127 protein-coding genes and 5 pseudogenes (1 of these 132 cut by a window edge) are annotated in these 110,587 nt (G+C 57.7%); 78 read left to right on the forward strand and 54 right to left on the reverse strand.

What is annotated here, in order from left to right; all coding sequences use genetic code 11:
- Positions 1–422 precede the first annotated feature (422 nt).
- Positions 423–641 (reverse strand): hypothetical protein, encoded by a 219-nt coding sequence (locus IV01_RS00765; protein WP_032631885.1) that lies wholly within the window; start codon positions 639–641, stop codon positions 423–425.
- A gap of 292 nt (positions 642–933) precedes the next feature.
- Between IV01_RS00765 and IV01_RS00760 the strand changes: the two genes are divergently transcribed.
- The 4 genes from IV01_RS00760 (at position 934) to IV01_RS00745 (ending at position 11,749) form a co-directional block, all read left to right on the forward strand.
- A complete protein-coding gene (locus IV01_RS00760; protein WP_032631887.1) occupies positions 934–1,497 on the forward strand; it encodes an NADPH-dependent FMN reductase in 564 nt (187 codons plus the stop codon).
- Positions 1,498–1,615: 118 nt separating this feature from the next.
- On the forward strand, positions 1,616–5,740 hold the full coding sequence (locus tag IV01_RS00755) for a dermonecrotic toxin domain-containing protein (protein ID WP_032631888.1): 4,125 nt from the start codon (positions 1,616–1,618) through the stop codon (positions 5,738–5,740).
- Positions 5,741–5,771: 31 nt separating this feature from the next.
- Positions 5,772–6,461 (forward strand): hypothetical protein, encoded by a 690-nt coding sequence (locus IV01_RS00750; RefSeq protein WP_154232298.1) that lies wholly within the window; start codon positions 5,772–5,774, stop codon positions 6,459–6,461.
- Between the two features lie 110 nt (positions 6,462–6,571).
- On the forward strand, positions 6,572–11,749 hold the full coding sequence (locus IV01_RS00745; protein ID WP_032631890.1) for a dermonecrotic toxin domain-containing protein: 5,178 nt from the start codon (positions 6,572–6,574) through the stop codon (positions 11,747–11,749).
- A gap of 139 nt (positions 11,750–11,888) precedes the next feature.
- Here IV01_RS00745 and IV01_RS00740 read toward each other — a convergent pair whose 3' ends face one another.
- The 5 genes from IV01_RS00740 to IV01_RS00720 form a co-directional block, all read right to left on the reverse strand.
- Positions 11,889–13,040: an acyl-CoA dehydrogenase family protein gene (locus IV01_RS00740; RefSeq protein ID WP_032631891.1), complete on the reverse strand. Its 1,152-nt coding sequence runs from the start codon at positions 13,038–13,040 to the stop codon at positions 11,889–11,891.
- 3 nt (positions 13,041–13,043) lie between these two features.
- Positions 13,044–14,144 (reverse strand): enoyl-CoA hydratase/isomerase family protein, encoded by a 1,101-nt coding sequence (locus tag IV01_RS00735; protein ID WP_032631892.1) that lies wholly within the window; start codon positions 14,142–14,144, stop codon positions 13,044–13,046.
- Between the two features lie 311 nt (positions 14,145–14,455).
- Complete coding sequence (locus IV01_RS00730; RefSeq protein WP_032631893.1) at positions 14,456–15,640, reverse strand: HlyD family secretion protein; 1,185 nt, start codon at positions 15,638–15,640, stop codon at positions 14,456–14,458.
- On the reverse strand, positions 15,637–17,340 hold the full coding sequence (locus tag IV01_RS00725) for an MFS transporter (RefSeq protein ID WP_032631894.1): 1,704 nt from the start codon (positions 17,338–17,340) through the stop codon (positions 15,637–15,639). The genes IV01_RS00730 and IV01_RS00725 overlap by 4 nt, the downstream gene beginning before the upstream one ends.
- A 167-nt stretch (positions 17,341–17,507) precedes the next feature.
- Complete coding sequence (locus IV01_RS00720; RefSeq protein WP_032631895.1) at positions 17,508–18,683, reverse strand: XdhC family protein; 1,176 nt, start codon at positions 18,681–18,683, stop codon at positions 17,508–17,510.
- Between the two features lie 305 nt (positions 18,684–18,988).
- Here IV01_RS00720 and IV01_RS00715 point away from each other — a divergent pair, with 305 nt between their 5' ends.
- Positions 18,989–19,357: a DUF427 domain-containing protein gene (locus IV01_RS00715; protein ID WP_032631897.1), complete on the forward strand. Its 369-nt coding sequence runs from the start codon at positions 18,989–18,991 to the stop codon at positions 19,355–19,357.
- 140 nt (positions 19,358–19,497) lie between these two features.
- Entirely contained in the window at positions 19,498–21,648 is a 2,151-nt protein-coding gene (egtB, locus tag IV01_RS00710; RefSeq protein WP_032631898.1) for an ergothioneine biosynthesis protein EgtB, read from the forward strand.
- On the opposite strand, the gene IV01_RS00705 is transcribed toward egtB, so the two are convergent.
- Positions 21,639–22,844 carry an MFS transporter gene (locus IV01_RS00705; protein WP_032631899.1) on the reverse strand — a complete coding sequence of 402 codons (1,206 nt, stop codon included), beginning with the start codon at positions 22,842–22,844 and terminating at the stop codon, positions 21,639–21,641. The two genes, egtB and IV01_RS00705, sit on opposite strands and share 10 nt — an antisense overlap.
- Before the next feature lie 307 nt (positions 22,845–23,151).
- On the opposite strand from IV01_RS00705, the gene IV01_RS00700 reads away from it, so the two are divergent.
- The gene (locus IV01_RS00700; protein ID WP_032631901.1) at positions 23,152–24,057 is read left to right on the forward strand and encodes a LysR family transcriptional regulator; all 906 of its coding nucleotides are present in this window, start codon (positions 23,152–23,154) and stop codon (positions 24,055–24,057) included.
- Here IV01_RS00700 and IV01_RS00695 read toward each other — a convergent pair.
- The 4 genes from IV01_RS00695 to acnB all read right to left on the reverse strand — a co-directional run bounded on the left by IV01_RS00695 (position 24,044) and on the right by acnB (position 30,778).
- On the reverse strand, positions 24,044–25,660 hold the full coding sequence (locus IV01_RS00695; RefSeq protein WP_032631902.1) for an inorganic phosphate transporter: 1,617 nt from the start codon (positions 25,658–25,660) through the stop codon (positions 24,044–24,046). The genes IV01_RS00700 and IV01_RS00695 overlap by 14 nt on opposite strands.
- Positions 25,661–25,889: 229 nt before the next feature.
- Positions 25,890–26,912 (reverse strand): transporter, encoded by a 1,023-nt coding sequence (locus tag IV01_RS00690; RefSeq protein WP_032631903.1) that lies wholly within the window; start codon positions 26,910–26,912, stop codon positions 25,890–25,892.
- A gap of 118 nt (positions 26,913–27,030) precedes the next feature.
- The gene (locus IV01_RS00685; RefSeq protein WP_032631904.1) at positions 27,031–27,858 is read right to left on the reverse strand and encodes an aldo/keto reductase; all 828 of its coding nucleotides are present in this window, start codon (positions 27,856–27,858) and stop codon (positions 27,031–27,033) included.
- Positions 27,859–28,168: 310 nt separating this feature from the next.
- The gene (acnB, locus tag IV01_RS00680; protein ID WP_032631905.1) at positions 28,169–30,778 is read right to left on the reverse strand and encodes a bifunctional aconitate hydratase 2/2-methylisocitrate dehydratase; all 2,610 of its coding nucleotides are present in this window, start codon (positions 30,776–30,778) and stop codon (positions 28,169–28,171) included.
- 394 nt (positions 30,779–31,172) lie between these two features.
- Here acnB and IV01_RS00675 point away from each other — a divergent pair, with 394 nt between their 5' ends.
- The 3 genes from IV01_RS00675 (at position 31,173) to pdxB (ending at position 33,307) form a co-directional block, all read left to right on the forward strand.
- Complete coding sequence (locus tag IV01_RS00675; protein ID WP_032631907.1) at positions 31,173–31,643, forward strand: DUF1289 domain-containing protein; 471 nt, start codon at positions 31,173–31,175, stop codon at positions 31,641–31,643.
- A gap of 54 nt (positions 31,644–31,697) precedes the next feature.
- Positions 31,698–31,952, forward strand: a complete 255-nt coding sequence (tusA, locus tag IV01_RS00670) for a sulfurtransferase TusA (RefSeq protein WP_032631908.1) — start codon at positions 31,698–31,700, stop codon at positions 31,950–31,952.
- Positions 31,953–32,158: 206 nt separating this feature from the next.
- On the forward strand, positions 32,159–33,307 hold the full coding sequence (gene pdxB, locus IV01_RS00665) for a 4-phosphoerythronate dehydrogenase PdxB (RefSeq protein WP_032631909.1): 1,149 nt from the start codon (positions 32,159–32,161) through the stop codon (positions 33,305–33,307).
- 80 nt (positions 33,308–33,387) lie between these two features.
- Here pdxB and IV01_RS26910 read toward each other — a convergent pair whose 3' ends face one another.
- Positions 33,388–33,564: a PA1571 family protein gene (locus tag IV01_RS26910; protein WP_032631910.1), complete on the reverse strand. Its 177-nt coding sequence runs from the start codon at positions 33,562–33,564 to the stop codon at positions 33,388–33,390.
- A 280-nt stretch (positions 33,565–33,844) separates the two neighbouring features.
- On the opposite strand from IV01_RS26910, the gene IV01_RS00660 reads away from it, so the two are divergent.
- Positions 33,845–35,623, forward strand: a complete 1,779-nt coding sequence (locus IV01_RS00660) for an ABC transporter transmembrane domain-containing protein (RefSeq protein ID WP_032631911.1) — start codon at positions 33,845–33,847, stop codon at positions 35,621–35,623.
- Between the two features lie 141 nt (positions 35,624–35,764).
- On the opposite strand, the gene IV01_RS00655 is transcribed toward IV01_RS00660, so the two are convergent.
- The gene (locus IV01_RS00655) at positions 35,765–36,046 is read right to left on the reverse strand and encodes a pyrimidine/purine nucleoside phosphorylase (RefSeq protein WP_032631913.1); all 282 of its coding nucleotides are present in this window, start codon (positions 36,044–36,046) and stop codon (positions 35,765–35,767) included.
- An 89-nt stretch (positions 36,047–36,135) separates the two neighbouring features.
- On the reverse strand, positions 36,136–36,678 hold the full coding sequence (locus tag IV01_RS00650) for an exonuclease domain-containing protein (protein WP_032631914.1): 543 nt from the start codon (positions 36,676–36,678) through the stop codon (positions 36,136–36,138).
- Between the two features lie 306 nt (positions 36,679–36,984).
- On the opposite strand from IV01_RS00650, the gene IV01_RS00645 reads away from it, so the two are divergent.
- Entirely contained in the window at positions 36,985–37,779 is a 795-nt protein-coding gene (locus IV01_RS00645; protein ID WP_050508087.1) for a substrate-binding periplasmic protein, read from the forward strand.
- A 54-nt stretch (positions 37,780–37,833) separates the two neighbouring features.
- Here the strand turns inward: IV01_RS00645 and IV01_RS0125690 are convergent, their stop codons facing one another.
- Positions 37,834–38,001: a DUF2897 family protein gene (locus tag IV01_RS0125690; RefSeq protein WP_032631916.1), complete on the reverse strand. Its 168-nt coding sequence runs from the start codon at positions 37,999–38,001 to the stop codon at positions 37,834–37,836.
- A gap of 85 nt (positions 38,002–38,086) precedes the next feature.
- The gene (eat, locus tag IV01_RS00640; RefSeq protein WP_032631917.1) at positions 38,087–39,451 is read right to left on the reverse strand and encodes an ethanolamine permease; all 1,365 of its coding nucleotides are present in this window, start codon (positions 39,449–39,451) and stop codon (positions 38,087–38,089) included.
- A gap of 280 nt (positions 39,452–39,731) precedes the next feature.
- Between eat and pyrF the strand changes: the two genes are divergently transcribed.
- Positions 39,732–40,433, forward strand: a complete 702-nt coding sequence (gene pyrF / locus IV01_RS00635; protein WP_032631918.1) for an orotidine-5'-phosphate decarboxylase — start codon at positions 39,732–39,734, stop codon at positions 40,431–40,433.
- 123 nt (positions 40,434–40,556) lie between these two features.
- On the opposite strand, the gene IV01_RS00630 is transcribed toward pyrF, so the two are convergent.
- Complete coding sequence (locus tag IV01_RS00630) at positions 40,557–41,561, reverse strand: NADP-dependent oxidoreductase (protein WP_032632066.1); 1,005 nt, start codon at positions 41,559–41,561, stop codon at positions 40,557–40,559.
- Between the two features lie 271 nt (positions 41,562–41,832).
- On the opposite strand from IV01_RS00630, the gene IV01_RS0125695 reads away from it, so the two are divergent.
- The 4 genes and pseudogenes from IV01_RS0125695 to IV01_RS27640 all read left to right on the forward strand — a co-directional run.
- The gene (locus IV01_RS0125695; protein ID WP_050508088.1) at positions 41,833–43,305 is read left to right on the forward strand and encodes a mechanosensitive ion channel family protein; all 1,473 of its coding nucleotides are present in this window, start codon (positions 41,833–41,835) and stop codon (positions 43,303–43,305) included.
- Positions 43,306–43,388: 83 nt separating this feature from the next.
- Positions 43,389–44,318 carry a S66 peptidase family protein gene (locus IV01_RS00625; protein ID WP_032631920.1) on the forward strand — a complete coding sequence of 310 codons (930 nt, stop codon included), beginning with the start codon at positions 43,389–43,391 and terminating at the stop codon, positions 44,316–44,318.
- Positions 44,319–44,537: 219 nt separating this feature from the next.
- Positions 44,538–45,608 (forward strand): annotated as a pseudogene (locus tag IV01_RS27635) (HAMP domain-containing protein); the annotation flags it as partial.
- Positions 45,609–45,875: 267 nt separating this feature from the next.
- A pseudogene (locus tag IV01_RS27640) lies at positions 45,876–46,469 on the forward strand (methyl-accepting chemotaxis protein); the annotation flags it as partial.
- Positions 46,470–46,622: 153 nt separating this feature from the next.
- On the opposite strand, the gene IV01_RS00615 reads toward IV01_RS27640, so the two are convergent.
- Both IV01_RS00615 and IV01_RS00610 read right to left on the reverse strand, forming a co-directional pair.
- Positions 46,623–47,822 carry a benzoate/H(+) symporter BenE family transporter gene (locus IV01_RS00615; protein WP_032631922.1) on the reverse strand — a complete coding sequence of 400 codons (1,200 nt, stop codon included), beginning with the start codon at positions 47,820–47,822 and terminating at the stop codon, positions 46,623–46,625.
- A gap of 301 nt (positions 47,823–48,123) precedes the next feature.
- Entirely contained in the window at positions 48,124–48,582 is a 459-nt protein-coding gene (locus IV01_RS00610) for a MarR family winged helix-turn-helix transcriptional regulator (RefSeq protein ID WP_032631923.1), read from the reverse strand.
- Positions 48,583–48,664: 82 nt separating this feature from the next.
- Between IV01_RS00610 and IV01_RS00605 the strand changes: the two genes are divergently transcribed.
- From IV01_RS00605 to IV01_RS00595, 3 genes are read left to right on the forward strand one after another with little or no spacing between them, the layout of a single operon-like run.
- The gene (locus IV01_RS00605) at positions 48,665–49,831 is read left to right on the forward strand and encodes a PLP-dependent aminotransferase family protein (RefSeq protein WP_032631924.1); all 1,167 of its coding nucleotides are present in this window, start codon (positions 48,665–48,667) and stop codon (positions 49,829–49,831) included.
- A 33-nt stretch (positions 49,832–49,864) separates the two neighbouring features.
- Positions 49,865–50,467: a glutathione S-transferase family protein gene (locus tag IV01_RS00600; protein WP_032631926.1), complete on the forward strand. Its 603-nt coding sequence runs from the start codon at positions 49,865–49,867 to the stop codon at positions 50,465–50,467.
- 58 nt (positions 50,468–50,525) lie between these two features.
- Positions 50,526–50,900, forward strand: a complete 375-nt coding sequence (locus IV01_RS00595) for a lysozyme inhibitor LprI family protein (RefSeq protein WP_418903575.1) — start codon at positions 50,526–50,528, stop codon at positions 50,898–50,900.
- A gap of 21 nt (positions 50,901–50,921) precedes the next feature.
- Here the strand turns inward: IV01_RS00595 and IV01_RS00590 are convergent, their stop codons facing one another.
- The 9 genes from IV01_RS00590 to IV01_RS0125705 form a co-directional block, all read right to left on the reverse strand.
- Complete coding sequence (locus tag IV01_RS00590; RefSeq protein WP_032631928.1) at positions 50,922–51,293, reverse strand: glutathione S-transferase N-terminal domain-containing protein; 372 nt, start codon at positions 51,291–51,293, stop codon at positions 50,922–50,924.
- A gap of 81 nt (positions 51,294–51,374) precedes the next feature.
- Complete coding sequence (folE, locus tag IV01_RS00585; protein WP_032632068.1) at positions 51,375–51,920, reverse strand: GTP cyclohydrolase I FolE; 546 nt, start codon at positions 51,918–51,920, stop codon at positions 51,375–51,377.
- 22 nt (positions 51,921–51,942) lie between these two features.
- Positions 51,943–53,154: a tyrosine-type recombinase/integrase gene (locus tag IV01_RS00580; RefSeq protein ID WP_032631929.1), complete on the reverse strand. Its 1,212-nt coding sequence runs from the start codon at positions 53,152–53,154 to the stop codon at positions 51,943–51,945.
- A 235-nt stretch (positions 53,155–53,389) separates the two neighbouring features.
- Positions 53,390–53,617 carry a hypothetical protein gene (locus IV01_RS00575; protein WP_032631930.1) on the reverse strand — a complete coding sequence of 76 codons (228 nt, stop codon included), beginning with the start codon at positions 53,615–53,617 and terminating at the stop codon, positions 53,390–53,392.
- A gap of 55 nt (positions 53,618–53,672) precedes the next feature.
- On the reverse strand, positions 53,673–53,840 hold the full coding sequence (locus tag IV01_RS26800) for a hypothetical protein (RefSeq protein WP_154232299.1): 168 nt from the start codon (positions 53,838–53,840) through the stop codon (positions 53,673–53,675).
- The gene (locus IV01_RS0125700; protein WP_154232300.1) at positions 53,837–54,103 is read right to left on the reverse strand and encodes a hypothetical protein; all 267 of its coding nucleotides are present in this window, start codon (positions 54,101–54,103) and stop codon (positions 53,837–53,839) included. Before IV01_RS0125700 ends, IV01_RS26800 begins: the two co-directional genes overlap by 4 nt.
- 220 nt (positions 54,104–54,323) lie before the next feature.
- A complete protein-coding gene (locus IV01_RS00570) occupies positions 54,324–54,971 on the reverse strand; it encodes a hypothetical protein (RefSeq protein WP_032631932.1) in 648 nt (215 codons plus the stop codon).
- A gap of 142 nt (positions 54,972–55,113) precedes the next feature.
- Positions 55,114–55,473: a hypothetical protein gene (locus IV01_RS00565; protein WP_032631933.1), complete on the reverse strand. Its 360-nt coding sequence runs from the start codon at positions 55,471–55,473 to the stop codon at positions 55,114–55,116.
- A 133-nt stretch (positions 55,474–55,606) separates the two neighbouring features.
- On the reverse strand, positions 55,607–55,933 hold the full coding sequence (locus tag IV01_RS0125705) for a hypothetical protein (protein ID WP_032631934.1): 327 nt from the start codon (positions 55,931–55,933) through the stop codon (positions 55,607–55,609).
- Between the two features lie 103 nt (positions 55,934–56,036).
- Between IV01_RS0125705 and IV01_RS00560 the strand changes: the two genes are divergently transcribed.
- Positions 56,037–56,228 (forward strand): hypothetical protein, encoded by a 192-nt coding sequence (locus tag IV01_RS00560; RefSeq protein WP_032631935.1) that lies wholly within the window; start codon positions 56,037–56,039, stop codon positions 56,226–56,228.
- Positions 56,229–56,580: 352 nt separating this feature from the next.
- Here IV01_RS00560 and IV01_RS00555 read toward each other — a convergent pair whose 3' ends face one another.
- The 16 genes from IV01_RS00555 to IV01_RS00485 all read right to left on the reverse strand — a co-directional run bounded on the left by IV01_RS00555 (position 56,581) and on the right by IV01_RS00485 (position 64,882).
- Complete coding sequence (locus tag IV01_RS00555; RefSeq protein WP_032631936.1) at positions 56,581–56,922, reverse strand: hypothetical protein; 342 nt, start codon at positions 56,920–56,922, stop codon at positions 56,581–56,583.
- On the reverse strand, positions 56,922–57,161 hold the full coding sequence (locus IV01_RS00550; RefSeq protein ID WP_032631937.1) for a hypothetical protein: 240 nt from the start codon (positions 57,159–57,161) through the stop codon (positions 56,922–56,924). Before IV01_RS00550 ends, IV01_RS00555 begins: the two co-directional genes overlap by 1 nt.
- 120 nt (positions 57,162–57,281) lie before the next feature.
- Positions 57,282–57,965 (reverse strand): hypothetical protein, encoded by a 684-nt coding sequence (locus IV01_RS00545; protein WP_032631939.1) that lies wholly within the window; start codon positions 57,963–57,965, stop codon positions 57,282–57,284.
- Positions 57,966–58,154, reverse strand: a complete 189-nt coding sequence (locus IV01_RS00540) for a hypothetical protein (RefSeq protein ID WP_032631940.1) — start codon at positions 58,152–58,154, stop codon at positions 57,966–57,968.
- A gap of 2 nt (positions 58,155–58,156) precedes the next feature.
- Positions 58,157–58,630: a single-stranded DNA-binding protein gene (locus IV01_RS00535; RefSeq protein ID WP_032631942.1), complete on the reverse strand. Its 474-nt coding sequence runs from the start codon at positions 58,628–58,630 to the stop codon at positions 58,157–58,159.
- 12 nt (positions 58,631–58,642) lie between these two features.
- Complete coding sequence (locus IV01_RS00530; protein WP_032631943.1) at positions 58,643–59,260, reverse strand: lambda exonuclease family protein; 618 nt, start codon at positions 59,258–59,260, stop codon at positions 58,643–58,645.
- The gene (locus IV01_RS00525; RefSeq protein ID WP_032631944.1) at positions 59,257–60,018 is read right to left on the reverse strand and encodes an ERF family protein; all 762 of its coding nucleotides are present in this window, start codon (positions 60,016–60,018) and stop codon (positions 59,257–59,259) included. The genes IV01_RS00530 and IV01_RS00525 overlap by 4 nt, the downstream gene beginning before the upstream one ends.
- Positions 60,019–60,028: 10 nt before the next feature.
- Entirely contained in the window at positions 60,029–61,186 is a 1,158-nt protein-coding gene (locus IV01_RS00520) for a hypothetical protein (RefSeq protein WP_032631945.1), read from the reverse strand.
- Between the two features lie 164 nt (positions 61,187–61,350).
- Entirely contained in the window at positions 61,351–61,530 is a 180-nt protein-coding gene (locus IV01_RS00515; protein ID WP_032631947.1) for a hypothetical protein, read from the reverse strand.
- Positions 61,527–61,736, reverse strand: a complete 210-nt coding sequence (locus IV01_RS00510; RefSeq protein WP_050508093.1) for a hypothetical protein — start codon at positions 61,734–61,736, stop codon at positions 61,527–61,529. The genes IV01_RS00515 and IV01_RS00510 overlap by 4 nt, the downstream gene beginning before the upstream one ends.
- A gap of 2 nt (positions 61,737–61,738) precedes the next feature.
- Positions 61,739–62,149 carry a hypothetical protein gene (locus tag IV01_RS00505; RefSeq protein ID WP_032631949.1) on the reverse strand — a complete coding sequence of 137 codons (411 nt, stop codon included), beginning with the start codon at positions 62,147–62,149 and terminating at the stop codon, positions 61,739–61,741.
- Positions 62,150–62,220: 71 nt separating this feature from the next.
- Positions 62,221–62,712: an HNH endonuclease gene (locus tag IV01_RS27645; RefSeq protein WP_032631950.1), complete on the reverse strand. Its 492-nt coding sequence runs from the start codon at positions 62,710–62,712 to the stop codon at positions 62,221–62,223.
- An 811-nt stretch (positions 62,713–63,523) separates the two neighbouring features.
- Positions 63,524–63,880 (reverse strand): hypothetical protein, encoded by a 357-nt coding sequence (locus IV01_RS00500; RefSeq protein WP_032631951.1) that lies wholly within the window; start codon positions 63,878–63,880, stop codon positions 63,524–63,526.
- Between the two features lie 30 nt (positions 63,881–63,910).
- A complete protein-coding gene (locus IV01_RS00495) occupies positions 63,911–64,261 on the reverse strand; it encodes a hypothetical protein (protein WP_032631952.1) in 351 nt (116 codons plus the stop codon).
- Between the two features lie 62 nt (positions 64,262–64,323).
- Positions 64,324–64,509 carry a hypothetical protein gene (locus IV01_RS00490; RefSeq protein WP_032631953.1) on the reverse strand — a complete coding sequence of 62 codons (186 nt, stop codon included), beginning with the start codon at positions 64,507–64,509 and terminating at the stop codon, positions 64,324–64,326.
- A 55-nt stretch (positions 64,510–64,564) separates the two neighbouring features.
- Entirely contained in the window at positions 64,565–64,882 is a 318-nt protein-coding gene (locus IV01_RS00485) for a hypothetical protein (protein ID WP_032631954.1), read from the reverse strand.
- A gap of 413 nt (positions 64,883–65,295) precedes the next feature.
- On the opposite strand from IV01_RS00485, the gene IV01_RS00480 reads away from it, so the two are divergent.
- On the forward strand, positions 65,296–65,604 hold the full coding sequence (locus IV01_RS00480; protein ID WP_032631955.1) for a DUF1654 domain-containing protein: 309 nt from the start codon (positions 65,296–65,298) through the stop codon (positions 65,602–65,604).
- 31 nt (positions 65,605–65,635) lie between these two features.
- Here the strand turns inward: IV01_RS00480 and IV01_RS0125715 are convergent, their stop codons facing one another.
- The 3 genes from IV01_RS0125715 to IV01_RS00470 form a co-directional block, all read right to left on the reverse strand.
- Positions 65,636–66,298, reverse strand: a complete 663-nt coding sequence (locus IV01_RS0125715; protein WP_050508095.1) for a DUF3800 domain-containing protein — start codon at positions 66,296–66,298, stop codon at positions 65,636–65,638.
- Positions 66,299–66,476: 178 nt separating this feature from the next.
- The gene (locus IV01_RS00475) at positions 66,477–66,698 is read right to left on the reverse strand and encodes a hypothetical protein (RefSeq protein WP_032631956.1); all 222 of its coding nucleotides are present in this window, start codon (positions 66,696–66,698) and stop codon (positions 66,477–66,479) included.
- A gap of 4 nt (positions 66,699–66,702) precedes the next feature.
- A complete protein-coding gene (locus IV01_RS00470; protein WP_032631958.1) occupies positions 66,703–67,560 on the reverse strand; it encodes an XRE family transcriptional regulator in 858 nt (285 codons plus the stop codon).
- Positions 67,561–67,647: 87 nt separating this feature from the next.
- On the opposite strand from IV01_RS00470, the gene IV01_RS00465 reads away from it, so the two are divergent.
- The 53 genes and pseudogenes from IV01_RS00465 (at position 67,648) to IV01_RS0125770 (ending at position 101,722) form a co-directional block, all read left to right on the forward strand.
- Positions 67,648–67,824: a Cro/CI family transcriptional regulator gene (locus IV01_RS00465; protein ID WP_032631959.1), complete on the forward strand. Its 177-nt coding sequence runs from the start codon at positions 67,648–67,650 to the stop codon at positions 67,822–67,824.
- A 63-nt stretch (positions 67,825–67,887) separates the two neighbouring features.
- Positions 67,888–68,079: a hypothetical protein gene (locus tag IV01_RS00460; RefSeq protein WP_032631960.1), complete on the forward strand. Its 192-nt coding sequence runs from the start codon at positions 67,888–67,890 to the stop codon at positions 68,077–68,079.
- A 20-nt stretch (positions 68,080–68,099) separates the two neighbouring features.
- Entirely contained in the window at positions 68,100–68,342 is a 243-nt protein-coding gene (locus tag IV01_RS26575) for a hypothetical protein (protein ID WP_047282138.1), read from the forward strand.
- Between the two features lie 153 nt (positions 68,343–68,495).
- Positions 68,496–69,062, forward strand: a complete 567-nt coding sequence (locus IV01_RS0125720; RefSeq protein WP_195758833.1) for an HNH endonuclease signature motif containing protein — start codon at positions 68,496–68,498, stop codon at positions 69,060–69,062.
- Positions 69,062–69,892 carry a DnaT-like ssDNA-binding domain-containing protein gene (locus IV01_RS00455; RefSeq protein ID WP_032631961.1) on the forward strand — a complete coding sequence of 277 codons (831 nt, stop codon included), beginning with the start codon at positions 69,062–69,064 and terminating at the stop codon, positions 69,890–69,892. Before IV01_RS0125720 ends, IV01_RS00455 begins: the two co-directional genes overlap by 1 nt.
- A complete protein-coding gene (locus IV01_RS00450; RefSeq protein ID WP_032631962.1) occupies positions 69,889–70,608 on the forward strand; it encodes a replication protein P in 720 nt (239 codons plus the stop codon). Before IV01_RS00455 ends, IV01_RS00450 begins: the two co-directional genes overlap by 4 nt.
- Entirely contained in the window at positions 70,605–71,033 is a 429-nt protein-coding gene (locus tag IV01_RS00445) for a hypothetical protein (RefSeq protein WP_032631963.1), read from the forward strand. The genes IV01_RS00450 and IV01_RS00445 overlap by 4 nt, the downstream gene beginning before the upstream one ends.
- Before the next feature lie 163 nt (positions 71,034–71,196).
- A complete protein-coding gene (locus IV01_RS00440; protein WP_050508098.1) occupies positions 71,197–71,568 on the forward strand; it encodes a hypothetical protein in 372 nt (123 codons plus the stop codon).
- Positions 71,565–71,984 (forward strand): phage protein NinX family protein, encoded by a 420-nt coding sequence (locus IV01_RS00435; protein WP_032631964.1) that lies wholly within the window; start codon positions 71,565–71,567, stop codon positions 71,982–71,984. The genes IV01_RS00440 and IV01_RS00435 overlap by 4 nt, the downstream gene beginning before the upstream one ends.
- On the forward strand, positions 71,977–72,789 hold the full coding sequence (locus tag IV01_RS00430; RefSeq protein WP_032631965.1) for a hypothetical protein: 813 nt from the start codon (positions 71,977–71,979) through the stop codon (positions 72,787–72,789). Before IV01_RS00435 ends, IV01_RS00430 begins: the two co-directional genes overlap by 8 nt.
- Positions 72,779–73,237 carry a hypothetical protein gene (locus tag IV01_RS00425; RefSeq protein WP_032631966.1) on the forward strand — a complete coding sequence of 153 codons (459 nt, stop codon included), beginning with the start codon at positions 72,779–72,781 and terminating at the stop codon, positions 73,235–73,237. Before IV01_RS00430 ends, IV01_RS00425 begins: the two co-directional genes overlap by 11 nt.
- 94 nt (positions 73,238–73,331) lie before the next feature.
- Positions 73,332–73,508 (forward strand): hypothetical protein, encoded by a 177-nt coding sequence (locus IV01_RS26805; protein ID WP_154232302.1) that lies wholly within the window; start codon positions 73,332–73,334, stop codon positions 73,506–73,508.
- Positions 73,505–73,705, forward strand: a complete 201-nt coding sequence (locus IV01_RS00420; protein WP_032631967.1) for a hypothetical protein — start codon at positions 73,505–73,507, stop codon at positions 73,703–73,705. Before IV01_RS26805 ends, IV01_RS00420 begins: the two co-directional genes overlap by 4 nt.
- Positions 73,690–74,037 (forward strand): annotated as a pseudogene (locus tag IV01_RS27260) (HNH endonuclease signature motif containing protein); the annotation flags it as partial. The gene IV01_RS00420 and the pseudogene IV01_RS27260, both read left to right, overlap by 16 nt.
- 231 nt (positions 74,038–74,268) lie before the next feature.
- A pseudogene (locus tag IV01_RS0125730) lies at positions 74,269–74,889 on the forward strand (recombination protein NinG); the annotation flags it as partial.
- Entirely contained in the window at positions 74,886–75,149 is a 264-nt protein-coding gene (locus tag IV01_RS00415) for a hypothetical protein (protein WP_032631968.1), read from the forward strand. The pseudogene IV01_RS0125730 and the gene IV01_RS00415, both read left to right, overlap by 4 nt.
- Complete coding sequence (locus IV01_RS00410; protein ID WP_032631969.1) at positions 75,146–75,694, forward strand: hypothetical protein; 549 nt, start codon at positions 75,146–75,148, stop codon at positions 75,692–75,694. The genes IV01_RS00415 and IV01_RS00410 overlap by 4 nt, the downstream gene beginning before the upstream one ends.
- A 268-nt stretch (positions 75,695–75,962) precedes the next feature.
- Positions 75,963–76,286 carry a phage holin, lambda family gene (locus IV01_RS00405; protein WP_032631970.1) on the forward strand — a complete coding sequence of 108 codons (324 nt, stop codon included), beginning with the start codon at positions 75,963–75,965 and terminating at the stop codon, positions 76,284–76,286.
- Positions 76,283–76,660: a hypothetical protein gene (locus IV01_RS00400; RefSeq protein ID WP_032631971.1), complete on the forward strand. Its 378-nt coding sequence runs from the start codon at positions 76,283–76,285 to the stop codon at positions 76,658–76,660. Before IV01_RS00405 ends, IV01_RS00400 begins: the two co-directional genes overlap by 4 nt.
- On the forward strand, positions 76,632–76,811 hold the full coding sequence (locus IV01_RS0125735) for a hypothetical protein (RefSeq protein ID WP_032631972.1): 180 nt from the start codon (positions 76,632–76,634) through the stop codon (positions 76,809–76,811). Before IV01_RS00400 ends, IV01_RS0125735 begins: the two co-directional genes overlap by 29 nt.
- A gap of 50 nt (positions 76,812–76,861) precedes the next feature.
- Positions 76,862–77,308, forward strand: coding sequence for a hypothetical protein (locus tag IV01_RS26010; protein WP_050508101.1), 447 nt, complete (start codon positions 76,862–76,864; stop codon positions 77,306–77,308).
- 3 nt (positions 77,309–77,311) lie between these two features.
- Entirely contained in the window at positions 77,312–77,557 is a 246-nt protein-coding gene (locus tag IV01_RS00395) for a hypothetical protein (protein ID WP_032631974.1), read from the forward strand.
- Positions 77,551–77,685, forward strand: coding sequence for a hypothetical protein (locus tag IV01_RS27265; RefSeq protein ID WP_267872311.1), 135 nt, complete (start codon positions 77,551–77,553; stop codon positions 77,683–77,685). Before IV01_RS00395 ends, IV01_RS27265 begins: the two co-directional genes overlap by 7 nt.
- Before the next feature lie 70 nt (positions 77,686–77,755).
- Positions 77,756–78,235 (forward strand): HGGxSTG domain-containing protein, encoded by a 480-nt coding sequence (locus IV01_RS00390; RefSeq protein ID WP_229636180.1) that lies wholly within the window; start codon positions 77,756–77,758, stop codon positions 78,233–78,235.
- The gene (locus IV01_RS00385; RefSeq protein ID WP_032631976.1) at positions 78,198–79,478 is read left to right on the forward strand and encodes a terminase large subunit domain-containing protein; all 1,281 of its coding nucleotides are present in this window, start codon (positions 78,198–78,200) and stop codon (positions 79,476–79,478) included. Before IV01_RS00390 ends, IV01_RS00385 begins: the two co-directional genes overlap by 38 nt.
- Positions 79,475–81,277, forward strand: coding sequence for an anti-CBASS protein Acb1 family protein (locus tag IV01_RS00380; protein ID WP_050508103.1), 1,803 nt, complete (start codon positions 79,475–79,477; stop codon positions 81,275–81,277). The genes IV01_RS00385 and IV01_RS00380 overlap by 4 nt, the downstream gene beginning before the upstream one ends.
- A gap of 1 nt (position 81,278) precedes the next feature.
- The gene (locus tag IV01_RS00375) at positions 81,279–81,506 is read left to right on the forward strand and encodes a DUF7681 family protein (protein ID WP_032631978.1); all 228 of its coding nucleotides are present in this window, start codon (positions 81,279–81,281) and stop codon (positions 81,504–81,506) included.
- A gap of 30 nt (positions 81,507–81,536) precedes the next feature.
- The gene (locus tag IV01_RS00370; RefSeq protein ID WP_032631979.1) at positions 81,537–82,649 is read left to right on the forward strand and encodes a DUF2213 domain-containing protein; all 1,113 of its coding nucleotides are present in this window, start codon (positions 81,537–81,539) and stop codon (positions 82,647–82,649) included.
- A gap of 13 nt (positions 82,650–82,662) precedes the next feature.
- Positions 82,663–83,142, forward strand: coding sequence for a structural cement protein Gp24 (locus IV01_RS00365; RefSeq protein ID WP_032631980.1), 480 nt, complete (start codon positions 82,663–82,665; stop codon positions 83,140–83,142).
- Between the two features lies 1 nt (position 83,143).
- On the forward strand, positions 83,144–84,106 hold the full coding sequence (locus IV01_RS00360; protein ID WP_032631981.1) for a DUF2184 domain-containing protein: 963 nt from the start codon (positions 83,144–83,146) through the stop codon (positions 84,104–84,106).
- 12 nt (positions 84,107–84,118) lie between these two features.
- Positions 84,119–84,298, forward strand: a complete 180-nt coding sequence (locus IV01_RS0125745; RefSeq protein WP_032631982.1) for a hypothetical protein — start codon at positions 84,119–84,121, stop codon at positions 84,296–84,298.
- Positions 84,299–84,341: 43 nt separating this feature from the next.
- Positions 84,342–84,866: a DnaT-like ssDNA-binding protein gene (locus IV01_RS00355; protein WP_032631983.1), complete on the forward strand. Its 525-nt coding sequence runs from the start codon at positions 84,342–84,344 to the stop codon at positions 84,864–84,866.
- Entirely contained in the window at positions 84,863–85,894 is a 1,032-nt protein-coding gene (locus IV01_RS00350; protein ID WP_032631984.1) for a hypothetical protein, read from the forward strand. The genes IV01_RS00355 and IV01_RS00350 overlap by 4 nt, the downstream gene beginning before the upstream one ends.
- Before the next feature lie 3 nt (positions 85,895–85,897).
- Complete coding sequence (locus IV01_RS00345) at positions 85,898–86,287, forward strand: hypothetical protein (protein ID WP_032631985.1); 390 nt, start codon at positions 85,898–85,900, stop codon at positions 86,285–86,287.
- 55 nt (positions 86,288–86,342) lie between these two features.
- Complete coding sequence (locus IV01_RS0125750) at positions 86,343–87,170, forward strand: hypothetical protein (protein ID WP_050508105.1); 828 nt, start codon at positions 86,343–86,345, stop codon at positions 87,168–87,170.
- A complete protein-coding gene (locus IV01_RS00340; protein ID WP_050508107.1) occupies positions 87,170–87,607 on the forward strand; it encodes an HK97 gp10 family phage protein in 438 nt (145 codons plus the stop codon). The genes IV01_RS0125750 and IV01_RS00340 overlap by 1 nt, the downstream gene beginning before the upstream one ends.
- Positions 87,604–88,017: a phage tail terminator-like protein gene (locus IV01_RS00335; protein WP_032631986.1), complete on the forward strand. Its 414-nt coding sequence runs from the start codon at positions 87,604–87,606 to the stop codon at positions 88,015–88,017. Before IV01_RS00340 ends, IV01_RS00335 begins: the two co-directional genes overlap by 4 nt.
- Positions 88,018–88,026: 9 nt before the next feature.
- A complete protein-coding gene (locus tag IV01_RS00330) occupies positions 88,027–88,482 on the forward strand; it encodes a phage tail tube protein (protein ID WP_032631987.1) in 456 nt (151 codons plus the stop codon).
- Between the two features lie 33 nt (positions 88,483–88,515).
- Positions 88,516–89,172, forward strand: coding sequence for a phage tail protein (locus IV01_RS00325; protein ID WP_032631989.1), 657 nt, complete (start codon positions 88,516–88,518; stop codon positions 89,170–89,172).
- Between the two features lie 60 nt (positions 89,173–89,232).
- Complete coding sequence (locus tag IV01_RS00320) at positions 89,233–89,625, forward strand: phage tail assembly chaperone (RefSeq protein ID WP_032631990.1); 393 nt, start codon at positions 89,233–89,235, stop codon at positions 89,623–89,625.
- 53 nt (positions 89,626–89,678) lie between these two features.
- Positions 89,679–89,927: a DUF1799 domain-containing protein gene (locus tag IV01_RS00315; RefSeq protein ID WP_032631992.1), complete on the forward strand. Its 249-nt coding sequence runs from the start codon at positions 89,679–89,681 to the stop codon at positions 89,925–89,927.
- Between the two features lie 71 nt (positions 89,928–89,998).
- On the forward strand, positions 89,999–90,631 hold the full coding sequence (locus IV01_RS00310) for a hypothetical protein (protein WP_032631993.1): 633 nt from the start codon (positions 89,999–90,001) through the stop codon (positions 90,629–90,631).
- Positions 90,632–90,940: a hypothetical protein gene (locus IV01_RS00305; protein WP_032631994.1), complete on the forward strand. Its 309-nt coding sequence runs from the start codon at positions 90,632–90,634 to the stop codon at positions 90,938–90,940. It abuts the gene before it with no gap.
- Positions 90,941–91,030: 90 nt separating this feature from the next.
- Positions 91,031–96,838, forward strand: a complete 5,808-nt coding sequence (locus tag IV01_RS26015) for a phage tail tape measure protein (protein WP_050508111.1) — start codon at positions 91,031–91,033, stop codon at positions 96,836–96,838.
- Positions 96,835–97,755 (forward strand): hypothetical protein, encoded by a 921-nt coding sequence (locus tag IV01_RS00300; RefSeq protein ID WP_032631995.1) that lies wholly within the window; start codon positions 96,835–96,837, stop codon positions 97,753–97,755. Before IV01_RS26015 ends, IV01_RS00300 begins: the two co-directional genes overlap by 4 nt.
- Positions 97,755–98,705: a hypothetical protein gene (locus tag IV01_RS00295; RefSeq protein ID WP_032631996.1), complete on the forward strand. Its 951-nt coding sequence runs from the start codon at positions 97,755–97,757 to the stop codon at positions 98,703–98,705. Before IV01_RS00300 ends, IV01_RS00295 begins: the two co-directional genes overlap by 1 nt.
- Positions 98,705–99,172, forward strand: coding sequence for a DUF4376 domain-containing protein (locus IV01_RS0125760; protein WP_050508112.1), 468 nt, complete (start codon positions 98,705–98,707; stop codon positions 99,170–99,172). Before IV01_RS00295 ends, IV01_RS0125760 begins: the two co-directional genes overlap by 1 nt.
- On the forward strand, positions 99,169–99,597 hold the full coding sequence (locus tag IV01_RS00290; protein WP_032631997.1) for a hypothetical protein: 429 nt from the start codon (positions 99,169–99,171) through the stop codon (positions 99,595–99,597). Before IV01_RS0125760 ends, IV01_RS00290 begins: the two co-directional genes overlap by 4 nt.
- A 71-nt stretch (positions 99,598–99,668) precedes the next feature.
- Positions 99,669–100,118, forward strand: coding sequence for a structural protein P5 (locus IV01_RS00285; protein ID WP_032631998.1), 450 nt, complete (start codon positions 99,669–99,671; stop codon positions 100,116–100,118).
- The gene (locus IV01_RS00280) at positions 100,115–100,531 is read left to right on the forward strand and encodes a DUF6527 family protein (protein ID WP_032631999.1); all 417 of its coding nucleotides are present in this window, start codon (positions 100,115–100,117) and stop codon (positions 100,529–100,531) included. The genes IV01_RS00285 and IV01_RS00280 overlap by 4 nt, the downstream gene beginning before the upstream one ends.
- Positions 100,516–100,986: a DUF1353 domain-containing protein gene (locus tag IV01_RS0125765; RefSeq protein ID WP_032632000.1), complete on the forward strand. Its 471-nt coding sequence runs from the start codon at positions 100,516–100,518 to the stop codon at positions 100,984–100,986. The genes IV01_RS00280 and IV01_RS0125765 overlap by 16 nt, the downstream gene beginning before the upstream one ends.
- 153 nt (positions 100,987–101,139) lie before the next feature.
- Positions 101,140–101,436, forward strand: a complete 297-nt coding sequence (locus tag IV01_RS00275; protein WP_032632001.1) for a hypothetical protein — start codon at positions 101,140–101,142, stop codon at positions 101,434–101,436.
- Between the two features lie 58 nt (positions 101,437–101,494).
- Positions 101,495–101,722 (forward strand): hypothetical protein, encoded by a 228-nt coding sequence (locus IV01_RS0125770; RefSeq protein ID WP_229636181.1) that lies wholly within the window; start codon positions 101,495–101,497, stop codon positions 101,720–101,722.
- 405 nt (positions 101,723–102,127) lie between these two features.
- On the opposite strand, the gene IV01_RS00270 is transcribed toward IV01_RS0125770, so the two are convergent.
- The 5 genes and pseudogenes from IV01_RS00270 to IV01_RS00255 all read right to left on the reverse strand — a co-directional run bounded on the left by IV01_RS00270 (position 102,128) and on the right by IV01_RS00255 (position 105,069).
- Positions 102,128–102,430, reverse strand: coding sequence for an XRE family transcriptional regulator (locus tag IV01_RS00270; protein WP_032632002.1), 303 nt, complete (start codon positions 102,428–102,430; stop codon positions 102,128–102,130).
- A gap of 9 nt (positions 102,431–102,439) precedes the next feature.
- A pseudogene (locus IV01_RS0125775) lies at positions 102,440–102,780 on the reverse strand (type II toxin-antitoxin system RelE/ParE family toxin).
- A gap of 420 nt (positions 102,781–103,200) precedes the next feature.
- Positions 103,201–103,758, reverse strand: coding sequence for a Smr/MutS family protein (locus tag IV01_RS00265; protein WP_032632003.1), 558 nt, complete (start codon positions 103,756–103,758; stop codon positions 103,201–103,203).
- A gap of 171 nt (positions 103,759–103,929) precedes the next feature.
- Complete coding sequence (locus tag IV01_RS00260; protein WP_032632004.1) at positions 103,930–104,250, reverse strand: hypothetical protein; 321 nt, start codon at positions 104,248–104,250, stop codon at positions 103,930–103,932.
- 228 nt (positions 104,251–104,478) lie between these two features.
- Positions 104,479–105,069: a cysteine hydrolase family protein gene (locus IV01_RS00255; protein ID WP_032632006.1), complete on the reverse strand. Its 591-nt coding sequence runs from the start codon at positions 105,067–105,069 to the stop codon at positions 104,479–104,481.
- Between the two features lie 259 nt (positions 105,070–105,328).
- Between IV01_RS00255 and prmB the strand changes: the two genes are divergently transcribed.
- Positions 105,329–106,237 (forward strand): 50S ribosomal protein L3 N(5)-glutamine methyltransferase, encoded by a 909-nt coding sequence (prmB, locus tag IV01_RS00250; protein ID WP_032632007.1) that lies wholly within the window; start codon positions 105,329–105,331, stop codon positions 106,235–106,237.
- Between the two features lie 232 nt (positions 106,238–106,469).
- On the opposite strand, the gene IV01_RS00245 is transcribed toward prmB, so the two are convergent.
- Positions 106,470–107,264, reverse strand: a complete 795-nt coding sequence (locus tag IV01_RS00245) for an N-acetyltransferase (protein WP_032632009.1) — start codon at positions 107,262–107,264, stop codon at positions 106,470–106,472.
- A gap of 117 nt (positions 107,265–107,381) precedes the next feature.
- Positions 107,382–108,341, reverse strand: a complete 960-nt coding sequence (locus IV01_RS00240; protein ID WP_050508116.1) for an alpha/beta hydrolase — start codon at positions 108,339–108,341, stop codon at positions 107,382–107,384.
- 158 nt (positions 108,342–108,499) lie between these two features.
- On the opposite strand from IV01_RS00240, the gene aroC reads away from it, so the two are divergent.
- Together aroC and IV01_RS00230 are read left to right on the forward strand one after the other, a co-directional pair.
- On the forward strand, positions 108,500–109,591 hold the full coding sequence (gene aroC / locus IV01_RS00235) for a chorismate synthase (protein ID WP_032632011.1): 1,092 nt from the start codon (positions 108,500–108,502) through the stop codon (positions 109,589–109,591).
- A 6-nt stretch (positions 109,592–109,597) separates the two neighbouring features.
- Positions 109,598–110,587 carry the 5' portion of an MFS transporter gene (locus IV01_RS00230; protein ID WP_050508118.1) on the forward strand. 204 nt of this gene lie beyond the right edge of the window, so 990 of the gene's 1,194 nt are visible here — the first part of the coding sequence; its start codon is at positions 109,598–109,600; its stop codon lies beyond the right edge, outside the window.

Consider the following 110,587-nt stretch of genomic DNA (forward strand, 5'->3'; position numbering starts at 1 on the left):
TTTCGCGGGCAAGCCCGGCTCCAACAGAGAGAATGCGATCTGAACTGTGGGAGCGGTGCTTGCCCGCGATTCAGGCGCCGCAGACTTTCAGGCATACCGCGTTGGCCTTATCGCGGGCAAGCCCGGCTCCAACAGAGAGAACGCGATCTGAACTGTGGGAGCGATGTGTCCGGTCTATACACGCTTAAATGTGAGGCGCTGTAAAAGCGCAACCCTAAGTGGCCATGACCGCAGCAATGGATATGTACACGAAATCATCTCAGGTAAAAGGCCACTGCAGTTCTCATGGCCAATCACCAGACCCTATCGCGAGCAAGCTCGGCTCCTACAGGGATCTCGGTCTTGCAGGAGCAGCGCATTATCGTTCTTCGCGAGCAAGCTCAGCTCCCACAGGGCTCACCGAAGCTCGCAGAGCACTGCTATCAGGACGTACGCGTCATGGTGACGCCGGACTGGACCAGCTGAAAATCGTCCCCGCCCAAATGAGTGACCCGGTCGCCGATTGCCAGGCGATAGGTTGAAACAGGCTCAGCGCCGCCAGTTTCGGTCTCGGTAAGCTGTGATTCCCGGAATTCATGCACTGAATACACACGACCTTCGGCGTCTCTTGCATGAAACTGTCCAACCAAAACTGAAGCCATTTGCTTTGTAACCTCTGGATGTAACCGTTTGTTTACGCTCGCATGCTAACACTGAGCGTTGAACGTCTGTGCTGGTATCCGGCACCGCGTGGGCAAATCTTCGTGGCCCGTGTGCACTCAAGCGGTGTAGACCGTTTTTTTCAGGGCGAGTTTGCCGATGTAAAAAAAATAACCCCGCTCATGCAGTGTTGCTTTTGTGCTTTTATTCCCTGTCATGGGCTGCGCAATCTGCACCTTGGCGCCAACTTAATCTATAACTATTGGCTCTTGTCATTTGCTGAAGGAAGTCTCCATGAGTCAGGTGTATCAAATCGCGGTAGTTGTAGGCAGTTTGCGTGTGGATTCCATCAACCGGAAAATCGCCCTGGCCCTGGCGGCGCTGGCTCCCGCGAATCTGCAACTCAAGATTGTCGAAATCGGTGATCTGCCGCTCTACAACGAAGACATCGATACCGCCACCTCAACCCCACCAGCTTACGCAGCGTTCCGCCAGCAGATCGGCGAAGCGGACGGGGTGCTGTTCGTCACCCCTGAATACAACCGCTCGGTTCCAGGCGCGCTGAAAAACGCCATCGACGTGGGTTCGAGGCCGTACGGCAAAAGCTCGTGGAGTGGTAAGCCGGGCGCGGTAATCAGTGCTTCGCCGGGCGCCATTGGTGGTTTCGGTGCCAATCATCACTTGCGCCAGTCACTGGTGTTCCTCAACGTTCCGTGCCTGCAACAGCCGGAAGCGTACCTGGGCAATGCCGGGACCTTCTTCGATGCCGCCGGTGCCTTGTCGGAGCAGACCAAACCGTTCCTGCAAACCTTCATCAATGCCTATGCAGCCTGGGTGGAGCAGAACAAAAAAGCCTGATTCAAGGGGATTACCCGAACCCTGCTTTATGTACCGTCTGCCCTGGGTGGCCGGTCGATAAGCTCTCGTTTTCTTCTCGCTGTCGTAATGCGGCGGCGAGAGTCTACCGGGAGTGTTTATGTCATCCGATCTTGTTCCTACCCCGTATTTTTACGCCGAGTCTCTCAAGTCGCGATTTACCGCCAGCCTCGCCCGCGCGTGGCGTACAGGGCTTATCAGCGACGAAGAATACAGGCAGCTGAAAATTCTCCTCGACTCACCTGAGTCCGAAGCGTTTCGCGGCTCCGGGCTGCGTGTCGATCGTCTGGTCAGCGGAGATGATTTGCTGATCTGTGATGAGTTGGCCGGTGCGCTGCTGATCAGTTCTGCCGAATCCGGCACCAGCGTGGTTTATCTCGATACTTTGCTCTACGGCCTTGAGCGATTCGACGATCGCATCGCGTTGCTCAACGCACTTGAAAGCTACACGCCAGCCGATCACAAACCAGCCTTTGAGTGTGAGTTGATTGAAGGTGATCTGTTCGGGCCACGGATGGGCGCGATCATCGATCAACAGGTGGCGCGCCTGCGTGATCTGGCCGCTCATCTGCAGGATATGCCTTCGCTGCAGTGGGCGCTGACGCAGGCCGTCCGGGAGCACACCGATACACTATTGCCCGATGTCGCTAGCGACCTTTCGCTGCCACAGGTGCAATGGTTTGCGGCTGATAAGGGTTCCTCAACTCTGAGTGCGTGCAATCAGACGCTGGTCCAGGCTGCCACCGATGTGCTGATCAGCCAGCCTGCGCCGTTTTCTCGTCGTTTATACCTGCGCAGTAATGGCCAGGTCATCGATGCTACTCATGACAAGCGCTACGACAAATTGCTATCGGACGCTGTAAGCGGCTTGACCCCGGTCTATGAGCGGTTGCTGAGCGGTTACTGGCAGCAGCCGAACTTCTGGGGGCAGACTCGGCGAATGCTGGCGGCGCATGGGTTGGCAGGCGGGTTTCGTCAGGCGTTATTGAAGGGGCTGCACGGTGGCAGTCTGTTGGCCGAGGAGTTCGCTCATTTGAGTAGCGTGCTCGATCCGGTGGCCAGTCGTCGGGAACCCTCGGTCACGGGCAAACGTCTGGCGCTGGTGATCAAGGATCGACCGCCCTTGAAGCTGGTGGGGCTGATACTGCTTGCCGGTACCCCATTGCCTGATCTGGTTATCTATTGCGCATTGCACGGCGTCCGGCGTTTCGCGACTTTGAAAGCATTGGCCGACCACTATGCAACAGCGGCGGGACGTGATGAGTTGCAGTTTCACGTATCGCTCAATGATCAAGCGCTGCTGAACACCGATGGCGATCTGAAAGTCGAGACGTATGAAATCGAGCAACCGCTGTTCGCCGACGCCGTCGAGGCCATCATTGGGCTGCAAAAGCGCAACCTTGGTTTTGTTCTGGCAGGGACGTTTTCCGATGCTGACTCTGCCGCCGCTCACATTGATGATGCACTGGACGTCCGTCACCTGATCGACTGCCGACTTGCATCGTTCGACACCAGTGGGCGCTGGTTGCGCGCGCCTGTGGCTTTTGCCCGGCATTGGCCGCCAGCGTCGCCGCCTGCCAAAGTGCTGACTCCATCGAATCCCCCACCGCCCGCGCTGCCCTGGATAGCACGGATCGAAGAACTGGAGAAAACCCTTCAATGGCTTGATGGCACCCATGTCGATCTGGGTGAGTGCGCGGGGCAGATGCTCGACGAGTATCTGGCGATGTTTGCCGAGCCGTCGCTGAACGCGAAAAGCATAGGAGTGCGTTGGCCTGATGCCGCCTCCCTCAATGATGAAAGCAACGAGGTTGGATCCGACGTCCAGGCCTCAAACCAGTCCTCAATACCGCAGACACTGGTCGATCTGATGTTGGACAAGCTCAGCGGTTATCGTGCGCAACCGATCCCGCAATCGGCTGCCATTGTCAGAGTATTGCCCGGACCGGCGCAGCCTGAAGCGCTGCCCATACTTGCGACCGACTTTATCAATCTGATGCTGGAGCGCGTTTCTTCCCGGGTCGTCGGCGTTTTTCTGAGTCGGCTTTGGCAGCGTTATTCCGGGCCCTTGCGTTCGGCCCATCAGCAGATTATTCCGGTCAATGTTGCCAAGCGTTTTCTGGAAGACGTGTTGCGCCAGCAATGTGAGCTCAGTCAACGGATGCACAAAGCCGAGCGGCCCGTCTTGAAGATGCTTGAGCAGGCGCTCAATTACCCTGTGCGCAGCATGCGTTTGCCGCAGGGCGATGAGCAGGTTGAGGTCTACAGCGTTTATCTGGAGCGCGATAGCGAACAAGCCCCGGCGTTATTGAGCAATTGTTTTATCCTGCATCGCCCCCTGCATAGCCATGAGCATGTGTTGTACTGGTCGGCTTTATCGGGTATCGAGGTCCTCAAATCCTTTGGCGCACTCAAGGACCGCCTCAATCGACGCCTGGCTGCCGGTTCGAGTCGTGAATATTGGCTGGGACTGCTCAGCGAACCGGAGCGTAGCCAGATCCGGACTTATCTTGAGCTGCCAGACCACGCGCCCCTGGGGTTACAGTTCAACCGGATCGACAGCGATTTCGTCGACGCGTTGCTGCATATCGAATACCAACGTCAGTACAGCAACGTTCAGCAGGCGCTGAGCCGGGCAGTGCGTAGCTCGATGTCTGCCCAGATGCTGAAGCGCCTTACCCGCGTGGCTGTGGATGACGAGCGGATGAGCCGCGCCTTGAGCACAGTCTCGGTCGCTGCTCACAGTCAAACTCTGCAAAGCATGCTCCCGCCTTGGCTGAGCGATGCCTCGCTGGACGACTTGAGCACTTATGTCCGGCTATTGGAGCGTCATTACCAGAGTGATGATCCGAACACGGTCTTTCTGCCGGGCCTTCCTTCGCTGCAAGGCTTCGCTCGTGCCCAGTTAATCAACCGCCTTAACGCTGACTATCCCAATCAGCTACCGGACCCGGACCGGATAATGGTGACCTTCACTCAGTATGTGCCCGCTCTGGTACCGACCGGCGAAACACCCTCTTCGGTTGCCGCAGCGACCGTGGTCAGCAGCGAAACCCTGACAGAGTTTGCTCTGAATCATTTCAGCAATGTGGCTGGAGCCGTTCTGGTCATAAAGTTGCTCGATGATTTGCCGATTCCGCAGTTCATCCCCCCAGGCTATCTCAAGTCGTTGGTTCGCACCCTGGATGTGGGGCAGCAATATCGCAATCTACTCATGACCAAGATGGTTGCCGACAGCCCGGATTACCAGCTGGGCCGGAGTCGCTTCATGGCGAAAATACCGGCGCGCATGTTGCTGCTGGCCTTTGAAATGAAACTGCAGAAACAACTCAGTGCTGATGCCTGGGGTTATCTGCAGCACCTTCTGGACATGCCGGATGGCCTAGCCCGACAACCGACACTCGGTCAGCAGGCGACGTTGCGGCCCATGCTGTTGCTGGCTGCCAGCGGTTTGCGGCCGGACCCTGTACCGGGTGTTTACCTGATCGGCCCCAGGGATGAGAGCAAAGGGCCGATCATTGTGCATGCCGTGTTCAATGAAGCCTTCACGTTCAAGGAGTACGCCAGCAAGGCGCAATTGCTGCTTGACCTGCAAACCCCTGGCGACCTGCAAACGCTGGTTCTGGGGCGCATAGATCCAGTGCTGCGCAAACGTTACGACCATGGCGGGTTTCGTGAGCCGCATATTCCATGGAGCACCGAAGGTTATATGGACGGCCCGACTGAGACACCCGGGCCGGTCCGTCTGGTCGGCGAGCCCGTATCCGGCAATGTCTTGCAGTTTCTTTTCGATCAGACCCTGAAGGTGCTTGAAGACATATGCCGCAAGCAAACGGTAACCACCGCGGAAGATGACTGGAAATCCTTGGTCCGACTGATGAGGCTGGGCGCTGAGCAAGTGCTCTCATTTGTCCCCGGCAAGATCGGCCTGCTGCTGGCCGCGTGGCAGAGCCATACCTTGTTCGAGGCCTCGGCGGTTTCGGCCTATGCCCGTCACTGGGGCAAGGCGCTTTCGGAGTTTACTGCGGCGCTGGGCGTGTTAGTGGTCAGCCGCCGGAACGTTGAATCAGAGCTGGCGATCCACGTGAGTCCGCCGCAGGAGCCGCCGGTGGTCGAACTGGGACAACAGGACTATTCATGGAGCAGCTTCTCATGGCGTATTCAACCTGACTCCCCCCAAGCGTGGTGGCCTCGTACAAGGGCGGGCGAATCACCTGCTTCGTGAGTTTTTTGGTTTGACCAGGATTAATCCGGTCTTGCAATCCATGGTCAGAAAAAAGGCCACAAAGCTATATTTGGCCATCACAGATCCTTCGCTGGCATCCCTCTCTTCCCAACGTTACGTAGTGGGCACCAACAGGCCCGGGAACGAATCCACAGCCGCTTTTATTTCAACATCGGATCCGCAAAAGCGAATCTATCTGACTGAGCTCTTCTTTGAAGTGCCTGAATTCACGCTTAACCGCAATGCGCTCTATTCAGGCTTCAACGTCGCGGCTCATTACCGGGCCGGCACGCTGATTCACGAACTGGCGCATCAGACGGGTAATACCCACGACATTGCCGACCTGGACTCTTCGGCGCCGTTTGCAGATTTTCTGGATGACAGCAGGGCCGAAACCGAGGTAATTCGGGATCAGCTGAGAAGTCTGCGGGCTACGGCACTGTCCCATAACACACCAGCTGACAGGTTGTTTCGCATAGATGACGGGGAGGGGTGGCGGGATATTGTCGAGCGCGATGGCGCGATGAAAGAGGTCATTTTGCGTATTACCGGGACAACCAATCTGGCTGACGCGCGCCATGTATTCCTCAACGATGAGCAAAAACGTGCCGAAGTGATCTTGAGCAACGCCGACTCTGTGGCGGCACTGTTGATGGACCTGGGACGCTCGCAGGTTTTGCCCGAACCGGGTGATGATGAAACCATTACCAGTTCACGCTGATCAGTTGCGTTATGTAGCGCAGCCCGTCTCTTGATGCTCGATAAGCTCCTTGGCTTCGTATGCCCATTACCCCTGTGGTGATGGGCTTTCATCGCAAAAGGAACTTGTCCATGTCAGGTACCCAACTACCCTGGTTTTTTTCCGAATCCCTCAGCGCCCGATTCCGTCAGGACATCGAGGACGCCCGTGCAGCCGAGCACATCAGCGCTCAGCAGGCCCTATGGTTGGCGTCGCTGCTCAGCGAGCCACAGAAGGACGTCGCTGCGCCTCGAGTTGATCGATTGTTACGCGAGGATGGCGGGCTGATGAACGTTGAGCTGGCGGGAGCCTTGTTGATCAGTGATGCAGCAGCCACTTCCGGCGAGATTTTTTTCAGCTCCGTAGTCAACGGTTTGCAACGGTTCGACAGCCGCGAGCTGCTATTGGCGGCGTTGACTGCCCGTTTTTCGCTGCCCCTCAGTGATCTGAAAAGCGTGGAGTACGAGCGGATCGAGGGAGATTTCTTCCGACAGCGCATGCTGGCAATTGTTGATCAACAGGTGCACCAGCTTCAGCACATGAACGAGCGCTTGTTGCGCTTGCCGTCTCTGCCAACGGCGCTGGGCAAGGCACTGCAACTGAACATCGCGGCCCGGTTGCCCGGTAACGAAACCAACGTATTTAGTCATCTCGGGCAAATCAGGCAGCAAGACCTGACCCTGGGCACGCTGAGCCTGGTGGAGATGGCCTTGCAAACTTTCGCAGGCGCAGCTCTGCCCTCCGGCCTGCGGCAGCAATGGCTCGACGCAGAAGGTCGGGAGTTGAACCCCGAACAGGCGGGGCCATGGCAGCAAGCGCTGGCGGACGTTAGCGGCGGTGTGGTCGCGGTCTACGAAACGCTGCTGGCGGATTACTGGTTCACGGTGGCCGGAGAGGGCGTGACCCACCGAGAGTTTGCCGGACAGGTTTTAACTGAGCGCTTTGTTCAGCATCTGCTGGCTGGCCGACACGATGCCACGCTCACCGCGCTCGAATACGCTGCATTGAAAACCCTGTGCCTTGCAGGGGAGGGCTGGAAGCAACAGGTGAAGGTTTTTCGGCTTTCAGTGGCCATAGGCAGTCAGGAGCCGGTCAAGCTGGTCGGTATCTTTCTGATCGAAGTCATTTCCGGAGCGCAGCCAGCGCTGTTCCTGTACAGCTCGAAGCGTGGACTGGGACGCTTTGCCGATATCGACACACTGACCGAGCACTTTGCCGGGATCCATGGGCGTGCGGAGATATTCGACTACACCTCGGTCAACGATCATCCGTTGCTGCGCGCCCATGGCCCTCAGCATCAGAGCCTGCACCTGCGTCTGGACCCGGTAGCAGCAGCCCCGCTGAGAAATACCCTCGACTCGGTCATCGGCCTGCAGAAGCGTGATCTGTCCAGCGTCCTCAAGCGCTCATTCAAGTCGCCCGCACAGGCGGCGCTGGCGGTCAGCGATGCGTTGAATATTCTCGACCTGCTTGACCCTCGCCTTGCGCCTCGGGTTGGCTCTGGCCTCTGGAGTGAGGCCATGACGACGTCGGAGAGCAACTGGGCAGCGTTCAATGCGCCTGCAAAGATTGCAGGACTGAGGCTTGATATTGGCAAGGGCTTCGACAAAAAGACGATGAAGCCCTGGAGCGATTATCTGAGTGATGCACGGAGTCGTCTTGATGTCATTTCCGAGGCTCGGCCAGGCCTTGCTGATTGTGCTCGCACGCTGCTGAACCGATATCTTTGCGTATTGCACAACGCAGATATCGATGCGCGGCGAATGTGGATTCGCGATGACGACGGCGGCGTCGTCAGTCTGACCGTGCTGTTGCTTGAGCGAGTCAGCGGGCGTAGCGGAGCAGCGTTGCCCCAGGATTTCCAGGTCTATATCGACCCTGTTGACTCTGCCTACGAGCAGCATCTGCCATGGTTGACGCCGGACGTGCTGAATCATGTCTTGGACCGTTCACAGCAAGCCTTCGCCCAGGAATATCGACGACTGAATCGCAACGTTCGCAGTGGGCAACAGCAGATCAAGGCTCCTGCGGTGATCCCGGCTCATGGGGCTCGCAGGATCAGGGAAGGGTTACTGCGGCTGGAGCTAAGCATCCAGCGCATCAATGGCAAGATCAGCGACCAAAGCTTGCAGATGCTTGAGCAGGTACTGGACCGACCTGTCTTCTCTTTGCGTCAGGCATTTGGCTTCCAGGCTACGGAGGTGTCTGTTCCGCTGCTGGTTTACGACAGCCGCCAGCCACCGGTGGTGTTGAGCAACACCTTTGTGTTGCAGCAACCGTTGTATGGCGACGGCAAACCGCTGCTGTGGACAGCCGTAGCGGGACTGCGCGAGTTCGACAGCTTCACTGAACTGGAGCTTGATCTCAATGCGCGTCTGGCCTTCCCGGGATCGCGTCAGCGATGGCTTAGCCTCATGAACCCGGTTGATCGGGAAAAAATCAGCCGCTATCTGAAGCAAGGTGCCGCACAGCACCTGACCATCAGTCTGGCCCGTGTCGAGGGGCATTTCCTCGAACATCTGGAGAGCGGCGAGCGGCAAAGGCAATTGCTGACTGTCGATGCTGCTTATGAGATGGCGCTGGACTGGCAGGTAGATGCCGGACTGTTTGTGAGCATGCTGATGTCCAGCGCGCTTGACGATAAGGCAGGCACGGCGATTGACGCTATTGGCGTGCAACTGGAGTTGATGGTGCTTTCCGAACACATTCCGCAATGGCTGAGCAAAGCGACTAGTCACGATCTGTGGAAATTCAGAAAACTGCTAGTGCGCTTTGACCAGTTGTACAGTTCGCGAAAATTGATACCGGTGGTTTCCAGTCTGGACGAGTACGCCCTGGATCATCTAAGGCAACGTCTGCTTCAGGACTTTCCAAGTGTGCAACTGGATCCTGACCAGATATCCATCACTCTTACTCGCTATACCGCTGCCCCCACTGGAACCGGGGATATTCCGTCGTCGATTCCCGCTGCGACCGTTGTGATCAGCGAATCGCTGACCCAATTCGCGATCAATCGGTTCTCATGTTTTCAGGATGCGACCTTGCGCGTCTCGTGCGACGACGGCACGCCCTTGCCTGACTCTCTGGATGCCGCCTATATCCGGGAGATGGTCCGTACGCTGGATGTCGGTGCCGGCTACGAGCAATATCTGGGGGAAACGTTCAGCGAAAACGCCCCTGACTACGCCAATCGCTTGAGTCAATTCACAGAGCAGGCGCCCTATGGACTGCTTCTAATGGCTTTCCGACTCAAGCTGCAAGGCAAACTGAGCAGCACCGCTTATGATTTCGTCGAGAATGTGATCAGCATGCCTGACGGTCTGGCCCGTCTGCCGGTCGATGGGCGAGCAATTACCTTCAGCCCGCTGAAACTGGTTGCCGGCAACGATTCCGCTGCCGGTTTTGTGCGAGCGGTTTATCTGATCACTCCGGCCGACCAGACACAGGGGCCATGGATTCTGCATGCGCCTGCCGACGATGAGTTTTTTCTCAAGGAGTATGCCGGGCAGACCGAATTCCTGAACGCGCTGCAGACCTCCACTGCACTCCAGGCAATGCTCAATGACCGGCTCGATCCGGCTCTGCAGCTTGTCTACAAATGGGCAAGCACCCTGCAGCCGCTAATGGCCTGGGGTACTGGCGGCCTGGCGGATTTGTCTGAATACCATCCGGAGCACGCCAAGCTGGTGATCGAGCCATTGCAGGAAAATGTCTTGCATTGCCTGCTTCGTGCCTCTGAGCAGGTGATACTCATCAACGCGCGCAAGCGAAGCGTGAGTAATGCCCAGGACGACAGTGCGCAGAATAGATTCCTGTTGGGACTTGGGGGCGAGCAGGTGCTTATGTTTATGCCCGGTCGAATCGGCGGGATCATTGGTTTGCTCCAGGCGCGGGATTTGTTGAATGCCTCGCTGGAATCGGCGACGGACAAGCACTGGGGCCAGGCAACCGCCGAATTTACGACAGCGCTCGCCGTGCTGATTGCTTCCCGTCAGCAACTGGAAGAGGGCGGTATGCAGCGGGCGGATGATTCGGCTGTTGCCGATGACATGGCTGCGCCGCGCTGGCATGACCCGCAGTTGCAAGTTGATCCGGACGGCCGCTTGCAGCCATTCGAAGCCCATGATGTCTCGCTCAGCAGCCTGCAGCATGACCGCGCCCTGAATGTCTTTCAGGACAACATCAGGCTCAAACAGTACGCGGCGGTGCTAGGTAAGGTGTATGAGGTAAAAACCACCCGCAGCGGCTGGTGCGTGGTTAAGGGGGTAGAAGAAGGGCCGCACATAAAGCGCGATGCTGGTAACCGTTGGGTCATTGATTCAGACGTGGGTGAAAGGCATGACGGTTCCATGGTCACCCGGCTGAGGACCCACACCGCTACGCGTAGCATCGAAGACGTTTTTGTCACCAGTGCCAGCGGCATCGCGGAAATCGAGCGTATGTTCCCGCAGAAGGCCTTGCAGATTCGCGAAGCCCATGCGCTGGCCAGACTGTACTTGGAAAACGCCTTGAATAACCTGACCCTGGCTAACCCGCAAAGCGAACTCGACCCTCGCACCGCACGCATCATCAAGGATTTCTTTGGGGTGCGGTCGCTGGGTAACGTTTCGGTCATCCCCATCAAACAAATTCTGGCGGACATCTACGTGCACCTGATTGACCCCAGGCTCTCCCCGAACTCATCCCAGCGGTTTGTGGTCGGCACCAATACGGTCGGCAATGAGCAGACCAATGCGTTCATTTTCGAGGGCGACCCACAGATGAGGATATTCCTCAGTGAACGGTTTTTCTCCCGGCCGCCAAATGTGCGACTCAAGCCATTGGTCTTCAGTCGGGGTAGCTTCAACCTGGGAACGCACTACCGGGCAACGACCCTGATTCATGAAATATCACATGTTGCCAGCGGCACCCACGATATTGCCTATGTGGCGGCCAACGTGCCGTTTCTCGATCTGATCGAAGACACCGGTGCCTATCGCGCGCGCATGAAGCTGATGTACGAAAAGTCCCAGCAAAACCTGTCGCACCTGGCGCTGCGGGACGAGTTATTCAGGACTGAAGATGACGATGGATGGCGGGACTTCCAGGCCGTCGATGGCAACGTCAAAAACGAGATTCTTAAAATTACTGGCACCCGCAACCTTGAAGCGGCACGGGACAGGTTCATACATGACGCCGGGACGCGGGCCAGGGTCATTTTGAACAACGCCGACTCCGTTGCGTTGTTGGTAACGTTGCTTGGACGCGAGCGGTTTTTGCCGAGGGAGTGACGCAGGGAATTTACGATCCCTGTAGGAGCGACCGGGGTGGCGCACCACCGAGCAGCGCGAGGCCGCGATAACGGTCTTTCTGATACACCGCCATCGCGGCCTCGCGTGGCTCGTGCGCTCCAGGTCCTGCGTTGTTGCATCAAACCAGATAATGCTTCAGCTCCCGGGCGATCAGCAGGCGCTGGATTTCGCTGGAGCCTTCGTAGATCTGGGTGATGCGCGCATCGCGGTAGTAGCGCTCCACCGGGTAGTCTTCCAGGTAGCCATAACCGCCATGAATCTGGATGGCCTTGGAACACACCGACTCGGCCATTTCCGAAGCGAACAGTTTGGCCTGGGAGGCTTCCGACAGACACGGCTGGCCCGCACTGCGCAGCCGCGCCGCGTGCAGGATCAGCAGACGTGCTGCATTGATGCGGGTGTGCATGTCGGCCAGCAGGTTGGAGATGCTTTGATGTTCGATGATCGGCTTTTCGAACTGCACGCGCTCACGGGCGTAGACCAAGGCGGCTTCAAACGCGGCGCGGGCGATGCCTAGCGCCTGGGCGGCGATCCCGATGCGGCCGCCTTCGAGATTGGAGAGGGCAATGGCCAGGCCTTTGCCGCGTTCGCCCAGCAGATTGGCGGCGGGAATGCGGCAATTGTTCAGGGTGACCGCGCAGGTATCCGAAGCGCGGATCCCCATCTTGTGCTCGGAGCGATCCACCACATAACCGGGGTTTTCAGTGGGCACCAGAAAGGCCGACAAACCTTTTTTGCCTAACTCAGGGTCGGTTACCGCGAACACAATCGCCAACTGTGCCCGCTTGCCATTGCTGACGAATTGCTTGGCGCCGTTGATGATCCACTCGCCGTCACGCAGCTCTGCGCGGGTGCGCAGATTGTGCGCTTCAGAGCCCGCATGGGGTTCGGTCAGGCAGAAACAGCCTATCGCCCGGCCGCTGGCCAGTTCCGCCAACCAGGTCTGTTTCTGCTCCTGACTGCCGTAATTCAGGATCGGCCCACAACCTACCGAGCTGTGCACGCTCATCAGCGTTCCGGTGGCAGCATCGGCTGCGGAGATTTCCTCCACCGCCAGGGCGTAAGCCACGTAATCGATATAGGTGCCGCCCCATTCTTCGGGCACCACCATGCCTAACAAACCCAGATCACCCATCTTGCTGACCAGCGCGTCGTCAATCCAGCCGGCTTTTTCCCAGGCCTGGGCGTGGGGTGCGATCTCGTGGCGGGCGAAGTCCCGGGCCATGTCGCGGATCATTACTTGTTCTTCGCTAAGTTCGATATCGTGCATGGGTCACTCTCCGTGGCCGCTGAAAAAACTCCGCACGTGCTCGGCGCTCAAGGCCTCGACACTGGGCGGATTCCATTGCGGCTTCTTGTCTTTGTCGATGATCAGGGCGCGCACGCCTTCAATAAGGTCACCACGTTCAAACCATTGGCGATCCAGATGCAACTCAAGGGCGAAGCAGTCTTCCAGTATCAGATGACGACCGCAGCGCAGTGTTTCCAGGGTCACCGCCATGGCCAGCGGCGAGCGGCTTTCCATAAGCGCGGCAGTCGCCAAGGCCCAGCTGTGGCTGTCGATGACCGTGACCTCTTTTAATTGCTCAATGATGCTGGGGATATCCGGCAAGGCAAAGAAGTGGTCGATGGCCGGGCGCAGTTTTTCCAGGGGTGGGTCTGGCAAATGCTGGCTGGCGATTTTCGCCAGTGCGCCTTGCAAGTCTTTGAGCGGATGCTTGCGCCATTGCAGGCGGTCCAGACGTTGATCCAGCTCGGCGAGGGATTCGCTTTTCAGGTACCAATCAGCGAGGCCGCAGTACAGCGCATCGGCCGCGCCGATGTGGACCCCGGTGACACCCAGATAGACCCCGAGCTCACCCGGGATGCGTGAAAGAAAGTAACTGCCGCCGACGTCAGGAAAATAACCGATGGCCACTTCCGGCATGGCCAGACGGCTGCGCTCGGTGACCACCCGCAAGTCAGCGCCCTGAGCCAGCCCCATGCCGCCGCCCAGAACGAAACCGTCCATCAGCGCGACCACCGGCTTGCGATAACGATGGATCGTCAGGTCCAGGGCATATTCTTCGACGAAGAACTCCTGGTGCAGGGTCTGGCCATTTTTGTGGCTGTCGTACAGCGATCGAATGTCTCCACCGGCACAGAAGGCCTTGTCCCCGGCCCCGCGCAAGATCACCGCATACACCGTTTCATCCTGCGCCCAGGCATCCAGCTGCGCCTGAAGACTGCGCACCATCCCCAGGTCAATGGCGTTGTGGCCTGCCGGGCGGTTGAGGGTCAGGTGGCCGATGTGATTGCGCACCTGGGCCAGTACACTGCTGTCGGCCTGTTGCGGAAGGGCTTGCTGTTGGACAGATGAAGCCGATGCGGTCATTAAAAACTCCCTGTTCGTTATTATTTTCGAGGACTGCGAGATATGACGGTGTGGATGCTAGCAGCGCAAATTTGTCTCTGCCAACCGGTAAAGCCGCCCCGTCTTTGACGCCGCGCTGTCGCGCAGCAAACACGGTCCCTGTAGGAGCGAGCTTGCTCGCGATCGGCTGCAAAGCAGTCGTGAAAAAAACTGGACTCACCATCGCAGGAATGTCGTTCCGACTTTATCGCGAGCAAGCTCACTCCTACAGAAAAAGCATTTCAATTCAGACAGCTATTTTTTGATGGGCGCGCGTGCCTTCTCTGGCCTGTTTACTCGGGATCCGCTGGCACCTCACCGTCCTGGCTGGTATCGATGCTGACGACCACCGACATGCCCGGCCGCAGGTGTTCGAGCAGTGGCTCATTGGCTTCGACGATGATGCGTACCGGGATCCGCTGGGCAATTTTCACGAAGTTACCGGTGGCGTTGTCAGCGGGCAGCAGGCTGAACTCTGAGCCGGTCGCCGGTGAGATACGTTGCACCCGGCCGTGCAGTTTCTGATGACCCAGGGCATCCACGGTGAACGTCACCGGTTGACCCAGGCGCACGTGGGCCATCTGAGTTTCTTTCAAATTGGCCATGACCCACAGGCGTTTGGGTACCAGTGCCATCAACTGCGCTCCTGAATTGACGTAGGCCCCCAGGCGCACGCCGATCTGCCCCAACTGGCCGTCACGTGGGGCGAGGATGCGGGTGTTGGTCAAGTCGATCCGTGCCAGCTCGATAGCCGCTTCTGCGTTGGCCACCGACGCTTCCAGCGAGCCTCGATTGACGATCACGGTTTGCAGGTCTTCCCGGGCGATATCCAGCGCGGCCCGGGCTTCGGCCACAGCGGCGATGGCCTGGGCGTCGGCGGCACGCGTTACGTCCAGCTCGCTTTTGGACACCGAGCCGTCCGTGACCAACGCCTGATTGCGCCGCAGATCAGCAGCGGACTTGCGGCTCTGGGCGATGCTGTTGTCCAGCGCCGCCTTGCGTTGCGCGATGGTGGCTTCGGCGCTGCGGCGTTGTTGCAGGTTGTTGGCCAGGGCTGCTTTCTGGATGCCCAGTTGCGCCAGTGACTGATTCAGGTGCTGGCGGTAAATCCGGTCGTCCAGACGAACCAGCAGGTCACCCGCTTTGACGAATTGGAAATCATGCACCGGCACCTCAAACACATAACCGCTCAGCTGCGGGCTGATGATTGTGGTCTGGCCGCGAACCAGAGCATTTTCGGTACTTTCGATAGGGCTGCTGAACGGGAACAGTTGCCAGGCGTAGAGCACTATCAGAATCCCGATCAGGGCCACAGTGGCAAAGATCGCCGAAGAAATGACGCGTGCCCGGGTCGAGCGCGGCCGGCTGCTGGCAGGCATGGATGCCGGCGCGGGCGGCGCCCCGGCGGAAGCCGGTTGATTGGGCGCGGAAGAGGGGGCGCTGTTGGGCGAAACGGAAGGCTTGGTCGGTTCGGTCATGAAGATTGAGCGCCGCTTGAAGTTGCAGAAGGAGTTGAAGAAGAGGTTACGGAAGTCGAATTAGTCGGTGCCGGGGTAAAACCTGCAATCGGTCTGGTGGTCATTTTCAGCCAGGTGACGCGAAGCGAGATCCAGAGCATGGTCAGCACTGCCACCAGTGCGATCAGCATGAACACGTCGTTGTAGGCCAGGATGTTGGCTTCCCGGGTGGCCATACTGGCGATGCTGCGGACGCCCAGATTGGTTCGCGCCGATGGATCGGCAATGGCTGAAGCGTAGCTGGCGCTGCTGCTTTGCAACCGGGCCTGGACTTGCGGGTTGATCAGGGTCAAATGCTCGACCAGCACGCTGGAGTGGAATTTTTCCCGCACTATCTGGAAGGTGCCGAACACTGCCGAGCCGATCAGCCCGCCCAGGTTCTGAGTGATCCCGAACAGCACCGAGAAACTCACCATGTTGCGCGGGTTGGCGATCACGCTGCTGATGCCCAGAACCAGGGTCGGGCCAAGAAAGAAGGTGCCGCCGAAGGCCAGCAGGAACTGGCTCAGGTACATGTTCGATTGGCGTGTCAGGTTGGTGGAGCTGCTGTCCATCCAGGCGCCAGCCGCGATCATCGCCAGGGAAATCAGCAAGGGTTTGATCAAGTGCTGCGGGTGGATGGTCCAGGCGCTGACCGCCAGCCCGGCAATACTGCCCAGCAGCATCACCATGTACAGCGAGTGCAGTTGCTCCGAGCCCATGTTCAGGGTTTGCAGGAAGCCCACCGCACCAACGGATTGTTCAGACAGGACCACGCGAAACAGAATCACCGCCAGCCCCAGGCGCAGGATCGTGCCACTGCCCAGCCAGCGGGTGATCAGCAACGGATTGCTGCGATTGTGTTCGATCGCAAGTCCTGCGCAGATCAGCGCAATGGATGCCGCTGAGGCCAGGCCGATCCACGGCTCTTCAAACCACCATTCGATGCGGCCCAGGGACAGCACGGCGCAGAGCAGGGCAAAACCGATTGAAAGCAGGCCGAAGGTCAGGAAATCCAGTTTCTCGAAGGCTTTGAAGCGATCCCCCGGTGGCAGTTTGAGCAGCAGCACGCAGCCCAGGGACAACAAAGCCATGCCCAGTTCAAACAGGTAAAGGCCGCGCCATTCGGCAATCTGCAACAAGTCCTCTGACACCAGCCGCGCCATGGGGATCGCCAGTTGCGCAGTGCCCAGCCCGAGCACCAGCGCTTTCAATCGCCATTTCTGCGGGAAGGCCTGAATCATGTAGTACAGGCCCAGGGTCGACAGGGCCGCACCGACCATGCCGTGGGCCGCGCGAACGGCGATGGCTGAATTCAGGTCGTTGACGAACAGGTGGGCAAAGGTCACCAGTGCATACAACACCAGGAACAATTCGGTGAAGGTGCGCAGACCGAACTGCTGGCGAAATTTCACCAGCACCAGGTTCATTGATACGTTGGTCATCACGTAGGCCGCAGGCAACCAGGCGATTTCCGCGGTGGTGGCTGACAGCGAACCTTGCAGATACGGCAGGTTGGCGATCACCAGAGCGTTGCCCAACCCGCCGGTCAGCGCCACGATCACTCCGACCAGAGCAAACGCCCAGCGTTTGCCGGTGGAATGCAGAGGCGTCGAAGGCGACCCCGGCATGGTCGGCTTTTCGTGGGGCGCCCATTCGCGGGTGGGGTATTTACTGCTCATGAATGGGACCTGGAGGGCGAAGCAATTTTATTGGCTGACGATAGTCTGTGGGAGCGGTGCTTGCCCGCGATAAGGCTGCACGCGATTTAAAGTCAACCGAGTTCGGCCTAATCGCGGGCAAGCACCGCTCCCACAGAACCTCTTACGGTCTGGATGTCGCCAAACACTTAAGACCCCATCATCTGCATCGCCGGTTCACCCGGCATGATCACATCCGCAGCATGAATGCTCGCTTCACGATGCTTGAGCATGCCGCCCTGACGCTGGTTGAGCACGGCGTTGATCTCGGCGAGGATCGACAGGGCCACGCATTGTGGCGTGTCGCCGCCCAGATCCAGGCCTACCGGGTAGTGCAGTGCGGCGAAGGCGGGTGCATGGCGCGGGTTGTCGGGAATTTCATCCAGCAGGCGCTCGGTCCGGCTGCGTGGCCCTAACTGGCCGATATAACGCGGCTTGAGCGCGAGCACTTGGCTCAGCCAATGGCGATCCTGAGTGAAGCTGTGGGTCATGACCACCACAGCAGCATCCTCCACAAGCGCCTGCAGTCCGGCAAACGGCTGCAGGGGCATTGCGGCGACATGGTCAGCGTCGACAAAACGGTCCGGGCGGGCAAAATGTGTGCGCGCGTCGATGACCGTGGTGTGCCAGCCCTGCAGGCGGGCCATGCTTACCAGCGGCACGGCGTCATGGCCAGCGCCGAAGATCACCAGCCGTCTCGGGGCAGGGATATATTCCAGCAGCACTTGAACCCATCCGCTGCTGCCTTGATAGCTGCGAATCGCCGATTTGCCAGACTCCAGCACGATGTGGAGATCGGCTGATATCAGTGCACTCAAGTCCCGATCCTGCAATTGCACGTCACACTGACCGTCTGGTCTGATCGCTGCACGTTCGCCGACGGCAGTGTGCCGTTCATCGTCGGAAAATATCACTGTTGCCAGGGCAGCGGGACGTGAGCTGGTCTGCACCTGTTGCAGCACACTGACCGCCAGCGATGGCGTTCGCTCACTCGTGCGCTCGAACAGGATGTGCACCGTGCCGTTGCAGCCCAGGCCGAAGCTGAGTTCGGCGTCTTCCAGTTCGTCGTCATCTTCCCCAGTGCTGTAAGTGCGAATCACAGGTTTGCCAGCGGCGGTCAGCCACCAGGCTTTCTTGCTGACATCGCTTTCCAGGCAGCCGCCGCTTACTGTGCCTGTCGCGCTGCCGAGTTGGGGAATCACCATGCGGGCGCCGGGGCGTCGATAAGCCGAGCCTTCGACCTTGACCACGGTCGCGATCACTGCGTCCTGCCCATCGACCTGAGCCTGGGACAAGGCATCGAGCAGCCGGGATAAATCATTCATTACAAGACCTCGGAAATCTTTGTGCACAGCATAAAGGGTTCGGATGCGGGACTGGTGAAAACGTTCCCTTCCAGCACCGTCATTGCCTGCTGGCCAGGGCTGGCTAGACTCATTGCCGTACAACGTTGCACCCGCTGTACAGGCACCGCGCTGTCCTGCAGCAAACACGGAATCCTGTAGGAGCGCGCTTGAACGCGATAGCGGTGGATCAGTCAAAAAAAATATCGTCTGGTTTGGCGCTATCGCGGGCAAGCGCGCTCCTACGACTCCAGCTACAGGCGTTTCGATCTGAGAGACCTTCGACCATGAAAACCCCTGATCACGATCACCCCATCACCATTACGCCCTGCAAGGGTCGCGTCAGCGTGCTGTGCAAAGGCGTACTGGTAGCGCGAAGCGATGCTGCATTGTTGCTGGAAGAGGCTAAATACCCGCCGGTTATCTATATACCCCGTTCGGATATTCGGATTGAACATTACGTGCGCAGTGAACATCAAAGCCACTGCCCGTACAAAGGCGATGCCAATTACTTCAGCCTCGATATCAACGGACAGCGCATCCAGAACACGGTCTGGACCTATGAAAACCCTTACCGGGCGGTTGCGCAGATCAAAGGACACGTTGCGTTCTACGCCGACAAGGTGACCTTCGAGACCGAGATGTCCCAAGGTTGAAGATTGATATCCCGTCCGGGCAAGGCTTTGTAGTGCCGGCAGTGGGTTCTTCCGGCGCATGGACCTAGAAAGCAATAGAAATGCTCGATGCCGCACTTTCCTGACCAAACAGGCCGCGGCCATGCCGGAGATAAACACTGATGACCAGCCACTCACCTGAGCTGCGCCAAACCCCAGCAGCCAATGAACTGCTCAAGCGCTATCAGAGCGTACGCGGACGAACCCAAAGCCTGGCCGCGCCGCTGAGCGCCGAGGACATGGTCGTCCAATCCATGCCCGATGCCAGCCCGGCCAAATGGCACATGGCACACACCACCTGGTTCTTCGAGACTTTCCTGCTCAGTGAAAACCTCAGTGGTTACACGCATTTCGACCCGACCTTCGGCTATCTCTTCAACTCCTATTACGAAGCCGTCGGGCCGCGTCATCCCAGGCCGCAGCGTGGCTTGATGACCCGGCCCGGCGTGGATCAGGTTCTGGCTTACCGCGATTATGTGGACCAGCACATGGAGCGCCTGCTGCAAAGTGTGTTGCCAGATGAGCTAAGCAGTCTGATCGAACTGGGGCTGGCTCATGAAGAGCAGCATCAGGAATTGCTGTTGATGGACATCCTGCATCTGTTCAGCACTTCTTCGCTCAAACCGGCTTATGACGCCCAGTGGCCCAAGGATCTTTCCGGGCGGCGCGGTCAGTACAAACCGCTCAAGGGCGGCCTGACTGAAATCGGTCACCGGGGCGCGGATTTCGCTTTCGACAATGAAGGCCCGCGACATACCACGTACCTGCAATCTTTCGAGATCAGCGACCGGCTGGTGACCAACGGCGAGTGGCTGAAATTCATCAATGCCGGCGGCTATAGCCAGGCGGGCCTGTGGTTGTCAGAAGGCTGGACCGTGGTGCAGGAAAATAGCTGGAATGCGCCGATGTACTGGCAGCACGACGAGGTCCACGGCTGGCGGCAGATGACCTTGCGCGGCCTGGAAGCCATCGATCCCAACGCGCCGGTTACCCACATCAGCTATTACGAAGCTGCAGCCTACGCCCATTGGGCCGACGCGCGTCTGCCCACTGAGGCCGAGTGGGAAGCGGCAGTGGTCGCAGGTTTGCTGGAACAGGTGGACGACGTGGCCTGGCAGTGGACGCAAAGTTCTTACAGCGCCTATCCAGGGTTTCGCCCGGCCGCCAGTGCGGTGGGGGAGTACAACGGCAAGTTCATGATCAACCAGATGGTGTTGCGTGGCGGTGCCAGCGTGACTTCGCCGAGCCATTCCCGAGCAACGTATCGCAACTTCTTCCACCCGGAAAAGCGCTGGGTGGTATCCGGCCTGCGTCTGGCCCGTGACAGCCGCCAGCCGGAGATGGTCAACCCCTACGAAAGCGAGTTCGCCCGTGATGTGATTGCCGGGTTGTCGTCGCCGGTGAAGAACCTGTCACCCAAGTATTTTTACGACGCGGCGGGTTCCGAGCTGTTTGAAGGGATTTGTCAGACCCCTGAATACTACCCAACCCGGGCCGAGACCCGTTTGCTGACCGAGGTGGTTGAGCAAATGGCAGCAGCGATTCCAGAGGGCGCAGCGCTGGTGGAATTTGGCAGCGGGGCTAGCGAAAAAACCTGCCTGTTACTGGACGCCGCGCCGCAGATTGCGGTTTACGTGCCCATCGATATCAGCGCCAACGCCCTTAACAAGGCCGCTCATCAGCTCAACATCAAGTACCCACACCTAACCGTCGCCCCGCAAATCGACGATTTCACCCGCGCCTTGAAACTGCCGCGGGCTGCCGACGGTTTGACCCGAGTTGGATTCTTCCCTGGCTCCACCATCGGTAACTTCACCCCGGAACAAGCGGTGAAGTTTCTGCGTTCAGCTCGCACGCTACTGGGTGATAACGCCCACTTTATTGTTGGCGTCGATCTGGTCAAGGACCCGCAAATCCTGGTGGCCGCCTACGACGATGCCCAAGGCGTCACCGGGCGTTTCAACAAGAACCTGCTGACCCGGATCAACCGCGAACTGGACGGTACGTTTGAAGTGGACGGCTTTGAGCATCTGGCGCTGTGGAACGATGAGCAGCAGCGTATGGAAATGCACCTTGTCAGTCGCCGGGAGCAAACCGCGTCGGTGGCCGGGCAAACCTTCCATTTCAGCCAGGGCGAGCGTCTGCACACGGAGAACTCCCACAAGTTCACCCCTGAGTCGTTTGCCGCCCTGGCGGCGACGGCGGGTTGGAGTGTCAGCCAGCAATGGGTCAGCGACGCGCCGGAAGTAGCGTTGTTCGCGCTTCAGGCTTGACCCTGTCGGGTGGTCGGAAAGCCAGCGCGATGGGCGCTGGCGCTGATCATTAATGCGATGATCAGCAGGATGGCCACCAGCCAGCTGAAGGACTGCACACCGTAGCCTTGTAGCAGCAGGCCGCCAACCAGGCCTCCCCCGGCAATGCCCAGATTCCATACGGTGACGATCATGGACTGGCTGACATCGGCCGCCTTTCCACCGGTCATCGCTGATGCGGTCTGGAACAAGGTCGCCGCGCCCCCAAAGGCAATGCCCCAAAGCACCACATACAAATAAATCAGCTGGCCGTTCTCGCCGTTCAGCGCCCAGGCGATAGCTGTCAGCAGGAACAGCCCGATACTGATCAGTACCAACTCCCGCAACCAGCGGTCGATCAAGATCCCCACCAGCCAGATCCCTAGCAGCGCCGCGATACCAAAGGCGAGCAACACGCGATCCACCTGCGCAGCCAGGCCGGCAGGCTCCAGTAACGGTGCGATGTAGGTATAGAGAATGTTATGCGCCAGAACGAATATCAGCGTGGTCAGCAGCACTGGCCGGATACCGGGCATGACGAACACCTGGCGAATCGACTGGCGTTGCTGTTGGTTCTGACCTGGGAAGTCCGCCAGGCTGAGTCGCGCCCAGATCACCAGGATCAGGCTGAAGACGCTCATGATGGCGAAAGTCCAGCGCCAGCCAATGGCCGAACCCAGTAGCGTCCCGGCAGGAATGCCGATGGACAACGCCAGCGGTGTACCGACCATGGCCACGGCTATCGCACGACCCCGCAAATGCTCCGGCACCAGCCGGCTGGCGTACCCGGCCAACAACGACCAGAGCAACCCTGCAAAGACCCCTGCACAAAACCGCGAAGCCAGGGTCAGCCAATAGTCTGTCGACCAGGCCGTAATACTGTTGACCACCGCAAAACCCCCAATGGCGATCAATAACAGCGGTCGTCGACGCCAGTGGCGGGTTGCGGCGGTCAGGGGGATAGCGGCCAGCAGTGACCCTACGGCATAAGCCGTTACCAGTTGGCCAACCAGAGTGGCGGATACCTGCAAGTCAGAACTCATCAGCGGCAGCAGCCCGGCAGGCAGCGCCTCGGTGAGTATGGTCAGAAAGCCAGCCATGGCCAGGGCCAGAAGGGCAGCCAGCGGCAAACGTTCAGTTGCGGTTTGTTCAGTGAGTTCAAGCGAGTTATCAGTCATCTGCGATCAGCCCAAATCGGAAGCGTGCAGATTAATTGGCTGTGGTTAGCGGAAAAACAGGCTAAGGTTCCGGACATAGCGGACACATGTGTCCGTAATCAGGCGGTATATCCCACAGGGATCAGGTTTTTTCAGATATACCGCGTCATCGTTCTTCGCGGGCAAGTCGGAATGCCGCCCACTCGCTCCAACGGGTTCGGTGATTTTCCGTTGGCGCGAGTGGGCGGCATTCCGACTTGCCCGCGAATCAGGCGCTGCGGTGTATAAGTGAAACCCCTCCGATCGCTACTACAAATCAGGTGTTGAAATGGACAGCCTCAGCGGTATCGGCATCTTCGTGCAGGTCGCCGAAACACGTAGCTTCACGGCGGCGGCGCGGGTGCTTGAGGTGTCATCCTCGGCGGTTGGCAAGAGCATCGCTCGCCTTGAGGGGCGACTGGGAGTGCGCCTGTTTCATCGCAGCACCCGCAGCATCACGCTCACTGCGGAGGGCGCGCTGTTTCTGGAGCGCTGTCGGCGGATATTGGGTGAAGTCGAAGCGGCGGAGCTGGAGCTGTCACACCTGAGCGGCGAGCCCAAGGGCAAGTTACACATCAGCGTGCCTTTGCAGGATGGCTTGATGATGCCGGTGTTGACCGAGTTCATGCGCCGCTACCCCGATATCGAACTGGACATCGACCTGTCGGATCGCATGGTGGACATCATCGAGGAAGGCTTCGATGCCGTGATTCGCACCGGCACCCTGCAAGATTCACGACTGGCGTCGCGCCATCTGGGAGATTTTCGTCTGATGCTGGTGGCCTCTCCCGATTACTTGCAAACCTACGGCGTGCCCGCGACGCCCAGCGACCTGAAGGGGCATATCGGCTTGCTGCACAAGTTTCCCGCCACCGGCAAAATCGAACCCTGGCCACTGCGTACCGTTGACGGCTTGCCCGTCCCGAGCCTGAAGAAAGCCGCCACCTGCACCACCACCCAATCCCTGTACTACATGGCCAGACAGGGGGTGGGGATCGCGTACCTCGCAGATTTCGTCGTCAATGACGCGCTGCAAAGGGGCGAGCTGGAGGTCGTGCTGGAAGACTATACCCTCAGTCACGGTACGCTTTGGATGCTCTGGCCCACCAGTCAGCATGCATCGCCGAAATTGCGCGCCCTGATCGACTTTCTCAAGGCGCATTTATTGCCGGCGAGCGATATCAGAAAATCTTGATAAACAGCCAGTACAGCGACCCCGACAGCAGGATCGCCGCCGGTAGAGTCAGCACCCAGGCCATGGCCAGGTTACGCAAGGTCCGCAGTTGCAGGCCGGAGCCATTGGCGACCATGGAGCCCGCTACTCCTGAAGACAGCACGTGGGTGGTGGACACCGGCAAGCCGTACATGTCGGCCGCGCCAATGGTCATCATCGCTACCACCTCTGCGGACGCCCCTTGGGCGTAAGTCATGTGGGTTTTACCGATCTTCTCACCCACCGTCACCACGATGCGCCGCCAACCCACCAGTGTGCCCAGGCCCAAAGCGATGGCCACGGCGATTTTTACCCAGGTGGGGATGAAGCGGGTGGCGCTGTCGATCTGGTCCTTGAACAGCTTTAGCTTGTCCTGCGTGTCCGCATCGAAATTACCGACCTTGTTTTTCTCCATCAGGCGGATGGTTTCCGAGGTCAGGTACATGTCGTTACGCACGTTGGCGACCGCTTCGGCGGGGACTTTCGATAATGAGCCGTAGCCTTTGACCTGAATGCCGATCTTGCCAGCCATCACCGCCAGAGCCGGGATTAGCTCAGGCGTGGCCTGTTTGCTCACCAGATAGGCCGACAAGGTTTGTCGCGGATCAGCCGGGGCGGGCAGTGGCGCGCTGCGGGTCAGCGCCTGCTGAGTCACTTCGGCCACGGCGGCAAACTGTACGGATTGATCGGCGGGCATGGTGCGGTTCAGGGCGTAAGCCATGGGCAGAGTGCCGACCAGTATCAGCATGATCAGACCCATGCCTTTCTGCCCGTCGTTGGAACCGTGGGCGAATGACACGCCGGTGCAGGTAACAATCAGCATGCCGCGAATCCACCAAGGCGGAGGCGAATTACCTTTCGGCGCTTTGTACAAAGCGCGGTTCTTGATGAAAAAGCGCATGGCCAGCAACAGCAACGCCGCACAGCTGAACCCTACCAATGGCGACAACAGCAGCGAGTAGCCGATTTTTGTGGCCTGGGACCAGTCCACGCCGCTGGTGCCCTCGCGCCCGTGCATCAAGGCGTTGGCGATGCCGACGCCGATGATCGAGCCGATCAGGGTATGGGAAGACGAAGCCGGCAGGCCCAGCCACCATGTACCGAGGTTCCAGATGATCGCAGCGATCAGCAGGGCAAAGATCATGGCAAAGCCAGCACCGGAACCGACTTGCAGAATCAGCTCTACGGGCAACAGGGCGATGATGCCGAATGCCACCGCACCGCTGGAAAACAACACCCCCAGGAAGTTGAAAACGCCCGACCATACCACTGCAAAACCCGGCGGCAAGGAGTGGGTGTAGATCACCGTGGCGACCGCATTGGCGGTGTCATGGAAGCCGTTGACGAACTCGAAACCCAGCGCAATCAAGAGCGCGACGCCCAAGAGCAGAAACGGCGTCCAGGTCGTGACCACCGTGCCCATGTTGTCCACATCCTGTTTCAGGCTGTAGGCGGTAAACAACAGACCCATGGCCAGAATGGCGAAGAAAACCACCATGGTGAGGGTGCTGGGTTTGCGAGTGAGATGGGGTCTTGAATCGCTGGCCTGGGCAATGGAATCAGGGGCCAAGGTACTGGTAGCCATGATGCGCAATCCTGTTGGCAAAGGTATTGCGCCTATGTTCATTACAAAATGTTACCGGGTTGCGACATAGATCAATGAATATGGTTTTTCAGATGGTTGGCAGCTGTTGGGGTTTGAATGCGTTTTATGTGGGAGCGGTGCTTGCCCGCGATAAGTTCGGACACGATTCACTTCAGATCGCGTGTACCTTATCGCGGGCAAGCACCGCTCTCACAGGTGTGTGCAGTCCTTACCCTTGATCGCGGTTCTTGCGAAACGCCCAGCGTCCGGCGATGAAGGTGAAGGTCGCGACCAACGCCACCAGCACCCAGAACCCATGTGGATCGCTGGCCAGCGGTATGCCGCCGACGTTCATGCCAAAGAAACCGGCGACGATATTTATCGGCAGGGCCAGCACCGTGACCACGGTCAGGGTGAACAGGGTGCGGCTACTTTGCTCGTTGAGGTTGGCGGCGATTTCTTCCTGCAATAATTTTATGCGCTCGCCCAGCGCTACCAGATCGCTGATCACCAGGGCCGACTCTTCGGTTGACTGGCGCAATTCCTGAACGTCTTCCTCAAGTAACCACTGAGGCGGGCGATGCAGCAGGCGCATCAGGGAGCCAGGCTCCAGCGCCAATAGACGTTGCAGACGTACCAGAACCCGGCGCATGGCACCCAGCTCCGAGCGGTTATTACTCAGGCGTTGTGACAGCAACTGGTCCTCGATCTTGTCGACACTCAGGCTGGTCTTGCGCAGAAACTGGGTCAGCACTTCGCCCTGATCGCGCAGCAGATGCGCCAGCAGTTCCAGTGGCGAGCGAAATTGCTCGCCGCGTTTGACTGAGGAGCGCAGCTTGTCCACCGAGCGCAAGGGGTGCAATCGGGCGGTAATCAGCAGGTTGCGGTGAGTGCAGACCCATAAGGTGGAGATGTCGGTGGACAACATGTTGAAGTCGAACACCACATCGTTGACCACCGCGAGCAGCGCGGCATCCACATGTTCAATTCGGGTGGAACGGGAGCCTTCGTGCAGCGCCTCGAAGAACTCCTCGGGTAAGCGGAGATGGGTCTTCATCCAGCGCTCACATGCGGCGTGGGCCAGATTCAGATGCAACCAGATGAATTCATCGCTGGTTTCAGTGGCTTCCAGTCGCTCCAATGCAGCCGCAGAGCCGATCTCCCGACCCGCTTCCCCGGGCATGAAACTGAAACCGTAGAGCAGGCCGAAGAGGTCTGAATCCTGATGGTTTTGCACGATGCTTTGATTCATGACTGCTCGCTGGCCGTGATGCGCCTGGTCCGTGGCAAAAGGACGAAGTGCGCATCATGACAAGCGATTATTTCAGTTTTGTTGCGATTTGTTTCTGTTTGTTAAATGCAGGGTGGCGTCAAACCATGGCCAGGGGCAACTTGCGTGTCGGTATCGGCCATGCACGGTCGATGAGCGCCAGATCGTCAGCAGTGAGCATCAGTTCGGCAGCCGCCGCATTGAGCTTCACATGATCCGGATTCACCGCCTTGGGGATGGCAATCATATTGTTGCGGCGCAACACCCACGCCAGGCTGACCTGCGCCGGAGTCGCATTATGGCGGGCGGCGACTTCATGGAGGGCAGGGTGGTGCAGCAGATTACCGGCTTGGCCCTGGCCGATAGGGCAGTAGGCCATGATTGGCAGGCCGTTGGCTTCGGCCCAAGGGAGCAGGTCGAATTCAATGGCGCGGTCTTCCGGGTTGTAGAGCACCTGGTTGGTGGCGCAGTTCGGGTTGTTCAATTCGAGCAGGTCGGCAACGTCGAAGTTAGACACGCCCCACCGGCCAATCTTGCCTTCTTCGCGCAGGCGTTCGAAGGCTTCGACGGTTTCTTCCAGCGGGTAGGAACCGGGCCAGTGCAGCATATAAAGGTCGATGTAGTCGGTTTTCAGGCGGCTGAGACTACGTTCGCAGGCGGCAGGGATGCCTGTGCGGCTGGCGTTGTGGGGGTAGACCTTGCTGACCACGAATACCGAATCACGCTGCCCGACGAGGGCCTCGCCGACAATTTTCTCGGCTTCGCCGTCGGCATACATTTCGGCGGTGTCGATCAGGTTCATGCCCAGTTCGATGCCTTGACACAGAGCGCGGATCTCGGCTGAGCGCTGGTCTTGGCGTTCGCCCATATGCCAGGTGCCCTGACCGATGACCGGAACTGTTTTGCCCGCTAATTCGAGAGTGCGCATGGGGGAGCCTGCAATTGGATAAATGATGAGGAGTGAGGCAGTGGATTGGGGGAAGGGTTCAGTGTGTATAGCAAACAATGTGGTTTTGGGAGGGGGGCTGACGGTCTGGTTTAGGTGTTCATATCCATTATGTGCGTGCTCTGAAATTAGGGCGTTTGTAAAAGGTGACCCGCTGTAAGAGCGGAAGCGTAAGTAGCCGTTAGCGTAGCAACGGATATGTACGCAGGAATCACTTCTATGTGAGCAGTTCTAAAATCCCAATAAAAAACCCCGTCACAAGGACGGGGTTTTTTAAACGCTGTGTGTCGCTTTACGCTTGAACAACCGGGATCTTGGCGTTCGCCGCGACTTCACGGAACTCCGCGATCTGATCGAAGCTCAGGTAGCGGTAAACGTCCGCTGCCATGGTGTCGATCTGCTTCGCGTATTCCATGTACTCCTCGACGGTCGGCAGGCGACCCAGGATCGAGGCAACGGATGCCAGCTCGGCCGAGGCCAGGTAGACATTCGCGCCATCGCCCAGACGGTTCGGGAAGTTACGGGTCGACGTGGAAACCACTGTCGAGTTCGGCTCTACACGTGCCTGGTTACCCATGCACAGCGAGCAGCCCGGCATTTCCATGCGCGCGCCAGCTTTGCCGTAGATGCCGTAGTAGCCTTCTTCCGTCAGCTGGTGAGCATCCATCTTGGTCGGCGGCGACAGCCACAGACGAGTTGGCAATTGACCTTTGACCTTATCCAGCAGCTTGCCCGCAGCGCGGAAGTGGCCGATGTTGGTCATGCACGAACCGATGAACACTTCGTCGATCTTCTCGCCAGCAACGCTGGACAGCAGACGGGCGTCATCCGGATCGTTCGGCGCGCAGAGCACAGGCTCTTTGACGTCGGCCAGGTCGATTTCGATGATTTCAGCGTATTCGGCGTCAGCATCGGCAACCATCAGCTCAGGATTGGCAACCCAGGCTTCCATCGCTTGAGCGCGACGTTCCAGAGTCCGCACATCGCCGTAGCCTTCGCCGATCATCCAGCGCAGCAGGGTGATGTTGGAGTTCAGGTACTCGGTGATCGACTCTTTCGACAGCTTGATGGTGCAGCCAGCAGCAGAGCGTTCGGCCGAAGCGTCGGACAGTTCGAATGCCTGCTCGATGCTCAGGTCATCAAGGCCTTCGATTTCCAGGATGCGACCGGAGAACGCATTTTTCTTGCCTTTCTTCTCTACCGTCAACAAGCCCGACTGGATAGCGAAGTAAGGAATGGCGTGAACCAGGTCGCGCAGGGTGATGCCAGGTTGCATCTTGCCTTTGAAGCGGACCAGGATCGATTCCGGCATGTCCAGCGGCATAACGCCGGTGGCAGCAGCAAACGCAACCAGACCGGAACCGGCCGGGAAGGAGATGCCCATCGGGAAACGGGTGTGGGAGTCGCCACCGGTGCCGACGGTATCCGGCAGCAGCATACGGTTCAGCCAGCTGTGGATAATGCCGTCGCCCGGACGCAGGGAAACGCCGCCACGGGTCATGATGAAGTCAGGCAGCGTGTGGTGCGTGGTGACGTCGATCGGTTTTGGATAAGCAGCGGTGTGGCAGAAAGACTGCATGACCAGATCGGCGGAGAAGCCCAGGCAAGCCAGGTCTTTCAGCTCGTCACGGGTCATCGGGCCAGTGGTATCTTGCGAACCCACGGTGGTCATTTTCGGTTCGCAGTAGGTGCCTGGACGCACACCTTTGCCTTCTGGCAGACCGCACGCCTTGCCGACCATCTTCTGCGCCAGGGTATAACCCTTGGTGCTCTCGGCCGGAGGCTCCGGCAGCTTGAACAGATCGGTTGGACCCAGACCCAGTTCGGCGCGAGCCTTGTCAGTCAGGCCACGGCCGATGATCAGCGGGATACGACCGCCAGCACGAACTTCGTCCAACAGAACCGGCGTCTTCATTTCGAAGGTGGTCAGGACTTCGTCGGTGCCGTGCTTGCAGACTTTGCCAGCATGCGGGTACAGGTCGATCACGTCGCCCATGTGCATGTTGCTGACGTCGAATTCGATTGGCAGTGCGCCAGCATCTTCCATGGTGTTGTAGAAGATCGGAGCGATTTTGCTGCCGAAGCAGAAACCGCCAGCGCGCTTGTTCGGAACATAAGGAACGTCGTCGCCGAAGAACCACAGAACCGAGTTGGTCGCGGATTTACGCGAAGAACCGGTGCCGACCACGTCGCCTACGTAGGCAATCGGGAAGCCCTGGCCGCGCATTTCTTCGATCTGCTTCATCGGACCGATGGAGCCTTGTACATCCGGAACGATACCGTCACGGGCCATTTTCAGCATGGCCAGGGCGTGCAGCGGGATGTCAGGACGGGACCATGCATCCGGGGCAGGGGACAGGTCGTCAGTGTTGGTTTCGCCGGTGACTTTGAACACGCGCAGGCTGATTTTGTCAGCCAGGGTCGGACGCTTCTTGAACCACTCGCCGTCAGCCCAGGACTGCAGCACTGCTTGAGCGTTGGCGTTGCCGTTCTTGGCTTTTTCAGCGACGTCATGGAACGCGTCGAACATCAGCAGGGTGTGCTTCAGTTGTTCAGCAGCAACCGCCGACAATTCCGCATCGTCGAGCAGGTCGACCATGGTCACGATGTTGTAGCCGCCTTGCATGGTGCCGAGCAGTTCAACAGCGCGCTTTTTATCGATCAGTGGCGAGGTGACTTCGCCCTTGGCCAGGGCAGACAGGAAACCGGCTTTGACGTAGGCAGCTTCGTCAACGCCAGGTGGAATGCGATTGGTGATCAGATCGACAAGGAAAGCTTCTTCGCCAGCCGGTGGATTCTTCAGCAGCTCGATCAAGCCTGCAGTTTGTTCGGCGTTAAGCGGCTGGGGCACGATACCCTGGGCGGCACGCTCTTCGATGTGTTTACGGTAGGCTTCAAGCACAGTATTACCCTCATCAGTGGTCCCAAATGGGTGTCCGGGACGCTCATCCAGCAATTGCCTGAAAACCTGCTCGACGAAACTTTTTTGAGTTCCTTGGTCAGGGTTTCGGCAATTCCTTACAGAAGCTGTTTTCAAAGTTTTACGCCTGCAGGACGGCTGATGAGTGTTGACGAGGGCTTGAAACCTGCGTCAACACCGGACTGCGGGGTTACTTTGACTGTGCTCGTGACGCTTTGAAAACAGCTTCCAACGGACATTGGCGCCTTAAAAGGCTCGCTGATTCTACGGCAAATCTTCCCTAAAGGTAAGTTAGCCCTAAACCTTCGGGGGTGAACACCGTTAGACAAAGGGCTAATATGCTCGCTCGTTCTCGCCTGTCGTTGCCTTGCCTGCCATGCCAAATCAAATCATCAAAACGCCCTGCGTCGGCCTTTGCTCCACCGTTTACGGGGATCTGGTGTGCCGTGGCTGCAAGCGTTTCCACCATGAAGTGATCAATTGGAACGGCTATGACGAGGCCGAGAAAAGAGCGGTGTGGCTGCGGCTTGAACAACTGCTGGTCCAGGTCATGACCGCCAAGCTGGAAGTGTTCGATGCCGGCAAGCTGCGTCAGCAACTGGAATTGCGCAAGATCCGCTTCGTTCCCAATCAGTCGGAATATTGCTGGGCTTATCAGTTGATTGCCCGGGGGGCGCGGGTTATCAGCAACATAGAAGCCTATGGTCTGGCGCTGCTGCCGGAGTTTCGCGACTGGCCGTTGCCTGATCTGCGTGACGCCATTGATCGGGAGTTCTTCCTGCTGTCGGAGGCGCATTACGAGCGCTATATAGCGCCGGGCTTTCTCAAGGATGCCATCGGCAGCTAGATTGGATACAAGCTCTGAATCAAGCGATAATGCCCGCCAGTTTCTGGAGCGCTTATGTCTGAACCCATCGAAAACCATCCCGTTGACGCCATCCTCGACGCCAGCGGTCTCAATTGTCCTGAGCCGGTGATGATGCTGCACCAGAAGGTCCGTGACCTTCAGCCGGGCGGCATGCTCAAGGTCATCGCCACCGACCCGTCTACCCGCCGCGATATCCCCAAGTTTTGCGTGTTCCTGGGCCATGACCTGGTGGATCAGCAGGCTGCAGATGGCACCTTCCTGTACTGGATTCGCAAGAAGCTGGATTGACCGAGGCGGGATTCGCGGCTGGCGCAAATCCTGTGGGAGCGGTGCTTGCCCGCGATAAGGTTCAGGTGAACTAACTTAGGAACCGCAGCGCCGTATCGCGAGCAAGCTCGCTCCCACAGGGACCGCGTTTCAGTCCAGAACGCCTATGCAGCTTTCTATCCCGCCCGATCAATGCCTACACTGCCGCCGACTTCAGGGAGTACACCATGCGAATTGTTGCTGACGAAAATATTCCGCTGCTCGATGCTTTTTTTGCCGATTTCGGAGAAATCACGCGTTTGCCTGGCCGTTCCATTGATCGGGCTTCTGTCGCGGACGCGGATATTCTGCTGGTGCGCTCGGTAACGCCGGTGACCCGTGCGTTGCTTGAGGGCAGCACAGTACGTTTTGTCGGCACTTGCACCATTGGGACCGATCATCTGGATCTGGATTATTTCCAGGAGGCCGGCATCCAGTGGTCCAGTGCGCCGGGCTGCAATGCCCGTGGGGTCGTGGATTACGTGCTCGGCAGTCTGCTGACTCTAGCGGAAATCGAAGGCGCGGATCTGACGCAGCGCACTTACGGCGTCGTGGGTGCAGGCCAGGTCGGTGGTCGGCTGATCAAGGTATTGCAGGGGCTTGGCTGGAATGTACTGGTTTGCGACCCGCCACGGCAGGCGGCTGAAGGAGGTGATTACGTCAGCCTCGATGAAATCCTTCAAAGGTGCGATGTGATCAGTCTGCACACCCCGCTGACCAGGACTGGCGATCAGCCGACCTGGCATCTGTTCGATAAGGAGCGCCTGCAACAGCTGAAACAGGGTAGTTGGTTGATCAATGCCAGCCGTGGCTCGTTGGTGGACAACATCGCCTTATACGAAACCCTGCTGGACCGCGATGACCTGCAAGCCGTGCTGGATGTCTGGGAAGGCGAGCCAATCGTGAAAGAGGCGCTGGCCGATCTCTGCGTAATCGCAACCCCGCACATTGCCGGCTACAGCCTGGATGGCCGGCAGCGGGGCACTTCGCAGATCTATCAGGCGCTTTGTGCCCATCTGGGGATGACCCCGCGGATCAGCCTCGCCGATCTGTTGCCAAAGCCCTGGCTGGCGCAAGTCACGCTTGATGCCGGTACTGACCTTGCCTGGGCGCTGAGCACGCTGTGCCGTGGGGTTTATGATCCGCGTCGCGACGATGCGGATTTTCGCCGCAGCCTGGTCGGTGAGTTGAGCCAGCCGCTGGCCTTCGACCTGCTGCGCAAAAACTACCCGCCACGCCGTGAAATCGAAGGCTTGAGCGTGTGTATCGAAGGACAGTCCGAGGCGCTGGAGCAACTGGTATCAGCGTTGGGGGCAAGCCTCGCTACTGCGAACTGAGTCCAGGGTGGTAAACGTCAGGCAGAAAAAACCCGACCTGGCGTCGGGTTATAAAACCGGGCAGCCGCCCAGTTCTGTTCTTAATCTTGTTTGTTTGGCGCTACCCAGTTTTTGTCGCATTCCTGACATGCCGCCTGAACCATTTCTTCAGTAATCACGATTTCGCGCCCGTCTTTGTCGAGGATCGCGCCACCGACTGGCAGTTGCGGGTTGGCTCGTACTACCGGGACTTGATTGCTGTTGTCTTGCAAGCTCATGGGTTGTCTCCTTCATCAGGTGTTCACTGTATCCACGCTTGATGAATCCGCCGTGACATCACTCAGCACATCAAACGCCGTTTACTCCACCAGAATTGGCAGAAAATCGCCAGCCTTTGCGGATGACATTCGTCACCTGCCGGGTTCGCCAACGATCATATTCATGCTGACTGGCGCTTATCGCCAGAGTTCATTAGCCGCCGCTGTACGGTAACTAGCCAAAGCCTGTCTTTATGGGTGTAGGCTTTGCCGCTTCAGCCTTTGCAGCAGGTTCACTTTCATGGCTTCATTGCTTTCCAGTCGCCAGCGTCAGGCCATCCGTCTTGCCGCCCGCTTTGTTGCGCCTTACCGCTGGCAGGCCATGGGCGCGTTGCTTGCGCTGATCGTCACGGCCGGTATCACCCTGTCCATGGGGCAAGGCATCAAGTTGATGGTCGATGAGGGTTTCGTGACTCGCTCGCCTCAGCTGCTCAATCAGTCCATCGGCCTGTTCATGATGCTGGTACTTGGCCTGGCCGTGGGCACCTTCATGCGCTTCTATCTGGTTTCGTGGATTGGCGAGCGGGTGGTGGCGGATCTGCGCAAGAAGGTGTTCGATCATCTGGTCGATCTGCATCCAGGCTTCTATGAAAATAACCGCAGCTCTGAAATTCAGTCCCGGTTGACCGCGGATACCACGCTGCTGCAATCGGTGATCGGCTCATCGCTGTCGATGTTCCTGCGCAACGCACTGATGGTCATCGGCGGCATCGCGTTGCTGTTCATCACCAATCCCAAACTCACCAGTATCGTGGTCGTGGCGCTGCCACTGGTGCTGGCGCCGATTCTGATTTTTGGCCGTCGGGTGCGCAGCCTGTCACGGGAGAGTCAGGACCGGGTGGCGGATGTCGGTAGTTACGTTTCCGAGGCGTTGGGCCAGATCAAGACGGTTCAGGCCTACAACCACCAGCAGCAGGACAAGCAGCGTTTCGCCCGTACCGCTGAAGACGCTTTCCAGACGGCTCGCAAGCGCATCCTGCAGCGTTCGTGGTTGATTACCCTGGTGATCGTCCTGGTCCTGGGGGCGGTGGCCGTGATGTTGTGGGTCGGCGGGATGGACGTGATCGAAGGGACGATCTCCAGCGGTGAGCTGGCAGCGTTTGTGTTTTACGCGCTGATTGTCGGCAGTGCTTTTGGCACTTTGAGCGAGGTGATTGGCGAGCTGCAACGGGCCGCCGGTGCTGCGGAGCGTATCTCCGAACTGCTGCAGGCAAAAAGTCATATCACGCCGCCTGACAGCAATTTACTGCGTCTGCCGGAGCGGGTAGACGGTCGGCTTGAGCTGGATGCGGTGAGCTTTGCCTATCCGTCCAGGCCCGAACGCAATGCCGTGGATAACCTGACTTTGAGCATCAATCCAGGAGAAACCCTGGCGCTGGTAGGCCCTTCAGGGGCAGGGAAATCAACATTGTTTGATTTGTTGCTGCGCTTTTACGATCCGCAGCAAGGCCGGATTTTGCTTGAGGGACTGCCTATTGCGCAGTTGGACCCGGCAGACCTGCGCCGCTGCTTCGCCCTGGTGTCCCAGACCCCGGCGCTGTTTTTCGGCAGCGTTGAAGAAAACATCCGATATGGCAACCCCGGCGCCACGTCGGAGCAGGTCGAAGCCGCCGCACGCATCGCTCACGCCCATGAGTTCATTCTGCAAATGGCTGACGGCTACCAGACTCATCTGGGCGACGGCGGTCTGGGGTTATCCGGTGGGCAGCGACAACGGCTGGCCATCGCCCGGGCATTGCTCGTGGATGCTCCGATTCTGCTACTGGACGAAGCCACCAGCGCGCTGGATGCGCAAAGCGAACACCTTATTCAGGAAGCGTTGCCGAGCCTGATGAAAGGGCGCACCACCCTGGTGATCGCGCATCGGCTGGCGACCGTACAGAACGCGGACCGTATTGCAGTGATTGATCAGGGGTGTCTGGTGGCGATTGGCACGCACCGGCAATTGATCGCCAGCAACCCGCTTTATGCACGACTTGCGGCGTTGCAGTTCACTGCTCGGGGGGAAACGGTGGTTTGAAGCCGGGCTGAACTGTAGGAGCGCGCTTGCCCGCGATGGCTTTCTTAAAGGCGACTAATTCGCTGACTTTAGAATTGAATCGCGGGCAAGCGCGCTCCTACAGGTTTTCTGTCTTTCGCATGAAAGCGCCGTGTCAGTGACTCAGCGGTACTCACACAGATAAGCAGTATCCACAGCTACTTTCAGCTGGAATTTGCTGTTGGCCGGTACATTGAACTGGTCGCCGGTGGCGAAGGTTTCCCAGTCGCTGCTGTCTGGCAGTTTCACGCTCAGGCTACCGGAGATGACATGCATGATTTCCCGCTGTGCGGTGCCAAACTCGTATTCCCCGGCGGCCATGACACCGATGGTGGCCTGACCTTCAGCCTGACTGAACGCGATGGATTTAACGGTGCCGTCGAAGTATTCGTTGACTTTGAACATGGCGATTCCTCGAAAGTGGGCTGAAAAGGGGGCGGCCAGTATGCCCAAGCTTTAAAACCCCGTCATCAGCTTTAGGCCGGGCATTTCACTCAATTGGGCAGAATCAGCGGCAGCAATCGCGCAGTGTTGCGAGCATCGACCAGGGCGCGATGTTGCTGTCCGCTGAACTGCATTCCCGCTAGCTGCAAAGCACCATTCAGCCCGGGCGCGCGCTGCAATTGGCGCGCCTGAGCGAAGCGTTGCTTGAGGTTGACGTGGGGCAGGGTGGTGAGAATGCTGGTCAGCTGATGCTGACGCCATTCCAGCTCCAGCTGCTGGCGATCGTAGTCGCCCCAGCTTGCCCAACCGACGATCCGCGCCCGATGATGCCCAAGCCAGCGCTCGAACATAGGCCAGACTTCGGTCAGCGGCGCTGCGCTGTCGATACTGCTCTGGCTGATGTGGGTCAGTTCCCGACAGAAATGGGTCAATAGCGGCCGACGCACTGGCCGCACGAAACGCTCGAAGTGATCCAGCTCACGTCCGTCCTGATTGACGAGGGTGGCGCCGATTTCGATGACCTCCATTTCCGCCACGGGCCAGCCACCTTCCTCGGTCGTGGCCTCCAGATCAATCACCAACCAGTGCGGCATGTGAAGCTCCTATCCCAGAGTCGTTAATCCATTTCGAGCTAGCGTAGCCATATTCAGTCATTGACGTCCAACGGCTGGGGCTGGCATTACCGATAACCGGCCCTGACTGACGTTTTCGTCCTGGCTGGCTAATACATCGACACTCGATCCGTCTATCGGTGCCCTGATGATGGCATTCAGTGAAAAATGAGCCATCTTTCTACCTTTGGTTAATTGTCTATTTGGTCAATAAAGCCTACGGTATCTGATTTTCAGGGGTGCGCAGTCTTGAAGTCTTTGTCTGTGCAAATGGGGTGGCGAGCCTTGATGGCAGTCGTCGCCGCGACGTTGACCATGCAGGCCAGTGCTGTGCAAGTTGTACGCATCGGTGCCGCACATTTTCCGCCTTATACCATCCGCCCCGAACGCGGTGCCGATACCGGACTATTACCCGAATTGATTGCGGCCCTTAATGAGGTGCAGAAGGATTTCCAGTTTGTTCTAGTGCCTACCTCGATCCCTCGGCGCTTCCGGGATTTCGAGCAGGGGCGCATCGACATGGCGATCTTCGAAAACCCTGACTGGGATTGGCAGCACATTCCCCACGAAACCGTCGACATGAAGCTTGAAGACGCCGAGATTTTCGTCGCCCGCAAGACCTCGGGGCGTGGGCAAAGCTATTTTGATGAGCTCAAAGGCAAGCGTCTTGCGCTGTTCAGCGGTTATCACTACGCATTCGCTCAATTCAATGCGGACCCGAAATACCTGAGCGAGAAGTTCAACGCTACGCTGACTTACTCCCATGACAGCAACTTGCTGATGATTCTGCGTGATCGAGCGGATATCGCGTTGGTCACTCGCTCATACCTGAGCGATTTCATGGCGCGCAATCAAGAGCAGGCCCGTCAGTTATTGGTGTCGGAGCGGGTCGATCAGACCTATCGGCATTTCGCGCTCCTACGCCCGCAATCCCCGATCAGCGGTGTCCAGTTCGACACGTTGCTGCAGCAGCTGCGGGAGAATGGGCAAATGCTTAGGATCTTCCAGCCGTTCAGGATTGCTGTGCTGCCGATGGAAAGCACTCGCGCGGTCGCTGGAGACAGGGCTCAGGAGTCACGCTGAACAACCACGTTAAAACAACAAGGCGGCGCATCTGATGCACCGCCTTGAGCGTTTTCAGCGGTCTTTAGCTTCTTTGGCATCCATTTCAGCATTGCGCTCGTGGACACGTTTGAGCTGTTCTTCGGTCAGCGGAACCTTCTGTGCTGATTGACGCAGCATCATCAAGCCTCCGACGATCGAGCCAATCGCAACCAGCAAAATCAACCAGGCATACCAGGGCATAAGGTTCTCCTTTTATGTCACCGTTTGAGCAGCGCGGCTGCTCAATGGTTCAAGTGTAGTCCTATGCACCTTTACCGGTTGCGATTTACAAGCCGGTCAGCATGGCATCAGCCGGGGCTTCGGCTCGGGATTGCGCGGTCAGGCTGAAGTAAATGAAGCCTACGGCCATGAAGCCCAGGAAGATAAGGCCGATCAGCATGTTGAACCAGGCCATGGCAATCAGGCATACCACAGCCAGCGCCAGAGCGATGCCGGGTACGATCGGGTAACCTGGCGCACGGAAGGTGCGTTCCAGCAGCGGCTCGGTTTTGCGCAGTTTGAACAGGCTGAGCATGCTCATGATGTACATCACGATGGCGCCAAACACTGCCATGGTAATCATCGCTGCGGTGAGGGTCATGCCGCTCAGGTTGATCAGGCCGTCGCTGTAGATTGCAGCGATGCCGATCACGCCGCCCGCGATGATGGCGCGGTGGGGCGTCTGGAAGCGTGACAGTTTAGCCAGCCCGGACGGCAGGTAGCCGGCGCGAGCCAAGGCGAAGAACTGTCGCGAGTAACCCAGAATGATCCCGTGGAAGCTTGCCACCAGGCCGAAAAGGCCGATCCAGACCAGCATGTGCAACCAGCCAGAACTTTCCCCGACCACGGTTTTCATAGCTTGCGGCAGTGGATCGTTGATGTTCGACAGTGTGCGCCAGTCGCCGACGCCGCCCGCGAAGAACATCACGCCAATGGCCAGGATCACCAGGGTAAGGATGCCGCTGATGTAGGCCTTAGGGATGGTGCGCTTGGGATCCTTGGCTTCTTCCGCGGCCATGGCAGCGCCTTCGATGGCCAGGAAGAACCAGATGGCGAACGGGATGGCCGCGAACATGCCGGCGATCGCTCCTGGCCCGAAGGTGCTCGAACCCGCCCAGCCATTGAGGGCAAAGTTGCTAAAGCTGAAGGCTGGCGCGACAACACCCATGAACACCAGCAACTCGGCCACAGCCAGCACGCAGACTACCAGCTCGAAGGTTGCGGCCAGCTTCACGCCAAGAATGTTCAGAGTCATGAATACGATGTAGGCACCGACCGCCGCGTGTTTGGGGTCCAGAGCGGGAAACTGCACGTTCAGGTACGCACCGATGGCCAAGGCAATGGCCGGAGGCGCAAAAACAAATTCAATCAGCGTGGCGAGGCCTGCAATCAACCCGCCTTTCTCACCAAACGCCCGGCGGCTGTAGGCAAACGGCCCGCCTGCATGGGGAATTGCGGTGGTCAGCTCGGTGAAACTGAAAATGAAACAGGTGTACATCGCCGCGACCATCAGCGAGGTCACGAGGAACCCCAGGGTTCCGGCGACACCCCAGCCATAGCTCCAGCCAAAATATTCGCCCGAGATCACCAGACCGACCGCGATCCCCCACAGATGCAGCGTGCCCAGTGTGGGCTTGAGTTGCGTAGTCATTTTTTTCTCCCTGAGTCGATCAAAGCATCGAAACATCCTGTTGCAGTCACCATGCCAGTCAGCGAACCACTGTCGTATTGGTCCAGAAAACGTCGTTTGTAGAACCGTTCTCGTTTGCAGGACTTACGATGGTGCAGCTTTGGTGCGTGAAAGTGTTGGCAGCGTCTGATTTAGGGCGCGTTCATGGCGCTGTATCGGTTCAGCTCGGCGGATCGATTACCGTCCGCCGACAGGTTCGGCTACAATGCGCGCCGATTTCGACCTACCAGAGAACCCGCTCATGTCCGTCTGCCAGACTCCTGTCATCGTCGCCCTGGATTTCCCGACCCGTGACGCCGCTTTGAAGCTGGCCGATCAGCTGGATCCGAAACTTTGCCGGGTAAAAGTCGGCAAGGAGCTGTTCACCAGCTGTGCGTCGGATATCGTGGAAACCCTGCGGAACAAGGGTTTTGAAGTGTTCCTCGACCTGAAATTCCATGACATTCCCAACACCACAGCGATGGCTGTCAAGGCTGCCGCCGAGATGGGTGTGTGGATGGTCAATGTGCATTGCTCCGGTGGACTGCGCATGATGGCGGCCTGCCGAGAAGTGCTTGACCAGCGTACCGGCCCGCAGCCGTTGCTGATTGGCGTGACGGTACTGACCAGCATGGAGCGTGAGGATTTGGCCGGGATCGGTCTGGATGTCGATCCGCAGGTACAGGTATTGCGGCTGGCAGCCCTGGCTGAAAAGGCCGGCATGGACGGGTTGGTCTGTTCCGCCCTGGAAGCCCAGGCACTCAAGGCTGCGCATCCTGCGCTGCAACTGGTCACCCCGGGTATTCGCCCTAGCGGCAGCGCGCAGGATGACCAACGCCGTATTCTGACGCCGCGTCAGGCGCTGGATGCCGGTTCCGACTATCTGGTGATCGGTCGTCCGATCAGCCAGGCTGCCGACCCGGCCAAGGCGCTGGCGGCTGTGGTGGCTGAGTTGGGGCTGTAAGTACTCCACAAATCCCTGTAGGAGCGCACGAGCAGCGCGAGGCCGCAATGGCTGTGTGTAGACACGCCGCCATCGCTCGCCTCGTAACCTCGGTGAGCTCCAGCAGGTCCTGCGTTTCTGCCTCTAGACCTTCAACACCAACTTTCCGAAATTCTCGCCCTTGAACAGCTTCTGCAGAGTTTCCGGGAAGGTCTCCAGTCCGTCGACAATGTCTTCGCGGCTCTTGAGTTTGCCTTCGTTCATCCAGCCCGCCATTTCCTTGCCTGCGGCAGCAAACTGGCTGGCGTAGTCCATGACCACGAAGCCTTCCATGCGCGCGCGATTGACCAATAGTGACAGGTAGTTGCTCGGGCCTTTAACAGCGGTGGTGTTGTTGTACTGACTGATGGCACCGCAAATCACCACCCGAGCCTTGGGAGCCAGCCTGCTGAGCACGGCGTCGAGAATGTCACCGCCGACGTTATCGAAATACACGTTCACACCATTCGGACATTCGCGCTTCAATCCGGCGGCGACATCCTCGTTTTTGTAATCGATAACCCCATCAAAACCCAATTCATCTATCAGCGACTGGCATTTTTCCTTGCCGCCCGCGATACCCACCACCCGGCAACCTTTGATTTTGGCGATTTGCCCGGCAACGCTGCCGACGGCACCCGCAGCGCCTGAAATCACCACTGTATCGCCACTTTTGGGGGTGCCCACTTCAAGCAGGGCGAAGTAGGCCGTCATCCCGGTCATGCCCAGCGCGGAAAGATAGCGCGGCAGCGGTGCGAGTTTCGGGTCGACTTTGTAAAAGCCTTTGGGCTCGCCGAGAAAATAGTCTTGAACGCCCAACGCACCCTGCACGAAATCACCCACGGTGAATTGGTCGTTTTCCGAAGCTATAACTTCACCGACCCCAAGCGCACGCATGACCTCGCCGAGACCCACAGGTGCAATGTAGGACTTGCCTTCGTTCATCCAGCCGCGCATCGCGGGGTCCAGGGACAGATAGTGATTCTTGACCAGGATCTGCCCGGCAGTCAGCTCGCCGACCGGGACTTCCTGATAGGTGAAGTCTTCACGGCTGGCCGCGCCGGTGGGACGTCTGCTGAGCAGAAATTGACGGTTGGTCTGGGTGGTCATGGCAGGTCCTCGAATGAAGGCGAAAGATTCATTGAAGTCGCTAACGTGCTGGCCCACAAGTGAAGGTTGATCAGCGAATGCGCGGTGATCCAGTTCGATGATGGGCAATCGGTGGCTTTGAAAACGCATAACCCGTAGCTCACGAGCGACGCGAGGCAGCGATGGCGTTTTAGCAGGCACGCCGCTATCGCTGCCTCGCGTTGCTCGTGAGCTCCTACAGGGCTAGGCTCTCCCGCATCGGTCACTCTTGCCGATGGATTGGAGCTTGTCGATGGACGCCCCGTGGATTGCATTTCCTTTCATCAGTGCCTCGCTGATTCTGCTGGTGGACATGACCCTGTGGCATTGGGTGAAGCCTGGTTGGCTGCGCTGGAAGATCGTCGGCCGTCTGGTCCTGTTTCTAATGTTCAGCAAGGTGCTGCTGGACGCTGGCCTGAGCCCTCTGGGGATGGTTTCCACTGAACTGCCTCTGTCACGTCATGTGCTGGCGACGGTGCTGAGTATTGCCTGGTGGCTGTTTGGTGCGCGAACGCTGACGGTATTGACCAGTGTGGTGCTGGCGCCACGTATTGGCGGCAAGGGTCATTTATTACAGGACGTGCTGAGCGCCATCATCTTTCTGGTTGCAGTGGTTGCTGCTGCCGCCTATGTGCTCGATTTGCCGGTCAAAGGGCTGCTGGCGACTTCCGGCGCAGTGGCGATCATCCTTGGCCTGGCTTTGCAGAGCACCTTGAGCGACGTGTTTTCCGGCATCGTGCTCAATGCCACCAAGCCGTTTCGGGTCGACGACTGGATCAGGGTCGATGACATCGAAGGCAAAGTCATCGAGATCGACTGGCGCTCGACGCATCTGCTAACGGCCGAGGGCAGCATGGCGGTGATCCCCAACGCGATGGCTGCCAAGACCCGCATCGTCAATTTCAGCCGGCCAGATCATTTCCACTCGTTCACTTTGAAGCTTGAGCTGACGGTTCGGCTGCGTCCCAAGCTGGTGCTGGATTCCATCGACAAGGCGCTGCAGGGTTGCCGGGAACTGTTGCCCCAGCCGGCTGCCAGTGCGGTAGTGGTGAAGGCCGGGCTGCGCAGTGTCGAGTACGAGGTCACCGGCTACGTCAAATCCCGTGACCGCCGTTCTGCGGTGCGCAACCAGTTGCACGATTTGATCTATCGCCAGCTGGCCGCCAGCGAACCCCGCCAGGATCAGGCGCGGCCAGCGACGCGGATGTCGGCAGTGCTCAATACCGTGGGTGCATTGCGCATGTTGAGTCATGCCGATCTGGCTGAGCTGGAACGCCATATGCACCTGGTTATCTTCGCCCCTCGGGAAGTCATTCTCGCGGGAGGAGTAGTGCCGGACTCGCTGTACATCATCGAGTCGGGTGTTGTTTCCGTCTCTCTTGAGCGGGCCGATGGCTGGTTAGAGGTGGGGCGGATGGGGCCGGGAGAGTTGCTGGGGGAAACCGGGTTTGTCGATCAGTCGCCGACCTTGGGACGATCCTGTGCGCTCACCGATTGCATGGTCTATCGCATCGCAATCTCAGAGCTGGAACCTTGGGTCAAGGATCACCCCGAGCTGCGCGGAGCGTTGGCCGGCCTGGCGAAATTTCGCGCCGCAGCGCGGTCAGCGATGCTTGAGAGCAAGCCTGTGGCACCCGACTCGCCGGGCTTCCTGCGCTGGTTACGAAGCAGTGTTACGCGCCTGCAAGCCGCGCGTGGTAAGCGCTCCAACGATAAGCTCAGCTAAATAGCGACCGTTAATGATGCAGGTAGATCATTAGTGGCTTGTGCACTACATTGAGCTACTTACTTGAAGCTTGAGTCGGCCTGATGTTCTCCAATTGTCTGCAAACCCTTTATCCAAACGTGCTGCGTGCAGGTGACGCAGTGGCGCTGGTTTCCCCCGCGGGCCCGGTGGCTGCCGCTAAAGTCGAAAGTGCCGCGCAGGTCCTGCAAAGCTGGGGCCTAAAGCCCCGGATCTACCCTCATGCGCTGGACACCCATTCTTTCTACGCCGGCACAGATGAGCATCGGCTGGCGGACTTTAACGCAGCACTGGCTGACCCTGATATCCGGGCGATTTTCTGTAATCGCGGCGGCTACGGCGCACAACGTATCGTCCAGGGGCTGGATTTCGATGCCGTGCGACGTGATCCGAAGCTGGTGATCGGCTTCTCCGACATCACTGCCATCCATGAAGCGCTGTGGGTTCATGCGCGACTGGCGACCATTCATGGCCCTGTGGCTGCGCAATTTGAACGCGGTGGCGTCTTCGCCAGCAGTGTCTGGCACGCGACCATGAGCACCGCACCGGTACGGGTCACAGCCGATGCGACCGAGCCGACGTTCAATGTCCGCACCAGCGGCGCGGCCGAGGGCATTCTCCTGGGTGGCAATCTTTGCATGCTCAGTACCAGTGTCGGAACGCCCTTCATGCCGGATCTGACTGGCGCGATTCTGTTGATCGAGGAAGTGAACGAGGCGGCTTACCGGGTTGATCGTATGCTGACCCAACTACTTAACAGCGGCGTACTCAATGGCGTCGTGGGCATAGCACTCGGGCAATTCACCGAGCCCAAGACGTCTGGCGCCATCACGCCTTCCAGCGTGCTGATGGAGCGCCTTTGCGGGCTGGGTATTCCACTGGTGGGCGGCTTTGCCATTGGCCATGGTGACGTCAATCATGCGGTGCCATTGGGCACTCAGGCCTCCCTTGACGCAGATTCGGGCACTTTGCTGGTCGCTGCCGCGACGCGCTGACCGCCGAGAAACTTCAAGCCTGCCCGAAACATCCTGAAAACGACGCCCGCATAGCTAATTGCCATTATTTGGGCGTCAACATCTTGTATATCCCCGGCCTCGTTGCGAATCTGCATGATTCTTGAATGGCCATTTGAAAAGGCCTTCGGGGCATCGCTATTCCAATGGGGAATGATCGCTATGATTTCGGCCGTGCAAGCACGTTTCGCCAATCTCGGGATGGCGAAAAAACTCGGTGTGGGTTTCTTCCTGGTTTTGCTGTTGACCGCTGTGGTGGCAGCTATTGGAGTTTGGTCGCTGAAGAACATCAGTGGCCACTTCGATGACCTCAAACAGATGTCCTCCCTCAACAGTGAGCTGCTCAAGGTTCGGTTGCTGGAGCAGGATTATGCGTTGCGCAGTGACCCTAAGGTCGCCGAACAACTCCACGCCGGTATCGATCAGCTCAATGCGCAGGCCGAGCAGCTCAAGAGTCAGTCGCCCGCCACTCAGGTAATGATGAGTCAGGTCCAGCAAGCGCTGGCAGACTATCGAAAGTCCTTTGATCAGTTCGTGGACATCAGCCAGAGCAAGGATCTGGCCCTGGAAATGGCCAGTTGGTCAGTATCCAGTGTTGCCAATAACCTCGACGTTCTGCAGTCAGGTCTGACGGATGACGGCACCTATGGCCTCAAGGACTCCAAAGGCGAGCAGGGTGCGGAGTTCATTGAGCAGGCTAACCAGGTCAGCCAGGTTTCCAAACTGATGATGCAGGCAATGGATGAGGCCCGGGTGCGTCTGGACAAGAGCCGCAAAACCGGCTCGGGTGACGAGGTCAAAACCGGCAAGATCGAACAGGCCGATGAAGCACGGGCGCTGGCAGAAGAGCTCAAGGGGCTGATCAAGGATGACGGTTATCTCACGGTCATCGGTGAGGTCAGTACCCACATCGTCAATTTCACCGACAAACTCAATGAGTACACCGGGCTGCTTGCCGATGAGGCGAAGGTATCCTTGCAGCTGGCCGCCAACGCCCGGCAAGTGGTGGAACTGGTGAACCAGGCCTATGCCGCAGAAGACCACTCGATGCAGACGCAATTGCAGACCAATGCGATGCAGATCATCGGTTCATCCATCGTTGCGCTACTGGTGGGGTTGATTGCCTCCATGCTGATCACCCGCTTGATCGTCAAGCCGTTGCGCAGTGTCATTGGTATCGCACAACGTATCGCCGCAGGAGATTTGAGCGGGCATATCGAGGTTTCTCGCCGCGATGAAATCGGCCAACTGATGCTCGCCATGCAGCAGATGGGCGCGGGGTTGAGTAGCATTGTCAGTGGTTTGCAGGCAGGCATCGAACAGTTGGCCGCTTCTGCGCATTCTCTTTCAGCTGTGACTGAACAGACCAATCGCGAAGTCAGCAGCCAGCAAGAGGAAACCGAACAGGTCTCCACGGCCATGAATCAGATGACCGCCACTGTCCATGACGTCGCCCGTAACGCAGAAGAAGCGGCACTGGCCGCGCAAAGCGCCGATGACAAGGTTGATAGCGGTCAGGCCGTGGTGCGCCAGAGCCTGCAGCGGATCGAGCAACTGGCCAGTTCGTCTGCATCGGCCAGTCACAGCATCGAGAGTCTGAGCGCCGAGATTCAAAACATCGGTGTGGTGTTGGGTGTGATCAAAAGCGTGGCAGAGCAGACCAACCTGCTTGCGCTCAACGCCGCCATTGAAGCCGCTCGGGCTGGCGAGCAAGGCCGCGGCTTTGCTGTCGTGGCTGATGAAGTGCGGGCCTTGGCCAAGCGCACTCAGCAATCCACCGAGGAGATTGAGCGTCTGGTCAGCAGTTTACGCAACAGTGCGTCGGCTTCGGTCACACAAATACAGAGCAGCGGCGAGCTGGTGAAGCTGGCGGTCAGCGATGTGCTGCAAACCGAAAGCGCCTTGGGCAGCATCGCTTCGGCGGTATCGATGATCCAGCAGATGAATCAACAGATCGCTGCCGCAGCAGAGGAGCAGACCTCGGTGGCTGAAGAGATCAACCGCAGCGTCACGAACATCCGTGCCAGCGCCGATCAATCCGCCTTAGCCATGCGCGGCAACGCGGCCTCAAGTATTGAGCTTGCGTCACTGGGGACGGAGTTGAAGGGGATGGTGGGGCATTTCAGGCTGTAGCCCTTTGAGACGCTCGGTCCCGGCGCAAAACTCTGTAGGAGCGAGCTTGCTCGCGATAGGTTTTTTACAGTCGATAAACGATCGTCTGGTCTGACGCCATCGCGAGCAAGGTGGAGCGCCACCCCGGTCACTCCTACAGAAGATGGTTTTCCATCAGGTAGCGCGGGTTTTACCCCCATTGAGGATCATCAACGTCAGCACCCCCGCAACAATCCCCCAGAACGCCGAGCCAATCGAAAACAGCGTCAATCCGGAGGCGGTCACCATGAACGTGATGAGGGCGGCTTCGCGTTCCTTGGGTTCATTCATGGCAACGGTCAGGCCGTTGATGATCGAGCCGAACAGCGCCAGAGCTGCAATCGACAGCACCAGCTCTTTGGGAAACGAGGCAAACAAGGCGGCCAGCGTGGCGCCGAAGATACCGGCAATGGCGTAGAAGATTCCACACCAGATCGCCGCGGTATAGCGCTTGTCACGATCCTCGTGGGCGTGTTCGCCGGTGCAGATTGCCGCGCTGATTGCCGCCAGATTGATGCCGTGTGAGCCGAACGGGGCGGTCAATAGCGAGGCGATACCTGTCACCGAAATCAGTGGCGAAGCGGGCACCTGATAGCCGTCGGCACGCAATACCGCAACGCCTGGCATGTTTTGCGAGGTCATGGCCACCACAAACAGCGGGATGCCGATACTGACAGTGGCAGCAAAAGAAAACTCAGGCGAGGTCCAGACCGGCAGGGCGACTTCCAGTGCAAAGCCGCTGAAGTCGAGCAATCCCAGAAAGCCCGCCAGCACTGTACCGACCAGCAGCGAAGCCAGCACCGCGTAACGCGGCGAGACGCGTTTGACCAGTAAATAGGTGAAGAACATGCCCAGTACCAGCCCGGTGCGATGCTGCGCGGCGACGAATATCTCGCTGCCTATCTTGAACAGAATACCTGCCAGCAAAGCAGCGGCCAGCGAAGCAGGAATGCGCTTGACCAGGCGCTCGAAACTGCCAGTCACGCCGCAAATGATCACCAGCACCGCACTGGTGATGAACGCGCCAATGGCCTCTGGATACGCCACGCCGCCCAGGCTGGTGATCAGTAATGCCGCGCCGGGTGTTGACCAGGCGACAGTGATCGGGGTGCGGTAGCGCATGGAAAGGCCGATGCTGCACACCGCCATGCCCATGAACAGAGCCCAGATCCACGACGAAATCTGCGCCGTCGTCAGCCCCGCTGCCTGGCCAGCCTGAAACATCAGCACTAGCGAGCTCGTGCAGCCGGTCATCATGGCAATGAACCCTGCGACCACTGCGGCAGGGGAAGAATCGGCCAGCGGGCGTAAACGGGCAGGGGAGGAGGTAGTCATCGAACGTTCCTTGAGTTCAATCAGCGACAGAGCTTCAGCCTAAACGTAGTGGTTACAAGGTATTGCGATACAGCGGTGGACGCATGTGTCAGTACAGTTCAAAAAGCGCAATGGATCAGTATGCAGCGCCCGGCAGGAGCCAACTTGTTGGCGAGACATTGGTACTGCGGGTTACATCGCATGCCTGTGGGAGCGAATTCATTCGCGAAGACGGTAGTGCAGCCAAGGGAGATGTATCGACTGAACGGGCCCCTTCGCGAATGAATTCGCTCCCACAAGAAAAATATTCCGATCCGGCTGTCTAGCCAGCTGGCTTCACCCCTTTCTGCAAGGTTTCGCCCAGCGCCAGGTTGACTTGCAGCCAGCCGTCCACCGCCTCGCGTCCGGCTTCCGCGAAGACACGTTGCAGCAGCTTGACCTGCTCACGTCGCAACGCCTGTTCGAACTTCAGGCCTTCTTCGGTCAGCGCCAGCAGGCGCTTGCGCTTATCGTTTTCAGGCGCCGCGCTCTTTACCAGATCCATGGCCATCAATTGGCGCAGCGGAGCATTGAGTGCCTGCTTGCTGACGCCCAGCACACCGAGCAGCTCTTTCACGCTCAAACCGGGATAGCGCGCGATGAAAAAGACAATGCGTTGATGCACCCGGCTGAAGCCTCGGCGATCAAGCATTTCGTCGGCCTTGGCGGTGAATGCCTGATAGCCGAAGAAGAAGGCTTCCATGGCAATTTGCTGTGAAGCTGCATTTTTAAGGTCAAGCATATTGACGTATCTATGTCCGGCATCGTAATTTCGGTCAACCAGTTTGACTCATTTCCAATTATTTCGGCTAGCGGTGATCAATATGGCTTTCTCCGAGCGCGTTTCCCGTCTGAAAAGTTCTTTGATTCGTGAAATCCTGGCGGCTGCGCAGCGTCCTGAGGTCATGTCCTTCGCCGGCGGGCTGCCCGCCGAAGCAATGCTGCCCAAGGTGGAGTGGGCCGATATGCCGGTTGCGCTGGGCCAGTACGGAATGAGCGAAGGCGAACCCGAGTTGCGCGAAGCACTGGCTGCCGAAGCGCGAGCCATTGGTCTGCAGTGCGATGCCAGCCAGGTACTGATCGTCAGTGGGTCGCAGCAGACCCTGGACCTGGCGGCCAAGTTGTACATCGACAAAGGTACCCAGGTGATTCTGGAAGCGCCGACCTATCTGGCCGCGCTGCAGATTTTCCAGCTGTTCGGGGCTGATTGCCTGACTGTCCCTCTGCAAGCCGACGGCCCGAACTTGTCAGTCCTGCGCCAGCAGCTCGAGCAGCACAAACCAGCGTTCGCCTACCTGATACCGACCTTTCAGAACCCGTCTGCCGTACGTTACAGCGAGGCCAGCCGCGATGCGGTGGCGGCGATGCTCGATGAGTTCGACGTGACCCTGATTGAAGATGAACCCTATCGCGACCTCACATTCGATGGCGGCAGTGCCACGCCGATCGCCAGTCGCTTGAAGCAGGCCAGTTGGATCTACACGGGGACGGTCTCGAAAACCCTGTTGCCGGGCTTGCGGGTCGGCTATCTGATTGCCAGCCCGGATCTGTTTCCGCTTCTGCTGCGTTTGAAACAGTCGGCAGATTTGCACACCAACCGTCTCGGGCAGTGGCAGGCGTTGCAGTGGATCGGCACCGAGCACTACCGCGAGCATTTGCAGGAGCTACGACGCTTCTACCGCGTACGCCGCGATGCCTTCGACGTTGCGCTGCAAAAGCATTTTAGTGATCTGGCCGAGTGGAACAGTCCTCAGGGTGGTCTGTTCTTCTGGCTTACGCTGAAGCAGCCAATGGATACCCGCACGCTGCTGAAGGCAGCACTGGAGCAGAATGTGGCGTTCATGCCCGGCGAGCCGTTCTTTGCTGATCCGAATGCCAATCCCGGTTACTTGCGGCTGAACTTCAGCCATATTGACCCTGCGCGTCTGGACGAAGGCCTTAAGCGCCTCGCGGGCGTGGTAAGGCGGGCTCGATTGGAACAAGCGGCGTAAGCAGGCGAGAACAGTATTAAAAGGAGCAAGACCATGTATAAGGTTTACGGCGATTACAACTCGGGCAACTGCTACAAGGTCAAGCTCATGCTCAGCCTGTTGGGTGTGGAGTATGACTGGGTTCCAGTGGATATTCTGAAGGGCGAAACTCAGACCGCCGCCTTTCTGGAGAAGAACCCTAATGGCAAGATTCCGGTTCTGGAGCTTGAGGATGGCACCTGCCTTTGGGAGTCCAACGCGATTCTCAATTTTCTCGCCGACGGCACCCACTACCTGCCGACCGAGCCGCGTCTGCGCACTCAGGTTCTACAATGGCAGTTCTTTGAGCAGTACAGCCACGAGCCGAGCATTGCTGTGGCCCGCTTCATCGAGTTCTATCTTGGGTTGCCTGAAGAGCGACTCAAGGAATACCGCTCGTTGCAGAAAGCCGGGTATCGCGCCTTATCAGTGATGGAGCAACAGCTCAAGCGCACACCATTCCTGGTGGGCGAGTCTTTCTCCATCGCCGACATCGCCCTGTATGCCTATACCCATGTCGCCCATCAAGGCGGTTTCGACTTGACACCTTATCCCGGTATCCAGCACTGGCTGACGCGGGTGAAGGAGCAATCTGGATATGTGGAGATGCTGGACTGAAACCTGCCGGCAGGCGGCTTAACGAAAATTTTGAAAGGAATACCAAGTGCGGTTATCTATGATTGCAGTGCTGACACTGATGGCACTGGGAATAGGTTGTTCGGCCCAGGCCGAAGAGTGCGATGCCAATCAAGCAGCAATGAATGCGTGTGCTGGCAAGCAGTTGTCGGCGCTGGATGCTGATCTGAATAAACAATACAAGGCGCAGATGGCGTATCTGAAGAGCCCGGCGCAAAAGCAGGCGCTTAAAAATGCCCAGCTCAAGTGGATCGCTTTTCGGGATGCCGACTGTCTGTATCAGGTGGGCAAGGCTGAGAATTCCGGCTCGATCTGGCCGCTGCAGCAATCTCAATGCCTGGCTGAGCACACCAAAGTGCGGGTCGAACAGTTGAAGGGCTATGTGGCGTGTCGGCAGGAAGGCTGCCCGAACTGATGTCGGGCAACCGTTGACGCGTCAAACGGCGGAGAAGCGCTGATTCAGATAATCGATGATGACTTTGGACTCATACATCCAGACAGTCTTGCCTGCCTCCTCGATGCGCAGGCAAGGCACTTTGATCTTGCCGCCTTCGTTGAGCAGAGTGTTGCGATCCAGTTCGTTGTTCTTGGCATCACGCAGTGCTACCGGGACGTTCAGACGACGCAAGGTGCGGCGGGTCTTGACGCAGAACGGGCAGGCGTTGAACTGATAAAGACTCAGGCCCTGCGCAGATTGATCAACGGCCGCCTGGGCTTGCGGCGTGCGCTGCTTCTTTGCGGGGCGGGTCAGAAAATCAATGAGGATGACCAGTTGGCCAAGACCAACCCTTAATGCCTTGATGAACACTGTTTGAACCTCATGTTGAAGGGCGATCACGGTGTGATCGCGAGGCCCGGCGATTGCTATAGCAGCCGGGCAGGGCGCTGATTACTTGATCAGGCTGAGGAATTCCATGCGGGTCGCGGCGTTTTCGCGGAACTCACCCAGCATTACCGAGGTGATCATCGACGAGTTCTGCTTCTCGACACCGCGCATCATCATGCACATGTGCTTGGCCTCGATCACCACGGCCACACCCAACGCGCCGGTTACCTGCATGATGGCTTCAGCAATCTGGCGGCTCAGGTTTTCCTGAATCTGCAGGCGACGGGCATACATATCAACGATGCGCGCAACCTTGGAAAGGCCCAGCACTTTTCCGTGGGGGATGTAGGCTACATGAGCCTTGCCAATGAACGGCAGCAAATGGTGTTCGCACAACGAATACAGTTCGATGTCCTTGACCATGACCATTTCGCTGGCGTCGGAGCTGAACAGAGCACCGTTGGTCACTTCTTCCAGGGTTTGCTCGTAACCGCGACACAGATACTGCATCGCTTTGGCAGCGCGCTTGGGGGTGTCGAGCAGGCCTTCGCGGGATACGTCTTCCCCCAGTTGGCCAAGGATCGCGGTGTAATTCTGTTCCAGTGTCACAGGGGCTTGTTCCATAAGGGTTTCAGAGTGGTACGTCTTCGGGCTGTACCATTTTTGTACCAATCATGCTCAATTCGAGTTTTCCGAGCTCGCCCCAGTCTGTGCTGGAATTGAGCCATTTCGCGTACGTCGAAAGCAGCATTTGCACGCTGTGGCCCAGCTGATTGGCAATAAACGCAGGGTTCATACCTGCCATGAGGCACATAGTAGCGTAGGTGTGACGGCAGTTGTATTGTCGCCGCACTCTAACTTTCAAATCCTTCAGCGCTTGTTGGAAGTGTTTGTCGGTCACGCTGGCCTGTTGGATGAACTCGGAATTGCGTGTCGGGGGAAAAACGTAGGGGGATGTCCGACACAAGCGTTTAGGCTGTGACTCGCGCAGGGTCCGAACTTCCTTGGCCTGCTTGATGGCGTGCACGGCTCGACTGTTCAGCATAACCAGCCTCGAATCCTTCGTTTTGGTGCGCTCCTCAATCAAGCTGTCTGCGACGATACGACACACGTTAGCCACTCGCTTATCCTCGTCGATCTCATCCCAGCGCAGCGCAGCAATCTCGCCCGGGCGCATGCCGGTGTAGAACGAGAACTCAAAGTAGGCCGCGTAGATCCGCTTGGCGCCCGCCGATGTTGCATAGAGGTGGCTGATGATCGCGTCGGCCTCTTCGGTCGTGAATGGATCGACTGACTTCTTCACCCTGGCGGGCAGTTCGATAGACGCCGCCGGGTTGCGCTCAATGAGCCCATCCCTGAGCGCCGTCTCCAAAAGAGTACCGAGCCGCTGGATGGCTGCTCGCTTGGTAGTCGGCGACTTCCACTCGGTAGCTGCGATGATCTTTCGAAGCATCAGCGTGGTTATTTTCCGTAGGGGCAGCTTCGACAGCGAAGGCATCCAGTAAAGGTTCATGGAAATTCGATAGTTCTTGCGGGTGCCCTCGACCACCTCCCGACCATTCAGCCAAATCTGAGCGTACTCGCCGAACAGGTCGGATTTGTCAGTATCTTCGGGTTCGTAGCTCGACCGAGGGAACAGCTCGGCATAGCGCGCATCATCTAGCACGCCATGCTTTGCCAGGCTGATTACGTGAGCACGGAGATCGGCTGCTGATTTGATCCCTTTGGCCGTTTGCGGATAGGGGAGCGTTTCACAGCGCCGGGTTTTCCACGTGAAGCGGATTCGAATTGATTCACCAGCAAATTCAACTCCGGTGGGCAATCCCACTGGCTTTCTAGCCATGCCTCATATCTCCCCACGCTATAGAAGACGCGACCATCGACGGTGTTCCAGATTCCTTTTGGAATAACACCGCGCGCTCTTTTCCCTTCCAATGCTCGCTTGGTGGTGCCGATAATGGCAGCCATGCGAGCTTCAGATACCTTGTCCATTTCATGGTCGACGGCATTGTGCAGCTCACTTCCCATGGTTACACCTCATTTCTACTGCTCCGGGCCGCGCTGGGCGGCGGAAGGGGTTATGCGGACAGTTCAGATATTGCGTGCTCGACCGAAGCCGCTCGCGGCTCTTCTGCTCCGTAGAAGGATTCGCTTATAGCCCGCTGCTGAAGCCGGAACACTTCTTCCGTCGACTCCTCGTTTTCCGAAATAACTGGCAGGCCGAGCTGGCGTATTCGCTCAATCGAAACGCCTTCTGGAACGTCAAACAAAGTAGTGATGGTCGTGGTAACGGAAATTTGCGGCATGGGTGATACCTCTCCCGCCGATCACCGGCAGGCTGTATATAGAAGAAGGGAAGGGTTACTTGCTCTGCCGCAAAGCCTCAGCAGCACACAACCGGCCGTACTCGATCATCTGCTCAAGCGTGTAGCCCGGCACTTCGCGATCAGCGCCGATGAAGCCGGTGTGGCGCGGCGGGTATGGCAGGTCGATCTGAGGGGGGATAAGTTGTAGTTTGGTCTCGCTCATGGCTTCACCTTCACGCCAGCGGCCTCTATAGCTGAAACAACAGCACCCCCAAGAATCCATAACCGGTCAGGCAGCGCTGTTACCTTGTTTGCAGAAGACAGATCAATCACCACCGCCGCACGCGATGCCTGCCATGCCATCCATGCATCCATGGCGGACGGATAGACGTAGGATTCGCCTTCGAGGCTTCGGCGCTTTTCGATGTTCCAGCCCATCTGCTCGGCCCAAGCCTCAAACTCCTCACGCATCTTTTCATTGCTCACAGGCAATACCTCGCCACGCCGCATTCACGGCTGACTTAAATTAATGGATTCGGCCAGAACGGCCAGAAATTACTTTTTTCGAGAAGGGGTTACTGGATTCGATCAACACTCGGCGCAGGCATTTACATCCCATTGCAGCGCCATACTCCCCATTGATCGACTGTGCATTCAGTCCAGCGGGGAGGTTTGCCGTATTGGGCGGGGAAGTGGATTTGGTGGGTCATGGGTTAAGCCTGGAGATTTCGTCAAGTAGAGCGTTGTACTCATAATCCATATCGCTCAGATATGGGCTATCCGCGCTTGGCTCTTTGCGCGGAGGCAGCACCACCTTCGCCGTGGCGGGCTGGGCTTGGAGATAGACATTCAGGAGCGAGCCAACAGGTAGCTGTTCAATATCAAAACGCGCAACGGTAGCGGCAGGCAGAACCTTCCCACTCGGTATCTCTACCTGAATTGTTGCGCACGCCACAGGCTCGCCCTGCTGCGCCTTCAGCTCTGCGATGCAGTCATTCAGCTGACGAATGACGACGAGCTGCCTCTGATCCCAGTCGGCGCGCTCATCCAGCTCTGCGTCCAGCCGCTCAATATCAGCCAGCAGCGGGGCGACTTGGGCGCGATCAATCAGCTCGATGACCCTGTGACCTTCGCCCTCCAGCTTTCTCAGCGAGGCGTGATCGCGGGTCAGTGACCAGCACTGGATATTCCCGTTCTTCGCAAATGATGCGCAGGCCAGAACTTCAGGCTCCCCGCCAACCGCTAGCGTCTGCTCGGCAGGGTCACAGATCCCACAATGCTCGCTACGCGGCCGACCAACGCAGGCATGACAGACACGCCGCACCATCGCGCCGTGGGTTTTGGGTTGGTTCATGGTTTCACCTTTATTTCGCATTCGTCGCACCGATACACGACATGAGGTACAAGCGGCCCGAACAGCCAGAAGCGCTTTATCATGACGTTGTTCGGCCAGAGAGCGCCGAACTCGCCACATCTAGGACACACGCCAAATCTCTTCATGCCCCCGCCCCCTGTTCGCCTGTGGCTGGCGCGGACTGGGCGAGCACAACCTCCTTCAGCTTCTGCACGCGCGCGGTCATGGAAGTGGACATAAGCCCGCCGTCCAGCGCATCGACTACATCGCCAGCGCGGTGGACGAATGCGGCATTCCGCGCCTCGCTGACCTTGAGCCGAAGCTTGGTATCAACAAGCTCCAGCGTAGAATTCGGAAGCGTGTTGCGCAGCAAGTCCCGCTCATGCGAAACATCAGCCAGTTGCTGCCTCAGCTCATCAAAAACAGCTCCGGACACAAAATTACCGCTCGCCGTCGTTGAAAACCGCAGCTCTGTCGCGGTGTATCGCCTCACTTCATTCATTTCGATTCCCTTGCGTAAATGGCCTGGCGCTTCTTCGAGCAGGCGGTGTGATTGCCGGTAGCCCGCAGATAACCGCATTGGTCGCAGGCTGGGGAGGTTGTTAGGCGTGGTGTGGTGGGGCGGCGGAGGGCGGTCATTCAATAAACTCGTCGCCATCGCAGGTGCTCGGATAGCCGGCCTTTGCCAGTGCAACTACCTTTTCCGCCTGCTCGATCAGCTCGGGATACTGATCATTCCAGTTCTGCTTGTAGGCCTTGCCCAGCATGTCTTCGAGGCACTTGAGCATCTGGGGCGCAGTCCGCATCAGATAAGCGTTGGCCCAGCTCTCTTCGCCGATGACATGCTTGATGCCGTTGTGATCCATGGCTGCGATGGTGGCAATCTCTAACGGTTCGCCGTCTCGCTCGACGCAGATGCAGTAGTCCTGGCGATCAATGAGCCATTCTTCTTTCGTGTGCATGGGAAAGCTCCGAACAAGCGCAGCCCTCCCGATACCGGATGAGGTGGCGCAGATGAGTTAAGTTGGGTGAGCTACGCTTCATCGCTCACATTGAGGGATAGTCATGAGCGAAGATCGCGTAGAGGCGCTTGAAATGGCGCTGAAATACTTGGTGATAGTGATGATCGAACATGGCGTCGATCTGGCAGCAGTGAATGCCGTGGTGGCTGACAGGCTGTTGAAGTCGCCAGAGCGAAAGTATCTGGCGGCTCAGGCGGTTCTGGCAATTGAGGCCGCTGGCGCAGACGACACATAGCAGATCAGACCAAACTCTGCGGCCACCTCGAATATCTGGTTGAACGCCAGCCCATCATCCTCAAGCGAATCTCCATGCTCGGCGTCAAACTGCCACACCAACTGCCTGAGCGAATCGCAGCCAAGACAAAGCTTTGCGGCGTAGAAATCGCCATCCCACTTACCGGCGAACCCTACATACCGCTCCCTTGGTGCAATTGGACGGCAGCAGCTATCGCAGTGCTGATGCTTTCTTGCGGTCTTTACACACTGAACCTCGAATGAATCGGTCATAGATCGCTCCATGCATGCGCCGCCCTCCGTGACCGGTGGTGGCAAATTGGGTTTAATTGGGGTATTACGTACAGGAGGCGTTACGCGGCGGGCCTTTCGATCTCGTCGTCTTCGTCCTGATCGGGGTTGTTCATGATGCTTCTGACGCCGTGGTCGTAAATATCACGCGCCACATCTGGACTAACTAATATTGTGTGGCGCGGATAGGTCAGGAAGGCCGCAAGCTCATCGTCGTTCATCAGGTCCATCTTCATGACTGCGATCTGCAGCATCTCGCTGGTCGCAATCTTCGCCGCACGGTCACTGATGCGCTTGATTGCCTGCTCAATGCCTGGGCGAACCCGGTGACGCAATTCCTTCTCTGCGAACTTGGCTCGCTTAGCGGCCAACTTCTCATTCCGCTCTGTGGGCGTCATCGCCATCACCGCTTCCTCCGCTTCTTGGTAATGCCCCGCCCGTGTGCCGTCCAGCCCGCGCCGCGCACCAGGTCACCGACATCTGCAATCAGCGCTTCAACCCGCTCGTTGACCAGTGGCACCAGGTCGAACATCAGCGCGCTCGGCACCGTCAGGCTGTGTATCGTCTTCTCTCCGTTGGGCAGCATCAGCCAAACCGAAACATCCCAGCGCACCGGCTTCGATGGCCTGGTTCCCTTCGGCATCGTGTGACCCCCGGTCGGGCCAATGGTATGGATAACTGACATGGTCATTGGTTAGCCCACTCGCAGGTAGTTTGAGTTGTTCGGCCCGCCTGTTGCGCCGGACCTTTACTGACAGCCGCCTCATCTCGGGATCGTCGGATAGTCGATGCCGTACGTTTCGATGATTCGCCACAGCTTCTTCTGATTGATACCCATACGCTTGAAACAGGTCGTGCGGGGAATGCCCAGGTCTCGGAAGGCCTCGATGCGCGGGATCAGCTTGCGATCCTCTTCCTCGTCAACCATTCCAGGCAGCGCGATGGAGTGGTCCTTGGCGATCCTTCGCAGCCTGTCAGCCGTCAATCCGAACTCCCGGATAACGGCCTGCTGCGTGGCGCCATCGGAAAATAGCCGGGTGATACCGGGCACCATCAATGCTTCGGCGGCCCGCTTCGCCTCCATCGGGGATTCCTTCTTCTTGCTGACGAAGACAATCCCGTATGCCGCCGCGATGTGGCCCAGGCGTTTGGCGCTGATCCCCATATCAGCCGATGCCCGCTTCAAGCCGAGGTCTACATAGGCCCTCAGCTTTCCCGCTGTGCTCCGCTCAAGCTCCAGGGCTTCCCGAGCCTTGCGTTCGTGTTCGGCGGAACTGGCCTTGTACCCGTAGGCGATTGTTTCGTTGTTGAAGGGCAGGGACACGCCACGGGTGATGCTCAGTTCGTGGATGACGCCGCCGCGCCGCAGGAATGCATCCGTTGCATCGGCCAGGCGCGCAGAGGCTGCGCTGTTGTGCCGAACCATACTCAGATCCAGGCTGATCATCTAAGCCACCCTGAACAGTTGTGACTTGAGCCCTTCCACTTGGCGCTCAAGGTTGCGGATGGTCTTTTCGCCGCGCTCACGGTCTTGGCCGATCCATTTAGGTGAAGCTGCGTAGAGTCTATCCAGGCTTTCACGCAGATGGTGAAGGTGTGTCTGGCGGTTCTGTTGGACGATGAGGGTGGTGGTCATGGTCAGGCTCCGGCGAGGTAGGGAAGGGCGCGGAAAGGGATATCTTCGTCATAGCTGTCAGGCCCGTTCGTACCTTGCTGACTCTGTTGCGGTCTTGGCTGCTGCGGCCGGGATTGAGGCGAGGCCTGTCGCTGAGGCGCCGGCTGATCTTGTGCCGGCGGACTGCCAGCGAACTTGATCACAATTACCCGGCCTGTGAGCTTCATACCTTGGGTGCCATCGCTTTTTGGGAAGGTTTCGACATGGGCATCGTCGATAGTGAAATGCAGCTGTTGACCCTTGAGTAGGTAAGGCCCTAAAGCCTCTGCCTGTTTACCCCAGAGAGTTGCGTCGACCCACTGTGTTGGCTTCTTGCCATCCGGACCTTTACGGCCGTATTCGCAGGCCAGCGCAAGGTTGCACACGGCGTCACCGCCAGGAGTGAAGCGCACTTCAGCGTCACGGCCGAGGCGACCGACATCAGATAGAGTTGGCATTTGGATTCCTTATTAAGCGGCAATGCCGAGCACTTTGTTCATGCGCTCGTCGAGGATTTCGTAGAAGGTTTTGACACGCTCGCTGATCTTGCGAATCAGCACTTCGTCGCGGTACATGCGCTTGACGAACAGGGGCATGCCCGGCCAGTAGCTGATGAAGTCGATCCACTCGCGCTCTGACGCCCATAGACCTCCTTGGCATTGTGGAACGTGCTCTTTCGGGACCTCGTCTGCCAGGATCACGCCAACCTGAAACTTCGGCAGCTTGGTTTTGATTTCGGTCAGGCCGTTGGCACCCACCAGCGCGTCGGGCGAGTAGCCAATTCCGTGATTCAGGATGATGCCGACTTCCTGGGTGCTGACCTCTTCGCGGCGCTCGTACAGGTCGCGGGCCACAGCCTCCAGCTCATGGCCGCGAATGGTGGCCTTGGTCTGGAATGGAATCTCGGCAGCTTCCTCGGTGATGCGCTCGCCAATCAGCTGATCCATGTAGGTATAAGCAGCAACGCCAAACCCTGCCGGCCCCTTGCCGCTGACCAGTAGCACGTCCAGCTCGGACGCTGTAGCGATGCCAAGGCGCAGAGCCAGCCATTCCGGCGTGCCCTGCTTGATGTCAGTGATAATCCTCATTCGGCCACCGCCGTCGCGGCCTCTGCCGCCTTGATTGCCTTGTTGAGTTGACTGACCAGTACGTCGTGACGGGCTTTAGGAACGCACTCAACCGAGCCGTATTCGCCAATGAACCAGTCTTTGGTCTTCTCGGTGCAGCGCGTCAGTAGGGCGTTGATACCCAGCGCCTGTACGGCCGTAATGTTTGCCGTCGGAACCGCAGCGTGCCCGTCGTCGTCCTCACCGCGAGTAGTGAGGTTGAGCAGGGCAGACATCACGTAGCGCTTGCCGTAACTGGTGGACGAGCCGACAGCCTGTACCGCGTTCTTGCTGCCACTGGTGTCGAGCGGTAGCAGCATCGAGGTGCTTTCCCGGTGCCCGGCGCGGTGCATCAGGATGCCTGTGACATTCAGGCCAGCAGCGACGTTTTCGACCTTGAACGTAATCGCGAACCCGTGCTGCTGCATGATCGGCTTGATCACGTCGTTGATGTCTTCGAAGGTGGCGTAGTCGCTGCGCTTCTGGCCGTTAACCACAATGGCGCCGCGCTCGGCGATGCTCGGGATGTCGCTCTGCATGGCGGCCATTGCAGCGTTGAACTCTGACTCAGCGTCACGGGCCTGCATCCGTTCGTGCATCGCCATCAATCGCTCAAGCTTGTCGATATCGCATGTTGGGTCAGCAGCAGCTCGGCTGATCACGGCCATGATGCTGCTGTCGCTAGAGATTGGAACAACTGCTTGACGCCGCTGCTCCGGGAGAATGATTTCGCCTGCCATGGTAGCTTCCTCAGTAATGGATGGTGACGGCTGGAATCTGTCGACTTGCAATCAGGATCACTGCCTTCTTGGCGCAATCCTCTGGCATACCGCCGTCGATGAAGGCCTGTAGCGCAGCCCGGTTGATCCGCCCCTTGTGGGCCTTGTCAGCTTCGCGCGCCTCCGCCTGACGACGATCTTCGGCGGCCGCCTTCTCTTGGCGGGCAATCTCGGCCAGTCGTGCCTGCTCAACTGCCTGCGCCTGTCGCTGCTCAGCAGCGGCGCGCTCTTGGTCGGCGCGCTGCAGGCCTGCTATCCGATCCTGCTCAGCCTGAAGCTTCTGGCGCTCAGCCTGCTCGGCCTGCAATTGGATCTGCAGTTTCTGGCGTTCAGTCTCTGCCTCGGCATCCCGAATCTTTTGCTCTGCGGCTCGCTGCTGGGCTGCAGCATGATCTTTCAGGTCTTGCTCTCTCGCTGCCGCTGCATTGCGTTCGGCTTGAGCCTTCTGCTCTGCATCAATCCGCGCATTCTCAACAGCTTCGCGGGCAATGGCTGCGTCACGCTCTTGCTGCTCGCGGACGGCTTGCTCGGCGTTGAACTTGGAAATGGCGGCCAGTTCAGCTTCGTGCTTGGTGCGGTCGGCCAGTAGAACCCGGAGGGTGGCCAGCGACTTGTCTTTGACTTGAGCCGCCTCGGGCAGAAACTCTTCCCAGCTGTCGTCCAGTGCGACCGGCTCCAGATCGGCGATAACCTGGGCGACGAATGCAGCCGTCGGCGTCTCGGCGAACACGGCCAGATCCTTGAGGCGCTGGATGGCATCAGCGTGCTTGTCGCGCCGTGCCACCTCGGCAGCTTCCCAGTCAGTCAGCGGCTTGCGAATCTCGTCACGCAAGGCATCTGCATCGCGCACAAACTCACGCAGCTCAACCTCGATGATCTTTGGAAGCTCCTTGATCTTGCGCAGGTAGTCACGACCCGGCTTTTCAACTGCTGCCTTGCGCTTGCTGACTGTGAAGGCAAGGCTCGCGATACGCTCACGGCCTTTCGCGGTCGTAAGATCAGGCACCTCTCCGGAAGCCTCGTCCTTGATCATCTGAAGAAATAGCTTCAGGCCGTTCTGGACGTAAACCACCGGGGCAGTTTCGTCGCTGATATGGTCAATGGTGATGACTTGCTGTGCAGCGGACATGAGGATTCCTTGCCGCGCTATACGCAGCCTTGAAAGTTGAATGAGGGGTTACAGAGGCGCGATGCGATCAGCCAGGCACAAGGCGAGCATCAAGACGCTGAAAGCGAACAGAACAGGGAAGCTGCCTCGCCAAAATATGAAGCGGCGTCGGCGCTGATTGGCTGTCATCCCCAACCTGCAATCGGACGGCGCTTGAGCCAGTCCGCTTTGATCGGGTAGGGCAGATCGGCAACACGCATGCCGCGGGGAGGAGAGAAGGTTCCGCGCACAATGGCTGGCGGGGTTCTCGCCTCCAGCTCTTCGACCTGCTCATCAATCAGGGATTTCACTGGGGATGTGCTCATGAATCCATTCCTCTCAACTGTTCAACCCTGTCTGCACAAGTTCTCTCAACACGATCCCGATAGCGGTCAGCCTCGGGCTTGTCGAGCAGATGCACGAACTGGGCGATTTCGATCATGCCCATGACAAAGCTCATGTCCGGGGCGGGGGAGGAAGATCGCGCTATTTTGGCGACCTCCATTTCGATGAAGGCAACGGCTGGATCCATGCTCACAGAGCATCCTCGGCCACAGCAACCGCACCAGCCTTCGCAAATGGTTCCAGCAGCGCGACGGCGATCTGGCGTATGGCCTCATCAGGATCAGCGCAGTTCAGGGCCTCACCGGCAGCACTGGCGGCGTCAGCAGTAGCCTTCCGGCGAGCCAGCAGGATCAGCCGACCAAGAACCGAAGGGCTCACCCCGGTATCGCCAAGCTGCTCCATGGCGAAATCATCGACCGCCACGGCGAACCGCTCGTAGGTCACGCCGCGCTCAACGTCAGCGCCCATCAACAACTGCTCAACGCCGTTTGCTACCCATTCCCGCTCAGCCGTGTCGTCAATTACGACCGGGAGGCGATTGTCATATTCGAACTGTGCAGAAGTTAAGGTTTTCCAGTCGTAGACTTGATTCGCAATCATGAGTTTTTCCTCGCGACATGCATGGCGCCGAAGCTTTAATAAAGATGATTAAATTCAGTCAAAAGATATATTCATCGGTCGCAAGCGTACTCACCATGCAGCTCTGCTCTCATTTTGCTTGCGAACGCAACCGCGTCTGGAAGTGTGGAAATCCATTTAGATATTCGCCTGTCTCCCGCCTTTATACTTACTAAATATCCAGATCGATTCCTGCTGATATTCTTGAACCCCGTAGTGTTTTTGCTCGGGATCTTTGAATTCATCATGTTTTGGCTTTTGGATGCTAGCCGCAAATTCGATATTCTGTTATCTGTCTTGTTGCCGTTTATATGGTCAATAATTCCAATAGGAAACGACCCGTGAACATACAACCAGACAAGTCGATGAAGCATGTATGTGCGCCTATCAACCATGAAGTAGAGATGTCCGTTACCGGTAATGCTACCGACAACCTTGTTGTTCCTTCGCCTCCGCATTAATCCAGAATCAGGATCATAAAAAAGAACCTCGCGGAGGCGATCCTGGGTGATCGCTTCGCGCGTATTCATTGGCTTATCGGCCATGCTCACCTCCGGGATGGTTGGCAAACACAATCGGCTGGAAACATCACTCGGCTGTATTCCGCAAAGGAGCCGGCTGTTTCCATGCGATTAAATTCGGGGCAATAAAAACCCGGCGTTAACCGGGTCCGCAGATACAGGGCTCACTCACATTTAGGTGGCTGCCGGGGGAGTCGTTAATCGAGAAATCTACCAACCTCGCCTCCCGTGCTTTTTTGTGGGAAGCCCTGACCAAGACTTAACTGTGCGCTTGGCGTCTTAGGTGATGCGGTTGCCGCCGGGATTCTGCCCCGTCGGTATGTATGCGTATCTCCTGTCGCTCGCTCACTGGGCAGGCAGTGGCCACCTATGGAATGGGGTGCAGATGCCCGGTGCTGATCTCCGGGTTGAGAGCCATGCCGCGGTCAGCGCCTTTCGGCTACCGCAATGCCAGTTATTACGAGCCGGTACCACGAGGGCATAAAATACTACTTAGCCGGTCAGCGATCGCTATCGGAACTGTTAGTTTTCAAACCTGCCCGTCAGCCCGGGCCTTCATCTGCGTTGATGCAGGGGGCCGCTTTCGCGGTGTGTACTCATCCGCATCGGAGGTGGTCTTCAGTGCTGTGGCCAGGTCCGCCTTTCGGTCCAAGGCGCTGCACGGGCTAATTAACCTGTGCTCTTCCTTTGTTCCCGAACCCCGCCGCATATGTCAGCCAATTGGCCCGCGGGGCATTACCTTACAGCTCGACGCCCTTAGACCCTTCCGGGACTGAAGGCCACCTCCGATGCAGCCTGCCTAAACAGGTGATCGGTACTCTTGCCCATAGGGCGGTTATGCGGTGGCTTTGCGGATGGTCGCTTCGAAGCGTGTAGCCAGCTCGGCGTTGACCTCGGCCTTCGCAGTGCTTTCTTCGGTGCCCTTGGCTCGGTGAGATTGCTCGTAGCGGCGCAGGGTTGAGGCGGCCGTGATCAGATCGGCCAGAAGATCTGGGGAGCCGGCAATCAATCGGGCATTTGCAATGCAGGTTTCGTGAGACTCATGTTCCTCGCTTTGCCAGCTGACCGTCGCAACACTGCCAAAGCCGCGCTGGCTATCAGAGAAAATGTAGGCGCAATCACAGGCGCATGATTCTTCTCGGGCGAAGTGCGGAACGCTCCAAGGCCCCGGCGTAAATTTCGGCTCACTCATTGTCTTGCTCCGTTGCGTTAATGGGGTGGGTTAGGCGGCAGATTCGGCTTCTGCAATCTCGGCCTGAACTGCTGCTAGATCGTCCTTGCACGCAATCAGAGCCTCTGATTCTTTCTTGCTCAGTATGGCGAGCGCCTTTTCAGCCAGCGATTCGAAGTCCCGGCGAATCACCTCAGCCATCGCAGCGTTGAACGCTTCCGGCGAGTCGTGATAGTTCGTTGCCCCGGCGTACGACTGACCGCAGTACTGCGCGGAAACCTTTACGCTATTGAGCGTGTAGGGCTTGTTGTTCTGCGAGTCGACCTTCTCTTTGTTTTCCAGCCACTCCCTTGCGCGCTTCGCTTCCAGCTTGGCGGCTTGGTACTTTTTGTAGCTTTCCATCTTCTATCTCCCATCCCAGTCATTTACCTCAGAGCCCGGTATAGGGGTGAGGGGGTGTGGTGTTAGGCGGCGAATAATTCTCGCTGCTCAGGTTCAGGCATCAGAAACGCCACCAGCTTCGTATCAGGCCAGTCGGTGACGTCGGTCCAGTCGGCGTAGAAGTGCTTCCGCTCGGCCGGGTGCAGCCATTGACCTTGCTGCCTGTCCGGGTGGACGCAGAAGGTGAAACCTTGATCTCTCAGGTCCATCTCACTTCCTCCACTTGAATTCAACAAAGCGTCCGATGCGGGCGCTTGGGTAGGGTTAAACCGGAGAGTTGCTGTCCGAATCGCAGCTATTCAGCCACTCCAGAACGGCGTCCTCACCGATAGCGTTGAGCATGTCGGTAGGGTCCGTCTGATCGCTTTTAAGCCAGTCGCTCAGGTCCTCTTCGGTCATCGCCTTCAAGACGTCATCAGCCCCGATAAAGTCGATTACGTCGCGCACATCCAGGTCGTGCAGCCGATCATCCAGCGCCATGTCTTCAACAATGAGCTTTGGGTCGCCCTCGACCGTTACCGTCATTCCGCGATAGTCCGTTTCCACGGACACCTTGTCGGCCTTGAATGAAGTCGTTTCCATCTTCGTAACTCCCGTTAATTTCCAATGCCGCCTCATCGAAGCGGCATCAGTAAATCTGTGGTCTTACTCAAACCAGGCACCGGTCGCTCATCCGGTATCACGCTTCCCACTTCACTCGGGGCCTGCGTGTCGCTTGAATGACAGCTTCATGGCCGTCACACCTGTTCGCAGCTCGCCCTGTTGGGTCTGCTGGCCTTCTATGCCTGAAGGCTCGGCGGTCTAGTGGTTTTAAAGAGCGGATGGAGCGTTCCGGTTGCCCGAGGACCTTTGAGGCCCTATCCGCCTTGCGCTTGTGTTTGATATGCAAGTCGGCTTGCATCTATAAAAGCATGCTGGTGTTTTGAATGCAAGCAAGCTTGTGTATTTATTTTGTACTGTATGGATATACAGCATTCACAGGGAGGAGTTCAAACATGGCGACGAAGCAGGCAAAACCAGCAGTTCGGAATGAAATGAGCGGTATCGAGAGGTTGAATCTGAGGGTTTCGTCAATGATCAATCACCCGATCGCGCAGGAAAGGCGGTCGGTGACGATTCATCGCCTGGATACGGACGGCGACCGAGAGTGGGACGAGGTGATGGGCTTGTTAGCGGAAACAGATGAGCTGGACGTGACCTTCGACGACGACGGAGCAGTGACGGTGAAGTGGGAGGCTGTAGCGCCAGAAGATATGCCGGTCGAGGCTGCCGAAGAGCTTACGGAAGAGCCCGCACCTTTCTGACGGGCAATAAAAAGCCCGGCGCTTGGCCGGGCTAGTTGTTAAATATAAGTCGCGGCTGAAAGTGTGCAGCGAGAAGGCGGTAAGGCTCTGATACCTTGTCCTGGTAGTGGCTTTGCGCGATCCCAGAGAGCATGTCAGCGAACTGCACGCTGAGATTTTTCGAGCTGTCACACGGGTAGGATTTCAGAACGGTTGCGACATTCTTCGTAAACCACAGCTCTGTCTGAAGATAATCCCCGAGACTATTACCGCTCTGCACCTTGATGCTGCGGTCATCCGGAAAGAAAAGAACTTCGTCGCTCTTTGCCATTTCATCAAGCAGAAGCATCCGGGTCATATAGTTATAGAGCTTGTTCGGATCATTTCTAATGTGCTGCTGCACATTCTCTTTCTTCGCGGTGATCGATACATACCTGATTCCGCCGGCAGATGCCGTCGCGACCCGTTTTGCCATCTCGGCAAACCCCGCTCGCTCTTCGGGAAGCATTCGAGCCCACTTCTTTTCCTTAGAGGTAGGCCACTTGAACTTATTGTAGAGTCTGCGCATGCCGCGCATCGGGTCGTGCACCGAATCTTCGGAGACAATCAAGGCAGCAATGGTGATGTATCGGCTTGACCCTCCGTCGCGGTAGGGAGCGTCAAATTTCCAGCCTAAGTCACCGCTCTCATCCAGATAAATAAAACTTCTCGTCATTGAGATGCGGTGCTCGAAAATGGAGGTGCAAACCCTGGGACTGGCGCCCTTACAGAGCGCTTACGATACAAATCATGCTTCGCAGGCACCCAGGCTTTACATGCACCGATGCAATCCTATATTACATTACGTATTCAGTCAATTTAACTGTCGTATCCTGAGATCACGGCCGAATCAGTTAAACAGCTCGCACGATCCGCCCATCCCGAACCTCGTCCGCATAAGCCCTGAGCGCGTCAATGTGCTTATGGAGCACCACGATCTTCCCGGCCGCAGCCAACAGCGCAGCATCGCCGCAGGCCTGAGACTCACGAAACAGGTCGTGAGCCGCATCATCCAGGGCAGAGGCGGCGTCCAAAAGTCCGCGCCGGAGTTGCTGATTTGGTTTCTTCAGGGCCATGGCTTTACACCAAGTTGGCATTCCAGACGAGGAGCACACGCGCCTGGATGTAGGTAAGGTCGCGACGAATGAGCCGGTCCTTATGCTTTGAGTTGTCTGAGATCATCTCGTAGTGATCCTCATCAGCAACCTGCAACCGTTTTATATATAGCAAGTCATCCCAGACGAATAAGTAAATTCCGTCACCGACAAATTCGCGGACGTGGATGTTCACTATCAGCGGATCGCGATGTTTTATCGTCGGCTCCATAGAAGAGCCCCAGCCCGTTACCATCTTCAGGTGGTAGTGCTCTTCAAACTCTACACCTAGCTCGCGCAGGTGCTTGGGGCTCACGCGGATATCCTTGAGCATCTCCGGAAAGTCATGGGCATTCTGACCGCCGCCCATCGCGCCGCGAATATCGTAGTGAGCAATCCACACCTCATCACCCACCAGGCCAGGTCGAGAGAAGTCGCCAGTAATCACGTTGCTGCCCTGATTGGCTTGTAACTCTGCGGCAGTTTCCTGAACCGCATCCGCAATCTTCTGGCGAGCATCCTCAGAAAGGCTCTTTCCATGCTTGGCCAGCATCTGTTGAACAATGTCCACTGACGACTTATTCGGCCCTTGCTGTGCTTTCGCTGCCTTTCGCGTAGGAGGCTCCCCCTTGCCTGACAACAGCCAATCCACCGTCGTGTCATAGCCCTCGGCAATCGCTACAAGGTTTTCATTCCGAATATTGCTCGTATCTCCGGCGAACCACTGCCGCACAGCTTCATAGCTGATGCCGCAGGTGTTCGAGATGTCGCGTTTATACCCGCGCGGCCCTACCTCAGGCTTCCGCGCGTACACCAGTTTCGTGATTCGGTCAGTAATTTTCATGTGAGCAATCTACAAGGAAGCTTGTCAAGCATGCTTGCCTTGCAAACACAAGCATGCTTGAATATGAGCTAAGCAAAGGAGGTCGGCATGACCAAAACACAAGCAATCAAGCATTTCGGCTCTGTATCAGCGCTCGCTAAGGCCATCAACGTTACCTACGAGGCAGTACGCCAGTGGGCTGATGTGCCTGAGCTGCGCCAGTACCAGATCGAACGAATCACCCAGGGTGCGCTTAAAGCAGAGCCTGCAAATCAAGCTGCTTGAGTCGTGCCGCCTGTAAATCAAATTCAACCGTTTAGAACGATTCCAATCACGAAGGAGCGACACATGTACGACGAACCACGCCATCTGAAGGACCGAGAAATTAAATCTCGGTACGACGATGAAACCTACGAGGCACTCAAGGCAGTCGCCCGACTTCACAAGCTGCAACTCGCCGTATTCGTTCGCATGTGCGTGGAAGAGAAGCTGGAAAGCATCGTTGAACAGGATGTTACCGGGAAACAGCAGTTGGCCTGAAGGCCCTGAAAGGAGGCTCTGTGCCTGAAACCACGATCTGCCATGGGATCGATGGGCGCCTCTACGAAAAGCTTGAACGACTGGCAAAAGCCGCAGGCATGTCGCCTGACGAGTACGCCGCAAAGCTTGGAGCAGAACGCTTTTTCGAAAAGACCAGGCCAAAAGGGGCCGGAAAACTCCGACACCTGCCTACACCACGGCGCGACCCGCCGCAGGACTTAAAAGGGCCTGAAAAAGGAGGGACTGATGAAGGCTTCGATTAGCAAAACCCAAACAGCAGGCGAAAAAAAACCACCCGGCCAGGTGGTTCTTCGCATTGCATTCGTTACAACTCTGTGAGGCTGATTATGCATACCTCTACTTGCGATGTACAGGCCCTGAAGAATCCCGCGCCACGAAATACGAATAGCAAATTCGTGGCGCGGGAAAATATTGAGCTGCTTCTATCTGCCGATCACGCACGCGAACTATTCAGCGTGCAGGACGGACGGCTTATAAATCTGGTTCGCCGAGGCACCCGGGCAATGCCTGGAATGTTCGCTGGTTCGCCAAATATTGACGGCTACATCCGCGTGCGGATCAACAACATTTCCTACCGCGCTCACCGGGTCATCTGGCTTATCACCTACGGCGAATGGCCGGAAGGGCAGATCGACCATATAAATGGCGTGAAGGACGACAACCGCATTGAGAACCTGCGCGCAGTCAGCGTGACAGGGAATCAGCAAAACCAACACGTGCGCGTCGATAACACTTCAGGAGTTACCGGGGTGATTTTCGACCGTGGTTACTGGACTGCGAAAATCCGGGCCAACGGCAAGCGAATTCACCTTGGCTGCTTCAAGTCCCTGGAAGAGGCTGCCGCTGCGCGCAAGGCCGCCGAACGCCTTTATGGCTTCCACCCAAACCACGGGAGAACCGACTCGGCCCGCCGCAATGGTCTGCCGTCTCTCAATTCGCCTCGAATCTTGAGGACTGCCTAATGGCCAGAGCCAGAAATATCAAGCCCGGCCTGTTCAGCAATGAAGTAATTGCTGAGCTTCCACCCTTCGACCGGCTTCTTTACATCGGACTTTGGTGCCTGGCTGATCGTGAGGGTCGGCTTGAGGATCGTCCTAAGCGTATCAAGATGGAGCTTTTTCCTTGCGATACGTACGACGTGACTACCGGCCTGAATTCCCTCAGCACCCATGGATTCATTCAGCGCTATCAGGTTGCCGATCTGGCGATAATCGAAATACCGACATTCCGCAAACATCAGCGTCCTCACGGCACTGAGCGGGACAGCGTGCTGCCAGATAAGCATGGCTTCCTCTCAATCAATGAGCGCAAGCCAAGTGGCGTAGTTACTGGGGCAAAACGACTGGTTAACGTTAAAGACACTCCAAATAACGTTAATCCACCGTTATCTAACGTAGATCATCCGTTAGATAACGCCCTGATACCTGATTCACTGATACCTGAAGAACACAACACACTGCGCGAGGAAGCTGATACTTCCCTCGACCCAAAGTCCCCATGCGAAATGACCCTGGCATGGACGCCTGACGAGAAGCTGCTGAAGGCTTATGCGTTTCGCATGGCAATCCCTGTTGACAGATTCACGGACGAAGCCACAGCGGCGTTCGTTTGCCACTACTCGGCATCTGGCCGCATCGAGACTCAGGCCGCCTGGGTGAGCCTGCTGGTGAAGTGGGTGAAGCGCGACGAGGCATCGGCCAGCAATGTCCGCCAGTTCCCGCTGAGGAAGCAGGCCAACGGCCCCGACTTCTACGACCAGTCATGGCGTTCAGATACGAGTGACGACCTATGAGGCCCGCCAACTCACTGACCACTAGGGCGGCATCCTCGATTCGCGCCGGAAACTTGCCGCCTGTTACCGAGCCGCTGGGCACCGTAGACGACGACACGGCCGAAGTCGTTGAGCGCCTGTTCCGCCAGCTTCAGGCCATCTTTCCGGCCCACAAACAGGCTTGGCCTGATGACAAGGCCTTGGCCGCAGCAATGCGCAGCTGGACGAAGGGTTTCGTGGCAGCGGGCATCTGCACTCTTGAACAAATCCGATTCGGGATCGAGCAGTGTCGTAAAAGCGGCTCACCGTTCGCGCCAAGCGTCGGCCAGTTCATAGGCTGGTGCACGCCTGGACCTGAAGCCTACGGCCTGCCAGCGAGCCCTGACGCGTGGATAGAGGCATTGATGGGCGTCTACAGCCATGAAGGCGTGAAGATCGCCGCCATTGCCACTGGTTTGTTCGACCTGCGTTCAGCCAAGCAGGACGACAAAGGGCTTCGTCAGCGCTTCGAGCACAACTACACGATCGTGATTCGCCGCGCCCAGTCCGGCCAGCCACTCGACGGCAAGATCCTCACCGGCATCGGCCATGACAGCCAGAAGACGGCGCTGGAACTGGCTGACGAACTGGCCGAGCAGGAAAACCAAGCGCGAATTATCAAGCAGGGAATCCCAGTGGACGGCGCATCGGCGCGCGAACTGCTGATGGCGAAATTTGGCAAGAGGACTGCGCAATGACTTCCAAAACAACGAATGAAGTGGTCGCCGCTGTGGTTGGGCGGGCCAAGGAACGACCAGAGCACGTGCTGCGAGTAATCACCAGTGATCAGGAAATGGGCCTTGCTCCGGTCGCATGGTCTTGGGAGCAGTGGGGCGGCATGTGCAACGCCTTCGTGCAGGACCCTCGCTGGGAGGCTGATACCGATGATGGCCGTAATTACTGGGTTGAGCGTGGATTCGTCGCCCCTCGTCCTTTGCACATACAGACCCCTTTGCAGGCCGCTGCGCCCCAGATGCTGATTCAACTCAAGGCGCTCATTCACATCTCCAATGCCACCAATTGGGAAGACCACACCTGCGGCGAGATAGCCCGCGCTCGCGCCCTGGTGGAGCGAATTGAAGAGTTCATCGCGCTCCAGTCGATCAAGGAGCCATCCCAATGACCCCACTCCAACGCAGCACCGTACAAACCCTACAGGCCGAAGGCTTCAAGGTCACACGTCACCAAAAAGACATGGTGCTCATGAGTTCAGGAGCAGATCACCGACAGGTCCGAACTGACGGCAGCCAACGTCGTGGCAATCATATTGAGCGGGGAGTGGGGCGATGAGTGATTTGAAAATAGCGGTAAACGACCAAACACGCCTCACGATCAATCAGCAGCGGGTTCTGGACGAGCTTCGCAAGATTGGACGGGAGAGCCTTTACCGCTATCGCGAGCAGTCGCCGTATCTGTTCAGCGAGGACTGCAAAAAGGTTTCCGCTGGCGATGAGTATTGCGTGTTCGGCATGGGTGGACTCAGTTGGTGGGTTAGCGCTCGACTGGATCTTAAAACGCCTTCCGTTCTCGGAATCTTCAAGGCGCTGGAATCCAAAGGATTGGTTCTGCGCGAAACCCGAAACCCAAAGTACAAGCGCCCGTTGTACTGGTGGCCGGTTGGATTAGCCGCAGAACTGGCTACGGAGGTGTCGCAATGAGCGAATTCGTGGAAGTGAAAACGGCTGAGCTGGCTGGCGCTGCGCTTGACTGGTCTGTGGCTCAGATCGACGAAGTGAAGACCATCATGCTTTCACCGAAAGGCGCGGAGCCCAAGAAGCCGTTTGCGCTGTTTGGCTCCCTGGCCCTGCCAATTGGTGATGGCGAGCAAGGATATGCGCCTTCAACTTGCTGGCACTGCGGCGGGCCGCTGCTGACCAAGTTCAACATCGACATCACTGTCGAGTACAAAGGCCTGTTCTACGCCAGCGTCTGCGATGAATTCGGCATGCCAGTCATGCCCGGTGATGTGAATGGCGCATTCGGTCCAACCCACCTCATCGCAGCCTGCCGCGCCATCGTCGCCTCTGTACTCGGCGAGACAGTGAGCGTGCCTAAGGAGCTTTGCCATGAGTGATTATTCGAAGTTGAAGGAGCTCGCCGAGGCTGCCGGTGGCGTTCACTGGGAGTGGTGGACAAGTAATTCCACCTTGCGCCTGACCAGCGAGAAAGAGGGCCGTCACGGTTCTGACGGGGACGCGATCAGCGCCTACCAAGGCAATGTTGAGTGCCCTGAAAAGTACCGTGCGTTCATTGAGGTGGCCAGCCCGGCCGCGGTCATGCAGTTGACCTCCGAGCTTAGCCGAGCCACAGCCGATAAGGACCGAGCCGAGGAAGAGTGCGGCTGGCACCTTGAGCGTGTCTGTCAGCTTGACGCTGATATTGACCTGCTCAAGGCTGAGAACGAACGGCTCCGCGAAGCGCATGAGCAGGTCTGCACAAATTACAACCGGGCCAGCTATGCGTCCGAAGAGCGAGGCAAGCAGATCGACCAGCTCAAGGCTAAGTGCGAAGGGCTGCGCGAGAAGGTCGCATGTGTGGACGATTTATCAGCACTGGTTCGCCAATTAGTCCACCGCCTGCGGAAAGCCGCGCCGGACAACGATCTTCCCGGAAAAGCTATGGACTACTTGAAGCGAAAAGGGCTGCAAGGTAGCCCGCTGCGCTCTGGCTCAGCGGGAGTCGATCCAGTCATCGACACCCCCAATAACGCCATCAAGTGGACTGCTGAAGACGAGGCAGGTTCGAAGGTCGTATACGAGCAGTGGGCAAACCTCTATGAGTACGTGCCTTGGGTAGAGGGCGGCAACTCCCTGAAGCAAGACGAGGCTCGCCGCCTGTATGCCGCCATCGAAGGGAAGGTTTACTGCTATGGCCGATAAAATCCGCCTCAACTCCCTGTCCGAACTATCAGCAGTCAGTGCCGCGATCCGCGCAAAGGGCTTCCCTTGCAATGTGACCATCACTGGTGCGGGCCGAAGCCTTCCCCAGAACGCCCTTTTCCATAAGTGGTGCGAGTGCGCTGCCCAGTTCTTCGTGAGCATGGGCAAGACGACCTTCGCCACGGGTGCCGCGATGAACATGGAAAACATGAAGCGGAACCTGAAGCAGACGTTCCTCGGGGAAGTCGCCGTTCAGGACATCAACCTGAAGACAGGCGAAATCACAGAGCGGTATGAGCTCAAGCACACCAGCGGCCTGGAGAAGGGCGAAATGCATCTGTTCATGACCTGCATCGACATGTGGGCGAACGAGCACGGCATCTACCTCCCGCACCCCGAGGACAGTGAGTACATGAAGATGCGCTGCAACATGGGAGAGGCCGCATGAAGACCCTAATCAGGCTCACCAAAAACTTCACCACCTTCATGGCAAAAGCCTATGAGCGTCCAGAGCTGTGCATTGAGTTTCAGGGAGGCTGGGTATGACTGATTCACCGAAAGGAAAACCCTGCCCAGATTGCGGCGAACCCATGGTCAGCATGCCAAGCCTCAACCTTCGCCAGTGCGCCACAGGCTGCAAGGAGAAGTTCGACTGGAAGCTGGACGAGGGGCAGAAGTCGCTGCTCGGCAATTCGCGGGATAAGGGGCTGCAGTCATGAACGGCTACGTCATCAAGCTCAATCCCCGCACAGCCAACTCCCTGCACGTCTACCGCCCAGGTGAGAGCGCTCCGGCGTTCATGGTTTCGTCTGAGGATGAAGCGAACCGACTGATCAAGGTTGATCGTGCCAATCCAGAGCCCCTGAACCGCTGTGTGGATTGCGTAAAGGAGGAATGCCCATGCTTGCCGGTGTGAAGGTGCGGAGTCTGGTTTCCGAGAAAGACACTGCCCATCAAGGGCCCCCGATTATCACGGCCGATGAGGCGAGGGAGATTCTTGACTACGATCCGGAAACAGGGGTGTTCCGATGGAAGAATCACACCGCGTCTAAGGCTGTGAGAGGTGCGATTGCCGGTAATGGGCAAGGTATTGGCTATATCAGGATCAGAATCCACAAACGTTCTTACCTGGCCCATCGTCTTGCATGGCTGATCATGACGGGGAGCTGGCCAGAGATGGGCATAGACCACATAAACGGCGAGCAGGACTGCAATTCATGGAAAAACCTTCGCGCTGTAACGCAGCAAGAAAACCAGAGGAATACGGCTATTGGGGCAACCAATACCAGTGGGCACATAGGGGTTTCTTGGAGCAAAACGTACGGCAAATGGGTTGCTGGAATACGGGTTGACGGCAAAACAATATTCCTTGGTCATTTTTCAGAAATAGAAGAAGCGGTCGCTGCCAGAAAGGCTGGAGAAAAAAAGTACGGATTTCATGCCAATCATGGCCGAGCGCCTTTTGCTCCGAAGAAAACAAAAAGCAAAAAATGCCGCGTGGCTTCGTGTGGGGTCTCATTCGTCCCTGCGCGGCTGGGTCAGGCGGTGTGCAGTCCTGAATGCGGGCTCCAGGATGCGCTGGCGAAGCGGGAAAAGGAGCGCAAGTCGCTTGAGCTGATCGGACGACGAGAAATTAAAGTTCGTCGTGAGGCGCTGAAGACTCGAAGCGAATTCGTGCAAGACGCTGAAAAGGCAGTCAGGGACTACCGGCGCACCTACGAGCTTTCCATCGGCAGCTGCTGCATCAGCTGTAGCAAAAGCCAGGCAGAGATCCAGGCTGCGCAGGGCTGGAAGACTGGCGGGTGTTTCGATGCCGGTCATTTCCTCGGAAAGGGTGCCCGGCCGGAATTGCGCATGGTTCCGGAAAATATTTGGCTCCAGTGCAAAAGCTGTAATGCGGGCTCATCCAAGTACGCCCGCAAGGGGCTGACCGTATCGCAAGGGTTCCGCACTGGGCTGATCGCGCGCATTGGGCTCGAAGCAGTCGAGGCGTTGGAAGCTGACCACGAACCGCGCAAGCATACGATTGATGAGTTGAAAGCCATCACGGCGACCTACCGGGCAATGACAAGAGAATTGAAACGGGGAGAGGCGGCATGAATCAGATTGCGCAAATTACCGGACCTGCAAGCCAGGTGAAAAGCGGCTGGCTCAAGCCGATGTTTCCATTCTCGATGAAGGCGCACCTCTTCGAGCAGGAATTCTCCTTACCTGACGGCAATGGCGGCCACTCCTATGCGTGGAAGGCCGAATGCGGGGTTGAGGCATTCAGCACTGTTCAGGCTCCGATGTTCGAAGCTGGCAGCTGGACCCGCTGCAAGAAGTGCGAAAAGCAATTTGCCTTGAGGAGTGCAGCATGACCTATCGCAACGTGGTATCAGCAGTAGTCCGGGCCTTGGCCGCCGAAACGATCAACTCTGCCGGGGGTAACGACTTCGAGCCGAGGGTGCAGTGCGCCAAGCAGAAGGGGGAGATCGTCGGGAAGGAAGCGGCGTTTCTTCAGGATTGCTGGGTGAACAGCCGTTTACGCAAAAGCCTTTCGAATGCTCACTGGCTGGCGTTGGTTGCCCAATACTCGACACACGCCGAGCGCAAGCATGAGGCGATCATCGTCATCGCCAAGGCGATCAAGTCACCCGCGCCGGAGCGTTTCCGTCATGCGGCAGTGGTTACCTGGGCGCTGCCGAAGCTTCCTGGCGTTGAGGGTAAGCGCTCCACCAATGTTCTGCCGTCGGCATGGTACTGCATGGACAATTGGCTGGATGAGCCGACAGCGGAACGAACCCAATATCGGTGGAAGGCTGGGATCTGCAAGGAGCTGAAAGGGCTGGTGGATTCGGCGCTGTCCGAGGCTCAAACCATCCTTGATTCGGAAGGTTTAATCGAGAGCAACATTGCCGCTTGACGAATAGTGGCAGAGTGGCATAGATTACTACCTATCTTGTCCTTCTTGCGTGTAAAGACTGACAACAAACAACCCTGCCTTCGAGCGGGGTTTTTTGCGTCCCCAGTTTCCCCAATCCCTCGGAACCTCTGCATGCAAGTTCAGCGAGGGCCTCATTAGCGACTCGACATCGCTTTGCCCGCTAACGTGGCGGGCCCTTTATTCCTGATGCTCCTTTGGCCGTACCCCACGGTCCTTTTAATTCATCCCCCGAAAGGGAGGACACCGGATGCCGACCATGCCTGAAAAGCCAGATACATGGGCCGCGCTCTGGGTAGCCCTTTCGAATCCACTGTGGCAGGGCGCGATCATGGCGATTCTCATCTCATGCCTGCGCGTTCTGTACGACGCCAAAGAGACCAGCAAGAGCCGCATCGTTATCGAAGCGCTCATCTGTGGTGGTCTGGCTCTGTCTGCAAGTAGCGTCATTGAGTGGATGGAGTGGCCATCAAACCTGTCTGTCGCTGCCGGAGGGACTATTGGGTTCCTGGGTGTGACGGCGATCAGGGAGATGGTGACTCGCTTCCTGGGTCGCAAGGTGGATGCCGCATGAAGGCGCTCGCACTAGCAATCATCATCGTCATGGTCTGCCTGCTGTTGGTTGGCATGCAGCGATACCAAGTGCTCGCCCTCCGCACTGAGGTGCAGGTAGAGACCAAGGGCAAGAACGACGCCATCAAGGCGAATCAGGAAAGCCAGCTGACCATCACCACCCTGCGGGATGAGGCCAAGCGTAACGCGACCTACACCGCAGACCTGGCCAAGCGCATCAAGGCCAGCGAAGACAAAGCCAAACAGGCGAGGAAGGAATTTGAAACTCTCAAGCGCAACAGCAAGCCTGTTCGTGATTGGGCTGCTCAGCCTCTTCCTGACGGCCTGCGCGGCAAAGCCCCTGGTAGTGACAAAGACAAGCGCCCTAAGAATTGAAGCGCCCGAGCTGGTGCCGTGTGAGCGGGTAGAGGATGAAGACCTCACCGACAACGGCCAGCTTTGGGAGCTGAAGAATCAGGCCATCAAGCTGCTCGACACCTGCGCCGATCAAGTGGACGCGCAGATCGTTCGCAGCAAGAGCAAATAATCCGCGCCACGATTTCAGATGCGCCGTTTCGTGGCGCGAGGTGATACCAAATGCGCTTAACCCTTTCGCTCAATGCCGAAACTCAGAAGCTCGGCAGAAAGATGATCAAGAAACTGATTGGCGTGCTAGGTGGATCGTATACGCCTGTTCTCATCGCCGAGGATATGCAAGTCATCTCTACCAGTGGCGGCGTTCGCATTGACTCGGAATACGACCTCAGAGAGCTGCCTGTCGATGATCCGGCCGGCCTTGCGTACTGGGAGAAGCAGCTTGGCATGGGTGCCGTCAATGAAGACGCCTTGCAGGGATGCGTGACGGGCTTCGCTATCGACCCGCTTGAGTCGGCGATCAATAACACAGCGGCGCTTCTCGCTGATGAAGTGGAGCGTATGCATGAGCGAGCAGAATCTGGGCGGCCGGCCGGAAGGTTGGCTGAAGTGTTTGGGCAGCACCTCGACAAGCTCCTAGCGATCCAGCTAGAGCGAGTCAGGGAGTAGGGTATGAAGCTAATTCTAAAGCGTGTGGGTGAAGACTCGCGCCAGTACCAGCCCATCACCAGCCATCACAACCCGGAGCAGCTACCAGACAGTCGACCGTTCGCGCTTTGCACCGAGAATGGTCAGCAGTTGCCCGGACAGCAAACCACGTCGATGACCAGTGATGGCGACGGCATGGTCAAGCTGACTGTGGTTTTCCGGGTTGACGGTACTCAGGTGCTGGTTGAAGGCGATACCGCGCCATGCTGAAACGAAATTGGTACGTCACAACCCCCGGCTACAAACCCTTCCCCATGATCCTGCTCAGTCAGGCGATGGACCATGTATCGGCACTGGCTTTTGCGAGGTCGATCTGGTCGGAATGCACTGTTGAATGATCATTGAATGACGTTCGAATGCATTGAATGAATCGTTATGCGAAATCCAACCCCATGAATGAGGCTTCCAATGGCCCTATGCGGCGCATCAAAGCGCGGCAACGGGGAACCATGCAAGCGTCACGCGATACCGGGTTCCTCTCGCTGCAAGCTCCACGGCGGCAAGAGTACCGGGCCAAAGGATCAGCGGGGCAACAAGAACGCTGCCAGGCCCGGATCGATTTATAGCCAATTCCTTACAGAGGAAGAGCAGGCCGACTTCAATGCCGCCCAGCTCGATCAGATTGACGATGAGCTGAGGCTGACAAAGGTCCTGTTGGGTCGGGTGCTGCTCGCTGCTGGTGATGGGCATGACCTGCTGGCCGACAGATACCTGGGCCGCATAGAGTCGCTGACCAAAACCAAAGAGGAATTGATCAGTAAGCGCCTTCTGAACGAGAAGCTGCGCCGCGAACTTGAAGACCCTAATCAGGGTCTGCCTGAACCGAAACAAGTAATCATCGGGGTGGAAGATGCGTCCTGTCCTGATGCTGAACAAGCCGCAGTTTGAGTTCATCAAGTCGCATAACAAGTTCATGGCGTTCGTTGGTGGCTACCGTAGCGGCAAGACGTTCGTTGGTTGCGTGCGCATGTGCATTAATGCGCTGGAGTTCCCTGGTATCCCGCAAGGCTACTTCGCACCGACCTACCCGCAGATCACTGACATCTTCTACGACACCATGCCTGGAGTTGCTGAGGCGTTCGGCCTGTTCGCTGACATCGTAGCCAGCAACAAGCGTGTGTACCTTCGAGACAACAAAGGGCGCTGCCTGAGCACCATTGTGTGCAAGAGCATGGAGCACCCGCACCGCATCGTCGGCTTCAACATCGCGCACGCACTGGTCGATGAGATCGATTGTATGCCGATCAAGAAGGCCGACAGCGCCTGGAAGAAGATCATTGCGCGGATGTCCACGGTCTGGCCTGGGCGCGATCAGAACACCATCGACGTGACGACAACGCCAGAGGGGTTTAATTGGGTCTACCGCAAGTTCGTCAAGGAGCTGGCCGCCGATCCATCTCAACGTGAGTTCTACGGCATCGTGCACGCCTCAACGCGTCAGAATGCCAAGAACTTGCCAAAGGACTACATACCATCCCTGCGCAAAACGTACCCGGCCAATCTGGTGGATGCGTACATCGACGGCCTGTTCGTCAACCTGACATCGGGCAGCGTGTATCCCAACTTCGACCGGCGACTGTGCCACACGAACGAGACGATACGGCCTGATGAGCAGTTGCACGTCGGCATGGACTTCAACATCAACCGGATGGCGGCAACGATTCACGTCATCCGCAACGGGCTGCCGCTGCTGCTTGAAGAGGCGACCGGCCTGTTCGATACCCCGGCCATGATCGTCGAACTCAAACGACGCTTCCCTGGCCGCAGCATTACGGTCTATCCGGATGCTAGCGGCAAGAACCGAAAGTCGGTAAACGGCAGCGAATCCGATCACAGCCTGCTCCGCGCCGCTGGTTTCATGGTGATGGTCAACCCATCCAACCCAATGGTTCGCGACCGGGTGCTGGCCGTGAACGCCATGTTCCTGAATGGCGAGGGCCAGCGCAGATACCTGGTCAACACCGATAACTGCCCGATCACCACCCAGGTGCTGGAGCAGCAGGCATACGCCGAGAACGGCGAACCCAACAAAGACGGCACTGAAGACCCTATCGACGCATTGGGCTACTTCATTGTCCAGCGCTTCCCGATTGCGGGCGGCTACACCCTCGCAAACGTGAGCCCATCATGAGCGTATTCACCTACATCAAAGACAGCCTGATGAACCTTACGGCTGGCCTGGGTACTGATCGCGATAAGGCTGCTCATTCGTCCTACGGCACGCCGTTGATGGACGATAAGCAGCTGATCAACGCCTATCGCGGCTCATGGGCTGCGCGCAAGGGCGTGACCATTCCGGCGATCGATGCGTGCCGTAACTGGCGCAGCTGGCAGGCCGACAACAAGCAGATCGAGCTGATTGAGGCTGAAGAGATCCGCCTGGATGTGAACGGCAAGATACTTGAGGCCCTGATTAAGGCTCGACTGTTCGGCGGCGCAGCGGTATTCATCGGCACTGGTGACAAAGACACTCACATGCCGATCCGGCCTGATGCCATCGCCAAGGGCGGAGTCAAGTACCTAACGGTGATGACCCGCCGCCAGCTTTCGGCTACAGAAGTCGAGCAGGACCCGCAGAGCCCGCGATTCGGCAAGCCAAAAGCCTACCGGCTTCCTGGCTCCATGATGGAGATTCACCCGTCACGGCTGGTTATCTTCGTTGGTGCCGAACATCCAGACCCGGAACTGGCCGACGGCCTTCAGTTCGGCTGGGGAGATTCGGTGCTGCTGACCGCTATGTCCGCCGTGAAGCACTACGACGAGACGATGGCCAACGTCGTGAGCCTGGTATACGAGGCCAAGATCGACGTAATCAACATCCCGAACCTGATGACCGGCCTTCAGGACAAGAATTACGAGCGCCTGCTGCTGGAGCGCCTGCGTTTGGCAGCGATCGCCAAGGGCATCAACGGGACGCTGATCCTCGATAGTCAGGAGACACACAGTTCCAAGTCGGCGAGCTTCGCCACGCTGCCGGATGTGATCGCCAAGACGGAGCAGGGCGTGGCGGGTGCGTTCGACGTTCCTGGCTCGCGCATGTTCGGCACGTCCTCTGGCGGCCTGAACTCGAACGGCGAAGAAAACACCCGCAACTACTACGACAACGTCGCATCACGCCAGAAGCTGGAGATCAAGCCAGCCATGAGCGTGCTCGATGAGTGCCTGATTCGCTCGGCCCTTGGCGGTCGGCCTCCGGAGATCCACTACTCATGGGCTCCGCTCTGGCAGCCCACGGCGAAAGAGCGGGCCGACATCGGCAAGACGACCGCCGACACGATCAAGACCCTCAGCGACACGAAGCTTTTCCACTCCGACGCGCTTAGCCAGTCAGCAGCAAACCTGCTGGTCGAGATGAGCATCCTTCCCGGGCTTGAGGCGGCGCTGGAAGAGTTCGGTACAGAGGCGCAGGAAGAAGAGGGTGAAGAAGGCGGCTTGCCGAACAGAAAAGCACTGGCCGATGCCGCACCGCGCTCACTGTACGTATCTCGGAAGGTAACCAACGGTGCAGAAATCGTGGCCTGGGCGAAGTCTCAAGGCTTCACCTCAACCCTTCCCGCCGATGATCTTCACGTCACCATCGCCTACAGCCGGAACCCAGTTGACTGGATGAAGGTAGGTGATTGCTGGGCAGGGGATAGCAAGGGCCTGGTCAAGGTTGCGCCCGGCGGTGCAAGGCTGCTCGACAAGTTCGGCGAAGGCGCAGTGGTCCTGCTGTTCAACAGTTCGGAACTGGCATGGCGGCACATGTCGATCATTGAGGCTGGCGCTTCTTGGGATTGGCCTGAATACCAGCCGCACATCACATTCACCTACGAGCCGGGCAGCGTAGACCTGAGCAAGGTTGACCCGTATCGCGGTGCTATTGAGTTTGGCCCTGAGATATTCGAAGAGCTAAACACCGACTGGAAATCCAGCATTCAGGAGTCATGACATGGAAACCTTCATCCAGCCAAAAATCACGGGCTACCGCCAGCTTAGCGAAGAAGATGCCGCGCTCATGAATGAAATCAAGGCGCACGGCGTTGCCCTTGGCGAGCTGGTTGATCGGCTCAGCTCCCGATCTGACCTCAATCAGCGCTGGCTAGACATTGGCACAACTGATTTGCAAACCGGCCTCATGGCTCTCACCCGAGCAGTGGCCAAGCCGTCCACCTTCTAACTGCTGGGCGGCACCAGCCAAGGCAAACAAATGTTCCTCACTGATTCTGTAACCGCGTCCAATGTGCGGCGGACGGCGGACGGCTACCTGGTGGCCGACGCAAAAGTAGCCCGCACCGGAATTCAGGAATATCTGGGCTCCGAGGTGGGCAAGCCTGACATGCCAATCGTCCGCGTGTACCGGCCTGAATCGTCGGTATTCGCTGATTCCGCCATGCGTTCGTATGCGTACCGGCCAATGACCAACGATCACCCAGGTGGTGAGGGCGTCAACTCCAAGAACTGGAAAGACGTCGCCATCGGCCAGACCGGTAGCGAGGTGTTGCGCGACGGTGAGTTTGTCCGCGTTCCACTGGTCCTGATGGACGCTAAAGCCATCGCTGACTACGAGTCGGGCAAGCGTGAGCTTTCCATGGGATACGGCGCTGAGCTGACCTTCCAGGACGGCGTAACCGACAAGGGCGAGGCCTACGACGCAATCCTAGGCCCTATGACCATGAACCACCTGGCGCTTGTAGATCGAGCGCGGGGCGGTGAACACCTTCGCATTGGCGACACCAAGCAACCCAACCCAACAGGAGGCCATGACATGGCTGATGTACTTCGTAAACTCCTTGTCGACGGCCTCACTATCGAGGTTACGGAACAAGGCGCACAGGCAATCGAGAAGCTGAACGGCAAACTGGCCGATGCAGCTACCGCAACCAAAACCCTGGCTGATGCCCACGCAGTAGCGCTGGCTGGCAAGGACGACGAGATCGTCAAGATCAAAGCCGCTCTGGATGATGCCAAAACCAAAATCCTGAGTGATGCGCAGGTTGACGCTCTGGTCAAGGATCGCACCGATCTGGTGACTATCGCCAAGGCGCTGCACGACGGTGACTACACCGGCAAGTCTGCCGATGAGATCCGCAAAGCAGTGGTCGTTGCCAAGTTCGGTGACGCTGCGGTCGCTGGCCAGCCTGAGGCCTACATCAAGGCTCGCTTCGACATCCTGGCTGAAGACGCTGCCAAGAACCCAGGCAGTGACACGTTCCGCCAGCACATGATTCATCAGGACGGTAAGACCGTCGGCAATGAATCGGACCAAGCACGTCAGCAGATGATTACTGATATGCAAACCGCCCACCTGCCGAAGGCATAAGGAGTACCAGTTCATGGCTGCTTACCAAACCACGTACACCAACGCTCCGGCCAAGGGCGTTCCCGGCCTGGTCGCGAACGAAGAGAAGTGCAACAAGATCAGCCGCACCGTTGCGAACGCTGAGGGCATCGTGTTCGGCGCTCCGGGCTTCCGCATCGCTGGCGCTGGCAATGACCACAAGGTCGCTGCCACTGGCACGCTGTTCCTTGGCCTGGCCGTGCTGAGCGCTGCCGTTCCTCCTGTTGCTACCGGATCGACGCTGATCGACGGCTACCCGCAGGACTTCACCGGCGCGTTCATGACTGACGGCCAGATGTATGTCACTGCCGGTGCTGCTGTCGTGCCAGGCGATGACGTGTACTACGTCGCCGCAACCAACCGCTATGTCACGACCGCCGCTGCTGGTGCCGTCCTGATCCCTGGCGCCTTCTTCGACACCACTGGTGCGAACGGCGACATCGTTGAAATCTCCCTCAAACATCGGAGCGCTTAACATGCCCCAAGCTTTCGAAGACGCTCAGTCGGCGTTCCCGTTCGTTCTGGCTCAAGGCCGGAACATCGAAACGCGCATCTACACGCGCCGCTACCCGACGTTTAACTACGCCGCGAGCATCCCGGTGGTCACTGAAGGCGCTCCATGGGCCATCGGCACCACGTTCTTCACCGTCGATACCGCTGGCGAGGCCAAGTTCCTGTCCGGCTCCGGCACTGACATGCCATTCAACTCCGCAACCCACGATCAGGCATCGCACGACTTTGCGATGATTGGTTCGGGCTGGGAATGGAACCTGGAAGAAGTGAACCAGGCTCAGCTGTACGGTATCAACCTGAGCGGCACCAAGGCTGATTCCGCAGCTGACAAGGTTGAGCGTCTGCTGAACACCATCGCCTTCACCGGCAGTGTTGAGAAGCGCTGGACTGGCCTGCTGAACGACGCCAACGTTTCCCGTGTTGACGCCGCTGCATCCGGCACAGCTGGTTCGACCTACTGGTCAGCCAAAGACGTCGACCTGATCATGGCTGACGTGAACGGCTTGCTGGGCGGTATCCGCACCAACACCGCCGAAGTCGAGTGGGCAGACACGCTGCGCATGCCGCCTGACGCATTCCGCGCTGTGGCCACCAAGCGTATGGGTGCTGGCGACGGCTTCATGACGGTGCTGGAGTACATGCGCCGCAACAACATCTACACTGCCGAGACCGGCCTGCCGCTGGATATCGCGCCTCTGCGTGAAGCCCGCAATGCCTCGGCTGATGGTGGTGGTCGTCTGGTTGCGTATCGCAAGGATCCGGAAGTCGTTCGCTTCCACCTGCCGATGCCGCGCCGTGTGCTGGCACCTCGTCAGAAGTCCATCATGGGCTTCGAGACCGGCATCATCGCCCGCACGGGTGGTACCGAGATCCGCTTGCCGGGTGCCGTTGCCTACCTCGACGAAATCACCCCGCCAGTAGCCTGATAGGAGAGCGTCATGAAAGTGACCAACAACTCGAAGGCGCTGCAGGGCGTTCACACCCAGACTGGCGTGCTGTACGTGGCGCCAGGCGAGACGGTTGATGCCGACCTGACCGAAGCTGGCCTGAAAGGCGTCAAGCGGCTCGACTTCCTCAAGGTAGTCGACAGCAAGAAAGCTGACAGCGACAAGAAGTAAAACCCCGGAGCGGTTCGCCGCTCCACCTATTCGAGACAATCCGATGCCTGATTTCTACGGTTCCGTTTCCGGCGCTGATGCGTACCACCTTGCGCGCGCCAATGCCGCCTGGGTAGGCGAAGATGCAGCCAAGCAGGCCGCACTGATTCGGGCGTCGGCTTACATTGACGGCAAGTACCAGGCGCAGAACAGCTGCGGCCGGTGGGAATCGCTGTTCTCCGGCACCAAGACTGGCGGCCGGGCCCAGTCCCTGCAATGGCCGCGCACCGGTGCCGCGGACAACGAAGGCAACGCCATCCCGTCGGATGAGGTGCCGATTGAGATCGAGCAGGCCACCTATGAGGCGGCTTTGCGCGAGGTCGTGCTTCCTGGGAGCCTCAGCCCTGACTACGTGGCGTCCCAGATGATCAAGCGCGAGAAGGTCGGGCCGCTGGAAACCGAGTTCGCGGTCAGCGAATCGAGTTCTGGCGCCGGATCTGTCCGCCCAGTCATAACCATCGTTGACGAGATGCTCGCTCCGCTGCTGGGCTGCAAAACCCACTGCGGTATCGCGGTATTCGTTGTATGAACGTCGCCGAGCTGCTTCAGCAGGTTGAAGCGCTTGAGCCGGGTATGCAGAAGGCCTACCTGGATGCGGTGCGCGCCACTGTGGATGCTGCGACGGTTGCAGAGGTTGAGCGCCTGATAGCGGCGGATGATGAAAACGGCTTGGTGCAACTGCTCACCCTTGGCGCCATGTCGTTGTTAATCGAGACCGTCCGCTCTGCTTTTATGACCGGCGCACGTTTCGAGATGGCCGCCATTGTGATACCGAGAGCCGACCGAGAACTGATCGGCCGCAAAGAGTTCGACGTGAACAAGGCTGAGGCCAGTTCATGGCTTGCTCAGCAGGTCACCGACACCCGGAACACCACGACCGACAATGTGCGCGAGGCGATTCGCTCCGTGATGGGCTCGCGCCGCGTTATCGGAGGAATCCAGCCGGCCGATCAGGTCGTTCGCACTGATCGCCAAGCCGCGCTTGATCTGATCGGTCGCGTCAGTCCGCAGACAGGGCTGCGCACAGGTGGCGTAATAGGCCTGCCGGGCAACTTCGCCCAGTACGTTGCCAATGCCCGCGCACAATTGCTCAGCGGCGATCCTGCGCAACTTAAGCAATACCTGACCAGGGCGCGGCGTGATCGCCGCTTTGACGGCATCGTCAGTCGGGCCATTACTGCCGGAAAGGCCGTAACCACGAAGGATGCGGACAAGATCACCGGTCGCTACTCTGAACGCCTGCTGAAGACGCACAGCGAAATGTTGGCCCGCACCCTGGCGCATGAATCACTCAACGCTGGGCGCGACCGGGCATGGGAGCAGCTGGTAGAGCAGGGGATTGCTCGCGAGCGCGTCGAGAAGGAATGGCGCGATCGTAACGACGAGAAGGTGCGCAACAGCCATCGCGGTATGCGGGGCATGCGTATGCCGCTTGGCCAGCCATTCCAAACCAATAGCGGTGCTCTGCTGCGGTTCCCGGGCGATTCAAGTCTGGGTGCCGGGTACGACGAGACAGCTAATTGCCGGTGCATGTGCATCTATCATCTGAAGGCCTGACCCATGGCAGACATTTACGACCGAGGCAAGGCGCTTGCGGTGCGGATGCTCGCGCCTCGCAGCAAGGGCGGCAAAGGGCTGGAGATGACGCTTACCCGAACGGTGAAAGGTCCTCGCGACCCAGACACTGGCGGAACCCCGAACGTAGTAACGAATTACCAGGGCTCAGCCTTCCGCGACACCTACGCAAAAACAGACATCGACGGGACGCTGATCAAGGCGACTGACGTGAAGCTGCTGGTCTCACCGGTTCTGCTGAATGGGACTGACATGCCGGAGCCAACCACCCAAGACACGATCCTGTTCGACGGCAAGAAATACACCATTGCGACAGTGTCGCCGTGGGACTACGCAGGCCTTGCGGTCGGCTTTGAAGTTCAAGCGAGGATCTAGAAAGGGTAGATCCGGGGAAACATGGTATTATGGCCATTCACTAATGGAGCTCACCATGGATACCTATACCTATGAAGGAAGTACCTACTACCCATCTGAAAAGATCGGGTCCATGACGCTCCTTCTTCTGCCTGGGCAGAAGAAACTAATGGCCGAAAAGAGGTTGTTCGAGTGTCAGTGTGGAAACCTGAAAATGGTTCGTGTCGCGCATGTTGCGAAAGGGGTTACCGTTTCATGTGGGTGCGTCAAGAGGAAGAACTTAGTCCATATTGGGCAGCGCTCAGGCCGATTAGAAGTTATTGATGATCAGGCAATTACAGTAGGGAAGTCGCTAAGGGTTCTATGTCGATGCGACTGTGGCACCGAGAAGCTGGTCGGGGTTTTCGAGATTACTAAATCTCTAACAGCTTCATGCGGATGCTTGGTGAGGGAAACGGCCAGCAGGCTCAACCTGATACATGGCGGAGAGGGAAGCAGGCTTTATACCGTTTGGCATGGGATGAAAACCCGATGCACAGACCCTAATTCCCAGAATTACCACAGGTATGGCGGTCGAGGAATAACCGTTTGCGATGAGTGGGCAGGAGACTTCGCTGTCTTCCGAAGCTGGGCAATTCAAAACGGTTATGACGATCTATTGCAGATAGACAGAATTAATGTCGATGGCGGGTACTGCCCAGAAAACTGCAGATTCGTAACGCCGATGGTTAATGCAAATAATCGCGGCAACAACGTTTTGCTCTCCGCCTTCGAAGAGATCAAAACTATGCGCGACTGGAGCCGAGATGAGCGATGCGCAGTCAGCTACTCAACTCTGAAGAAACGAATTAAAGCTGGCCGATTCACTCATGAGGAGGCCATAACGCGCACAGCGAGGAACTGATGGCAAATCACATGAGCGCCAGATATGGCGGGTTGAATGGTAGTTTTTCCGAGGTGCTCAGCCAGTTTGCAGATCAATCAAAAGATTCAATGGATGAGATATTTCGGTCGGTAGTGATCGAAATAGGCTCCAGCGTGGTTCGGCTGTCACCAGTCGATACCGGGGCGTTTCGAGGTTCGTGGACATTCACGGCGGACACCCCAAGCAATGAAATTCCAACCACGCTCGACAAGTCCGGTCATGAAACCATCGCAAGGATTGTAGCGGGGGTTCAGCATCTAACCTTCGGGCAAACCGCATATCTGGTCAGCAATCTCCCATATGCCATCGCTCTGGAATACGGCCACAGCCAGCAAGCGCTGGCAGGCATGGTGCGAATCACCAAAGAACGCTTTCAAGACATCGTGGCACAGGCTATTCGAGAGGTAGCGGAATGAGTCATGCCAGAGCGCGCCGCGCCATCGAGGTAAAGCTGACGGCCTGGGCCGAAGACCAAGCCATGCCGATCGTATTCGGCACCGAAGAGTTCACGCCACCAGAAGGCCAGGTCTACCTGCGGGCCTTCCTGATGCCTGCCAGCACCACATGCCGCTACCTCAATGCCAGCGAGCTTGAATATCGCGGCATCTACCAGGTCAGCATCTACACCCCAAACGGTGAGCCTATTTCGGTGCCGGAACTGGTCATTGATCAGCTTTCCGCGCTGTTTCCGCTGGATTCCCAGCTGGATCGTGCCGGCTTCCTCGGCCAGGTGACAGAGCCGGTAGAGCAGGGCCCGACCATTCCAGACCCCTCCAGATACATGATTCCCGTGTCTTTCACCTACCGTGGAAGCGCCCCGCCATAGGGCAGAGCAATGCAAAAACGTGTCCCTCTACCCAACGGAACTACGATCTGGGTCAGCACCAACACAGACCCCGCAACCCTGGCCGCCCCTGCTGTTACTGACGCGAGCTGGGTGGAAGTGCAAAAGGTCACCGCGCTGACCGGCTCAGGCGGTGACGAGAAGTTTTCCACGTACAGCCCGCTGGGTGAGTACGAGGATGTCCGCGAGCCATCCGGCCGCAATCCAATGGATATGCAGCTCACGCTGCAGGATGCGCCTGATTCGGCCTACGTGGCCGCAATCGCGCAGGGCAGGGAAGCCAGGGCGGCTCTGGGATGGATGTTCAAGCTTCCAGGTGGCTCCGCAAAAATCGTTTTCTCAGGTTATGCCAGCGGGTCACTGATCCCCGTGCTCGACCGAAACCAGCTGATGGTCATCGCTATCAGCATCGCTGTAATTGGCACGCCAACGCGCGTAGCTGCCTAAACCCAAACCGCAACAAATCAAGAGGTAATACCCATGGCTACTCGTATTGCGCTGCCGAACGGCGCGACTATGGAACTCGCAGTAAGCTTTGCCACTGCAAAACTCATCACCGCTGTTAGCAACGCCAATCCAGCAGTAGCAAGCGCTACAGCAAACGCCCTGGTAGATGGCGACATCGTGCTTCTGCAATCGAGCTGGGGCAAGTTGGATGGTCGCGCTGTTCGCGTATCCGCTGCTGCGACTGACAACTTCGCACTGGAAAATATCAGCACCGAGAACGTCGACTTTTACACTGTTGGCGGCGGCGCGGGCAACTTTCAGTCGGTCGCGAGCTGGGTAGAAGTTACCAAGATCACCGGCGTTTCACTGACTGGCGGCGAGCAGCAGTTTCTGACTGTTGGCTATCTGTCGGACGATGATGACCGCCAGTTCCCGACCAACCGCAACCCGATGAGCATGGCCCTGACGGTTGAAGATCAGCCGACTGCCGCTTACGTGCCGGTCGCCGAGGGTTACACCGACAACAAGACCCAGACCATCCTGCGTCTGAACCTGCCGAACGGTGACAAGATCCTGTACCCAGGCTTCTGCACCATCACCGATACCCCGACCCTGGAGCGTAACGCTCTGATGACTCGCACAGTGAACTTCGCTCTGTCCGGTCGTCCGGTTCGCTACATCGCCGCGTAATTACGCGGCAACACCCCCTTTCTGATTCGCATCACTTATCCAGTATTTGGAGCATCGCCCGTGGCCAAAATTTCCTTCCAGCAGAACCCAACCTTCAAAGTAGACGTTGAAATCCCGCGCGTGGGCGGCTCCGCTGTCAAAGTGCCATTCACCTTCAACTACCTGAACCGCGACCAGTTGGCCGAGTTCACCGACGCTGAAATCCAGTATTCCAAGGAGATCAGCGACCTGATCAAGGATGAGCAGCCGAGCGTAAAGGAAGTTTCGGCCAAGGCTGAAGAGTTCCAGTTCGATCAACTGAAAAAAGCGATCAATAGCTGGGGCTTCAGCGAAGACCTGACCGACGACAACCTGCGCGCCGTGATTCGCAGCGCTGTGGCCGTGCCTATCGCTATCCTCGATGCTTACAAGGGTGCGTACAACAAGGCCCGCGAGGGAAACTTGCCAGCGTAGTCAGAGCCATCTACACCCCGCCTCCAAGTGCAGACCAGGTCGCCCTTTTCGGTATGTCCATGGAGGACATGCAGGAAGAGATCGAGCTGTGGGAGATCAACACCCAGTCATTCACGGTGTTCAACTCCATGAGCACTCAATGGCGTACAGGGATGGGCGGGGCTACCGGCTTGGACTACGCGGTTTTGCCCGTGGTGATGGAATTGCTTGATGTCGAGCAGGATGACCGCAAGCGGGTGTTCGGAGATGTGCGCCTGATGGAGCAGGAAGCTCTGGATACGATGGCGGATGCAAGAGACTGATCCGCCGAGTGGCTTTAGCTTGCGTGCCCGGATGATGGTAGATTGCCGCTATCTTAAATGGAGTAGTGGCTATGTCTGGCAACGGTATGCGTGTCGCATTTGCGGTCTTAGGGCTATTGGTTTTGGGTGGATGTACTCACAACATCCAGCCCGTGGTTAAGGATCAAGGCCTGTATGTAACGAAGATCAAAGATCAGAAGGCGCAAATTGTCGCCAGCCAGGAATTTCAGCGACTCACCATCCAGGGCGTACCACTTAGGTCGAGCAACTGGAAGGGGCAGAAATTCAACGTTGCAATTGGCAAGCCTGTTACTGACGGCATCTATTCCTATGTCGGCTCTACCTTCAGTGACACTCGAATCGGAGACACCAAGGACGGCGACAAATCAGGAATCACCCTGACCCTGTCAGATGTCAGCGTTGAGCTTTGGATTGATGACGACTCATCGTTCACCTCTCAGCTTCTGTTCGCTCCGAGCTACTACATGAACAAGGTAGACGCTCAGGCGAACGTCGTCGTGAGCGGATCACTGTTGCTTCCGACAGGGGAAGCGCGAGCCGTCAGGGTCACAGGTCACGGGCTCAAGAACCTGAAACCGGCAAGCATGGATGCCGATGTTATCGAGGAAGTTACCGGCCTAGCGGCGGGCGATGCGGCCAAGCAAATTGTCGAGCTTATGCGCGGGTCGCTAAGCAAGCACTAAATGAATGAGGACTCGGCTTTGTCGAAATATCTAGCGCTAACCATTGCACTGCTGTCGGCAAACTCCTATGCCGCAGAGGACTCATGCACAAAAATATCGGGACTCGCTGGCACTGCAATGCAGGCAAGGCAGGAAGGAACCCTTCTGCAGGAGGCTCTGAAAAGCGCCGGAGACGGCAGCAAGTTCGCTAATGCAATGATCCTGCGCGCTTACAAATACCCGGTAGCAGAGGGAAAGCAGCAAAAAGCTGCTGCCGTTACTGAGTTCAGGAATGAGGCTTATTCCGAATGCTTCCAGATGAACCCGTAACCCCAAACATTCTATAAAGCCGCCTCCGGGCGGTTTTTTATTGCCTCCAAACCGGCCATTGAGCCGGTTTTTTTATGTCCGGAGAAAAGCATGACCACAATTGCCGAGCTTGGCCTTGCCGTTAACTCCGAGTCGGTAGTCCAAGCTACAGGCGATCTGGACAAGTTCGTTGACTCTGGCAAGGGCGCTGAGGATTCAGCTAAGCGCGTCGAATCGGCATGGGCTAAAGCTGTAACTGGAATATCGCAAGACACCAGCCAGGTAGTAAAAGAGCTACAGCTCATGAACTCCCGTCAGGAGGCTACAGCTCAGCTCATGGTTCAGTTGAGCCAGGCGGTTGGCAAGGCCTCGGCATCTTTCAATGATGCGTCAGCGAATGCGCAGAAGCTCGCTGCGGCTGGAACAAAGGTAGGCGAGTCGGCAGATCAGGCTAAAGCTCGCATGATGGCCCTGGCTGTGGCTGCTACTCAAGCTGGCGACCACCAGGAATCCCTGAACAGGGCATACGAAGCAACTGCCGGCGCATCTGCCACCGCGCAGCGTGAACAGCTAAACCTATTGGCCGCTACCAGCCGTGCTTCAACCGCTGCCCGAGAAAGCGCAGCAGCGCAGGAAAAGGCAGCAGCAAGCGCGCAAAAGGCATCTGGCGCAACGGCAGAAGAGGCTATCGCACTCGGCAAACTGCTAGGGCAGATAGACCCAACAGTTGCAGCCATGAAGCGCCTTGACGCCGCTCAAGACGAGCTTTCGAAGTTCAACGCTACAGGCATGCTTCCTGATGGCGAGTTTGCTAAGTACACCCAAAAGATAGACACAGCCCGCACCGACCTAAATCGCTTCGATGAGGGAATGAACAAAACTGGCATGACCGCCAAGGCAACCGCCGCTTCTCTCCGCGGCGTCCCGGCCCAGTTCACCGACATCTTTACATCCATAGCGGCTGGTCAGCCAATCACGATGGTGGCGCTTCAGCAAGGCGGCCAGCTTAAGGATATGTTTGGCGGCATTGGGCCCGCAGCTAAAGCGCTGGGCGGCTACGTTCTAGGCCTGATAAACCCGTTCACACTTGCTGCTGCAGCAGCAGGCGGCCTAGCGCTTGCGTACCATCAAGGCTCGAAAGAGGCTGATGCTTATCGCCTTGCGCTGATTACCACCGGCAACGCAGCGGGCACCACCACGACCGAAATGGCCGCCATGGCCGAGCGTATTGGCGCGACAGTTGGCACCACTGGCGAGGCCTCATCAGCTCTCGCTCAACTGGCCAACTCTGGAAAGATTGCAAGCGACAGCTTCGAGCAAATCGCCACGGCTGCAATCTCTTTCGAGAAGGCGGGCGGGCAGGCAGTCTCGGCGACCGTTGCGGAGTTCGCCAAGATCGGCGACGACCCCGTCAAAGCAATCGCTGCGCTCAACGAGAAATACAACTTCCTCACCGCCGCTGTTTATGAGCAGGTTCGCTCGCTCCAGGAACAGGGCGACAAGCAGGGCGCGGCAGTAATTGCTGAAAAGGCGTATGCCGACGCTCTGCAATCTCGCTCCAACGAGATCAAAACCAATCTTGGTTCGGTTGAGCGCGCTTGGCGGGATGTTGCCTCGGCAGCAAAAATCGGGTGGGACTCTGTCCTCGGTATCGGCCGGCAGTCTACGGCTGGGCCTGACCTCACCAAGCTTAAGCAGGAGCTTGCCTACAAAACGAATCTTCTCGGCACCGGTTACGAAGATGACACGACCAAGGAGCGCGTCAAAACTCTCAAGGCCGAAATCGATGTAATCGAAAAGCGTACTAAGTCCGAGCAGGAAACCGCCAAAGCAACTGGAGACACGGCCCGCACAATCCGCGAGGGTACACAGGCTTACGAGGAATACCAGAAGGGCGTAGAGGCGAACTACACCAAGTCTCAAAAGCTCAACAAGGCTCTTGAGGACGAGCAGCAGCGCATCACGAAGTCACGCGCCGCTGGCTACAAGATCACCGCAGAGCAGGAAGAGGCGGCTTACAAGGCGATTCGCGAGCGATCCGAGTATCAGGAAAAGGCTGACAAGAAATCCCCGGTCAACCTCACGGCCTACAACGATTCGCAGAACGCCCTAAAAGCCATCGTCGGCGAGTACGACAACAGCTTCAAAGAGCTGGACGCCCTTCAAAAGGCTGGCCTGATCACTCAGGAGCAGTACAGCAGCCAGTCTGCCGTTCTGATCCGCGCCGAGAAGGATGAAGTCACCGCTGCATACGAATCGGAAATAGCCGCGCTCGAAGCTGCCCAAGGCAAGAAGGGCACCACTGCCGCGCAAAGCATTCAGCTTGACCAGAAGATCGCCGATGCGCGATCTGCCATGGTCAAGGCTCAACAGGATGCAGATGCAAAGCTGAATGTTCTTTCGATCAACGAACAGGGCCGACTGGATAAGCAGGCGGCAGCGATTGAAAACTACGTCCAGGCACTCAACGACCAACTCAACACAACCCGCCAGCAACTCCAACTGCAAGCGGCCGGCGTTGGCATGGGTGACGAGGCGCGCAAACGCCTGCAAGACGACATCAAGATCCAGCAGGAGTATCAGGACAAGCTGGACAAACTGCTGGCCCAGCGCAACAAAGACGCCATTTCGCAGGAGCAGTACGACCAGCAAACAGACGCTGTTCGCACGGCATTAGCCGAACGCCTGCAGCTTCAAAAGGATTACTACCAGCAGGTCGAGGCGGCCCAATCCAACTGGTTGAACGGTGCCACGTCGGCATTCGCCAGCTACGCGGAAGAGGCGCAGAACGTTGCCGGGATGACCAAGTCGGCCTTCCTGAATGCGTTCGACGGCCTGGAAGACGTGCTGGTCAGCTTCGTGACCAACGGCAAAGCCTCGTTCAAGGACTTCGTAAATTCAATCCTGGCTGATATTGCCCGGATCGTGATCAAGACTCAGATCATCGGCCCGCTGCTGTCGACGCTTGGCCTGAGCAGCTCATCGGCCGGGGGTGGTGGCGGAGTTTTTTCCAGCATCACTGGCGGCGGCGAGGGGACAAGCATCACGTCGCTGATCAGCTCTGCGAAGTCCGTGATCGATGTTGCCTCCAGCAAGTTCGGCGAATCCCTGATCAATGGCTGGAATTCTGGTGGTGAAAGCCTCGTAGATAGCCTGTCGGGTGCGTTCGACGGTGGTGCCAGCTATGTGAGCGATGCAATCAGCAGCGCATTCACGGCTGGATCCGCCACGGCCTCGGTAGCGGCCGAAGCCACTGCTGCATCATTCTCGGCTGGCATTTCTGAGAGCGCAGCGGCAATTGGCTCGCAGTTCTCGGCCGAGATCGGCGGCGCTGCGCTTTCGTATGAGGCAGCCTCGGCGGCTTCTGCTAACGCACTGTCCTCGACCCTTGGCACGCTCAGCACCGCGCTCAGCGTGATCGGCACTGCGTACACCGTGTTCACAGCGTTTCAGGACTACGGGGTAGAGGGTGGCCTGACCACGGCAGGGTTCGCAGCAGCAGGTGCTGCTATCGGCTCTGTCGTGCCGGTCATTGGCACCGCTATCGGCGCTGCAATTGGTGCAGTCATCGGCTCGATCGCTTCGGCGTCATGGTTCGGCGGTCCAAATTATGAGCAGTTGGTTTCCTCAGCAGAGGGCTCGTATTCGGGTGGCAAGTTCAAAAATGAAGGCTGGTACGATGGCTGGAAGGAGAACAAGACCCGGCTAGGCGCTGGCACTGACGGCAAGCTGATGTCTTACGTGCAGCAGTTCACCAGCACCCTCGGCATGCTATATGACGCCTTGGGCGACGGCTCTGACGTATCCGCTGCGGTAACCATGCGCCGTCGCGAAACTTCGGGCGACTGGTCCAACGGCATGGCCGCCACTCTTGATAACGGCGTGCAAATCACAGCCCTCAAGCAGTACGGTCTAGATGTTGAAGCGAATCTGGCAGCCTACTACGACGACTTCATGGGCACATTCCTTGCCCAGGCAATCGTCAGTTCTGAGTCGCTTCCCCAGTACTTCAAAGACCAGTTTCAGGCTTACTCAACTGACTGGGAAGTAAAAGCAGACACGGTGATCGCTGCAATCGAGGGCGTGTTCACGCGCTTCAATGGCGTTAATACAGCGCTGTCTCAGATCAACGTCGCGAGCCTTAAGCTCAATGAAACAGGGATGGTAGCGTCCGACTCCATCCTCAATATGGTTGCTTCGCTCGCTGATCTTGACACTGAGTCGGCAACCGCAAAGGAAAAGGTCGACGCGCTCAACGAGCTGGTTAACAGCTACTACTCGGCGTTCTTCTCCGCCGGCGAGCAATTCGATAGCCTTACCAACACCCTAAACGGATCCTTTGCAGGATTTGGTCTTGAGCTGCCGGATAGCAAGGCTGCTTATAGGGCGATGGTCGAGGACATTGATGTCACAACAGCTGCTGGTCAAGGGATGTTCGCGACCTTGATGGGGCTGGCAACGGCTGCCGACTCCTACTACAAGACGATTGCGCAACGTGAATCTGACTATCGCGATGCTTTCTACACCGAGGCAGAAAGAACCGCTCTGTCGCTCGCTTCCGTTACCCAGGAGTTCAAAGATGTCAGCGTAACCCTGCCAGAGACCCGGGCGGGTTATCGCGAGCTGGTTGAGGCGGCGAGCAAGGATTCATCGGCAGCCGGCAAAAAGATGTACGACACGCTGATGAGCCTGGCGGGTGAAGCAGGTTCCGCCTACGACATCCTCGAAACCAAGGCGAGCGCTGCTGCGGAGGCGACCAAAGCCCTTTCGGACACCCTGATCAGCGATGCAATGAGCGCTGTTCAGCGCGCGGTATCCGCCGAACAGAAAACACTGACGGACGCTTACAACGCCCGCTCAGCATCGCTCAACGATATGGCCGCAACCGCCCAGCAATCGGTTACCGACCTGACCAATGTCAGCAGCTCACTTGAATCCGCTCTGAAGTCCTTGAATGGCACTTCTGATGATGCGGTGAAGATGCTGCGCACTCAGGCCCAGGCAACGCTGCAGAACGCTCTGGCGACAGTACGTGCTGGTGGCTCGCTTGCTGGCATGGCCGGTCTGGATGACGCGCTGGATGTGGTCAGCAGCAATACCACTGACCTCTACAGCTCGCTCGAAGACTTCAATCGGGACCAGGGCCGCACTGCAAACGTAGTGGCTGAGCTGAATGCCGTAACCGGCGTGCAACTCACCACCGAGCAGAAATTGCTCGAGACCGTTCAGGACCAGATTGAAGAAGCCAAGGCACAGTACGACGCCCAGATGGAAGGGTTGACCGCCCAGCTTGATCTGGCTCAGGCCCAAGTGGACAAGCTCAACGGTATCGATAACTCGGTGCTGTCGGTCAAAGACGCCATTGCAGGTCTGAGCGTTGCCATCACAGCGGCTATGGCGGCCAAGACTACGGCAAGTGCTGCGACAGGCTCCTACTCCGGTACCGGGGCTGGCGGTGCGCCAAGTGCCTCCGACCTCAACTCTGTCTACAACAGCGTTCTTGGCCGAGACGTGGACCCTACTGGGGCTGCGTACTGGGCTGGCCTGCTGGGTAGTGGGGCGGTTACGGCTGCCGGTCTGGCTGCTGCTATTAAAGCCGACGCAGTTAAGAACGGCGAGGTTCCTGCCTTTGCCATGGGCGGCGATCACCTGGGCGGTCTGCGCCTTGTTGGCGAGAACGGCCCGGAACTGGAAGTAACAGGACCAAGCCGCATCTTCAACGCCAACCAGACGGCAGCAATGCTCAATGGTGGCGGTTCGGGTGCGACTGTCGCAGAGCTTCGCGAGATGCGCAGAGAGATGGAAAGCAATGCCACCTACACATCGAAGCTTATGAAGATGGTCGCAGATGGTATCGACGTGCTCGTCAACTCTGGCGTGCAAATCAACGGCACAGTTGAAACTAAGGCGGTCGCATGAGCGATATGAAGGTGGTGCCGGGGATTCAGATCACCCCAGCAAACATGATCGTCAATGCTCTGCCAGATATGGATTATGACGCTTACAACTCGGGTGCCCCATATGCGATCGGCGCATTCGTTACCATCGACCGCATTAACTATCAGGCACTGGTAGCGAATACAAACCGTCATCCGGTCACTGACACGGTTTCTCCGGCAGCCTGGCAGAACATGGGATGGGTCAACAAGTACAGGATGTTCAACAAGAACGTCGGCAACACATGGAAGATTGGCACCTTCACATCTGCGCCGGAAGTGATCGACTTCACTATCCGTCCCGGTCGACGCATCAATGCCATCGGCTTAGTAGGCGTCTTTGCTGCGACCGTCCGCATCGTCATGACCGTACCGGGCAACCCCGTTGCGGTTTATGACAAGACGTTTGCCATGTCCATCAAAGGCGGCGGCAGCTGGTATCAGTACTACTTCGGCCAATTCACAACCAAGGAAAACCTGGCCGAGTTCGATTTACCTCCATTCAACAATGCAGATGTGCGCGTGATTGTCAGTGCGCCGGGCGGTACTGCGCGCGTGGGGATGATGGTGCTCGGCTGGGGCAAGTCCATCGGCACCGCTGTTTACGGAACATCCCTTGGACGCAAGAAGTACTCGACGATCAAGGAAGAGTTTGACGGGAGCATGACCATCACGCCGCGAGGCAGGCGTAAGTCAATCGACTTTCAGGTTGTGGTCAATGCCGACCAGATATCAAGCGTACAGCGAACTCTCGACGATGCTGATGACGCACCCGCGCTTTATGTCGGATCCAGCAACCTTGATTACACAGTGATCATTGGGATTTTCGACGACTTCGATACAGGCCTGCCGACTTACAACCGCGGCGAATACACACTCAAGGTTAGGAGCCTCAACTAATGGCAGTCATCGCCCCAGTTTTATCGACACTCCCGCCACCGCCATTACCGTCCGATGCCGAGGCGGTCTTTGATGCCAAGGCAGGCGCATCACTTACCGCTCAAGTGGTGATGGTCACGGAGATCAATGCCGCCCTCAGCTGGACAGCAACTCAGGTCAACGCTGCCGAGGGCTACAAGAACGCCGCAGCCACGAGCGCCGGGAATGCGGCAGACTCGGCAGCCCTCGCAGGCCAGCAGGTTGGCCTTGCAGCTGATCAGGTTGATCTGGCAGTAACTGCGCGACAGGGTGCGGAGTCGGCGGCTACAAATGCACAGACCTATGCAGCAGCTGCGGGCGCTGCGGCAGGACTGCCCAGCTTGGCCGGCAATGCCCTCCGTGTACTCGGCGTAAATCCTAACGAGCTTGGTGTGAGCTGGGTAAAAGCCCTCCCTGTAACTACCGGGAAGGGCGGGTTTACGTTGCAGGTTAACGCTGCAGGAACTGACTATGATTGGGTTTCGACTGGACTTTTCCACATCGTAGATGAAAGGGCTAGTGGAGTTGAAGGCGGATCTGGCTCGACGTCTTACGCAGTTAGAACCTTGAACACAGTAAAGCAAAATACCATCCCAGGCGCCAGTCTCTCGGCTAGCGCGTTCACACTGCCCGCAGGTAAATACCGAATAAACGCTAAGGCTGCGGCTTGGGCGGCGAATCGGCACAAGCTTCGGCTCTACAATGTAACGGCAGCATCCGTCGCTGCTGTAGGCGTAAGCTGTGGGTCGGCTACCTCTTCGGCCTTCAATGTGTATGCAAAGTTATTCGTGGAGCTGGAAGTCCTTTCGCCCACTACCTTCAGGGTTGAGCATCGCCTAGAAACAGCTAGCGGATCCAATGACCTAGGCAGGCCCTGCGTTTTTGGCGATGCCGAGACATACGCAACCGTAACTGTGCAGAAGGTGGCCTAATGCAATTCTTCAAAGTCGAAAAGGGTGTTGTTGTTCAGAAGCAGCCAAACGCCGAGGATGGTTTTATTGAGGGGCCGGATGATGTTGTCTGCGGCTACATCTACAAGTCCGGGAAGTTCTCGGCTCCGGTCGCATCTTGGCCGGACTGGCCTGCGCTGATTGCTGACCGTCGCTACATTGCAGAAACCTCTGGCACCACCATTGAAGGCATGGGGATCGACACGGGTCGCGACAGTCAAGGCTTAATAACTGGAGCGGCGGTACAAGCGATTATCGATCCTAATTATTCGCTGCGCTGGAAAACATCAGCAGGATTCATTGAGCTTAGCGGGTCGCAGATTCTAGGGGTTGCCTCGGCGGTGCGCGCGCATGTGCAGAGATGCTTTAACCGAGAGTCCGAGTTACTTGAGGCTGTCGCTGTCGGGACTATTTCCCAAACGATCATAAATGAAGGGTGGCCGCAATGACCGAACAAACCTGCTATTTCCTGATCGAGAATGGTATTGCGGTGCAGAAGAACTCAGACCCCTCTGAGGGGTTCGTTCCCGGATCCTGCGAATGGGCGCCCGGCTGTTATTACGCTGACGGCGTATTCAGTCTGCCACCCATTAACTGGCCGTCAGTGTCTAGCCAAGCGTTGCAAGAGCTCAAGTACGAAATGGCGGCAAAACTTACGGCCATCAAAACTCGAGCAGAAGAGCTGGCCGACGCCGAAGATCTGGGAATTATCACTCCCGAGGAAGCCGCTGAGGCGCTCACCCTTGTTCAACCGATGATTGATTGGCGCACATATCGAATCATGCTGAGCCGGACCCAAAAACAAGCAGGATGGCCTGTAAATCCAGTATGGCCGACCCGTCCGGCTGCTTGGCCAGCCCCGCCAATCGTGTAAGACCACACCCAGCTATCCCAGCCGCCTTGAGCGGTTTTTTTGTGCCCGCGATTCAGTGGGCAAGGACTCCCATGCCTCAAATTCCTCGCGGACTACGCAATAATAATCCCGGCAATATCGACTATAACCCCCGTAACGACTGGCAGGGCCAACTCGGCATCGAGGCGGGCGTAACCAAGCCACGATTCGCCCGGTTCGATTCGCCGGAGAACGGGATTCGTGCGCTCGCCAAGCTGCTGATCAACTATCGCGGCAAGGACGGTATGCCCGGCATTGGCCTGCAAGGTATCGACACCGTGCGCGAGACGATCAACCGCTGGGCACCCTCTGTCGAGAACAACACCGAAGCGTACATCAAGCAGGTGTCGGCCGCGGCTGGCGTGATGCCTAACGAAAGCATCACTATTCGAGATCCACGCATCCTGCTGGCCGTCGTCACCGCGATCATCACGCATGAGAATGGCGGCAATCCATATGCACCGGCAGTCATTGCCGAAGGTGTGCGGCGGGCGCTGGCATGAGCAAAATCAAATCCATAGGCCGCTGCTTGGGCGAAGGCGCTGACGGCTCGATCTGGTTTTTCTGCGACGGTTGTGGCGGCCCTCACAGCATCAAGGTCAACTCACCCGGCACGCCCGGCCCGAACTGGTGCTACAACGGAAATCCGGATACCCCGACCTTCACGCCGTCGGTTCTGGCCCGGACAACTGGCGCACCTGACGGCCGCAGCGTCATGACTGACGAGGAGGTTCTGGAGTACGACGCTATTTACAAGTCAGGCGGGCGAGACGCCGTATTCGCGAGTCGCTTCGGTAAGGTCTGCCATTCATTCGTCACTGACGGTCGCATTCAATATCTCGGCGACTGCACGCACGCGCTGGCGGGCCAGACTGTTGTTCTGCCGAACTGGGAGGAATCATGGGCGAAATGGTAGGCCAATTCCTCGACCCACTGATCGTGCAGGCCTACGCCAAGGGCGAGTGGGTTCTTATGGCCGACTTCCGGTACATGGCGGCCGACGGCACGATCTACACTGCGCCGAAATACTTCATCACCGATTTGGCCTCAACACCATGGCTGGTCAAGCCATTCCTGACCGGCATCGAAGACAGGGCCTGCGGGGTCATTCACGACTTTGTTTACTGTCAGAACAAGATCACCCGCGCCCAGTGCGATGCGTTGTTCTACGAAATGCTGCTGGCGACTGGAGCGGATCTGCGCCGGGCTCAACTGATGTTCTCCGGCCTGCGCATCGGCGGCGGCTCACGCTATCGACAGTGCGCGGGCGGCATGAAGGTCGAGGATCTGGCCTTTGAGCTGATGAGGCCTGAGGAAGTGGCCGACTGGAAGCTGAGGCTGCTGGTCATCCATGAGCCTGTCGCTGCCTGATACAAGCTGTCGATCCGCCCGGGTCGGCAGTGCAACATCGATTTACCCTGCCTCCGACCGTTCTGGTCACCCGTCGAAAACCCTCTTATCCAGTATTGACCCAATTCCTGCGCTCTATTTAACTGTACGAATATCCAGTATCGAGCAGTGAAAATGCATTACCTCATCGTCCAGCGCCGTAGGTACGGCGTAGCCATCGACAAGAAAGAGCTGCGCAAGATCCAGCCAGTCCGAGGCGACATCCAAATAACCGAGATGCCAAACGAGACACTTGGCCGGACGACGATCAGCGCGTGGCTGTTCAGCAGCGCGCCGAATGCGCCCGATATCCTCCCGCCATTGCTCGACGTGCGCATAACCGGCATGGGATCCACTGGCATGAACCTCACAGGGGTAGAGCAGATCGGTGACGCCTTCTACGCCCAGTCATGGTGGTGCAGGCTTGAGTAGCTATATAGAAGACCCGCTTGGAGAGTGGAGGAAGGGAATCGCAGATCGGATGTCATTCATGGCCGAACCGGATCAGCACCGGGCGAAGATGCTCGGGCTGGCAAATGTCGCGCTGAATCGACGAATGATCGACCATGGCCAGCTATCCGACATGCTGGAGTGGCTGGACTGCGCCAAGATTTGGGCTGAAGTGGAAATGTCCGAGGCTGATGGACTGGGTTTGTTCGATGGGGTCGACCCGGAAGGCGAGCGCCGGTACCAGGGGATTGTATTTGGTGGGGAGTAGGTGTTCGTCGGCAGGACGCCGGGGAGGGGTATGGCGCTTGTACCAATTTCCGTACCAATGGCATGTTTCTCAGTGAAAATCCGAGTGAGCCAAAGTAGGCAAGCGCCTGAATCTATTGATGTTGCCTACCCCTGTCTACCGCCCAAAACCCACCTATAATCGCGGTGTAATTCTGTTCCAGTGTCACAGGGTTGTGTTTCCGTAAGTTGTGCTGGTCAGCAACCAACATAGCTTTACCAATAAAGAGTATTGGCGCGATGTGATCAGGCTGATTGGCAAAAATGCAGGGCTGAGCCTGCGATGGGCGACATAGTAACGTAGGACTGCCAGCAGTTGTATCTTCGGATGTACGCGCCTGTACTGGATGGTGCGGAAAAAAGAGAGGGCGTGCCGTGAAGCACCCGGTTATTTGGCTGCTTCGGCGTGCCCTGGTACCAGGCGAACCTCGACACGCTGCCCCAGCGCTCGTGCTGCTGAGGCCAAGGTTGCCAGTGTCATGCCCGCGTCGTTTTCATCAAGGGCACGGTCGATGACCGTTCGACTGGTATGCATGCGCTGGGCTAGCTCTTTTTTGGTCACTTTTTGAAGCTTCATGCTCTGGGCGAGTTGCCAGGAGATAACACGCTTGAGGGCGGCGGCTGAAACTTCTTCTGCGGTTCCTTGTTCTGTGAGGAAATCGTCAAAGTCCGATCCTTTGTGCTTATTCATGGAGGGTTCTCATAATTTTGACTGACGGCGTTTTGCTGTTGCGATATCTGTAAGTGGCGTTTTCCGGGTTTCTTGATGAAGCCGTGAAGCAGCACCATTTCCGAATCCGAAAGCGTGAACACAACGCGCGCTATCGTCAGGCCCAAGTCAATTCGGACTTCCCATAACCCTGATTCCAGTTTACGCACCAGCGGCATCCCCAAGGGCCAGCCGAATTGCACCACTTTGATCTCGATGCCAATCAATCTTCGGTGTTCTCGGGGTAGGTCGGTTAACCATTCTCGAACCGGCTCGTTACCTGATTCGGTGCGGAAAAAGCGTACGGCGAGAACTGGTTTGGAGGGTGGTATTCGGAAGTGCACCTAAATAGGTGCATAAAGCAATCGTGGAAACCGGCAGGCGCGCCACGATATCTGCCTTTTCTGGCACCCTGTGGTGCATATGTATCGTGTTTGTATTTTTCGTTGTGCCAAGCAGTTACAGACAACCCGCCACTGCCGCTGTCTGACGTACAGGTAACCAATACCTGCCGCGTAAAGAGAGTGCATCAATGTTTGGTCGAATGATTAAAGTCGCGATGGTTGTCGCTGTTTTGTCTACGGTGTCTGGTTGCTTCCCGTTCTGGGGACCAGGTGGCCATGGCGGTGGCGGTGGTGGAGGCGGTCATCATGACGGCGGCGGTCCGGGCGGTCCTGGTGGGCGCCCGTATCGCTGATTTCAGGCTGATCTGGCGCTGATCAGCCAGCAGGGAACTGGAGGGTTCGCGGCGGTTATTCGTCGCGTCCTTCCATCATGGTCCGTTTCAACATGACGTAAACGGCACCAGCGCCGCCATGCTTGGCCAGGCATGAGCAAAAGCCAAGCACCTGAGTATGTTGCCGTAGCCAAGTGTTGACGTGGCTTTTGATCATAGGCCGCTTGCCGTCCAGCCGAACGGCCTTGCCATGGGTCACTCGCACACAGCGGATTTCCAGTTTGGTGGCCTCGGCCAGAAACTCCCATAGGGTTTCCCGGGCAACTTCAACGCTCATCCCGTGCAGGTCAAGACTGCCTTCGAAGCTGATTTGCCCCAGCTTGAGCTTGCGCATCTGACCTTCCTGGACGCCGTCGCGGGACCAGCTCAGCACATCTTCCGGCCCTACATCGATGACAAACTGATCAGACAAACCGTCAACCGTAACTGAATCGGTTCGCACGGTGGCGGACTGGCGAAGTTTGTTGAGCATCTTGCGGTCGGTCTTGGGTTTGCCGACATCAGCATACTCATGCTTGATGGGCTTGACGCCACGTGTCTCGTTTCGGAACAGGGAAAAATCGTCGTCTTGCATGTCAGCCTCCGCGAAGGTGGCTAGTTTAACCAGGTCGCGATGGCAGCGGCAGGAGGGATTGTTTTTTTCTGTAGGAGCGCACGAGCAAAGCGAGGCCGCGATAGCGGCATTGCAGGTAAAACGCTATCGCTGCCTCACGTTGCTCGTGAACTCCTACAAAAAAAAACGCATTCAATCGTGCTTTTTCATCAGATGCGGCGACATGTTCAGGCCGTTTTTGCGACGCATGCGCAGGCGGCAGCGGCGCCACATCCAGATACCCAGATACAGCACGAATAATCCGCCGGCGACCACAAATGCCGCGCCTAGCGGGCTGGCATTAAGCTCGCCCAATGCTGGCGGATGGCCGATCAGGCTTGAAACGCCCGCCATCGTCAGCAGCACCCCTAAGGTCGCCAGCAATGCGGCAAGCCCTGCGCCAAGGCGCATTCCCCAACTGCCATGTCCTTTGGGGCGCAGGCGGCGGGCATCGAAACCATCGGATATTTTCATTCCGATTTCCTCTGAGGGTATCGGCGCTCTGACCCGGTTATGACCCGGTGGTTCCCGATTTCCGGGATTCAAAGGCAAATGCGAGCGATTAATGGATGGGCGGCTGTACGGCTTGTTAGCGGTTTTGCAGCCCATGCTGGACGATGTTCAAGCCCGTTCGTTGATCCACAGGCTTTCACAGGTGCTGAAACCTTTCAGTCGGCAAGATCAGAAGAGACTGAGCATCGGTCAGATCAAGTCTTTGGTCAGCGCCAGGGTTGCAAAGTTATCGTTCATGATCGCCATTTCGGTGCGATGAACAATGTGCGCGCTGACCACGCCATCGGGGCTTGGCAGATCGCGGGTGGCGCAGGCGTCATCCACCAGCGTGCAACGGTAGCCATAGTCTTTTGCCGCGCGCACGGTAGTGCTGATGCTCGAGTGACTCATGAAGCCACAGACAATCAGATCCAGGTGACCCAGGCTCTGCAGCAGGTCGTCCAGGCCAGTACCGTTGAATGCATTCGGCAGACGTTTTTCAACGACGGGCTCGCCAGCCTCAGGCAGCAATTGCGTTAGAAATTCGCCACGTTCGCCTTGCGGGTCGAACAAGCCGCCCACGGTACCGAGATGGCGGATATGAACGATCGGGCATTTCGCGAGACGGGCGGCGGCGACCAGTTGGCAGATGTTGGCGACAGCCTCATCAATGCCCGTCAGGGCCAGCGGACCGCTTGTATATTCTTTCTGGGCGTCAATGATAATCAGCGTGGCATTACTCAAAGTGGCAGCTGCATAACCGCGGCCACTGAGTTGAAACATGGTCTTTGGATCGGACATCTGGGGCTCCTTCGTGTGGGGCTTTTGCGACATTCTCCTCCGGCTGAGCGGTTCTGTGAATGGCGTCGATAAGAAGCTCCGGTTTCTGTGGCCTGTAGAGGCATCGATCAGGTGTGGCCTGATTATGCCTTGGATTGAATTGTCAGGTATCCGAAAACCTTGCATGTCGGTCAATTCCGGCGGTACTGGCATTCGGGCATCGTGTGATTCAGTCATGGCTGGTAGAATCCCGCTACGTCTTTCCAAGGAGCTTGCCCCAGTGATCACATCCCGCTTGCGCACGGTGCGCGACCATATCCGTTGGGCGGTCAGTCGCTTTCACGAAGAAGATCTGTTTTTCGGCCATGGCACAGACAACGCATGGGACGAAGCGCGCCAACTGATCCTGGGGGCCTTGCACCTGCCTTGGGAGATTGCCGACAGCTACCTGGATTGCCGTCTGGAACTCGACGAGATTTCCGAGCTGCAACGCCTGATTGCGCGGCGCATTGACGAGCGTGTGCCGACGCCTTACCTGCTCGGCGAGGCCTGGTTCTGCGGGATGTCATTCATTGTTGATGATCGGGTACTGATCCCGCGCTCGCCGATTGCCGAGCTGATCGAAAACCGCTTCGCACCCTGGCTCGCCGACGAGCCCGCGCGGATTCTTGATCTGTGCACCGGTTCAGGCTGTATCGGCATTGCCTGCGCCGACGAATTCCCCGAAGCCGAAGTGGCATTGGCTGATCTGTCGTTTGCAGCGCTGGAAGTGGCCAACCAGAACATCGAGCGTCATGGCATGGATCAGCGTGTTTATACCGTGCAGGGCGACGGTTTTGACGGGTTGCCGGGCCAACGCTTCGATTTGATCGTTTCCAATCCGCCCTACGTCGACTCCGAAGACTTTGCCGATATGCCCGACGAGTATCAGCATGAGCCGGAACTGGCCTTGGCCTGCGGCAGTGACGGACTGAACCTGGTTCGTCGCATGCTCAGTGAGGCGGCTGATCATTTGAATGAAAAAGGTTTGCTGATCGTTGAAGTCGGCAACAGTCAGGTCCACGTTCAGGCCCTGTATCCGGAAGTGGATTTTGCCTGGCTGGACTTCCTGCGGGGCGGGCATGGCGTGTTCATGCTGACAGCGGCCCAATGCCGTGAGCATCAGGCTTTGTTTCAGTCGCGTGTCTGAATCAACGCAAGACCTCTAGGAGCTGCCCAGGGCTGCGAATGCGGAGTGTCAGACAGTCCGCATTCGTCGCCGTCGTAACTTCCGACAACTCCTACAGAACCGAGAACACGCGAAGCCTGTAGAAGCGCGCTTGCCCGCGATGGAGGCAGGTCAGGCAATAAGTTTTTCGCTGGCACACCGCATCGCGGGCAAGCGCGCTCCTACAGATGAGCCATTTGAGTTCAGACATGCCTCAACGGTGGGTCGCAATCCAGATCAGCAGGCCAGCCTGGAACACCGCGAACGTCACCAGGCACGCGATGGTAAAACGCAAGCCGCTGTCTTCACGCTTGTATTTGTTCACCCGATCCTCATGCTGACGGATCGCCACTTCCTGCTCGATCATCTTCTTCTCGGCGTTCTCCAGCATCTGCGAGGCTTCGAGAATTTCGATGATCTGAATCTTGTCGTTGTTCCAGGTGCTGTGCAGATTGCCGACCTGAACGTCCTTGAAACTCCCCTTCATGTGCTGCGCGTCGGCGTAACCGACTTCGAAGCCCTGGGTTTTCAGAAAGTGGTCACGACGCATCCGCGTATCTTCGTTAAGCCCGTCTTTGCTGGGCAGCGCGAAGCTTTCAACCTTGTAGCTCGACCATTTTTTTTGTGCCCAGTGGATGCCTTGAGCGATCAGGAAACGGCCGATACCGCGGTTCCAGGGCTCGATCTGCAGACCGGATTCCGGACCGAAGCGCACGATGTGAGTGACATGATCAACCCAGATATCCAGGTGATTCTGTTCGCGGCGCACCCGTTGCCCCGGCAACTGGATGTTCAGGCGCAGCAAGCTCAATTCCTTACTGTGACGTTCAGCGCGGCCGAATTCCACGAAGCGCAACGGCCGGCCGCCAGTGGCTCGGTCTGTTTGCAGCGGGGCCAGACGCAACATCTGAAATATTTCCGGCTTGACGTCGTCCCACGGCTGCGCCGGCTTGGCTTCGGCAGCCTGGGTTTCACCAACCTTTTCGGGTAAATCTGTTGTTTCGGTCATTTCACGGCGATCCTGTCCATGACACTGTGCAGCAAACACAGTGCCAGCAATCCCCTATCGGCCGATTTCCAGAGTCCTGAAGGGTGCCACTGTTTTCCCGACATCAAATTTGCCTGCTCAGGCGCCGGGCAGGGCACCAATAAATCGCAGAATCTGGCTGGAAATTTCATTGGCGAGAGGCAGCTTGGGATTTTTGTAGGACGCCAGCTGGCGATCCATGTCCATGGGCACGATGCGCAGCACATGGTTCATACCTTCAATCAGGGCCAAATGGGCATCCGGTTTGGCATCCTTGAGCAATTGAGCATCGCCAACGCCCACCTGAATGTCGTGCGTGCCTTGAATAATCAGAGCGGGCACCCGCAAGTTGCCGAACGCGGCTGCCGGATCCTGGCGGAACAGGGAAATAAGGTACGGCTGAACGCTGGGACGGAATACCACCTCAAGTTCGGCCGGAACATTGTTGTCGGTCTTACCCGCCTTGATTTCGTCGATCAGCAGGTTGGCCCGTTGCAACAAGGGCGGGGGCAGGCGGTCTTGCAGCTGTTCACGCAGCACGATATCCACCGGCCGGCCAGTGCCAGCCACAGAAATCACCGCAGCCGCCCCGGCTTTCTCGGCAGCCAATGAGGCGACCAGCGCACCCTCGCTGTGGCCCAGCAGGATCAACTGGCCCAGACGCCGATCAGTCTTGAGCTTCTGGCCCCAGGCCTGGGCGTCGGCCACATAGCTTTCAATGCTCAGGTTGCGCTCGTCGGGGGTGGCCGGTTTGCTGGCGGCTACTCCGCGTTTGTCGTAACGCACGCTGGCAATATTGTTTTTGGCCAGAATCAGCGCCAGACGCTTCATGCTGTCGTTGCGGCCACCCTCGGGATTATTGCCATCGCGATCCGTAGGGCCTGAGCCTGCAATGATCAATACTACCGGCACTGGAGTGTTTGACTTGGGTAGTAATAAAGTGCCAAACAGCTCGCCTGTGGCGGTGTTCAGGCTGATGGGGCGTTGCAGGACCGAGGGGGTGGCAGCGTGAGCCAGCCCGGTGAGCAGCGGGAGAATCAAGGCAATAACTCGTAACATCGTTGGGCCACTATCTATTTGGATGCCACTTGGACGCGGCCAGACCGATAAGGTTCGAGGATGAACTACGCGCCCAGCCTGCGTATACTGGCGCGCCTGGTTTTCTTTATCCGGGTTTTCCTGATCTGGTTCTTTCGCTGATTCCTCGGAGCGTCCGCATGTCCGGCAACACCTTCGGCAAACTGTTCACTGTCACCACTGCCGGCGAAAGCCATGGTCCGGCACTGGTCGCTATCGTTGACGGCTGCCCGCCGGGCCTTGAGCTGTCGCTGCAAGATCTGCAAGTCGACCTGAATCGGCGCAAGCCCGGTACCAGCCGGCATACCACCCAGCGCCAGGAGCCCGATGAGGTGGAAATCCTTTCCGGGGTTTTCGAGGGTAAAACCACGGGTGCGTCGATCGGGCTCTTAATCCGCAACACCGATCAGAAGTCCAAGGATTACTCGGCGATTCAGGATCTGTTTCGTCCGGCCCATGCCGATTACACCTATCACCACAAATACGGCATTCGCGATTATCGCGGCGGTGGCCGCAGCTCGGCCCGGGAAACAGCCATGCGCGTGGCCGCGGGCGCCATCGCCAAGAAGTATCTGGCGACTATGGGCATTGTTGTGCGCGGCTACATGAGTCAGTTGGGCCCGATTGAAATCCCGTTCAAGACCTGGGACTCGGTGGAGGAAAACGCGTTTTTCTGCCCCGATCCTGACAAGGTTCCGGAGCTGGAAGCCTACATGGATCAGCTGCGTCGCGACCAGGATTCGGTCGGCGCCAAGATCACTGTGGTTGCTGAAGGTGTGTTGCCTGGGCTGGGCGAGCCGATATTTGATCGCCTGGACGCTGATCTGGCCCATGCGCTGATGAGCATCAACGCCGTCAAAGGTGTTGAGATCGGTGCTGGCTTTGCCAGTGTGGCCCAGCGCGGCACTGAGCATCGTGATGAGCTGACGCCGCAAGGTTTCCTGTCCAATAACGCGGGCGGCATTCTCGGTGGTATTTCGTCTGGTCAGCCGATTGTTGCGCACCTTGCACTGAAACCAACGTCCAGCATCACCACGCCAGGGCGCTCCATCGATGTTCATGGCAACCCGGCGGACGTCATCACCAAAGGTCGTCACGACCCTTGTGTAGGTATCCGCGCCACGCCGATTGCTGAAGCGATGATGGCGATCGTGTTGCTGGATCACCTGCTGCGTCATCGTGGGCAGAACGCTGACGTTCAGGTCAGCACCCCGGTGTTGGGTCAGTTGTAGTGAGTGATGGCGGTGCCTGGGCTGCGGATTCCTGAGGTGACGCCGCCTGCTTGCGGGCAGCTGCCATATTGGCGGCTGTCCGGTTTTTACGTCTTTTACTTCGCCTTGCTCGGCTCCACCGCTCCTTTTCTGCCGTTGTATTTCAGTCATTTGGGCTTTTCCAGTGCGCGGATTGGCGAACTGGTGGCGATCCCCATGCTCATGCGTTGTATCGCGCCCAATCTCTGGGGCTGGCTCGGTGACTACACCGGGCGACGCCTGATCATCGTGCGTGCTGGGGCGATGTGCGCTCTGCTGGCGTTTTCCCTGATTCTGTTCAAGCAGAGCTATGCCTGGCTGGCAATGGTCATGGCCCTGCATGCGTTCTTCTGGCATGCCATATTGCCGCAATTTGAAGTTATTACCCTGGCTCATCTGCAAGGCCAAACTTCTCGTTATAGCCAGATCCGCTTGTGGGGCTCGATTGGTTTCATCCTTTCGGTGGTGGTTCTGGGGCGGTTGTTCGAGTGGTTCAGTCTGGATCTTTTTCCTCTGGTATTGCTGATCATCATTCTGGGTATCGTCGTCAGCAGCTGGTGGGTGCCCAATGCCACGCCGTCGGTGTCGGCGGCACGCCCTGATTCCGGTGGTTTTCTCCGGCAACTGACCCGACCCGGTGTGTTGGCGTTCTATGCCTGTGTTGCGCTGATGACGCTGAGCCATGGTCCGTATTACACGTTCCTGACCTTGCACCTTGAGCATCTCGGTTACAGCCGCGGGGTGATCGGCGTGCTCTGGGCGGTCGGCGTGGTCTCGGAGGTGCTGATGTTTATGGCCATGAGCCGGCTTCTGCAGCGTTTTTCGGTGCGTCAGGTGTTGATGGCCAGTTTTCTGCTGGCCTCGCTACGTTGGCTCTTGCTGGGAAGTTTCGCGGACGATCTGCTCGTCCTGCTGTTTGCCCAACTGCTGCATGCGGCAACTTTCGGCAGTTTCCATGCCTCTGCCATTCACTTCGTG

The sequence above is a fragment of the Pseudomonas syringae genome (assembly GCF_000737245.1).
In the GTDB taxonomy this organism is placed as follows: domain Bacteria; phylum Pseudomonadota; class Gammaproteobacteria; order Pseudomonadales; family Pseudomonadaceae; genus Aquipseudomonas; species Aquipseudomonas syringae_J.

Coding starts and splice junctions, on each gene's coding strand:
- IV01_RS00460 (WP_032631960.1), top strand. CDS start 67,888: ATGTACGACGAACCACGCCATCTGAAGGACCGAGAAATTAAATCTCGG.
- IV01_RS26805 (WP_154232302.1), top strand. CDS start 73,332: ATGACTGATTCACCGAAAGGAAAACCCTGCCCAGATTGCGGCGAACCC.
- IV01_RS00290 (WP_032631997.1), top strand. CDS start 99,169: ATGACCGAACAAACCTGCTATTTCCTGATCGAGAATGGTATTGCGGTG.
- IV01_RS00465 (WP_032631959.1), top strand. CDS start 67,648: ATGACCAAAACACAAGCAATCAAGCATTTCGGCTCTGTATCAGCGCTC.
- IV01_RS00240 (WP_050508116.1), bottom strand. CDS start 108,341: ATGTTACGAGTTATTGCCTTGATTCTCCCGCTGCTCACCGGGCTGGCT.
- IV01_RS00430 (WP_032631965.1), top strand. CDS start 71,977: ATGAGTGATTATTCGAAGTTGAAGGAGCTCGCCGAGGCTGCCGGTGGC.
- IV01_RS00735 (WP_032631892.1), bottom strand. CDS start 14,144: ATGACCGCATCGGCTTCATCTGTCCAACAGCAAGCCCTTCCGCAACAG.
- IV01_RS0125745 (WP_032631982.1), top strand. CDS start 84,119: ATGAAAGTGACCAACAACTCGAAGGCGCTGCAGGGCGTTCACACCCAG.
- IV01_RS00500 (WP_032631951.1), bottom strand. CDS start 63,880: ATGAGTGAGCCGAAATTTACGCCGGGGCCTTGGAGCGTTCCGCACTTC.
- pyrF (WP_032631918.1), top strand. CDS start 39,732: ATGTCCGTCTGCCAGACTCCTGTCATCGTCGCCCTGGATTTCCCGACC.
- IV01_RS00405 (WP_032631970.1), top strand. CDS start 75,963: ATGCCGACCATGCCTGAAAAGCCAGATACATGGGCCGCGCTCTGGGTA.
- IV01_RS00420 (WP_032631967.1), top strand. CDS start 73,505: ATGAACGGCTACGTCATCAAGCTCAATCCCCGCACAGCCAACTCCCTG.
- IV01_RS00705 (WP_032631899.1), bottom strand. CDS start 22,844: ATGACTGATAACTCGCTTGAACTCACTGAACAAACCGCAACTGAACGT.
- IV01_RS27645 (WP_032631950.1), bottom strand. CDS start 62,712: ATGGCCGATAAGCCAATGAATACGCGCGAAGCGATCACCCAGGATCGC.
- IV01_RS00265 (WP_032632003.1), bottom strand. CDS start 103,758: ATGCAAGACGACGATTTTTCCCTGTTCCGAAACGAGACACGTGGCGTC.
- IV01_RS0125705 (WP_032631934.1), bottom strand. CDS start 55,933: ATGCACACGAAAGAAGAATGGCTCATTGATCGCCAGGACTACTGCATC.
- IV01_RS00525 (WP_032631944.1), bottom strand. CDS start 60,018: ATGGCAGGCGAAATCATTCTCCCGGAGCAGCGGCGTCAAGCAGTTGTT.
- IV01_RS00655 (WP_032631913.1), bottom strand. CDS start 36,046: ATGTTCAAAGTCAACGAATACTTCGACGGCACCGTTAAATCCATCGCG.
- IV01_RS00510 (WP_050508093.1), bottom strand. CDS start 61,736: ATGGATCCAGCCGTTGCCTTCATCGAAATGGAGGTCGCCAAAATAGCG.
- IV01_RS00380 (WP_050508103.1), top strand. CDS start 79,475: ATGAGCGTATTCACCTACATCAAAGACAGCCTGATGAACCTTACGGCT.
- IV01_RS00555 (WP_032631936.1), bottom strand. CDS start 56,922: ATGGCGATGACGCCCACAGAGCGGAATGAGAAGTTGGCCGCTAAGCGA.
- IV01_RS00520 (WP_032631945.1), bottom strand. CDS start 61,186: ATGTCCGCTGCACAGCAAGTCATCACCATTGACCATATCAGCGACGAA.
- IV01_RS00370 (WP_032631979.1), top strand. CDS start 81,537: ATGTTCCTCACTGATTCTGTAACCGCGTCCAATGTGCGGCGGACGGCG.
- IV01_RS26800 (WP_154232299.1), bottom strand. CDS start 53,840: ATGAGCGAGACCAAACTACAACTTATCCCCCCTCAGATCGACCTGCCA.
- IV01_RS00625 (WP_032631920.1), top strand. CDS start 43,389: ATGTTCTCCAATTGTCTGCAAACCCTTTATCCAAACGTGCTGCGTGCA.
- IV01_RS00615 (WP_032631922.1), bottom strand. CDS start 47,822: ATGACTACCTCCTCCCCTGCCCGTTTACGCCCGCTGGCCGATTCTTCC.
- tusA (WP_032631908.1), top strand. CDS start 31,698: ATGTCTGAACCCATCGAAAACCATCCCGTTGACGCCATCCTCGACGCC.
- IV01_RS00255 (WP_032632006.1), bottom strand. CDS start 105,069: ATGTCCGATCCAAAGACCATGTTTCAACTCAGTGGCCGCGGTTATGCA.
- IV01_RS00505 (WP_032631949.1), bottom strand. CDS start 62,149: ATGATTGCGAATCAAGTCTACGACTGGAAAACCTTAACTTCTGCACAG.
- IV01_RS00575 (WP_032631930.1), bottom strand. CDS start 53,617: ATGCCGCAAATTTCCGTTACCACGACCATCACTACTTTGTTTGACGTT.
- IV01_RS00365 (WP_032631980.1), top strand. CDS start 82,663: ATGGCTGCTTACCAAACCACGTACACCAACGCTCCGGCCAAGGGCGTT.
- IV01_RS00285 (WP_032631998.1), top strand. CDS start 99,669: ATGCCTCAAATTCCTCGCGGACTACGCAATAATAATCCCGGCAATATC.
- IV01_RS00445 (WP_032631963.1), top strand. CDS start 70,605: ATGACTTCCAAAACAACGAATGAAGTGGTCGCCGCTGTGGTTGGGCGG.
- IV01_RS00565 (WP_032631933.1), bottom strand. CDS start 55,473: ATGAATGAAGTGAGGCGATACACCGCGACAGAGCTGCGGTTTTCAACG.
- IV01_RS00485 (WP_032631954.1), bottom strand. CDS start 64,882: ATGGAAACGACTTCATTCAAGGCCGACAAGGTGTCCGTGGAAACGGAC.
- IV01_RS00395 (WP_032631974.1), top strand. CDS start 77,312: ATGAAGCTAATTCTAAAGCGTGTGGGTGAAGACTCGCGCCAGTACCAG.
- IV01_RS00540 (WP_032631940.1), bottom strand. CDS start 58,154: ATGACCACCACCCTCATCGTCCAACAGAACCGCCAGACACACCTTCAC.
- IV01_RS00515 (WP_032631947.1), bottom strand. CDS start 61,530: ATGAGCACATCCCCAGTGAAATCCCTGATTGATGAGCAGGTCGAAGAG.
- IV01_RS00695 (WP_032631902.1), bottom strand. CDS start 25,660: ATGGCTACCAGTACCTTGGCCCCTGATTCCATTGCCCAGGCCAGCGAT.
- IV01_RS0125760 (WP_050508112.1), top strand. CDS start 98,705: ATGCAATTCTTCAAAGTCGAAAAGGGTGTTGTTGTTCAGAAGCAGCCA.
- IV01_RS00450 (WP_032631962.1), top strand. CDS start 69,889: ATGAGGCCCGCCAACTCACTGACCACTAGGGCGGCATCCTCGATTCGC.
- IV01_RS00275 (WP_032632001.1), top strand. CDS start 101,140: ATGCATTACCTCATCGTCCAGCGCCGTAGGTACGGCGTAGCCATCGAC.
- IV01_RS00765 (WP_032631885.1), bottom strand. CDS start 641: ATGGCTTCAGTTTTGGTTGGACAGTTTCATGCAAGAGACGCCGAAGGT.
- IV01_RS00675 (WP_032631907.1), top strand. CDS start 31,173: ATGCCAAATCAAATCATCAAAACGCCCTGCGTCGGCCTTTGCTCCACC.
- IV01_RS00715 (WP_032631897.1), top strand. CDS start 18,989: ATGAAAACCCCTGATCACGATCACCCCATCACCATTACGCCCTGCAAG.
- IV01_RS00425 (WP_032631966.1), top strand. CDS start 72,779: ATGGCCGATAAAATCCGCCTCAACTCCCTGTCCGAACTATCAGCAGTC.
- IV01_RS00390 (WP_229636180.1), top strand. CDS start 77,756: ATGGCCCTATGCGGCGCATCAAAGCGCGGCAACGGGGAACCATGCAAG.
- IV01_RS00725 (WP_032631894.1), bottom strand. CDS start 17,340: ATGAGCAGTAAATACCCCACCCGCGAATGGGCGCCCCACGAAAAGCCG.
- IV01_RS26015 (WP_050508111.1), top strand. CDS start 91,031: ATGACCACAATTGCCGAGCTTGGCCTTGCCGTTAACTCCGAGTCGGTA.
- IV01_RS00630 (WP_032632066.1), bottom strand. CDS start 41,561: ATGACCACCCAGACCAACCGTCAATTTCTGCTCAGCAGACGTCCCACC.
- egtB (WP_032631898.1), top strand. CDS start 19,498: ATGACCAGCCACTCACCTGAGCTGCGCCAAACCCCAGCAGCCAATGAA.
- IV01_RS0125770 (WP_229636181.1), top strand. CDS start 101,495: ATGGCCGAACCGGATCAGCACCGGGCGAAGATGCTCGGGCTGGCAAAT.
- IV01_RS00600 (WP_032631926.1), top strand. CDS start 49,865: ATGTATAAGGTTTACGGCGATTACAACTCGGGCAACTGCTACAAGGTC.
- IV01_RS00315 (WP_032631992.1), top strand. CDS start 89,679: ATGTCCATGGAGGACATGCAGGAAGAGATCGAGCTGTGGGAGATCAAC.
- IV01_RS00720 (WP_032631895.1), bottom strand. CDS start 18,683: ATGAATGATTTATCCCGGCTGCTCGATGCCTTGTCCCAGGCTCAGGTC.
- eat (WP_032631917.1), bottom strand. CDS start 39,451: ATGACTACGCAACTCAAGCCCACACTGGGCACGCTGCATCTGTGGGGG.
- IV01_RS00700 (WP_032631901.1), top strand. CDS start 23,152: ATGGACAGCCTCAGCGGTATCGGCATCTTCGTGCAGGTCGCCGAAACA.
- IV01_RS00545 (WP_032631939.1), bottom strand. CDS start 57,965: ATGATCAGCCTGGATCTGAGTATGGTTCGGCACAACAGCGCAGCCTCT.
- IV01_RS00495 (WP_032631952.1), bottom strand. CDS start 64,261: ATGGAAAGCTACAAAAAGTACCAAGCCGCCAAGCTGGAAGCGAAGCGC.
- IV01_RS00260 (WP_032632004.1), bottom strand. CDS start 104,250: ATGAAAATATCCGATGGTTTCGATGCCCGCCGCCTGCGCCCCAAAGGA.
- IV01_RS00295 (WP_032631996.1), top strand. CDS start 97,755: ATGGCAGTCATCGCCCCAGTTTTATCGACACTCCCGCCACCGCCATTA.
- IV01_RS00580 (WP_032631929.1), bottom strand. CDS start 53,154: ATGGCTAGAAAGCCAGTGGGATTGCCCACCGGAGTTGAATTTGCTGGT.
- IV01_RS00355 (WP_032631983.1), top strand. CDS start 84,342: ATGCCTGATTTCTACGGTTCCGTTTCCGGCGCTGATGCGTACCACCTT.
- IV01_RS00340 (WP_050508107.1), top strand. CDS start 87,170: ATGGCAAATCACATGAGCGCCAGATATGGCGGGTTGAATGGTAGTTTT.
- IV01_RS00740 (WP_032631891.1), bottom strand. CDS start 13,040: ATGCACGATATCGAACTTAGCGAAGAACAAGTAATGATCCGCGACATG.
- IV01_RS00325 (WP_032631989.1), top strand. CDS start 88,516: ATGGCTACTCGTATTGCGCTGCCGAACGGCGCGACTATGGAACTCGCA.
- aroC (WP_032632011.1), top strand. CDS start 108,500: ATGTCCGGCAACACCTTCGGCAAACTGTTCACTGTCACCACTGCCGGC.
- IV01_RS00570 (WP_032631932.1), bottom strand. CDS start 54,971: ATGAACCAACCCAAAACCCACGGCGCGATGGTGCGGCGTGTCTGTCAT.
- IV01_RS00685 (WP_032631904.1), bottom strand. CDS start 27,858: ATGCGCACTCTCGAATTAGCGGGCAAAACAGTTCCGGTCATCGGTCAG.
- IV01_RS00660 (WP_032631911.1), top strand. CDS start 33,845: ATGGCTTCATTGCTTTCCAGTCGCCAGCGTCAGGCCATCCGTCTTGCC.
- IV01_RS00645 (WP_050508087.1), top strand. CDS start 36,985: ATGGCAGTCGTCGCCGCGACGTTGACCATGCAGGCCAGTGCTGTGCAA.
- IV01_RS00440 (WP_050508098.1), top strand. CDS start 71,197: ATGAGTGATTTGAAAATAGCGGTAAACGACCAAACACGCCTCACGATC.
- IV01_RS00535 (WP_032631942.1), bottom strand. CDS start 58,630: ATGCCAACTCTATCTGATGTCGGTCGCCTCGGCCGTGACGCTGAAGTG.
- IV01_RS26010 (WP_050508101.1), top strand. CDS start 76,862: ATGCGCTTAACCCTTTCGCTCAATGCCGAAACTCAGAAGCTCGGCAGA.
- IV01_RS00335 (WP_032631986.1), top strand. CDS start 87,604: ATGAGTCATGCCAGAGCGCGCCGCGCCATCGAGGTAAAGCTGACGGCC.
- IV01_RS00345 (WP_032631985.1), top strand. CDS start 85,898: ATGGCAGACATTTACGACCGAGGCAAGGCGCTTGCGGTGCGGATGCTC.
- IV01_RS00375 (WP_032631978.1), top strand. CDS start 81,279: ATGGAAACCTTCATCCAGCCAAAAATCACGGGCTACCGCCAGCTTAGC.
- IV01_RS00605 (WP_032631924.1), top strand. CDS start 48,665: ATGGCTTTCTCCGAGCGCGTTTCCCGTCTGAAAAGTTCTTTGATTCGT.
- IV01_RS00595 (WP_418903575.1), top strand. CDS start 50,526: ATGATTGCAGTGCTGACACTGATGGCACTGGGAATAGGTTGTTCGGCC.
- IV01_RS0125690 (WP_032631916.1), bottom strand. CDS start 38,001: ATGCCCTGGTATGCCTGGTTGATTTTGCTGGTTGCGATTGGCTCGATC.
- IV01_RS00730 (WP_032631893.1), bottom strand. CDS start 15,640: ATGACCGAACCGACCAAGCCTTCCGTTTCGCCCAACAGCGCCCCCTCT.
- IV01_RS00330 (WP_032631987.1), top strand. CDS start 88,027: ATGCAAAAACGTGTCCCTCTACCCAACGGAACTACGATCTGGGTCAGC.
- IV01_RS00490 (WP_032631953.1), bottom strand. CDS start 64,509: ATGGACCTGAGAGATCAAGGTTTCACCTTCTGCGTCCACCCGGACAGG.
- IV01_RS00435 (WP_032631964.1), top strand. CDS start 71,565: ATGAGCGAATTCGTGGAAGTGAAAACGGCTGAGCTGGCTGGCGCTGCG.
- IV01_RS00560 (WP_032631935.1), top strand. CDS start 56,037: ATGAGCGAAGATCGCGTAGAGGCGCTTGAAATGGCGCTGAAATACTTG.
- IV01_RS00415 (WP_032631968.1), top strand. CDS start 74,886: ATGAATCAGATTGCGCAAATTACCGGACCTGCAAGCCAGGTGAAAAGC.
- IV01_RS27265 (WP_267872311.1), top strand. CDS start 77,551: ATGCTGAAACGAAATTGGTACGTCACAACCCCCGGCTACAAACCCTTC.
- IV01_RS00310 (WP_032631993.1), top strand. CDS start 89,999: ATGTCTGGCAACGGTATGCGTGTCGCATTTGCGGTCTTAGGGCTATTG.
- IV01_RS00470 (WP_032631958.1), bottom strand. CDS start 67,560: ATGAAAATTACTGACCGAATCACGAAACTGGTGTACGCGCGGAAGCCT.
- IV01_RS0125750 (WP_050508105.1), top strand. CDS start 86,343: ATGGATACCTATACCTATGAAGGAAGTACCTACTACCCATCTGAAAAG.
- IV01_RS00475 (WP_032631956.1), bottom strand. CDS start 66,698: ATGGCCCTGAAGAAACCAAATCAGCAACTCCGGCGCGGACTTTTGGAC.
- IV01_RS0125715 (WP_050508095.1), bottom strand. CDS start 66,298: ATGACGAGAAGTTTTATTTATCTGGATGAGAGCGGTGACTTAGGCTGG.
- IV01_RS00760 (WP_032631887.1), top strand. CDS start 934: ATGAGTCAGGTGTATCAAATCGCGGTAGTTGTAGGCAGTTTGCGTGTG.
- IV01_RS0125765 (WP_032632000.1), top strand. CDS start 100,516: ATGGGCGAAATGGTAGGCCAATTCCTCGACCCACTGATCGTGCAGGCC.
- IV01_RS00400 (WP_032631971.1), top strand. CDS start 76,283: ATGAAGGCGCTCGCACTAGCAATCATCATCGTCATGGTCTGCCTGCTG.
- IV01_RS00300 (WP_032631995.1), top strand. CDS start 96,835: ATGAGCGATATGAAGGTGGTGCCGGGGATTCAGATCACCCCAGCAAAC.
- IV01_RS00530 (WP_032631943.1), bottom strand. CDS start 59,260: ATGAGGATTATCACTGACATCAAGCAGGGCACGCCGGAATGGCTGGCT.
- IV01_RS00755 (WP_032631888.1), top strand. CDS start 1,616: ATGTCATCCGATCTTGTTCCTACCCCGTATTTTTACGCCGAGTCTCTC.
- IV01_RS00650 (WP_032631914.1), bottom strand. CDS start 36,678: ATGCCGCACTGGTTGGTGATTGATCTGGAGGCCACGACCGAGGAAGGT.
- IV01_RS00410 (WP_032631969.1), top strand. CDS start 75,146: ATGACCTATCGCAACGTGGTATCAGCAGTAGTCCGGGCCTTGGCCGCC.
- pdxB (WP_032631909.1), top strand. CDS start 32,159: ATGCGAATTGTTGCTGACGAAAATATTCCGCTGCTCGATGCTTTTTTT.
- IV01_RS00690 (WP_032631903.1), bottom strand. CDS start 26,912: ATGAATCAAAGCATCGTGCAAAACCATCAGGATTCAGACCTCTTCGGC.
- IV01_RS00550 (WP_032631937.1), bottom strand. CDS start 57,161: ATGCCGAAGGGAACCAGGCCATCGAAGCCGGTGCGCTGGGATGTTTCG.
- IV01_RS00745 (WP_032631890.1), top strand. CDS start 6,572: ATGTCAGGTACCCAACTACCCTGGTTTTTTTCCGAATCCCTCAGCGCC.
- IV01_RS0125695 (WP_050508088.1), top strand. CDS start 41,833: ATGGACGCCCCGTGGATTGCATTTCCTTTCATCAGTGCCTCGCTGATT.
- IV01_RS00245 (WP_032632009.1), bottom strand. CDS start 107,264: ATGACCGAAACAACAGATTTACCCGAAAAGGTTGGTGAAACCCAGGCT.
- IV01_RS00610 (WP_032631923.1), bottom strand. CDS start 48,582: ATGCTTGACCTTAAAAATGCAGCTTCACAGCAAATTGCCATGGAAGCC.
- IV01_RS00270 (WP_032632002.1), bottom strand. CDS start 102,430: ATGAATAAGCACAAAGGATCGGACTTTGACGATTTCCTCACAGAACAA.
- IV01_RS26910 (WP_032631910.1), bottom strand. CDS start 33,564: ATGAGCTTGCAAGACAACAGCAATCAAGTCCCGGTAGTACGAGCCAAC.
- IV01_RS00360 (WP_032631981.1), top strand. CDS start 83,144: ATGCCCCAAGCTTTCGAAGACGCTCAGTCGGCGTTCCCGTTCGTTCTG.
- IV01_RS00280 (WP_032631999.1), top strand. CDS start 100,115: ATGAGCAAAATCAAATCCATAGGCCGCTGCTTGGGCGAAGGCGCTGAC.
- IV01_RS00385 (WP_032631976.1), top strand. CDS start 78,198: ATGCGTCCTGTCCTGATGCTGAACAAGCCGCAGTTTGAGTTCATCAAG.
- IV01_RS00350 (WP_032631984.1), top strand. CDS start 84,863: ATGAACGTCGCCGAGCTGCTTCAGCAGGTTGAAGCGCTTGAGCCGGGT.
- IV01_RS00455 (WP_032631961.1), top strand. CDS start 69,062: ATGGCCAGAGCCAGAAATATCAAGCCCGGCCTGTTCAGCAATGAAGTA.
- IV01_RS00305 (WP_032631994.1), top strand. CDS start 90,632: ATGAATGAGGACTCGGCTTTGTCGAAATATCTAGCGCTAACCATTGCA.
- IV01_RS00480 (WP_032631955.1), top strand. CDS start 65,296: ATGGCGACGAAGCAGGCAAAACCAGCAGTTCGGAATGAAATGAGCGGT.